Genomic DNA, 115,343 nt, shown 5'->3' on the forward strand with positions numbered 1-115,343 from the left:
TTCAGTGGGCCTGGGAAACATTCTACCGGTGGCAAAGTTCCATAATCTTTAATAATCTGAATTTCGGAACGTTCTGAGTTTGCTTTTAACCGATATTGTAAAATCAATAGTGTACTATCAATACCTTCATGAATATCGATAGGTTCTACTACTGAATCATCGCGCCGTGAAAAATGCCTAAGAGAATGAATCATCTGTGCTAGGCGCTTTGTTCCTTTGTACATAGACGACATAATTTGCGGAGAATCTTGGATTAAGAAATCAATATCAATGTCATCTATTTTTTGCTTAATTTCTAGTTCAGGGTTGGGATAATATTGTTGATAAAGTTGACACAAATCAATAAAATTTTGGATGTATTCAGAGGTGTGATTAAGATTTCCTAAAATGAAATTGACTGGATTGTTAATTTCATGGGCAATTCCAGCAACTAACTCACCAAGGGTAGACATCTTTTCTTGTTGTACTAGACGAACCTGAGCTTGCTGCAAATTATGAAGTGCTTGAGATAGTTGAAAAGTACGTTCTTCTACCCTTTGTTCTAACTCCTGAGTCAGCTTTTGTAACTTAGTTTCAACTGCGAGACGGTCGGCTATTTCTTGTTGAAGTTGCTGATTATGAGTTTGGAGTTGCTTAGTTAGATTACGGATTTGGAGGTGTGTTTTGATACGAGCCAGTACTTCTTCATGCTCAAATGGTTTAGTAATGTAATCTACTGCTCCCAAACTCAAACCCTTTACTTTATCGACAGTTTCAGAGAGAGCTGTCATAAAAATTATGGGGATATCACAAGTTACAGGATTTAACTTTAAATGCTGGCAAGCTGTAAATCCGTCAATTCCAGGCATCATGACATCTAAAAGTATGATATCAGGACAGGCGTATTCAGCTTGAGCGATCGCGCCCTCACCATTCACAGCAATCAATATCTCCCAACCTGTATCCATTAAGGCTTCAGATAGTACTTCCAAATTATTGGGATTATCATCCACAATCAAAATAACCCCTGTCTCCAGAAGAGGTATATTCATTGTTCTTCTCCTCGATATGGTTGAATAAATTCCCTAATTTTTTGAATTTGAAAGCTTTTAGCAAATTGCTCTAATTGTTCAGCAAATAGTATAAACTTCTCATCCAAAAGTTTCAACTTTTGGGCTTGCTCTCGGATGCCTTTGATATTACCTCTCATCGCCAACTCAAATAGTTTCTCGATTTCTTCAAGCGGTGGAGCAATTAAGCCACTCTCTGCTACCGAGGAATCAACAGAAGTAACTTTTAGATTTTGGGCTTCGTTGACTCCTTGTTGACTCTGGGGAAAATCATAAATCCACTCAAATTGTAAGTGTTTCTGTAACTTCTGGAACAATTCATCTACTTGCACTGGCTTCGGCAGAAAATCGTTGCCACCTACCTCTAAACTCTGATGCCGATCAGATTTAAATACGCTGGCAGATGAAACAAGTATTGGTAAATTATCAAATGGCAAAATCCGCAAGTGATGGATCATTTCCAAGCCATTCATGACTGGCATAGACAAGTCGGTTATAATTAAATCAGGTTTCCATTCGACTGCTTTATCTAAGCCGTCTTGACCATTAGTTGCCTCCGTTATTTCAAAGCCAATATCACCTAATAAATTGACAATAAGAGAACGGTTTTCCCCATTATCATCTACAATCAAAATTTTCCGCTTATCGCCCGTAATCCCAACAATTGTGCTTTTAGTAGGTACGACAGAACTATTTTTGTTATAGATACTATTTAGTGTCGCACTTACAGGTTTTTCTGGTACAGTTTCATAAACCCATTCAATTTGTAAATATTTTTCTAACTTCTGAAGTAAATCATCAGCATGTACAGGTTTAGGTAGAAAATCGTCTGCACCAACTCCTAAACTTTTATGTTGGTCAGATTCAAAGACGCTGGCAGATGAAACTATGATAGTCAAGTTCTGAAACTCTTCTTGCTGGCGGAGGCGACGTGTTAATTCAAAGCCATCCATTACTGGCATTGTCAAGTCTGTAATGATTAAGTCAGGCAGAAATTCCATAGCTTTATCTAAGCCTTCCTGACCGTCACTTGCTTCTATAATTTCAAATCCAATCTCCTCTAATAGATTCACCACAACAGAACGGTTTTCCCACTTATCATCAACAATTAGGATTTTCTTCCGATCGGTGGCAATTCCAACAATTTTGCCAGCAGCCATGACTCTACCTGATTGTATCCAATCCACTGATTCTTGCAAATCCAAGTCAATCCAAAAAGTGCTACCCTGACCTATTTCACTTTTTACTTGGATTGTACTATCCATTAATTGCACAATCTTTTGACTAATAGCTAAACCTAAGCCAGTACCTTCTGATTGCTTTTTAATTTCTCCGACTTGCTCAAATGGGAAAAATATTTTCTCTACCTGTTCTTGACTCATGCCAATTCCCGTATCGATGATTTGAAATCGAATTCTATGAATTGGTTTTTGGTTACTTTCATTTACTAATAATTGGTCTACAAAGTTAATAGTAAATCTCACTCCTCCTTTCTCAGTAAATTTAATAGCATTACCAAGTAGATTAATTAAGACTTGTCGCAATCGTTTTTCATCTGCCCAAATGCCAATAGGTAGTTCTGAAGTTGGTTGGTAAATGAAGGAAATACCTTTTTGTTCAGCACGAATCCGACAAATTTCTACGACACTCTGGAGAAACGCTGGAAAATGGAAATCGCTTTTGTAAAGTTCCATTCTCTGGGCTTCTATTTTAGATAAATCTAAAATGTCGTTAATTAGTGTTAATAGGTGTGAACCACACTGGTGAATAATTCTTAATCCATCCTGCTGTTTATCAGTTAAAGTTTTATCTCGTTGCAGAATTTGAGCATAACCCAGAATACCGTTAAGAGGGGTTCGCAACTCATGGCTCATGTTAGCTAAGAACTCACTTTTGGCACGATTTGCCGTATCAGCAAGTTCTTTTTTTAACTCTAGGGAGCTATAGGACTCAGCTAACGTTGCTGCCATTTGGTTAAAAGCTTCTGCTAGTTGTTGAATTTCGTCTTTGGTTTGAATATTCAGACGATATTCTAGATTTCCATTTCCAATTTTTGCTGCTCCTTGTTGTAGTTTTTGAATCGAGCGGATTACTGGTAGGAGGATCAGCAATAACTGACCGACAAAAACTAAAAGGATGGACAAAAGCAGAATTTGTCTAGCAAGTTGAGTATTCTGTTTAAAGTTATTAAATTCTTGCTTGGCTAAACTATCCTGTTGCTGAAGCTTTTGAGTTAATAACTTTAAGTAGAGTTCAATATCCCGAGAAAAAGCGTTGATTACTCGAAAATCCTGTTGAGATTCAGCTAATTCTAAGGGTTTATCTGTGTTAGATTGATTAGTTAATTCGATTATTAGATTGGCAAGCAAGCTATGGCGATCGCGTATCTTGACTAACTCTGAATTTATCTTTGGCTCTAAATTTTGTAACTCAGCCAAATTTTTAGTAAATCCAGATAGAGCTTCCTGATATTTCACCAGATTGGAAGCATCGCGTTTGAGCAAGATCATGTCTTTGAGCGCGGCTACTTCGTTATTCAAAGAGAGGTTTATTTGCAGGATAGTCGTCAAAGCCTGAGTATTTTTTGCCTGAGTATCCTGTGCTTTTTGTTCTGCTTGCCTGATAAAGAGGTCGCCTCCAATTTGGGTAGAGGCAACCAGTCCCAGAACGATCGCAGATGACCCAATACATTTGGTCGTTATCCGCATATCTTGATTAGCCTTATTTGGTGGAAACTCGCTTTTGCAACTCTCTAACGATGTCGTAATCTCCGTCTTGCACCAAAGTGTAGCCAACTCCAATACCGCCTGTAGGGTCTACAAGACCTGCTGGAGCGTCAATCAATGCCTTTTTCAAGTTATCTTTCAACTCGACGGAGACTTTACTAGATGCAACAAGAGGCACGCTAGGAAGCGGGACAGATTCCCAGATAATTGTGTATTTTTTGGGGTCAATCTTCCCTTCATTGACTTGATCGGTATAAGAGCGGCGATCGTCTGCGATCGCATCTACTTCCCCATTGACTAAAGCTTGTTTGGCTTTATCATGGCTGCCAGCAAAGATTATCGATCTAAAGTCTCGCTCAGGATTAATATTTATTTCCTGAAAATGAGCTGTTGGTACGACGTATCCAGATGTCGATAACTTGGTGACAAAAGCAAATCGCTTACCTTTCAAATCCTTGAGGGTTTTGATCCCACTTGTCTTGCTGGCAATAATTACAGCGGTGTACCAAGGTCGCTTTGTTTCTTTATTAATCTGAGCAACCAATGGCTCAACCTTGGGATCGCGGCGATGAGCTTCGATGTAACTGGTGGGTGCAAGGTAAGCAATGTCTACCTTTTGTTTAACCAATAAATCAATTGCTGTTTCGTAGTCCTTAGTAATTTCAAATTTAAAGGGTCTTTTTAGTGCTTTGCTCAGATAGTCAGACAAAGGTTGGAGTTTCTTTTCTTGTTCGGCTGAAACCTGCCAGGGAATCACCGCCATTGTAATGGTTGCTTGTTCTTCTCCTGCGGTAGTGCTAGCAGGTGACTGAGCGGCGTTAGGCTGAGTTGCAGAGGAAGTTTCACGACTTGGAGTACAGGCCATGCCAAATATGGCGATCGCTAATATTGAGGTAAATAAAGTAGTATTTCTACCAAGTAGATTGGTTACAACTTTACAAAAAAGTTGCTGATACATGGTTTGTTATCCTTTTGGAGCCTGTTCTCTTCAGAGAGGTTTCACATTTATTAATCCCAAAATGGTGTATATTCTCCCAATTTGAAACTAAATAAGTAGGACAAGCAAATAACCCCTTTTAAAGCGGTTACAACTTTGCTCCAAAAGCCATTATTGTTGGTATGGAGATTTGAGAGAAAATGCTGGTGATATTGAATCAACCTGATGTTTGAAAAAGATTGACGATGAAGTTTGGATTTAATCCCTATAGCTACGAAATATGATTCAAATTGACCATTTAAGTATGACTTATAAAGGCGGAGTAGTAGGGCTTAAACCAATTTCTCTTAGCTTGATCAAAGGACAATTCACTGTTATTTTAGGGGCTTCGGGTTCTGGTAAATCAACTTTACTCCGCTGTCTTAACTATCTTAATCGCCCCACAACTGGTACTGTGATAGTTGAAGGATTGGGAAATCTGCATAATCGTAAGGTGTTGTATGAACATCGCAAGCGCACAGGGATGATTTTTCAGCAGCATCAACTTATTAGTCGGCAAACGGCTCTTGGGAATGTATTAGTGGGTCGTTTAGCGTACCATTCAACACTCCGAAGTTTCTTTCCTTTGCCCAAAGCAGATCAGTATATTGCTTTAGAATGTTTAGACCGGGTTGGGCTTTTGCATAAAGCTCTAACACGAGTGGATGCTCTTAGCGGAGGTCAACAGCAACGGGTTGGTATCGCACGCGCCTTAGCACAAAAACCACAATTGATTTTGGCAGATGAGCCTGTTGCTAGTCTCGATCCTACTAGCGCTCACAAAGTTCTCTCATTTCTGCGTCAGACTTGTCAAGAAGATGGAATTTCCGCAATTCTCAGTCTGCACCAGATCGATCTTGCGAGAATTTACGCGGATCGAATTATTGGACTATCTCAGGGAACGGTTGTCCTAGATGGGAAGCCAGCAGATATCAGTGCCTACGAATTAAAGCAACTTTATAGTGACAAAAATAGTCCTTATGATGAAGGTTTTCAGGAAACCATTAATTCCTAATGGCTAAATTTACTGTACTGTTTTTATATTAATTTAGGATAACCTTAATGACTGTTTTACTAAACAAGCGATCGCTTGTCTCAATGACATTAATCATGACTACCTTAATCGGTTGTCAAAGTCCCAGCAATCAATCAGCTTCTAATAGTCCAGTAGTGGCATCAGAGTCGGCTGATCCTCAAACCCTGAAAGTAGCTTTATTACCTGATGAATCCCCTTCCACTGTAATTAAAAACAATGAAGGATTTAAAAAGTATCTTGAGACAAAGCTACAAAAACATATTGAACTTGTCGTTACAACTGATTACTCTTCAATGATTGAGGCAGCAAGCAACAAGCGTGTTGATTTAGCTTATTTTGGTCCACTATCTTACGTTTTGGCAAAAACAAAGAGTGATATTGAGCCATTTGCAGCTTTAAAGAAAAACGGTAAAACTACTTATCAATCGGTAATTATTGCTAACACAGCTAGCGGCGTCAAGTCACTGGCAGAAGTCAAGGGTAAAACAGTAGCTTTTGGAGACCAAGCATCTACTTCTAGTCATTTGATTCCTAAATCAATGCTGGCAAATAGCGGATTGCAACCCGGCGGAAAAGACTACCAAGAGGCATTCACAGGTTCACATGATGCTGTAGCATTGGCAGTTCAAAATGGTAATGCTCAAGTTGGTGGCTTGAGTAAACCTATCTTTGAATCCTTAATTGAACGCAAAGTAATTGATTCTAGTAAAGTTAAGGTGATTGCAGAGTCTAAAGAGTATCCTGAATATCCCTGGACAATGCGTTCTGATTTAGCACCGACATTAAAAGAAAAAATTCGTGCAACCTTTTTTGCATTGAAAGATAAAGAGGTTCTTAAACCCTTCAAAGCTGATGGTTTTGGAGCCGCTAAAGATAAAGATTATGATAGCATCAGAGACTTAGCAAAAATACTTAATCTTGATATCGCCAAGTTGCAAAAGTAATTTATAAGAAGAATTCAGAACTCAGGCGATGGCTGAATCTCGACTCACTTCGACGCCGTTCAGTGCAAGTCGCTCGATTTCCGCGTAGTCGTACCCCTCCGGGGAAGCTACGTGTAGCGTCTCCGGCAGGAGAAGTAAAAATAGAACAGTATAAATTCTATTTTTACTTAGTACTTTGCTATAAATAGTTTTCTTGATAAAAACTCTATCCCTTGATGAGTAGAGTTTTCTGAATTCTGTATTCTGACTACTGATTTATTTTGTTTGAATTCGGGGCGAAGCGACGTGAAACTTCCTAATGCTCAACCAGCTTTCGAGCAGCTACTAAAACAACAACGCCGGGAATGGTATCGAACCATAGTAACCTGGGCGATCGCACTTTTGGCGATCGTTGTGTGTTGCTTCCTAGTTGGACTTGGGGACGAGAAACGCCTTGCAGATGGCATTCCTAGTATCTTCAACTTGCTACATCAAATGCTACCTCCAGATTTTAGTGATGCCCGAAACTGGGTGAAACCTTTATTTGATACCCTGGCGATGAGTGTTGCAGGTACCGCGATCGCTATTGTCTTTTCGATGCCTCTATCTTTATTAGCGGCTCGCAATACAACTCCTCATCCGTTGTTATTTCAACTTTCACGGCTGATTCTCAACGGCTTGCGTTCGGTGCCAGAGCTAATTATGGGTATTATCTTTGTGGCAGCTGTTGGCTTTGGGGCATTACCCGGAACCTTGGCGGTGGGATTTCACTCCATTGGTATGGTCGGCAAATTCTTTGCAGAATATATTGAACTGGTCAACGAAGCACCGCTAGAAGCAGCAAGAGCTGCTGGAGCCAACAAGGTGCAAGTAATCTATCACGGAATTTTGCCACAGGTCTTACCACAAATGATGGATCTGACCCTTTATCGATGGGAATATAATTTTCGCGCCTCCACGGTTATGGGAGCGGTAGGGGCTGGTGGCATCGGGTTTGAGCTAATTGGCGCACTTCGCCTGATCAATTACCGAGAAGTTTCAGCAGTGCTGCTAGTAATTTTGTTTATGGTCATTCTGGTTGATGGTTTTAGTAGTTATCTTAGAAAACGTTTAGTTTAGGAGGTTGCTGATGAAACCTAAAGTTGTAATTACCCACTGGGTTCACCCGGAAATTATTACCAACTTAAGTGAGTATTGTGAGGTAGTTGCCAATCCAACTAGAGAGACTTTACCGCGTGAAGAAATTCTCAATTTGGCGCATGATGCTGAAGCTTTGATGGTTTTTATGCCAGATCGAATCGATGATGCGTTTCTGAAAGCTTGTCCAAAATTGAAGATTATCGCCGGAGCATTGAAGGGTTACGATAATTTTGATATTGATACCTGTACTCGTCAAGGTGTTTGGTTCACCATCGTCCCTAGCTTATTAGCTGTACCAACGGCTGAATTGACTATTGGGCTGATTATCGGATTAGCTCGTCAGATGTTGCCAGGCGATCGCTTGATTCGTCAAGGTACGTTTGCAGGTTGGCGACCGCATCTATACGGCATAGGATTAGCAAACCGAACACTGGGAATCGTTGGTATGGGCAGTCTAGGCCAAGCCCTGGCTCAACGGCTTTCCAGTTTTGAAATGAACTTGATTTACACCGATGCGATACCTTTATCCAAGCAAAAAGCAGCAGCTTGGGGTTTGTCACAGATTTCCTTAGATACGCTATTGGCAACCAGTGATTTTGTTGTGCTAATGGTTCCTCTGCAACCGGAAACGTTTCATCTGATAAATGAAACATCTTTAGCACGGATGAAACCAGGGAGTTTCTTAATCAATCCGTGTCGCGGCTCAGTAGTTGATGAACAAGCGGTGAGTGATGCTTTAGCCTCTGGACATTTAGCAGGTTATGCCGCTGATGTCTTTGAACTAGAAGATTGGGCGCGTAGCGATCGCCCCTCGGAAATTCCTCCATCTTTGTTAGAGAAACAAGACCAAACCTTTTTTACTCCCCATTTAGGATCGGCGGTGGATGATTTACGACGTGACATTGCCATAGAAGCGTCCCAAAATATTTTACAAGCCTTACAAGGTCATTCTCCTCAAGGAGCAATTAATTGTCCAAGTCAAAAGTTTAAAATTAAAGCTTAAAGGGCGTTTTTTTATTAATCGAGCTTTCATTGCTTCACTAATGCTTCAAACTACCATTTTGTACGGTAAATCGGTAGGCTTATAGTAATATATTATGAGATTTGCACAGGTGAGGATGAAAAACAAGGTGTATCTCCCCACTCCTTGGTGGTAATAGTAGGACAGTTACCAATACTGGGTAGGTTTTGGAATTTCTTGGTTCAGGCAAGCTGTTCTTGAGCAGGGGGAGAAATGGAGGCTGGCATTGAGTTTTGCCTCCCCTGCTTGAATAACAAATCAATCCTTCAAACGCTTTTTATTACTTTTTCAGCAAGCCCTAATTAGAAAGAAGGTAACTGTATTATCTACGCATAAATTGAAATTCTTCCTATATCCTTTATTCAATTTTTACTATATTTTTTCTTAAAGTTTAATTTTCTTAATTAGTAAATTTAACAATGTAATTATTGGCAATCAGCAAATAAATGGACTAAAGTATTTGAAATATACCAAGTTTAAATTATTGGTTTAAGACCAGATTACTCAGTTTTTATAACAAGTTAGGAATCTGAGCCAATAAAAGTACTAACCTGTGAAAATAGAAATTAATCAGGACATCAAAAAATAACGAACATGGCTAAAATTATTGTTACTGGAGTCGCCGGATTTATTGGTTCTCATCTGACAGAAACATTGCTGCAACAAGGTGAAGAAGTAATCGGAATTGATGAATTCAATGATTACTACGATCCGATGTTAAAGCGTAAGAATGTTGCACAGTTAGGTTGCTCGCCTAGTTTTACCTTAATTGAAGGAGATATTCAGTTTTTAGATTGGCATAAACTCCTTCAAGATGTTGATGTCGTTTACCATCAAGCAGCACAAGCAGGTGTGAGAGCGAGTTGGGGTAATGCTTTTCGAGGTTATACAGAACGAAATATTAACGCTACACAAGTCCTGTTAGAAGCAGCTAAAGACGCTAAAGACTTAAAAAGGTTAGTGTTTGCTTCTTCATCAAGTATATATGGTGATGCCGAAACATTACCTACCCATGAGAGAATTTGTCCCCAACCAGTTTCTCCCTATGGTATTACAAAGTTAGCATCTGAGTTTTTGTGTGGACTATATCACAAAAACTTTGGTGTGCCATCTGTGTCATTACGCTATTTCACCGTTTATGGTCCTAGACAGCGCCCAGATATGGCATTTCATAAGTTCTTTAAATCGATTTTGCAGGATGAAGCAATTCCGATTTACGGTGATGGACAGCAAACGCGAGAATTTACGTTTGTTAGTGATATTGTCGCTGCTAATTTAGCCGCAGCAATCGCACCAGAAGCTGTGGGAGAAATCTTTAATATCGGCGGCGGTAGCAGAGTAGTTTTAGCAGAAGTCTTGGATACAATTGAAGAAATTGTTGATAAACCAGTCAAAAGAAATCACATAGAAAAAGCGATGGGAGATGCTCGTCACACGGCTGCGGATATATCTAAAGCGGAGAAACTTTTGGGATATCAACCGAAAGTTTCCCTGAGAGAGGGTTTGATACAGGAATGGGAGTGGATGAAGTCGTTGTATTGCCTATCCCTCTAATTCTCCTCATCCCCCTTATTTTCTTAACCTTCACTTTTGTTATCCAAACCGTATTCAATACTTTTCGGTTAAATCCAATAATCTCTCTTTTGGTCTGGGGAAAGGTTAAAGGGTAATGGGGAAAGGGAAATTCAAACCCTTTCCCTTTCCCCTTTCCCCCAAAACCCGAAAAGTGTTGAAACCCTATTGATAAGAGTCTTACCTTTAGCTAGTAGTAAAAACAAGAAGTTGGCGCACAGTAAGTTGCGATCCAATACTGTTCGGTTAAGGTAAGAGACGCGATAAATCGCCGTGTCTAACAAGGACTGATTCTTGTAAAGACTTGAGATATGGTATATCCCAAGGTCTAGGGACACGGCACTGCCGTGCCCTTACTGGTGTACCTCACGCTTGTCGTGAAAGGCTATAATACCTAATCCAAAATCTCAAATCGTTCGATGGTTCCTGAGGGAAGTCTTACCACTTCGGGGATCTTGCTACGCGTAGCGTTCCGCAGGAAGTCTAAAATCCAAAAGAAATCAGGTTGAGATCAAGTTATCACCGTGCAAATAATGCGATCGCAAAATTCCGAAATTGGCTACTTGGGGTGTGTAGAAGGAAATAACAGGGATTTTAACAATAGCGCGACGGTAGCTAAATATGAATTTTTCTGATTTTGTTTTCTCCGCAACAGAGATAGCAGCTTTTGATTTTAATAAACAAAGAAAACGCATTTGGGAAGCAACAAAAAATCGCCCTGACAACCCACAAACTTGGCAATTTCGCTACGATCCCCTTTTGATTCCAGAAATCAGCAATAATCGGCTATTAGTCAAAAGCGAACAATGGAATGAAAGTTATTGGAGAACTAGCTTGACAATACAGTTAGACAACGATGCAGCTGGAAAACTTGCACATCAAGCTGTATGTAATTTGTATCCACCAGAACAAGCGCGAGAAATTCAACGTTCAAGCATTTTTGCTCTGCAAATTCCCTATATTAAAATTAATATTCCTGATTTAAAAGAATTAGCACCAGAAGCTAAAATTATCAAAGATAATTTTGAGTTTGCTCAACCATCACAAGAATTTACCATCAAAATTGAATCTCGAGATAAAGAGACTGCTCTTAAAATTGAAAAGAGTTTATCTTCAATGACTCTTGAATATGAATTCTCTGTATCTGCTCGAAAATCACAGCAAAATACAGTCAGATTCTCACTCCAGAAACTAAAAAATAGCAAACTATATGCAGAATTAAATGGTTTGGGTGATGTAGCTTATGTTCATCGGGACGACTTAAGAAAGTTACTAGAGGGAATTAATACAGAAGTTTCTTTTAATGCTGTTATTGAAAAGCCAGAGGATTTTGAAGCCGGACTATTTGACAAACTATTAAGTTATTGGAATCAATCAGAATCCTCCAAGAACTTTGATGAAACTAAATGGCAATCAACATATAATCAGGATGATTTAAAACCTGATATTCTCACCAAACAATTAAATAAGATTTTCACTAAAGATGAAAATGAGAATCAATGGAAATTTAATCCTGCGGCTGATATAAATGTTGACGCAGGGGCATTGACACAAATTAAAGGCAAGATAGGTGGCAAATTATCTTTATCAAATGAGAAACTAAAAAAGTTACTACGAGAGCAAAATATTGAAGCAGATATACAAGGTACAAAAATAGAGGCTAAGTCTATCGAACTGCGCCAAGTTAATTTAGCTAATTTTAACGATCAAACTGAATTAATTAGTGTTGTGACATTTGTACAACCAATTGAAGATAACAGCAGCAAAGGTTCAGTAGAGTTTTCTCGGTTAATTTCAAGTACGATATCTGATGTCAAAGATAAGATAATAGCGTTGTTTGGCAAAACCTCTGTTGGGAAGTCGGCAATTCTCAATTCATTGATTGGTGTTGATATAGCTGAAACTCATGAACAAGGTAATTTACTTACTATTTGTTTCCAATCACCTTTAATTTGGATTGATCTACCTGGAACAATTGGCAACAAGGATTATGAACAACTGGCAATTAAAAAGGCTGAACAAGCTGATGCACAGGTTTTTGTGATTGATGGTGAGCCTTATCAAGATGAAATAGAATTGTTCAATTTAGTCCATGAACATTCGCCTGATATTCCTAAAATTGTATTTGTTAACAAGTGGGATATTGTGAAAAACAATAAACCCAAGAAAGATCAGGAGATTATACGCTCTCGGATCTCAGAAAAGATGAGCAAATTTGTGAAGTCTCCAGAGGATATTGTTTATGGTAATGCCATGCTTTTTGATCTAAAGCATGATAAAATGAGCCGACAGGAATTGCCTCAATTAATTAATAAAATAAATGAGATTTTTTAGAATATGATTAGTAATCAAGAAATTCGTGATGAAATTTCTCAAGTTCAAACTGAACTACAGGAAGCACTGGAAAATCTGAAGGAGCAATTTGGTAAAAAGCTTAAAGAGAAAGAACGTCAAGAGATCGAAAAGGAATTTCAGGAAATCAACGAACTTCTAGAACGTATAAAAACTGGCTTAGTTTGGGTAGCCCTGTTTGGTAAAACCTCTGTTGGAAAGTCGGCAATTCTCAATTCATTGATTGGTAGTGATGTCGCTGAAGTTGGTGTTGAACATGATAAAACTATTATTCCCACTTCTTATAAAAAAGAACCTTGGAATATAGTAGATGTGCCTGGGGTAATGGGTGAGGAGCATAATGAAAAGCTGGCAATCGAAGAGGCAAAGAAAGCTCATGGACATATTTTTGCCATTGATGGTGAGCCTTATCAAGATGAAATAGAATTGTTCAATTTAGTCCATGAACATTCGCCTGATATTCCTAAAATTGTATTTGTTAACAAGTGGGATATTGTGAAAAACAATAAACCCAAGAAAGATCAGGAGATTATACGCTCTCGGATCTCAGAAAAGATGAGCAAATTTGTGAAATCTCCAGAGGATATTGTTTATGGTAGTGCCATGCTTTTTGATCAAAAGCATGATGAAATGATCCGACAGGAATTACCTCAACTGCTCGATCGCTTACATGAGAGTGCTGGGACTTTAGGTGCATTAATGAATATTCTAGATCCAGCCCAACGTGCGGTTAACTTGACCGATAGTATGAATAAGCGTATTTTCGATACTAGGTTAAAATTGGTACGGAGATTCATTGGTGTTTTCAGTAGTATTTCTGCATTGGCTGGAGCAGTACCATTTGCCACATTCCTTGTTCATCCCCCACTCCTAGTAAGTATGGTGTTTACGATCTGTGTGATTATGGGAAAAAAACAAAGCAAGTCTGAGGCGATAAAAATAACCAAAAATATTTTTGGGACTTGTGGTAAAGTTATCGGTGCAAGTTTTATTGGTACAGTTGCGATAGCTGTCATCACAGATATGACCTCAACTGTACTCACTCCTCTTGGTGGAATTGGTATACTTGTGGGGTTTTTGGGAAGCATAGGTGGTGTAGGCTATCTTAGCTATAAATTCACTGCTACATTAGGTGAAGTAACAGTAGAGTATATTCGCAATGGCTTTTCTTGGGGAGAAGAAGGGGAAGAAAAAATTATTGCGCGCTGTCAAAAGCAAGTTAACGATATCTATCTGAAGCTCAAACCTATCGATAACTCCAATGCGATCGCCTGATCTTGTAGCGTGCGTTAACGAAGTAAGTGTAACGCACCAAATCAACTGATAACTAAAAGGTAGGATATAGAGAAAGTAGACTACTACACAGGCGATCGCATGTTTAATTAGTTCAGCCCTTAGCTTAATACCTAGCCCTATTGCCATGATTGAAATTCATCAATAGTGCTACGAATGAGAGAAGTTATTTGAGCGCGACGGGTTTCAAAGTTGGCAGCAATATAAATTAGTAGAATACCAACTAGCAAGCCAACAACCCATTTTAAAAAAGAGTACTGCAAGCTGAAAATTACCGATTGATAGATTGTAGTAATTAAAAAAGTGGCTGTACCAATGTAGAGAAAAGCCCGCACTCGCAAAGCTAATCCGGCAAAAATGGCGATGAGGCTAAAAATTCCCGGTATCCAGGGGGTGTTTTGATCGAAGAAAATTGCCCAGCCACAAATTAAACCACTACCTACTAATCGGAGGCTGTGACGAGCTATTTTAGATTCTGGTAGTCTTAGTTGGGAATCGACTTGAGCAATGTAAAGCAGTGATAATCCAATTGGTGTTACATACCATAAAGCATCAGTTAGGTGTAATTCATTAAACCAACGGTAGAGCGCCCAATCAATCAAAGCTACACTAACGTAGGTAAAACGGATATTTTGACCAACTTTTGCTAAGAAGATGTAAAACCCAGCGGTGATTACCAAAGTGATTGGATAAATTTCCAGTCTGGTTTGCCACAAAATCAATAGTGGGAGGACGTATGCAGCTTGTTGCCAAGGTCTTTTAGACCAACCCCAATTTTCCCAAGGTAGAATGTACAAAAAATAGGCTACTACACAGGCGATCGCCCCATTCCAAGGAAGTAATTGTGTAGCGAATAAACGTCCTATTGGCATGTCCTGCAATAAAATACTGATGATACCTGCCTCTAATAAACCCAGATAAACCCAGATTTCATCTATTTTTATACCCGACACTGTTGCCAAAGTAGATTGGGGCGATCGCCTTCCCTGAAAAATCGCATAGCGAATCAAAAATACTCCAGTTCCCAATGCCACCAAACGGTTAACTCCAATGGGAACAGCAAGGGCAGCCATTAATAAGCAGCTACTCCAAGCCCAGTGAATATCAGCTATTCCTTTTAGTTCTTGGGGAGTTAAGCGTAAGTAGCTCATCAACCAAGGGGACAGAAGGCGGTAAGCATACATGATACTGGTGCCAAGGGCAGACATGGCAATCAATCCATCACCTAATGCTCCTCCTGAAGCTTGTGACATTTGATAAAACAAAAGTTCGTATGCAGAAATTGAAACGCCAATGATTCCTAAGTACAGCAGGGGTTTAAAGTCCTCGCGCCGTCGCCCTACGCCAATAATTATTAAAGCTACACCCAAAGAACACAAACCCGTCCAATCGGTGAAGGTATTTACACGTAAAAATACACTAAATACGGCATAAATTAAGGGCAAAATATGAAAGCTACTAGGGAGCCTTTCTAATTGATGTCGTCGCCGCCACCACTCTCCCACAAGTTGAGCAAGTAAACCTAAAGCGATGTTTGCGATCGCCATTCTTATAATTGATCGCTCCCCAAATCCTAACGCCTCGGCAGTCAACAATTCCAAACACCAACCGATGCCATAAAATGCCCAATTTGTTGGTTCTCCCCAACTGCGATAGACAATGGCTGCCAAGGTGATAGCAGTGGCAGCTAAATAGAAAAATCCGGAAGTAGTCACCCCTTGGTAAATCAGCACTGAGTGCAGGGTTAAAGCCGATAACTCAAAACCACACAAAGCGATCGCCCATTTATCGCTGGCGGCTGCATAGATAACTGCTAATTCGTTACCGCGTCGCATCAGTGCTGTCTGCACTAACCATAGATTTAAAATGGCGATCGCTCCGACAACAAACCAACCTGCTGCACTGAGGTGAGGTAAACCAGGTATACCTGTCCACAGCAGCACTCCAATAAAACTTAAAATAAACCCTTCTGTGATTACTGCACATATTTGATTTCGCAGATAGCGCGTATTTACGAACAATAGCCCCGCACCCACAGCCAAACCAATTAATCTCGTTCCTGGTAGCTGTAAAGTCAGTACCTGAGCAACTCCCACGGCCAAAATACTCAAGTAACGGCTAATAGTGCGATTCTCTATAGTTGTGCCATTGGCAACACCCGTGAGAGCTACAGGCGTAACTAACCAAATAACTCCCCAATGAGCTTGGTTATCAGCCATACCAAACCAAGATGATTCTGCATTCATCCACAATAGGAAAAAACTAGCAGCGGCTAGTCCTAAACCCATATCCCACGCACTACGTCGCCATACTCCATTCCCCAGGCTAAATTTCCATTCTGCAACCATTAAAGCTAATAAAATGCTTGCCCAGGCTGGTTTATTCAGTGTTGGAACTAACCAATTAACGATCGAGCAAAACGTCAGCACTCCAATGATGTGAGTTAGGTATATTAGGGGAGCAGATGAGCTAGAGCGGCGTTTGGTGACGACGGCGAGGGTGATTGTGGAAAATAACAGATTTAGCGATCGCAAAGTCGGATTGACTATAGCGATGGTTGTTAAAAAAGTTCCAAATAATAAAGTCAGCAATTCGCCAAATTTAGCTAATTTTCGTTTTTCGGTGCGATACAGCCGATCTGTGAATGTCACCATAAAAATTACATAGGGAAATAAAGCTACACCCAACAACGCCCAAGGTTGATTTTGAGAATTTGTCAGTTGGCTGCTAATAGCGATCGCCAATTCCTGTAAGCGATCGGGTACTAACCGCCAACCCAACCAAATCGTCTGTAAGCTGATGAGGAAAATTGCCGCTAAATCAACTTTGAAACTATAACGCTGCAAGCGATTTCCCACAAACCACAAACCCAAAGCACTCACAGCGATCGCTTGCCAAGGATAATTGATTACTGAAACCAGCCAACCCAGCAAGAGTAAAATTGCACCGAGTCTTTCCCAGAGTAGGGAAGATGATAGGAATATTACAGTTGCTTCCTCATCTCCCTCTGCCCCCTGCCCTCTGCTTCTCTGTGGTGCTAACCAAGTCACCAACCAGCCGCAAATACCAATCGCTAATCCCAACTGGGTAACATTTACCCCAGCAACAAAAATCGCCCGTACTAGCAGGATTAATAAAGCATAAATAATTATTGAGGCAGGTAGACTAATATTTAATGTGGGGCGATCGCTGGCATTTTCTCCATATGGATAGCGATTTTGATAAATGGTAATTATAGTTGTGGCGATCGTTGCCACATAAATTGCAATTAAGGGAAATATTGGAAATTGCCAACCGCAATGCAGATAACTCAGCCCCAGAATATTCACTACAGGTAAATATCCGGTATGTAAATTGGGAAAAATAGTGCGATTTTTACAGAGTAAAATAGTCATACCAGTGAGGGTAGGCCACGCGATCACCACTACAATCCAATCCAAAGGATTTTGCCACAATCGAAAGCTATCCATTGCCCAAAAGTTCACAGGCACTAACAAAAGAGTGACAATCAGTAATGTCTGAGCCGTCAATCTCAGATTATTTTGCCTAGTTGCCCAGAAGCTTAATCCCCAGAAACTCAAACTATAAGCAAACAAAACTCCATACTGTCCAGAAGCCGGAAATTTTTCCCACTGGCTAGCAGCCAGTACCCCAGAGGACACAACTACCAAAAATACCCCGAGAAAAAGCAACCATCGGACACTCAATTCTGCCCCTAAGGACTGCAACATTGTGGCGATAAAATTCGGTTTAGCTGGTTTTTCTGGTGCTTGTGTGGGGCGATCGAATTGTAAAGCTGCTCTGGGCAACTGTTCTACTGGATCGGAAGTTGCAAATACTACCTTTGGTTTAGCTTTAGCCTGGGGTTCCAACACCACTGCACAGACGAGAAATTCTCGGCATAGCTGCCTGACTTGGTTATCGGATATCAAACCTAAGCGCAACCATATGTCCAATCCTTCTAATAACTGAGGATGGGAAGATGGGAGTCTGACTTCAATTTTTAGCGGGCGCTCAAGAGGTGATGACATAAGCGGCAGCAGTACAAAAATATACTTAAATTATGAGTTCAATTAAAGTATATTTTTGCTCTAATTGCGCTACTTATGAGGCTGATTGATATTAATTTTTAACCTATGAGTGATAAAAGTTTGTAGTAACCCTCTTTTGTCACTTTGGGAGAATCCAATCGCTCAAACGGTTACAGGGCTTTAATTTCTACTTTTTGTCTAAAAATTTTGGTTTCTGTTAGAAAATAAAGCCTCAAACCTGGATTAAATTAAAGTCTCAGAATTTGGCTGAGATTATTGTTTTCCGAGAGTGACAAAAGAGGGGTAAGCACTTCAGTGCTGGAAATCGAGCGATCAATCGCTCACTACAAACCTTGCAAAATTAAAGAAACAGACTACCAGTTGGATCTTTTTTATTTTGAATTCCTTTAGCTGACTACAAAATTTACCAACTTTCCAGGCACGACAATTACCTTTTTAATCTCTTTGCCTTCGATGTAACGCTGGGCAACTTCTGATTCACGGGCGTATTTCTCCAACGCTACTTTATCTGCTTGTGCTGGTACTTGAATCGCCCCGCGAGTTTTACCCATAACTTGAATCACTAAAGTGATTTCATCAGCTACCAAAGCCGCAGGGTCAAATGATGGCCAAGTTTGAGTGTGAACAGAATCATTTTCACCCAATAAATGCCACAATTCATCAGCAATGTGTGGTGCAAATGGTGCTAGCAATACCACCAAAGTCCGAATACCTTCTGCGTAAATTGGGGAATTTTTCCCGTCAGCATCAGTTAAGGCATTACTCAATTTCATCAATTCGGAAATAGCTGTATTGAATTGATATTCATCTTCCACGTCTTCTGTCACTGCTTGAATCGCCGTATGAATTGACCGTCGCAACTCCTTTTCTGCTTTACTTAAATCAGAGAGTTGAGCTTGCTTACGGGATACACCAGCAGCAACATAATCCGTCACCAAACGCCAAACCCGATTTAAAAAGCGGAATTGTCCTTCCACATCGGCTTCATCCCATTCCAAATCTTTTTGTGGGGGTGCTTTGAACAAAATGAACATCCGCGCTGTGTCTATACCGTATTTGGAAATTACATCTTCTGGCGCTACACCGTTGCCTTTTGATTTAGACATGGTGGCATAAAGACGTTGCAATGGTTCACCTGTCTGGGGATCGCGGGGATCGGTTGAATTTACCAACTCAGAAGGAATCCATTTATCTTTGCCGCCCTTGTTGGGATTCAAGTAAGTTAAACCCTGTACCATACCTTGAGTTAACAGGCGTTGGAAGGGTTCGTCAAAATTTAACAAACCGCGATCGCGCAATACCTTAGTAAAGAACCGCGAATACAATAAATGTAAAATCGCGTGTTCAATCCCACCCACATACTGATCGACTGGCATCCAGTCGTTAACTTTACTAGAATCGAAAACCTGTTGTTCATTCTTAGCATCAGGGAAGCGCAAGAAATACCACGAGGAATCAATAAAAGTATCCATCGTGTCAGTTTCCCGCTTTGCTGGAGTGCCACAAGTTGGACAAGGTACATTTACCCAACTTTCTAACTGAGTCAAAGGTGAACCGCCACGTCCAGTAAATTCCACCTCTTCGGGCAACTGTACTGGCAAATCTTTGTCAGGAACTGGCACTATCCCACAGTTGGGACAGTGAATTACAGGTATCGGTGCGCCCCAATAACGCTGGCGCGAAATTAACCAATCCCGCAAGCGATATTGCACCCGCACTTTACCAAAACCTTGTTTTTCGGCGTATTCAGTTATTGCTTGTTTCCCATCTGTAGAAGCCATACCAGTAAAAGCACCGGAATTAATTAAAATTCCTGGTTCAGTATATGCCTGGTTGTATTCAATTTGTATGAGTTGGGTGACTTCATCTATTTCAGATGTTGGAGTTAAGTTAAAACTTGCAACATCATCTGGGGAAGCGATGACAAAATCAATCGGCAAATCGTAATTTTTGGCAAACTTAAAATCCCGAACATCGTGTGCTGGTACACCCATGACTGCCCCAGTACCATACTCATACAGTACGTAGTCAGCAATCCAAATCGGCACTTCTTCCCCTGTAAAGGGATTAATTGCCTTACCACCTGTGGGAATACCCCGCTTAGGTTTATCTTCAGCAATACGTTCCAACTCACTTTGATTGGAAACCTCTTTAATAAAGACTTCTACTGCTGCTTGTTGTTCTTTTGTCGTGACACGGTTTGTTAGCGGATGCTCTGGTGCTAATACGACGTAACTAACACCATAAACTGTATCGGGGCGTGTGGTGTATACAGCAATTTTTTCATCTATCCCAACGATCGGAAATTCCAAGTAAGCGCCTGTGGATTTGCCAATCCAGTTTGCTTGCATTAATTTGACACGTTCCGGCCAACCTGTCAACTTATCCAAGTCATTGAGTAATTCTTCGGCATAGTCAGTAATCTTAAAAAACCACTGACGCAACAATTTGCGCTCAACTATTGCCCCACTGCGCCAAGAGCGTCCTTCGTTATCGACTTGCTCATTTGCCAACACAGTTTGATCGATAGGGTCCCAGTTTACCGCTGCTTCTTTTTGGTAAGCTAAACCCGCTTGCAAAAATTGCAAGAAAATCCATTGCGTCCACTTGTAATAGTCTGGTGAACAGGTAGCAAGTTCACATTCCCAATCAATGGATAAACCAAGACGCTGCAATTGTTGCCGCATCTGGGCAATATTCTGATAAGTCCACTTTGCTGGCGGTACACCACGGTCAATGGCGGCGTTTTCCGCTGGTAAGCCAAAGGCATCCCAACCCATTGGGTGTATTACCCGATACCCTTGCATTCGCTTGAGGCGGGCAATAACGTCACTAATCGTATAATTACGGACGTGACCCATATGTAAGCTGCCCGATGGATAAGGGAACATGGATAAAGCATAGAATTTTGGCTTCTTGCTAGCTGTAGGTGTTCGATCTAAGCCAAGTTCTGCCCATGTTTTTTGCCATTTTTCCTCAATCGCTGCTGGATTATATCGGGAATCAATAGAACGTATTTCCAATGGTTTCATGCCTGCTACACTTTAATTTCTACTAATTTTCTAGTAATTGACCATTTTTAGTACATTTGAACTATTATATTGGGTGAATTATCTGTCTAGTAATCTTCTAATTTAATTTATAAAATCAGTTTAGTATCCCTTATTCTTATCTATCTTATATCCCTAAAGTTCTTAGACTATTACTCAAATGCCAAGCTTGTAAGATAAAAACCCTTACTAACGCTAGGTGTAAGAGTATAAACAGGTAGGGGGGTAAGTGAACTAATGCCGGAAATGGGTAATGCCATTAACGAAGTAATGTAACTTCTCTTATAGGCTGTACTCCTCGTCGGGCGCATACTCTAGCTACACCATAAATCCTCTAATTCAGGAACAGTCTTAATTTCGAGCTTTAAATGCGTAAACATAAACATAAAATTATATTTTCTAAAATCGCTATCGTATCATAGATAAACATTTAGAACACCAGCAATTTAAAACTCTATCCGCTTGGTATAGAAATCGTAAATTTTTTTGACAAGATTTCAGTTAGTATTTAACAACTTAATTTCCTTTGTTTAAGAGGTTGTTTGAAAAGTGCTTGGCTGTGATTTTAGGTACTTATTGATCCCCCCAACCCTCCTTTTTAAGGGGCGCAAAACCTTTCAAAGTCCCCCTTTTTAAGGGGGATTTAGGGGGATCTAAAACGTTTTTCTACCAAGAAGAGGACTTTTCAAACATCCTCTAAACATAGATAATCAATAATTAATTAATGTTTTAATTGGTGAGATAGCCTTTGCAAAGAAGCAAAGATATAATATAAGGAAGTTTTTGACTAGCTCAATACAGTTCAGAAGTAGGGTGTGTTATGCCGTAGGCTAACACATCTATGATTATTGACTGTGTTAGCTAAAAGCGTAACGCACCCTAAATTTAAAGGGAGCATCTCAGTTTTGCAAATGCACCCTAAATCGACCCCCCTTAGTCCCCCCTTAGTAAGGGGGGAAACAAGATATTTGCTCCCTCTCCTTAGTAAGGAGAGGGTTGGGGTGAGGTTGAAAAAGCTTTCTACAAAAGTGAGATGCTCCCAAATTTAAATTTAATTTATTAACATAGCTGGAAATCTTAGCCCCTAATTACTTGCTTTAGTTTTTTATGAAGCTGCAAAAATGGTGCTTGTTGCAGGATTGTAAAAAACACAAGTCAGAATATTTATTGATATTCTAGATAATTTTCCTATATTTGCCCTGTGAATTTTAAGCACTAATTTGGGAAAAATAAGTTTGTAACAATTCATGAAGTTTAAAATTAGTGAGATAGTTGTTCAAGATGTTACCAGAAATATTACCTCAACAGTCAACTATTGAGACTATGCTAGCTACCGCTGGTCTAACAAATACTAATGAGCCAAACTTTCGATTAGAGTCAACTTTACAAGAATTACCCTTTTGGCAGGTTTACACAGAATTAGAGTCTCCAGGTAATAATTTAGCTAGGCTTTTTAAGCAACATCCTTTATTACCAGGAATTATTCTTAATAATCATCAAGAATATGTGGGAATGATTTCACGACGAAAATTCTTTGAGCATATGAGCCAGCCTTACAGTTTCTCACTATTTTCTATTAGACCGATTAAAATTCTCTACAAGTTTTTCCAGACAGAAATATTACTACTTTCTGACGATATGTCAATTGTCAAAGCCACTGAAATAAGTTTACAACGACCAGCCCAAATTATCTATGAGCCGATTTTAGTTAAAACTAAGTCTGGAAAATATAGAGTGATTGACTTTCATCAATTACTCTTAGCTTACTCTCAAATTAATGTCTTAACACTGATTAAATTACAGCAAGTACAAGAACAATCTAGAGTTGTCAAAGAAGGCTTTCAGGATCTTCAGCAAAACTACACCAGATTAATCCAGAATGAAAAAATGGCTGCCTTGGGACAACTCGTTGCGGGAATTGCACACGAAATTAACAACCCTGTGAACTTTATTGCTGGTAATCTTGTCCATGCCATTGAGTATAGTCAAGATTTGCTCAGTTTAATTAGATTGTACCAACAATGTTATCCTGAGCCAACAGCGGAAATTAAAACTGCGATCGCTCAAATTGAACTGGATTTTTTAACTACCGATCTCCCCAATCTTCTCAGTTCTATGAAGGTTGGTACAAAGCGGATCGAAGAAATCATTGTCTCGTTGCGAAATTTTTCCCGCCTTGATGAATCTGAGAAAAAACTAGTTGATATTCATGAAGGTATTGATAGTACCCTACTAATTTTACAAAGTCGTCTCAAAAATCATCAACTTCCTAAAAGTATAGACCTCATTAAAGAATATGGAAATCTTCCCCTAGTGGAATGCTATGCTGGACTACTCAATCAAGTATTTATGAATATTTTGGCAAATGCTATTGATGCTGTAGAAGAGTCACTAGTCACTAGTCATCCGTCATTAGTAAAGAATCAAGGACAAATTCGTATTCGTACTGAAATTAGTGACGACAAACAAGTAATGATTCGGATTGCGGATAATGGCTCAGGGATTTCCGAGAGTTTACAAAAGCGATTATTTGACCCATTCTTTACCACTAAACCTATTGGTAAAGGAACCGGATTAGGCTTATCTATCAGTTATCAAATTGTTGTGGAAAAACATAGTGGTCAACTCCAATGTATCTCTGTTTTGGGTGAAGGAACTGAGTTTATTATTAAAATTCCAGTTGAAGTTAATTCCTCTATTTAATTAATTTAAATGATTGTAAATGATTGGGTTTTAACTATAATTTCCTACTGTTTCAGTCGGGATTTTTGCAGGTTCTAACTCAATATTCTCTACCTTATTCAACTCTCCAGCACGCCAGCTATCTGCCAGATCCTTGATAAAACTGGCAATGGGAATTGCAATCAATAAACCCAGCACACCTCCTAACTTAGCTCCCAGCAGCAAAGAAATCACTACCCACACGGGATTTAAGCCAGTCAAATTGCCGAGAATTCGGGGTGCAATAAAATTAGAATTTACTTGATCGATCGCCACAGCTACACCTAAAACTTCCACTCCTAGCCAAAAGTTTTGCAACGCCACCAAAAGACTGACTATAGCGATACCGATTCCAGTACCAAAGGGAAATAGAGAAAACAAGCCAATACCGATACCAAAAAGTAGCGCCAGAGGAACTTGTAAAATCCAAAATGCCAGTGTGACTGTCAATCCGAGTACAGCACCCAATGTAGCCTGACCAATAAAGTAATTGTGAAAATCCTCTCGAAGTAATTCTCGGACTTTTGAGCCAATGTTAGGGGGAAACCACTGAAAAATTCCATCCCAAAGACGTTCGCCATTTAATATTAGGTAGATAGTCAGCACCACCGCCAGCAGTACATTTAGTACAATACCAATGGTATCGACAGCAAAACCGAGAATTCTTCCCGTGAAAGATTGGAGTTGGTTAGATAATCTTTCTAAAATTTGGCTAGCTAAAGCACTTAAATTAATCGGAAGTTGCTGTTGACTTAACGCCCAATCTTGAAAAGCTTGCACTTGCTGAGTACCAGAATCAATCCAACTAGGCAAAATATTAGCTAGCTCGTTGAGTTGTTCTATAATCAGGGGAACCAAAGTGATACCTAAACCCCCTAAAATCACCACAGTTAAAAGTAACACTCCCCCGATCGCTAAATTGCGTTTTACCCCTTGTTGTTGAAGAAACTGAATTGGATAGTTCAAGACAAAAGCCAGGAGGATAGCGGCGGCAATAATGCTGACTAAGGGTTGAAAATACTGCACAACCTGGAGAAATAGCCAACCGTTAAGAATAATAATGGGAAATGCCAATCCTATAGTTAACCATCGTGGTAGTTTGTTTGCTGATTGCATTAGTAATTACTCCATAAGAGTTCTAACTTGATTTTGGTTGCTGGGAGTGGGGAAGAGGGCAAGGGGGAGATGGGGGGCGGAGGGGCGGAGGAGATAATACCAACTCCTAACTCAGCACTCCTAATGCCCCATACCCAATAAAGTTTAATGATTTGTCTCAATAAAATCCAACATAATTCGCTGATGCACATGCCCTAAAGGTCGCACTTCGCCAGCATTTTTTGAATAACAGTTACCTTGGCGAATATCTTCTGGCGTCAATAATCCCATATCCCAGCCTTCATTCAAAACCAATTGATTTAACTCCACCAACAATGGTGCATGAAAGACATGACGAACAACTTTTTCGTCGGGATAACAGCCAAATTCAATAAATGGTGGTAAGACATAGCCGATTTCTTCTAAAATTTCTCGTTTCACTGCGACATCTGGCGTTTCACCAGGTTCGATATGACCGCCAAATAACGCCCAGTAACCAGGATAGAGAATACCGGGGATATTGTCGCGCAATTGCATCAGAAATTTGTGCTTTTGGTAGAGAATTGCGATCGCTACATGTACCGGTTGATTGCTCATATTTTAATTTTTAATTGCTGATTATCAACAAAGGATTCAGCAGTCAGAATCCAGCATAAATTCTCTACAACTGACAGATGAATAAAAGCTGTTTACGGACGCGATCGCTTCCGTTATGGATGGAAGAAACAAGTCAAATCCTCTTCCCTTCAGCCTCCTGCTTCAAAACCCATAGCTTTGTACTTTATAAAAAAGAAAACTGCTGTAAATCCTGACTGATTGATTCTGAATCCTGAATTATTCTTCATTCTTCTTCTAAATAAACTTCCCCCAACTCTTTGCCACCTAAGGGAATACTTCGGTAGCGAACTTTACCCTTAAACACTACTTGCGCCCCCTCGCCCAGACTCTTCTGATTGGTGACAACCCAAATTTTGCCAGTTGTATCATTGATTTCATAAGCCCACTGCTTCATCAGGGGAGCTTGCTTTTCTATCTTCCCTTGAATGTAAACTGTAGCTTGATTCTTTTGTTCTGGTTTAATTTCTTGAATTGGGGTGACATTTGTGCCAATTTTTAAGCTACTCCCATTTAAGCCAGACCGAGATAAATTACCACAACTACAAAGTCCTGCTACTAGGAAAAAAGCGAATCCCAGGCGATAGGGAATAATACTGTGCCCGTACAAGAACGAAAGGAAAAAATTTCTCATTTGTTGCATGAAAGCCATCGATTTATTTTGGGCATTGGGCGTTAGGCATTGAGAAAGAGGAGGCAGAAGTTCTAAAATGCTTGAATTTTGTTAGCGCAGCGTAAAGCCTCCGGCATAGCAACTCTTAGAGAGTCTGCGCCAACGAACGTTTACAGCGAGTCCGCGTACTCTGTAAGAGTTGCAAGCTACGCTTTTAGCGTCTCGTAGAGAGGGTCATTTTGAATTTTGAATTGATTTCATTTGATCCTTAATCCTTTATTCATCAGATGATGTCGCCGATCTGAGAAAATAAACATTATGGATTTACTGTGAGAAAAACCCTACGACATCAAACAGCAACACAATAATAGTCGAAAGTCAAGATTCAAGAATCAGTATTTTAATTTTGGAAAAGAAGCGAATATAGCTGGAAATTTTCATGAAAACACAAACTGCCAAAATCCTTGATGGTAAAGCTTTAGCCGAAAAAATTCAGCAAGAACTTTCTGTAGCCATTACCGAATTGCAACCAAAAATTGGGCGATCGCCTGGTTTAGCTGTGCTGATGGTTGGCGATAACCCAGCGTCAGCTGCTTATGTACGCAACAAAGAAAAATCCTGCGCTAAAGTTGGTATTGCCTCTTTTGGTAAGCATTTTCCTACCGAAACCACTCAAAGGGAATTAGAAGAGGCGATCGCTGCACTGAATCAAGATGAACGAGTCGATGGCATTCTCGTACAGCTACCCTTACCTAACCACTTGGATGCTGTGAGCCTTTTACATCAAATCGATCCCGATAAAGATGCCGATGGACTGCACCCAGTGAACTTGGGGCGACTAGTAAGAGGAGAAATCGGTTTACGTAGCTGTACCCCAGCTGGTGTTATGCGGCTTTTAGAAGAATATGAGATTCCCTTGCAGGGAAAACAAGCAGTAGTAGTTGGACGCAGCATTTTAGTGGGTAAGCCAATGGCATTAATGTTACTAGAAGCTGATGCCACAGTCACGATCGCTCACTCGCGATCCCATGACCTCAAAACTATCGCTCAGAATGCTGATATTCTGATTGCAGCAGTAGGTCGTCCTGGACTGATCTCTGCTGATATGGTAAAACCGGGCGCTGTTGTGGTAGATGTGGGAATGAACCGCGTCAAAGATGCTAGTGGCAAAAGTCGCCTAGTTGGCGATGTCGATTTGGAATCAACTGCTGGCGTAGCAGGATTTCTCACCCCAGTTCCTGGTGGTGTTGGTCCGATGACCGTCGCCATATTGTTGCAAAATACATTTGCTAGCTATTCCAGGACGGCAAGAAAATGAGGAAATACGGGGCACAGGGACACGGGAAGGCGAGGATATGGGGATGTGGAAAATTCTTTCACCCCGTCACCCCTCCCCGCGTCTTCTTTGCCAACTCCTCATTTTTTCAGCCCCACAGCACCTTAAAATTGTGACGTATAAGACAAAAATCCTAAAATGTCAGGAATTTAAGAATGGTAGCAACTGATAACGTTCAAAAGACACCACCAGAGGAAGCCAAGTTTAACCTAGCAGCTTATCTCAAAGAGCGACAAAAGCTTTGTGATAATGCTTTGGATCGGTCTATTCCCATCGTTTATCCAGAAACAATTTATGAGTCGATGCGCTACTCATTATTAGCTGGAGGTAAGCGTGTACGCCCAATTCTCTGCCTTGCTACTTGTGAAATGATGGGTGGAACCATCGAAATGGCTATGCCAACGGCTTGTGCAGTGGAAATGATCCACACAATGTCTTTGATTCATGACGACCTACCGTCAATGGATAATGACGATTATCGTCGCGGTAAGCTGACCAATCACAAGATATATGGCGAAGATGTAGCAATTTTAGCTGGGGATGGCTTGTTAGCTCTGGCTTTTGAATTGGTTGCTATGGAAACCCCCCAAAATGTCCCGAGAGATCGAGTTTTGGAAGTAATTATCCGTCTTGGCAGGGCTTTAGGGGCAGCTGGTTTAGTTGGCGGTCAAGTTGTCGATTTAGAGTGTGAAGGAAAATCAGATATTTCTCTAGAAACGCTGAATTTCATTCATGAACACAAAACAGCCGCACTTTTGGAAGCTTGCGTAGTTTCTGGCGGGATCATAACAGGGGCATCATCTGAAGATGTGCAGCGGCTAACCCGTTATGCTCAAAATATTGGGCTAGCATTTCAAATCATAGATGATATTCTGGATATCACTGCTACCCAGGAGCAATTAGGCAAAACAGCGGGCAAAGATTTAAAAGCTAAGAAAGTAACCTATCCCAGTCTTTGGGGACTTGAAGAATCCCGATTAAAAGCCCAAGAGCTAGTTAAAGCAGCTTGTGCAGAATTAGAACCATTTGGGGAGAGAGCCAAGACACTCCAAGCGATCGCTCATTTTATTATTAATCGCAATAACTAGTACCGGAAAACGGAATTCAAAATTCAAAATTCAAAATGAATACAGCGTAAGCATTTATTAATTTGGAATGGATAGTTTATTTACGCCGTGCTGTACTAGTACAAAAAGGCAAAAGGCGCAAATGCTCATAGCATAGACTTTTTGTCTATTTTTAACGGTGGCGTTATTGCCGCCACGATCTACTAGGTTAATTTTGGATTTTGGGTTGAATCTATAAATGTTTCCTCAACCAACCACTGCTGCTAATACTACTAACTTAACCAAAATACCATGCAGGACATAGGCAACATTTTAGACAACCGCGTGCTGCTGGTTGCTCTGGTAGCTTGTTTAATTGCTCAAACATTAAAGCTCATAATCGAGATCGTCAAAAATCGCAAATTGAATATCCGTGTTTTAGTGACAACCGGAGGTATGCCGAGTGCCCATTCAGCTCTGGTTACAGCTCTAGCTGCTGGTGTAGGCGAAACACTTGGCTGGGCATCTCCTGATTTTGCCGTGGCAATGGTTTTTGCCATCATCGTTATGTATGATGCAGCAGGAGTTCGCCAAGCAGCTGGTAAGCAAGCTCGTATCCTCAATCAAATGATTGATGAATTATTTCATGAAAAACCAGATTTTAGCCAAGACCGTCTAAAGGAGTTACTTGGACATACACCAGTTCAGGTCATAGCTGGCTCAGCTTTGGGTATAACAGTTTATTGGTTAGCTAGATCTGCTTATTAAGAGGTAGAAGGCAGGATAGCGCAGCAGTAGCGAGTCCGCGTACTCTGTAAGAGTTGCAAGCTACGCTTTTAGCGTCTCGTAGAGAGCGTCGGCAGGAGGTAGGAGGTAAGAGGAGCAAGGAAAGCAGGGGAAAGAATAACTCAGTACTCAGCAGTTTAGCTATATCGCTAGAATCGCACAGTTGACCGCAGCAGAATTACCTTGCGACTATCTACAATACTGGCAACAAAACCACGATTGTTCAGCTTTTGCAATGTGTTATATGCTTCAGTTTGGTTGGTAGTATAAACTGCCAGTAAGTAAGGGCGTTGTCCATAAGAAACAAAACCTACATTACCTCCCACAGCTTGCTGTATGCTATTTGCTAGTTCCGGGCGATTGTAATAATCTACCAACACTGCATAACCCTCTCCTAAGGCTTGGGGATTATAACTGATTGTCTGCTGCTGAGGTTGCTGAGCTTGCACATCTGGGGATGTTGGCCGAGTAGTAATGATGGCAGATAAACCGACAATATTGCTGACATACCTTGCCCATCGATTAGCATCATCAATTTTATTAAAGCCCCCTATGCGCGTCACAGTTTCGTTGAGATATTTACAAGTGATGGTCTTGAGTTCAGGTGGCAAGGCACTACGCAATTGCTTTTGATTATCTGCTGTGGGACTGACTACTAATAAAAGATACTCACCTGCACTCGGTGCTTGACAAAGTGGAATGGCTTGTTGAGCAAAGACAGAACTCATCCCACCAATCAACCCCGCGTAAGCGAAGCTCATCGTAGATATAGCTAATCCTAAAACACTTGGTAAAGTCTGAAATCTCTGCACAAAAGTTACATAGATAAATGGTGTCTTCAAAGATTTTATAAATAAAAGTGGGGAATAGGGAATGGGGACACTTCTCTGCGAGAGGCTGCGCCAACGACAAGCTCAGTGCATCGCTGGGGAGATGGGGAGACTTGTACTGAGTTTCGACTACGCAAAAATCGAGCGTTCGCGTAGCGTCTCCGTTAGGAGAAGTCGAGATTCAACTACCGCAAAGCCGAAGTAGCCGAAGTAGCCGAAGTATGGGGAGAATAATAACTCCTAACTCCTAACTCAGCACGAGCTAAACGCCCCGCTATCCATGTACAGCACTGTTTTGTCCTATGCCCTATGCTTAATGCCTAAGACACAGTAGCCAAAGATGCCAAGGCATCAGGTATTGTCTCAGAAGGAGCTTGAAATTCTCCTGTGATGACATACTCTAAACGCAGTTTTAACCAAGTAATCAATTGGGGATTAGTGGAAATTATTGCTACTGCTGGTTTGGGACACTTCGCTTTAATCTCTGCCAACTGGGGCGCTTCTAAGAAAGCTGGTTGCTTGACTAACCAAAAATCAATTTGTTTTTCTTGCTCGTGGTAATAACGAGTGCGCTCTTTGAGAACTTCCTCTATCGGTTCTTCTTCGAGGATAAAGCGTTGACTGGCCAAAACGTAATGATATGTTTGCATTTTCATCCTTTAGTATTTAGTGAATAATTTCAGGGCACAGTGCTGCACTCTGTACCCCTACGAATTAACTTTTGTGGAATTTCTTGAACCAAGAACTGAAGGGACAAGTACTTCCTTGATTTTCAGCATTTGCCTGTTTGCCACCAGATGTTAGCTTACCTAAGAACAGACTATTGTCAAAGTAGTGTTCTAAGGAAACAATTTTTAAGTCATCGGTAACTTTTGCAATGCTCATGCCGATAATTTCCACCGTTTCTCCGGTAGGTGCATAGTCTTTGTATTGTCCGTTAAAATGTCCCCAATGCCGCCATTTAAATGTTACATTCGGTGGTCCTGAGAAAACTTCCAGCACTTCCCAAGGGAAACCTTGGGGAAATGTTGTGTGGAAGACTTTTGCGGATGATTCAAAGCTTTCTTCTGAAGCCTTATAGTGTTCTGAATCAGCCATAAATAGATTGTAAGTACCTTGGGCAGATAAATCTGCTGTTGTGTAGTCTACTCCGCCATTGGTACTGACGCGAAACTTGTCATTTACAATAGATAACCACTGTTGCGGGTTAGCTTTGAAGGATACTTCCATCTCAAAGGTTCGCACCAAATTCTCCACGATCGCTTCTAGTGTACCTTCAAGGTGATTGTGCGTACTTTCTTGAGCAAGATTCTCTTTGGAACGGGAATAATCAGGCGGTGTTTGATAGCGCCACTCGACATCAGTGCTTTCTGCTATCACGCGATCGCGCTCCTGCACCCAAAGCGGTAGGTTGTTTGATTGTGTTGCGCTCATAGAAGTTTTTGCTGAAGATTTAATTTGCTCCCAATTTCCAGATTTCGCAGTGACAACCCCTCTAGGAGGCGGAGGTAGGGCAGGGGGAGAAAGAAAAACCCCATACCCCATCCCCTATGCCCCATTCCCCCTTATAGCTTGTTTCATCTCACGGACTGCCCTTTCCATACCTACTAATGCTGCTCGACTGATGATGGTATGACCAATGTTCAATTCTTCCATACCTGGAAGCGCAGCCACAGGATAGACGTTCCAGTAGGTGAGTCCATGACCGGCATTGACTCGTAATCCGGCTTGAATTGCTTGTTCGCACCCTTTAGCTAATACGGCTAATTCACGATCGCGATTTGTTTCATTTTTAGCCTCAGCGTATTGTCCGGTGTGCAATTCAATAAACCTTGCCTGTACCTTAACAGAGGCTTCTATTTGTGGTGGGTGGGCGTCAATAAATAAACTAACTGGAATGTCAGCGCTTTGCAATTTATCAACTATTTCCCCTATTCTAGCAATTTGCCCAACTATATCCAGTCCCCCTTCTGTTGTGACTTCTTCGCGTTTTTCGGGGACTAAAGTTACATAATCTGGTTTAATGTCAAGGGCGATCGCAACCATTTCGTCTGTAGCGGCCATTTCTAAATTCAGATGTGTTCTGACTGTTTGCCGCAACAGTAGCACATCTCGATCTTGGATATGCCGTCTGTCTTCTCGCAGATGTACCGTAATGCCATCTGCACCCCCTAATTCTGCCAGTACCGCCGCCGCTACGGGGTCTGGTTCAACTGTTCGCCGCGCTTGCCGGATAGTGGCGATGTGGTCAATGTTAACGCCAAGTGTAGACACCCCAAATTTCTCCCCAATCCACAGTCTTCAGAACTTGATTCTACCGTAAATAGCCGGAATTTTACTTCATCACGACAGAGACTACACCTTTGATTTTATATTTATCCAAGGGAACAGGGAACCCTTAACAGAAAATAATTAATAAAAATGTATTGAGTTTTATTGAATTATTAAATAGTGACTTTATGTTGTAATCCATGTACAGATGATAATTAAGTTAAGAGGCTATTTAGAAAGTAAATATTCAGTAGGATGTGTTACGGCTGTCTAGAAAATTGAGTGTCTGATAAAATCTAATTTAGCATTGCCGTACTATCTTTATAGGTAAGTTAAGCGCTGCTTTAAGACATCCTATAATTTAATATTTATTTTATAAATAGTCTCTAAAACATCTGTCATTTTCATATCTAAGCTTATCAAAATATTCTTGAAACCTATCTATATTCACTCTCTAGTTTATTTAATTTTAAGGTAGAAAAAATTCATTACTCTACTCAATTGATTTGTAATTTTATTGGTCTTTTTGTTCACGAAAAATTAGTAATTTTTTTACGTAAACAATAAATTTCAAATTGATTTACAAAAGTATAATTTTTTTCAGTATCGAATTTATAACCAAAGCATGGGAATTATACCCGTAATAGTCTTAGTGCTGGTTTTGACTAGCTTACCAATTTATTTACTACTTAGGGGTTGCTGAAAAAGAAAGAGAAGCTCACAGGATATAGATTATCTGACCAAAGAAGTATATTCAGGTGCAAGACTTGAGGGTAAAATAGCCCAAAATCCTTGCATAACCGCGACCAGCAGTACACAAGTGTGCTGTTTGTAACCATGTACAGAAAACAGGGGCAAAATCCAATCTCACCAGAGAACTTTGAATTTCCGTTTTCAGGCAAGTTGTCATCAGATAATCGTTGGATTATTCTGGCGAATTTAATACCCTGGGCAGAATTTGAAGAGGAATATTCATCCGGGTTCTCTGTAGAGATGGGAGCGCCAGCAAAGTCATTTCGGATGGCATTAGGGGCATTAATAATCAAAGAAAAACTAGGAATAAGTGATAGAGAGACAGTAGAACAAATCAAGGAAAACCCTTATCTACAGTACTTCATAGGGATGTCATCCTATATTAATGAAGCTCCATTTGATGCATCGATGCTAGTCCATTTTCGTGAAAGAATTAGTGCAGAATTAGTAAACAAAGTAAATCAAGAAACTGTTAAGAGGATACTAGAGACAACATCTTCGACTTTAGCAACTGAATCAATTGAATCAACTGAATCAACTCAAAAAAAAAGAAGAATTAGAAAAAGAAGATAACACGCCAAAAAATCGGGGAGAATTAATATTAGATGCGACTTGTGCGCCAGCAGACATCAGCTATCCAACAGATTTCGAGCTATTGAACCAAGCAAGAAAACAGACAGAACAAATAATAGACCTTCTTTATGAACAGATAAAAGGTACATTAGAGAAAAAACCAAAGACTTATCGGGAAATAGCAAGAATTGACTACTTAGAAGTCGCTAAAAAGCGTCGTGTATCCCAAAAAGATAGGAAAAAAGCGATTAAAAAGCAGCTTCAATATATCAAAAGAAACTTATCTCATATTGACCAGCTAATCAGAACAGGAGCAACTCTAGAAAAACTAAGTACTAGACAATATAAAATGTTGCTTGTAGTTGTAGAAGTTTATCGTCAACAACTATGGTTGTATGAAAATAAAAAACAGAGTATTGATGACCGAATCGTTAGTTTAAGCCAACCACATATCCGTCCAATTGTCCGTGGAAAAGCTGGGAAAGCCGTGGAATTTGGGGCAAAATTATCAGCTAGTTATTTTGATGGATATGTATTTTTAGACCATATTAGTTGGGATAATTTTAATGAATCAGGAGACTTAAAAGCACAAGTAGAAGCATATAAAAATTATACTGGCTATTATCCAGAATCGGTTCATGTAGATAAAATTTATCGCACAAGAGAGAATAGAGCTTGGTGCAAAGAAAGAGGTATTATCATCAGTGGCCCTCCTTTGGGAAGACCACCTGCTAATCTTAGTAAAGAAAAAAAGAAACAAGATTTAGAATCTGAGAAAATTCGTAATTGTATTGAAGGAAAATTTGGGCAAGCTAAAAGAAGGTTTAGCCTCAATCGAGTGATGGCGAAACTTTCCCATACTTCTGAAACTGCAATTGCTATTACTTTTTTAGTGATGAATCTTTCTACTCACCTGTCGCGCGTGTTTTATGCTTTTTTATGTCTATTTTTGAAAACTGCACCTTTTTTGCAGTTTCCTATAACTGAAAGTTATTATTTTCTGAATTAGAGACAACAAAAGCTTATCTTTCATTTTGCTTGAATAACTAGTCAACCCAAAAGAATTGCTTTTTCATACTTTTTCAGCAACCCCTACTTACTTCAAGAGGTGGATTCAGATCTAGCAAGCTTAACCCTCTAAGATCGAGATTTTCCAAGAATATAACAATTGCTGCTATGGTTCTGGTGGCAGTAATAGCTGGAAATACTGTATCAGCGCAGATTGCTGGCTCGTCTGTACCTTGGCTCAAAGATATATCGGTTCCAGAACCCGACAATCTTGGAGACTTCGTAAAAGACAAACCAGCCGCCATCAAGTTAGGAAAGGCTCTTTTTTGGGATATGCAGGTTGGTAGTGATGGTAAAACCTCCTGTGCTAGCTGTCACTTTCATGCTGGAGCTGACAATAGATCCAAAAATCAGATTGCTCCTGGGCTTTTGCGGGTTAATGCAGATGGTACACAGAATCCAGATACAGTTTTTGATATAGGTGGACTACCCAACTACCAGCTCAAGCGAGAAGATTTTCCCTTCCACAAACTATCAGATCCGAACGATCCTACCAGTGTTATATACGATCGCAACGATGTCAGTTCTTCCCAGGGGGTTACTAATACTAAGTTTGTTGATGTTATACCTGGTAGTGCGGAAGACCAAGTAAAAACTGAGCCAGATCCCGTGTTTAACGTGGGAGGCATAAATGTACGCCGTGTTCAGTCCCGTAACACCCCAAGCGTGATTAATGCAGTATTTAACTTCCGCAACTTCTGGGATGGTAGGGCACAGAACATCTTTAATGGGGTGAATCCTTTCGGTTTGAGAGATCCTAACGCTTTTGTTGTCAAGGCAGAAACTCCAAATCAGCTAAGCTTTGTTAAAGTCAGCCTAAATAATTCGTCTCTAGCTTCCCAAGCGGTGGGACCACCACTCAGTTCCTCTGAAGTGTCTGCTGATGGTCGGACTTTTCAAGAAATTGGTGATAAGTTTGGGCGAAGTAGTGTTGCTAAGGGTAAAAAGTTGCCCCGAAAACTTGCGAAAAAGTTATTTCCTCTAAGACCATTAGGCGAACAACTTGTTCATCCCCAAGACAGCGTTTTAGGTGCAGATAGTAGATGGCCTAAACCTGGACTCAAAGACAGAACTTACGATCGCATGATTCAAGATGCCTTTAAGTCAGAGTGGTGGAAGTCTAATAAACTGATCCAAGTTGATGCTGAAGGTAGACGGACTTTTGTCAAAAAACCCGATCGCTCCTTGGAGACTAATGAGTACACTTTGATGGAGTACAACTTCTCGCTATTCTTCGGGCTAGCAGTTCAGTTGTACGAGTCTACGCTCATCGCCAATGATACACCTTACGATCGCTTCTTGAATGGCGACACCACTGCCCTCACCCAGCAGCAGCAACTAGGTAAAGAACTGTTTGGAGGCAAAGCTCTGTGTATTGGTTGTCACTCTGGAGTAGAATTAACCGCTGCTTCAGTGAGCAATGTGAGTAAAAACGGACGAATCAAACGTGCGCCGTTTCCGCCAAACAGCCCTGAAGATAATGGTTTCTTCCGGATTGGTGTTAGACCTAATATCGACGACCTCGGCTTGGGTGGTAATGACGGTTTGTTTGGTAACGGCCAAGGTAATCCGCTCTCAGAAGCACGAGTGGCTCAGTTAGGGAAATTTCCCCTTCTCCTTGGTGAAAACCCTCCTACCCTCAGTCCCCCATTGAATCCTAGTGAAACTGTGACCGCAGACGGAGCATTCAAAGCACCTGGACTTCGCAACGTGGAACTCACTGCTCCCTACTTCCACAATGGAGGTCAGGCAACTTTAGAGCAAGTGGTTGATTTTTACAATCGAGGTGGTGACTTCGGAGTTCTTCCCCCTCTAAAACTCTCACCAGAAGAAAAGCAGCAATTAGTCGCCTTTTTAAAGGGACTAACTGATGACCGAGTTCGGTATGAGAAAGCGCCTTTTGACCACCCGCAATTGTTTGTCCCCAACGGGCATCCAGGTGACTCTACACATGTTACCGATGACGGTACTGGTAAAGCCACAGATAGTCTATTAGAAATTCCTGCTGTTGGTAAGAATGGTGGTAATCCTATCCCAAATTTCCTGGACTAATTAGCAGGGACTGGGGACTGGGGACAGGGGGAGAATAACTCTTAACTCAGCACTCCCAATGCCCCATACCCAATTCCTTTAACTTTGTTGCTAAACCTCATCTAAGTTGAGAACCGTAGTTTTCGCCCTCACCCTAACCTGGATTTCTCACAAGTGAGAAATCTAGGTTAGGGTGAGGTGTGGCAGGATGGGGAAGAAGTCTTACCCCCCACACTCCTCTTCCGCTGAAGCCTACACTATGCGTGAGAAATCCGGGTCTAAATCCCTCTCCCATATCTGGAAGAGGGACTTTGAAATTCTAGCTCCTCTTCTCCCAGATATGGGAGAAGGGGTTGGGGGATGAGGGCAAATCTTTTTCATTAGAGAAGAACTACAGGTTTCAAGATAGACGTGGTTTAACGAGTGCGATCGCTAACTTTGGTATTGTCTAGGTAATTGTAGACTTTTCTCGAAACTTCACGGACAAAATCTCCAGCTTTCGGATCGTAGTTTGGTCTTTGCACCAAAACACCTGCTAAATAACTTTTGCCGTTGGGCATTTGAATAATACCCGCGTCACCAATGATAAATCTCAACGTCCCAGTTTTGTGGGCGATGGTGGCTCCTTGACCAATACCAGCTGGTAGTAAACTATTAGTTTTGACATGGCGCATAATGCCTAAAACTTGATTGCGGCTGTTTGGGGATAACAAACGATTATTAGAAACTAACGCCGCTAATCGGACTAAATCTTTAGAACTAGTTGTATTTGTGCCAGCGATGTCTGGAAGTAGATTTCGGAGTGTTGTATTTTGCAATCCCCAGCTACGAAAACGTTGACTAACTCTTGCTGCACCACCCAAGCGATCGAGAATCAGGTTTGTGGCGGTATTATCGCTAATTGTCATCATCAAGGTAGCAGTTTCCAGGACGCTGAATTTCGTTCCCACGGGTTTGTATTGCATAATTCCCGATTCGCCAACCTTTAAATCACGCCGCATCACTAATTTATCGGTGAGTTTAATTCTCCCAGCATCTATTTCTTGAAAAAGAGCTACTAATAAGGGAAATTTGATTGTACTAGCAGCCGCAAATCTTTTCTCACCATTAATATCTATATAGTTTCCTGTAGATAAATCTAAGAAAAATATTCCTGGATTTAATGATTTATAACTCGCTAACAACGTGCGAATTTGAGAAGTGATGCCAACCATTTCTTGACCAAGATTAACAACTCCAGCAAATGTAGATGCATCTGTGGATTTAATGGCAATATCTTCTCGATTTTCTCCAACAATGGGATTACTTTGATGGCTAAATGAATTGAATTTGAAAATCCAATGAGAAGGAGAATCTCCTTTAATTGATATATTTTGAGAAGTAACATCATAACCAGGAGCTAACTCGACAACAAAACGAGTTGTTTGAGAGTCTGATTTGCCAATGCGAATTTCTTTAATCGCATTACCAAAACTTTGTTTGACACTATCGGAATTAAAATTAGTTCCGGGTAAATCAATCACTAATCGGCTAGGATTATCTAATAAAAATGCTTTTGGTTCTATTCCCGAAGTGGTAGTTAAGTCTAATTGGTTTTGGCTAGAATCATAGTACCAAGACTGTAATTGTGAGGCTTTAGCTTGTCCTGCCACGAGAACTAAACTGCTTAAAGCAATTGCCAGTAGATGTGATTTCATGTTGTGATTGTGGGTGTGCAAGTAAGAAACAACTAATCAGGTTTACTTAGAGTGTTTTCTGATGACTGTGCTGAATTTCCGGAGAAAAATTACTAAATCCCGTTGAGTTATTTTCTCAGATGATATTTTGGTTTACATAAGCACGATAAATTATCATTACTGATTCAAAGTAAATCGCTGACAGTTTTATTTGTGGTGTGAGTTGACAACAATAGAAATTGTTAATCTAGCGGAACGACGAGCCAAGGATTAATAATGTTTCCAACTTATACCAATTCTTTATGAAGCTGCGCTAAATAAGGCTTCAAGGATAAAGTCGTAAGAAGTGAGAGAGGCAATCATTTCAGGTGTAATTTCTTTGAGAACATCAGTTAAATTGTGCTTTAGTTGTGTGAGAGTTTTACAATTTTCCCATTGGAGTTTAGATTTGAGAAATTCCCAAAAGCGCTCAATGGGGTTAAGTTCAGGAGAGTGGGGAGGTTGAAAAATCGGGATAATATTATCTGGAAAATCGAGAGCTTTGGCTTTGTGAAAAGATCCTTGGTCGAACTGGATAACCGCGATATCATCACCCAGATCAGCAGACAGCAAATCCAAAAAGTGTTGAAAACAACTACCATTCAGGTAGGGGAACTCATAGAAAAAGCTGTATCCACTTAGGGGTTCTACGACTCCGTATAAATAAAAATTTTCACGTTGCCATTGGCTTAAACCCACAGGTTTAACTCCTCTAGTAGTCTACCAACCCAAAAATGCGCTTGTGAGGACTGGGGAAAGGGGAAAGGGAAAAGGGTAAGAGATTTAAACCCTTTCCCGCTGCCCCTTATCCCCACTTCGTGGGGGCCCCACCTTCCCCCTTACCCTTTACCCCGCAAAGTTCGCTTGATAAACTACTAGTAGTCTACCAACCCTAGTAGTCTGTCAAGGCAACTTTGCTGAGTAAACCAAGTTTTAAAATCTTTCTCTCTTTCTCTTCCTTTGTGTCCTTTGCGTCCTTTGCGTCCTTTGCGGTTCGTTTCTTTACCCTTTAAACTTCGCTTGATAAACTACTAGTACTAGTTCATATCATTAGTTTTGATGGGTTTGTAGTGAGCGATAAATCGCTCAATTTTAAGCACTTCAGTGCTTACTACAAACAAACTTTTATAACCTTTCAAAACTTTTGCGACAGAACACTACTCTACGTTAACGCGAAGTGCCCATACATCAACCAAACAAAGCTACAGTAAAAACGAGACGCTATAATTCACGTCTAGTCAATGCCAAATCAAAAATTCTCAATTGTTTTTTCCTATGCAATTACAAGAAGAACGTCAATATTCTCCGACAGAATACTTAGAATTAGAAGTCATTTCAGAGTATCGTCATGAATATATAGATGGTCAAATTATACCCATGACAGGTGGAACACCAAATCACAATCAAATAGCTCTGAATCTGAGTGGATCTCTGAATTTTGCTTTGAAGCGACAAGCTTATCGAGTATTCATAGCCGATCAACGTCTCTGGATTGCCAAAAAGCAAATTCATACATATCCAGATGTCATGGTTGTCTCAGGTTCATTAGAATTTTCGGAAGGACGTACAGATACAATTACCAATCCTTTAATTATTGCGGAAGTGCTATCTAAATCTACCAGAAGCTATGACATAGATGAAAAATTTGCGGCTTATCGTACTATACCCAATTTTCAAGAATATATTCTAATCGATCAATACAAAAATCATGTAGAACAGTATTACAAAACTGACGATAATAAATGGATTTTTTCAGAATATGAAGACGAAGATAGCATCTTAATCTTATCCTCTATTCAATTTCAAATCTCTCTAGTAGATATTTACGATAAAGTTGACTTTGATGATTAGTCATTAGTCATTAGTCATTGGTTTTGGACAAAGGACAAATGATAGCTAATAAAAAATATTTCACAAATAATTCCTAACTGCTATATCCTATTAAAATTTGAGCAGGGAATTTCAAGGGGGTCGTAGAGTGGCTGGTGAACCCATAGTCAATGCAGAACAGATTCATGCCAGGGACTTTTCCTGGCGATTATGGCCTGTTGTGCCACTCTACCCATATGGTAGGCGGCGGACAATCCGCAAAGAAGTCATCAAGAACACAATCTGGAATTTTGACCAAATTCAGGGCATCTTCTACGTTGTTGTACCGATTCGCATGACTATAGTGAAGCTGGAAGCCGGTGGTCTTTTAGTTTATGCGCCTGTTGCGCCTACCCCAGAGTGTATCAGGCTGGTAAAAGAGTTGGTAGCGGAACACGGGAATGTTAAGTACATCATTCTCCCAACTGTCTCTGGTCTAGAACACAAGGTTTTTGTTGGTCCCTTTGCCAGATACTTCCCGACTGCACAGGTGTTTGTGGCACCCAATCAATGGAGTTTCCCACTAAATCTGCCTCTTAGTTGGCTTGGCTTACCCCCAAAACGAACTCAGTTACTCCCAGAAGATAGCAGCAAAACACCCTTTGCTGATGAGTTTGATTATGCCATGCTTGGTCCCATCAACCTTGGTACTGGTCGGTTTGCGGAAGTTGCTTTTTTTCACAAGCGATCGCATACTCTCCTTGTAACAGATTCAGTCCTTTCGATTCCCGAAGATCCGCCGGCGATTGTCCAATTAGATCCATACCCGTTACTATTCCATGCCAAGGATAATGCTTCTGACACTGTTGCAGACATTCAGGCAAATCGCCGCAAAGGATGGCAGCGCATCTGCTTGTTTGCTTTATACTTTCAACCAAGCCCATTGGAAATTCTTCCTTGGAGTCAGGTGTTCCCAGATGCCCTAAAAGCAGCAGAACGCTCCAAAAAAGCTTATTTTGGATTATATCCGTTTAAATGGAATGATTGGGAGCGATCGTTTTATGCCTTGTGGGGTAACGGTCGTTTGTTCGTAGCACCAATTTTACAGACACTAATTCTCAACCGCGCCCCCAAAGAAACCATCGATTGGGCTGATAAAGTTGCAAGTTGGGACTTTGAGTGGATTATTCCCTGCCATTTTGATGCACCGATTAAAGCCGAACCGCATCAGTTTCGTCAAGCTTTCTCTTTTTTAGAAAAGTACCCTGCTGTCAGTGCAGGTTTATTCAGCAGTAGCACCTATCCCTTACCAGAAGAGGATTTTAAAGTACTTAGGGAAATCGATGCAGCTTTAAATAAATTTAGGATTGTGCCGCCAGCCAAGGATAAGGTGTAGGAAAAATTGGCAAAACAGTTCCTCTTTCTGAGTAAAGAATTCCCTACTCTCTACTCTCCACTCCCGATTTAATATCAGTGGTAAACTAAAACAACTTTCAAAAAAAGTCAATAAGTCTTTATTTTCGTTAGAGTTGGGATAACAATTTTCCAAAAAAGTCAATAAGTATTTATTTTCGTTAGAGTTGGGATAATAATCAAAGTGTGAGGATTGATACTAAATGCGAGTACTGCTAGTGTATCCAATATTTCCAAAAACCTTTTGGTCATATGAAAAAATTTTGGAGTTAGTCAATCGTAAGGTTTTATTACCACCTCTGGGTTTAGTAACAGTAGCGGCAATTCTACCCCAAGAATGGGAATTTAAGCTGGTCGATCGCAACATTCGTGCAGCTACAGAAGCAGAATGGGCATGGGCAGATGTAGTAATCCTCTCGGCGATGATTGTCCAAAAACAAGATTTGCTCGACCAAATTCAGGAAGCAAAAAAACGTGGTAAGTTAGTCGCAGTGGGCGGACCTTACCCCACGTCTGTACCTCATGAAGTCCAAAATGTTGGCGCAGATTTCCTGATTCTGGATGAAGGGGAAATCACGCTACCGATGTTTATTGAGGCAATTCAACGCGGTGAAACTTCTGGGACTTTCCGCGCCACAGAAAAACCAGATGTCACAAGCACACCAATACCCCGCTTTGATTTATTAGAATTGGATGCCTATGACATGATGTCGGTGCAGTTTTCCCGTGGGTGTCCTTTCCAGTGCGAATTTTGTGACATTATTGTTCTCTATGGGCGCAAACCGCGCACTAAAACCCCAGCCCAACTATTAGCAGAGTTAGATTACCTCTATGAACTGGGTTGGCGGCGGGGTGTGTTCATGGTGGATGATAACTTTATTGGCAACAAGCGAAATGTGAAATTGTTACTGAAAGAGTTAAAAGTCTGGATGGCAGAACATAAGTATCCCTTCCGATTTGACACTGAAGCTTCAGTTGACTTGGCACAAGACGCAGAAATGTTGGAGTTGATGGTTGAGTGCGGTTTCTCAGCGGTGTTTTTGGGAATCGAAACCCCGGATGAAGATAGTTTGCAAATGACCAAGAAGTTTCAAAATACTCGCAGTTCCCTAACAGAGGCAGTACAAACCATTACCAAAGCTGGATTGCGCCCAATGGCTGGGTTTATCATTGGGTTTGATGGCGAAAAAGCAGGTGCTGGCGATCGCATTGTTCGCTTTGCCGAACTAGCAGCAATTCCCTCTACAACTTTTGCCATGTTGCAAGCGTTACCTAACACCGCGCTTTGGCATCGCCTGAAAAAAGAAGGACGACTGCGGGAAAACCTAGATAGCAACGTTGCTAACATCAACCAAACAACATTGATGAACTTCCTCCCTACTCGTCCTTTAGAAGAACTAGCCAGGGAATATGTTGAGGCATTTTGTACTTTATACGACCCAGTAAAATACTTGGATCGCACCTATCGCTGTTTCTTGATGATGGGTTTGCCAAGTTGGAAAGCACCAGCCAAAATGCCAGAGTGGGTAGTTGTGAAAGCCTTGCTGATTGTGATTTGGCGACAAGGAATCAAACGGGAAACTCGTTGGAAATTCTGGCACCATTTGTTCAGCATTCTCAAGCGGAACCCTGGAGTTGTGGAACATTATATTGCTGCTTGTGCCCACAACGAGCATTTTATGGAGTATCGCCAAATTGTCCGCGATCAAATTGAAAGTCAGCTAGCAGAATATCTAGCACAAGGTGCAGAAGAACCGTATGTGCTAGTTGATAAAAAAGTAGAGCAAAAAGCTGAAGCGGTAGTGAGTTAAGGTTGGTAGCGGGTAATAAAATGACTTATTATCCGTTACTAAGCTATTAGGCATTTAATTTGTACATTTCCCTGATGACCGTTAACCGTCAACAGTCGACAGTCAACGACCATCAAGAGTGTTTATACTCAACCATATTGCGCTTCAGACAGCTTGGAATAAATCCTGACGAAGTTTAATATTGAGATAATCGTAGTGACGAAATTAATCCCCAATCTTCAATATTAAACTTCAATTGCCATTTCTTTATCCTCGCTTTTGGGCTGTGAAGTCAGGCGATCTAAAATCTCTAAAACCTCTTGTTCAAAAGCAACTTGGGCGCGATTAGTTTTACCACCAACATACAAGCGATCGCCTTTTTGTAATGCCCAAATTTGCGAGTGTGAAAAGTAACTCATCACCACACCCAACATTAGCAAACCAAATCCTGAGTAAACAATTGGTATACCTGGATCGGCTTTTATTTGTAAGCCTGTGCTACCAATTACCTCGACAATTTTCAGGTTCACGCCGTTGACTTGGGCAGACATACCAGCGCGTACAGTATTAATTAATTTCCCAGTGGCATCATAAATTAATACCATTCCTTGCAAGTCTTTGGCTAGGACGGAGACACCCTCACTCAAATCCGGTTTAGTTGGAATCCATGTGCCCCAAATCGCGCCTTGACCGTTGGAGTTCAACTTTGCCATTGGTAGCTGAAAAACTGGACTGTTATTAAATTGAACGCTAATAGCAGCAATTCCCCAATCAGTTTGGTAGAAAGTTACGCCATGATACCGCAGAGGTTCGTTGACAAAAATCTTTTTGTGGTCAACTTCCTCTCCCTGATTATTTAAGACAGATAAATCTGAATAAAATTGATTAATGCCCCCAGTTGCAGTGTAATCAATCCAAAAACGATTGACTCGCACAGACCAATCTTTTGGAACTTGACTTATTGCTAAAGGTCCAGCATCTATAATATTTTTTACCTGAAAGGTATTGCCACTAGCTACCATTTCTTGGGCAAGAAATCCAGTCATTGCCCCCCAAATTCCCCCTAGCAAAATAGCCACGATGCCAATATGAACAATAATCGGTCCAATGCGTCCGACTATTCCCTTACGGGCGTATAAAAGATTTTCTTTTTCTGGATCGAGAAAAATTTTATAGCGTCGGTTCTGCAATAATTGGTTCAGGGAATTCAGAGAACCAGTATCTAGTTCTGCACTTAAAGCTAGTTTTTGAAATTGTCGTGGTTCTTCGTAATATTTCCAGCGTTGGGCTGCTTTTAAGGCTGGTAACTGACGAGTAAAAGAACAAGCAGTTAAGCTAGTGCCAAATAAGATAAGTAATGCCAGAAACCACCAAGTACGATATACATGGTCTAAACCAACGACTTGAATTACTTTCCAAGTTAAGAAACCAAATAATGCTGGATGTTCTGGATAGTTAGCTTGGTAAAATGCAGGTGATTGACCTTGCTCAATGACAGTACCCGTGGCGCTAAAGATGGCAATCAATAGCAGTAGTGCGATCGCCAATCGTAAATCTGTGAGTACAGGCAAAAGTTCTCGGCGCAAATATTGGCCAGGGACAGCCCACCAGTTAATTTTTTTGGAAGTTGAATCTTCTAAAGTCATGACTCACATGGGTTAATCGGTGTACATTCTTCTGAATTCTGACTCTTGAATTCTGAATCCTTACTTAAAAACTACCAAGGGGAATTCGAGAAATTAAAGAAAACACACCAAATCCTACCAACAATGCCCCACTAACTGGGTTAATCCAACCAGACCAGCGACGCAATTCTAACAACTTTTTAATTGAAGCAGTAAAAGTACCCGCCAAAATCAATGGTGCTACATAACCAGCTGTGTAAGCAAGTAGCAAAACAGCACCTAAAATCAAGTCTTGTGTATTGGCAATCCAACCTAGCAAGCTAGCTAAAACAGGTGTGCTACAAGGAGATGCAACTAAGCCAAAAGTCAGCCCCAGCAAATAAGAACGCAATCCTGCTGGTAAATCTTGGGAAATCCAATTTGTTTCGTTCAAGGATGGAAATTGCAGAGGTAGTGCTTCCAATAAGTTTAGCCCCATAAGAATGGCGATCGCGCTAACAACGATCGGTAAACCAATTCCCACTTGACCGTATACTTTTCCCACTAAACCTGCTATTATTCCCATTCCTGCGAGGGTAGTTGCTAACCCAAAAGCAAACCAAGTTGATTGGGCAGCAGCTTGTAGGCGGCTTTTTGCTTCATAACCACCGATGTAACCAATGGTAATTGGCAGCATGGAAAGCATACAGGGCGTAAGGCTGGTGAGCAAGCCAGCTGCAAAGATGATACCAATACTTACCACACTAATGTGGGTTAGTTGATTAGAAACAAGGGTGTTAGCAAATTGTTCTACTTCGTAAAGTTGGGTTTCTAAAGTCTCAAGCATGGGAAGTTTATGAGCGTGAAATGCTTACTCTGCCTGAATTTTAGCTTATTTATAGCTATTTTGCCGTAAGCGGTAGAAAGCAGTCCCGATGAAACAAGTTTCAAAAGCCTTGGTGCATCCGACTTGTAATCAATACCGAAATTTCACCCCTATCCCTGTAAGGGACTTCCAACTAAAAATATCCTATGGTTTCGCTGAGCAGGGGAGCATACTTTGACTCCCTTCTCTACGAGAGGCTGCGCCAACGACTACGCTACCTCGGCTACTTCGGCTCTATACCTGACTTTAAGACGAATTATTGTCTACTTCGTCAAGTTGAAATTTACTATATCATAAATCTAATTTATCGTTTTAACAAATAACAATATTTGATCTTATTCTTAAAATTGTCTTATCCTGAATTTAGTAGAGATTTTAACTTGGAATAAATAACTGATTTATTGTTCACTTATTTAACAATAGATAAATGCTTCCTCGCCAAATTAATCCCCTTCCCAGAGCCAAAACAGGTGTAATGGGTATGAAAATTTTCCAAATTACTATAGTGTCATTAGTACTTTTGATCAACTTAATAGTTGCTTTACCCTCTTGGGCAGAAACAGCAGCTTCCTTAACTAGCAGTTCTGACTATTTTCAAGTAGGTCAAAAAGTCATTTGGCTTTACAAATCTCGTGGTGATTCTGCCGATATCCAGAGAATTCCAGCAGAAGTAGTCAAATTAGGTTCCAAGCAAGTGCAAATTAAGGTATACAAAAATAAAAACGAATTTGTGAATCGTTGGGTGAATCCAAATAAGCTTGAAAATTCACAAAAAGTTAAAGAACTAGTATCATCAAACTGAGTTTAATAGAAGCAAACTAATTTCAAAAGTAGCAGAAAAATATGCAGTTTATCAAAATTATTATTGTCGCTCTCGTGTTTATGGTGAATCTGATGATTGCTCAGCCTTCTTGGGCTGGCAAAGATTTCACTAAGGGAGCTGATTATGCTGAGGTAACTCAGGCGCTCAATCAACTTCTAGTTGTCAAGGATGCACCGGACAAAGCTGGCTATACGCCTGAGCAATTCCAGCAGCGATTGGCACAATTGCAGTTTCAAAAGAATGTTATGGAAACTGCAACGAAGCGAGCGCAGTGCAGCAATGAAACTGGAAAGACATTGGCTGTCTATGCTAATAAACCAAAAAAATCTCCAACCCAACTTTACTTCTTGGGCGCTGGAACAATCACGGATGATGATTGGGATTGTGATGGGATCTACTTACCCGCAGGGACTCAAGTACGTTTAAGTCCGAACGCTCAACCAGAAGAACTGACTGAGGCGATCGCCCTTAAGTTTGTCGATGGTACACAATCTGCTGCTAGAGTTAATCCTACCACTGGTGCAGTTGAATTAAATGTTGAACCTGCCAAAGTATTCAAGGCGGGTGAGACTACCTGGTTGCTTCCCTCTTTATCTCAGGCAGATATTGACAGACAAATTCCTAATCCACAACTGATTGACTAATGCCTCAACCATTAGGAGTGCTGAGTTAGGAGTTAATATTATCTCCTCTGTCCCTCTCTGCCTTATTCCCAAAAACTCCATCCCCAAAGGGATGGAGTTTTTTTATTTAGTAGAGCTTTGAAAGTCTGGAAGTTCTACTTTCGTGGGCTTCCAGCTTGCCGCCCAAGCAAGGCACAACTGACGAAAATGGTCACCCCGGACTTCAAAGTTTGGGTACTGATCGAAACTCGCACAAGCAGGAGATAGTAAGACAACAGATGCTTGATGCTGCTTGGCTAATTCTGCCGATCTGGGGACTGCTTTTTCCATCGTTTCTACAATTTCGTAGGAATAATATCCCACTTCTTGGAGACGTTGAGCAAAGGCTGCTGCGGCAGAACCAATTAATAACACAGCAGCAGCTTGAGAGTGAATTTTGGCTAACCAAGCATTATCATCACCGGCTTTAGCTTCTCCACCAGCAATTAAAATCGCTGGACTATTTACAGATGTCAAGCCAACTTCGGCAGCATCGTAGTTGGTAGCTTTGCTATCGTTAATGAAATCAATACTATCCCAAGTGCAGATATGCTCTAAACGATGGGCAACTCCAGGGAATTCCTGAATTGCACGGGCGATCGCTTCTCGATTAATTCCCGCTAATCTTGCCGTTGCTACTGCCATCAAGAGATTTTGCTGATTATGTTCTCCCACCATCCGCAAACTAGATACTTTCACAATCGCTTCTGGTGCAGAGGTGGCAGTTAACTTCTCGACAACCCAGCCATCTTCGATATAAAAGCCTTTTTCGCTAATTAGGAAATCTTTTCCTCTGACACTTGTCCAATAGGCATTAGGCCAAGCACTTAAACCTAGTTTGCTCAAGTAAGCATCATCGCCATTGAAAACTTGTAACTCAGACTGGCGTAATAACTTGGCTTTGATGTTGTAATAATTCTCTAAAGTTTTATGGCGCGCCAGATGATCGGGGGTGAAAGTAGTCCAAACACCGATACGAGGTGCAAGAGAACTGGAAGATTCTATTTGATAGCTGCTAATTTCCGCAATTATCCAATCAAGTGAAGACGAGGTAGAATTCTCTCCCTTGTCTCCCCCTGTCCCCCCTGCTCCTTTCCCCCTCCAAGACAGGGCAACTTCACAAGCAGCGTAGCCAATATTACCACAAGCGGGTGCATCTAAGCCCGCTGTTTGGAAAATGGCAGCAATTAAAGCTGTGGTAGTAGTTTTGCCGTTTGTGCCGGTAATTCCTACCCAAGGTAGGGAGTGCAAATGTCGCCAAGCAAGTTCTATTTCGCCAATAGTTTCAATACCTAAATCCCGTGCCTTAGTTAATACAGGAATGTCCCAAGGTACGCCAGGACTAACGACTATTAATTCCGGTAAATTAGCACCATTCAATTCTGGGGATTGACCTAGTTTAACGGTTATTTGTTCGGCAGCGAGTTCTTGTTGTTGTTTGAGGAAAGTTTCGGAGGTGTTGCGTTCTGCTAAGCTTTGTGCGCTAGCAGAATCGCTTAGTTCCACCTCCCAACTTTCCTGTTTCAACAATCTCGCCGCAGCAATACCGGACTTTCCCAATCCAATTACAGTAGCTCTAGGCATAGATTGCAGCAGAGGTCCCTGGTTAAGCACTCCCTATAGTAACGTTTATTGGCAAAAATTACACAAGTTTTTGTTAACCAATGCTACAGATTTTTGACCGTGCCAATTTTAGATTTTAGATTAACGAAAAGTAAAATCCCTGTATTTGGCTCGTAGTTGCGCTTTAGCGCTAAAGCGCAACTACAAACTAGTTAATGATTATTTGCGCCGACTTACTTACCTCTACACCATTATTTTTTGACGATCGCCCCAAAATCAGCTAAAACACGGGCATGATTCCGAACTAATCCCAACAGATGTAACCGATTACGCTTAATTTCTGGATCGGAGTCCATAACTAAAACGCTATCTGGCCCATCAAAGAAGTTACTAACTGTCGGAGCAATTTTTCTGAGGGCTGCTACTAAAAGTTGATAATTTCTGGTTTGCTGTGCTGTTTGAGTTTGCGGAAATGATTCGATTAAGGCATTATACAAAGCTGCTTCAGAGGGCTTTTGGAATAGTTCTTGACGAACTACGGCTGTTGGTTCTAGCTGTTTTGTATCCAAATCACCTTGGCCGGCTAACCGTGTGGAACGGTTAACAGTTTCGTAGATGCTATCTAAGGTATTGTCGTTGCGAATTTCTTGCAGATATACAGCGCGATCGCGTACATCTAACAAATCCTTTAATGCCCGTTCTGTATATTCTGGATCATTTTCTCCTAAAACTGCATTCACTAAGTCGTAATCAATCTGTTTTTCTTCTTGCAATAGAGTGCGGATGCGTTGTAAGAAAAACTCTTGTAATGCTGTAGTTAATGATGCCCGATCTTTTTGATATTTTGCTGCAAAATCTGTCCCTATTTGCACCAGTAAATTATCTAAATTTATTGGTAAATTAGCAAACCAAGTAATTTTAACTACGGCATTAGCAGCACGACGCAAAGCAAAGGGATCGGAAGAACCAGAAGGAATTAAACCTAAACCAAAAATACTCACCAAAGTATCTAATCTATCTGCCAAACCGACAATTTGACCTGTGAGCGTTCCAGGTAAAATATCACCGGCTCCCGTTGGCAAGTAATGTTGAAAAATTGCTTTGGCAACTTCGGCATCTTCACCACTGGCTAAGGCATATTTTTCTCCCATAATGCCTTGCAGTTCTGGGAATTCATATACCATTTGAGTAACTAAATCTGCTTTACATAATAAAGCAGCACGTTGGATTCTTTGGCTTTGATTTTCTCCTAATTCTAATTGGCTGGTAATTTGCTCGGCAATTTTTACTACTCGATCTACCTTGACACGCACCGAACCCAATTCTTCTTGAAAAGTAACTTTTTCTAACTGAGGTAAAAAGCTATCTATTGGCTTAGTTAAATCAGCTTCATAGAAAAATCTGCCATCAGCTAATCTGGCTCGAATTACCCTTTCATTCCCCACAGCAACAATATCTGATTTTTGGGGATCGCCGTTAGAAATAGTGATGAAATTGGCCAATAATTCTTGTTCAAAACTACCTGGTTTAAATACAGGAAAATAACGCTGATGAGTGACCATAACTTCTGTAATTACTTCAGTTGGTAATTGCAAAAATTCTGTTTCAAATTTACCAGCAACTGCTGAAGGATGTTCGACAAGGTTGGTTACTTCCGCTAACAAATCGGGGTAAATGACTGTATATCCACTTAAATTATTGGCTACTGCATTTACTTGCTCTTTGATTAAATTTGCCCGTTCTTCTGGATCGACGGTGACATAGGCAGATCTAAGGGTGGTAACATAATCGGTAGCTTGGGCAATTGTTACAGATTCAGGATGTAAGACGCGATGACCTTGAGAAATGCGATCGCTCTGAATCGTTTTAGAACCATTCACCAATTCTAAAGGCAGCACCGTATCATCTAACAAAGCCACCAGCCAACGAATTGGTCGGGAAAACCTGGCATCTCCATCACCCCAACGCATCAACCGCTTACCTTCCAAGCCCCAAATCCACTGGGGAACAAGTTCTGTCAAAATTTCCGCTATCGGACGACCGGGAATTCTTTTCTGCACAAAGACAAAATCCCCTTTGTCAGTCGGGCGAACGAACAGCGCATCTACTTCCACACCTTGCTTTTTGGCAAAGCCTAATGCTGGTGCTGTTGGCTGTCCATCTTTAAAGGCTGCTTGGGCGGGGGGACCTTTAATTTCTTCTTCCCGGTCTGGTTGCTGGGATGGTAGACCTTTAATCAATACCGCCAAACGTCGAGGAGTACCGTACACCTGGACACTTTCGCCCTTGAGGCTGTTTGCTTCCAAACTTTGGGGAATGCGCTCTTGCCACTGCATCAAGGCATCACTGAGAAAACTTGCAGGTAGTTCTTCTGTACCAACTTCTAATAGAAACCCAGGCATAAGACACTGTTTTCAACTTTGCGTAGCTCAACTTTATCAGTTATTATCAAGCGATCGCTCATGATTTTTAGCTAACTAGAACCCAAAACCAAATTTCAAATTCCAAATTCGTCTTGAAAAGTTTACTCAACAAGGGGTAACCCCACACTCAACTTTTCCCAAAATTCCCAAGTCCTAAGTTTTTAACTTCACTTAGCACAAGCTAAACGCGCCCCTACCGATAACACCACTTTTCATTAAGAGAAACTGGGCATTTTTGCCAAAACTTTACAGAAAAGTATTTTTCTTCATGGATTTATTATATTTGCTACCGTATTTTCATGCGGTATTTACTTATACGTATTTCTATCGTAAGGTTAGTGTTGTTAGATGCATTGATACTTGCATCATTTCAATCAATTTTGGAGTGATAACAATGAAAAAGATTTTCGCCAAAATAGCTAGTATTACAGCAACTAGTGCAGTTCTTAGTGTTGCGATCGCTGCTGGTAGTAACAACTCTGCTCAAGCCATTGATTTCAACTTTAACTGGCTAGGTAATGGTGGTTATTCAGCAACAGGTTCATTCAGCTACGACGAGGCTACAGCACCGACAATTATTTCAGAAAGTGGTAGTGGAGCGACAAACTTTTTAAAATCTTTGAATGTCTCCTTTTTAGATCCATCTAAAAATCTTTTGGGAACTTATAACACTGTTGCTGGCGGAGTTTCACAATCTAGCTTCTTCGCTTTCAACTTTGATACTTCCACCAAGAAATTGTTTGGTCCCCTTGATGTAGCAGGAGGAACAGGTGTAATCGGAGAATATTTCTTTCAGGGAACTGTTGGTGATTCTTTGCAATTACGTCAGGATGTCGATCAACAAGGAACATCAACACTCGTAGATCAAAACTCTGGTTCTATTCAGGTATCAAAAGTTCCTGAACCTGCTTCTATGCTGGGTTTAGTGGCATTGGCAATGTTGGGTGCAGGTTCAACTCTCAAGAAAAAGCAAGCCTCTTGCTAGAAAGTAAGGCTTCCTAGTCAGAGGTTGCCAAATTTACTGAATCTCTATTCTAGCCTCAATAGTTCAGTGAGCTAGTGATTCTATCATTTAAACTATCGGTTTGCGATCGCTCGAATACTTATTGATACAAGTATTCGAGCGCTTAATCAAAATTTTGTCGATCGCAGCAATAATCAATCAGTGTTACTTTCTGTCTTGCGTAGGCGTAGCCCAACCCAGACATCGCTGCTGATATGAACTATAGACTTTAAGACCTTAATTTTAACCTGTCAGGTGATACTGCTTATTCAGCTATACTGATGGTGTACTTTAAAATACTACATGTGCCAGTTTCAAGGGCGGAATGAGGCTTCTATGCACAAGCTTGAATATAATGCTACAATCCCCCAAGTGTAAATTTAGGCATCATTCAGGAGTAAACAGACCAACTATTGTCATAATCACCAACAACTAAGGTCTATGTTATTGAAATTTGGAATTTTTAGTGTTTTATTCAATAAAAATTTTGGGAAACATAACCAAACAAAGTTATAAATATTATTTAATGTAATCTTAATCTAAAAATATTAAAACTTAAAAAAAGTAGCAAAAATAGCAGTCCCTACTAACTCTAAGAAATTACTTCCATATCTCAGGCGGTATTAACAAAATTATTAAATAGCTCATGCACATTCTGATCTATTCCTACAACTATTATCCAGAGCCAATTGGTATTGCTCCCTTAATGACCGAATTGGCAGAAGGACTAGTAAAGCGAGGTCATGAAGTGCGGGTGATTACCGGAATGCCCAACTATCCTCAGCGCGAGATTTACCATGAGTATCGGGGTAAGTGGTACGTTACTGAACAAACAAATGGCGTCACAATTCAACGAAGTTACCTCCGAATTAAGTCTAAACCCAACCTGCTCGATCGGCTTTTATTAGAGTTGAGCTTTGTCTTCACAAGTTTGCCGCAAGCCTTTAAAGGGAAACGTCCAGATGCGATTCTCTTAACAGTTCCACCTCTTTTAAGTACGTTACCAGCAACAATGTTTAGTTGGTTATACAACTGTCCATTAATTCTGAATGTACAAGATATTTTACCAGAAGCTGCCGTGCGTGTTGGGCTACTCAAAAACAAGTGGATGATCAAAGGTCTGGCAGCTTTAGAGAAATTTGCATATCACACTGCACACACCATTAGCGTCATCGCTGATGGGTTTAGTGAGAATTTAGTGAATAAGGGAGTACCTGCTAATAAAATTGTTTGCATTCCCAATTGGGTGAATATAAATTTTATTCGCCCTTTACCAAAACACAATAATTCCTGGAGAGCTACACATAAATTACATGGAAAGTTTGTAGTACTTTATTCCGGAAATATTGCCCTCACCCAAGGTTTAGAAACAGTAATAGAAGCAGCAGTTTGCTTGCGTCATATCAAAGATATTGTCTTTGTGATTGTTGGCGAACCAATAGCATTGCAAAGATTGCAGGAATATTGTCTATTAAATGGAGCGGACAATGTTTTACTGATACCTTTGCAGCCGCGAGAAAAACTACCCGAAATGCTAGCAGCATCTGATGTGGGATTGATTGTGCAAAAGCGCGATGTGATTTCTTTCAATATGCCTTCAAAAATACCACTGCTGCTAGCGACTGGACGGCCGATTGTGGGTTCAGTTCCGGCTAGTGGTACTGCTGCTAAAGCGATCGCACTCAGTAGTGGTGGGATAGTTGTAGAACCAGAATCTCCCTATGCAATGGCCGCTGCAATACACGATTTATATACCAATCCGTCACTAGCAGCGAAGCTAGGTCACACCGGTAGACAGTTCGCCGAAGCAAATTATTCCTTAGAACAAGCACTCGATCGCTATGAGTGGCTCTTTTCTCATGTTGTGACCAACAGAAAATCAATTTGGCGTATCTTACCAGAATTGAATTCTAAGAAATCGGTTGTGGATGGTTGAAGGGAATTGCGAATTGGGCATGGGGCAAAAGAGTGTTAAGTGCTGTACATGGATAGCGGGGCGTTTAGCCCGTGCTGAGTTAAGAGTTAGGAGTTTTGTTTGTCCCCAGTCCCCAATCCCCAGTTCCCAATTCCCAATACCTAAATTGGGAAAAATTAAATCACCCGATCGGGTGACCTAAGTGTAGGAAGTTGAAATCGATCAAAAAAAGCATCCTAGATAAATAACACTGATTATGCTTAGTTCTTGGTGAGGATAATTCCATGAAACTCGCAACCTTGATTAATAAAGCTCAATTAATTAGCGATCGCTCCATACTCTTTTCTTCCCTGAGATCGATATTCAGTATTACTTAATAACGGTAAACTCGTTTTTAGCATTACCATCTTGTTTACTATGTAGTTATAATGCAACCGAATACTTACACAAACATGCAAGTAACCGCTTGCACATACTTATGAAAATCCAAGCACTAGGTTGCCTATGTAACTTTATACAAAAATAACAAATTGCTGCGCGAACTGCTGGTTATGTACTAAAAGAAGTGTGAGGAGAAAGGTATAGTGCGCTCAGATATTAATTTGAAAGCATCCGTGGATAATTTTGCTTCTTATCTTGCTTTAGCTGAGAGGGAAAGAGTTAAGGAGTTCTTAAGTAGAAGGGAAAGAAAAAATACCCCTCGAACCATGTGGTTTGAAGCTATCCGTTTTGCTATGAGGTTCTCATCTGTGTCTCTTTTATCACCAACATAGAAAAAAAGACTAAAAAAGTATTTGAAGAACAAGTCAGAATTGACAATTTTGGCCACTGAAGCCTCTATTCTTTGTGCTAAACAATGCTGTTTTAGTGAAGACCTAAAATTTCTGCAAGTCTAAATCCACAAGACGAGAAAACGAAAATGTCCCATTCTGAGTTCCCTGAATCTTCCTTTCCCGTTGAAATAGAAGAACCTACTATTACTGACTCTAATCAAGAGTCAGAATCGGAGCCAAAGCGATCGCCCAAGCGACCGAAAAAGCGGCGTTGGCCTATGGTGTTAGGAATTATCTTATTAATTGCAGGTGTTGGTATCGGTTGGCGGTGGTGGCAAACTAGTAACGCCAGCAATCCACCGGCGGGTGCTGGAGCTGGTGCCCCTCAACCAGCAATTCCTGTCAAACTAGAAACTGTAGAAACTGAAACTATGCAAGAAAGTTCCCAGTTTCTTGGCTCCTTAGAGGCTCCACGTTCAGTACTCATTAAGCCACAAGTTGAAGGACGAATTACCCAGATTTTCATCAAAGAAGGTAACCGTGTCCAACAAGGGCAAGTTATTCTCACCTTGGAAAGTGATAATGTCCAAGCTCAATTATTACAAGCCAAAGGCGCACTCCAACAAGCTCAGGCACGTCTTGCTGAACTGGTAGCGGGTACTCGAAAAGAAGAAGTTGCCCAAGCTAGAGCGCAATTAGCCCAAGCCCAAGCTCGTTTTAGAGATGCTCAAGCAGGATCGCAACCAGAAGAAATCGCTCAAGCCGAAGCTCAAATCGAGTCAGCGAAATCTGATGTGGATCTGGCACAGTCACGAGCCAAACGATACGAACAATTGAGAAAAGAGGGTGCAGTTTCCCAAGATACTTTAGACGGATATGTAAAAGAACAGCAAAGTGCAGAAGCTGCGCTTGTGGTAGCCCAGAAACGTTTAGACCAACTTAAAAAGAGCAGAAATTCTAGTATCAATGAGCTAGCTGCTGCGGCAGAACAACAGAAACAGAACTTGACACAACTAGAAAATGGTTCTCGCCCAGAAGAAATTGCCCAAGCACGATCGCAAGTAATCCAAGCAGCGGGTCAAGTCCAAGCCGCTCAAGTGCAAATCCAATACACAAAAGTCCTAGCTCCTTTTACTGGCTTTGTTGGAGATATTCCAGTCAGAGTAGGAGAGTATGTCGGTAAGGGAGATCAACTCACCACATTAACTAGAAATGACTCTTTAGAACTAAATATTGCCGTTCCCCTAGAAGAAAGCAAAAAGTTGCGCTTGGGATTACCCGTACAAATGCTAGACGCCCAAGGCAAAACCATAGCTACAGGTAAGGTGAATTTCATCTCCCCAGATGCGAGTTTAGATTCCCAGACAGTTTTGGCAAAAGCCACCTTTGGCAATAATTATAGAAGTCAACTGCTGAATCGCCAGTCAGTGCAAACCAAAGTAATTTGGCAGGAACGCCCAGGAATTTTAATTCCAGTAACAGCAGTATCTCGGCTGGGTGGGGAGACATTTGTATTTGTCGCTGAAGCGCCACAAGATTCTAAACCCGGAGCACCAAAATTGGTAGCTCAGCAAAAACCCGTGAAATTGGGAGTGATTGAGGGGAATAATTATCAAGTTATTGAAGGACTAAAAGCCGGTGACAAAATTGTTGTTTCTGGTATCCTCAATCTCACCAATGGCGCACCCATAACTCCTGCACCGGATAAAGTGGGTAGTGTAAATTTTTAGGTGAAGACGGGTACAAGGGGACACGGGGACACGGAGAATAACTAAATGACCTATGCCCCATGCCCCATGCCCTGAGCGTACTCCTTCAGGGAAGCAAGCTAGGCGTAGCGTATCGCAGAGAAGCCGAAGGGATACCAAATACCCAAATTTCTTCTACAGGTTTTCCATAAGCTACCAAATTTATCACTAAAGAAACTGGAATCCGCATCCCGCGAATGCAAGCTTGTCCAGCCATACTACTAGGGTCAAATGTAATTCTCTCCAGACCTAATATAAACGATCGCTCCAAAATCTTTTTCATCGTTCCGATCTGCAAGATTGTAAAGCCTAGCGCTCTATTTTTGATTTTAAACCCACAAGCGATCGCCTTTTAGATAAAATCCTGAGCGCATCAGTGTCATTGTGTAGAGAGAGTCCGAATCTGCGCGATCGCCTCTCCTCAAATCCAGATAGGTTACATAGATATACAAATTTACATATTTTGTGCAAAGTATACCGTAATAAAACTGAAAATAGCCTTAGTGAAGCTCACCGAAGATATCGCCTAGACTAAAATTCATATTGAACTAAGTAAAAATGCCATTCGATTTTCTCATTTTGGTGTTTTCCGCAAGCAAAAAGAGCTTTTACTTTCTCAAACCCCAGTTTGCTTTCTCATTTTAGTAATTCACGCATTGGTTTTGGTATATCATTGAGCCGAAAGCTGGCGATCGTTGTTATGCGATTGTCAATGATAGAGAGATGCAGTTCTCGTAACAAAAAATTATATTTACAACTTCAAGAAAAACTGTTTAGTGAGGAAACAGTTTCAAACTTATATGCCAAGCGTAATTCACACTTGTTCAAATCCGGCGTATATCCAAAATTTAAGTTACAGTCTAATGGACTAAGTTGACGATTTATTAACAAAGCCGTACTGTCCATAACTGAATCGTCAGGGTGCTAAGACAGCGTAGAGAGAAGCACAGTATATCTTCACTCATCGTAACAGCAGCTATGCATATCGAAGAACCCACTACCAATCCACTAGAAACTGAACTTTCAGTACAACACTACCAGAGTTTCCCAGAATCAGAGCCACTGCAAAAAGGACAAAAAGACTTAGCTAAAGAAAACCTAGATATTTCTTGTCAATGTTCACAAGCAGCCTTACAAATGGCCTTAATCGCCAGTGGCTTGGGTTTGTGGGATTGGAATCTGGTAACAGGCAAAACTTATTACGATCCTCAGTGGAAGAGCATTCTAGGGTATGAACTAGACGAAATCGATAACGAGTTTAAATCTTTTGAGCAACTTGTCCATCCTCAAGATTTACCAAGAATTCGCCAGACATTACACGATTATCTTCAAAAATCCATACCTGTGTTTGAAGTTGAATTGCGAATGTTGACTAAATCGGGTGAATGGAAGTGGATTTTGGCTTGTGGCAAAGTATTTCAGTGGGATGAATTTGGTAAGCCACTGCGGATGGCGGGAACACACAAGGATATTACTCAACAAAAAGCACTATCTGAACAACTTCAAAGCGAAATTACTGAACGAGAGTCTAGCCAAACCCAAATTAGGGAAAAATCCCAACAGCTAGAAATTACCCTGCAAAAACTTGAATCTACCCAAAGGGAGTTATTGCAGAACCAGAAAATGGCTAATCTCGGTCAACTAGTGGCGGATATGGCTAACGAAATTAATAATCCAGTTAGCTTTATCTACTGCAATCTCCATCCTGCCAGTCAATACGCTGAGAACTTAATCAGAGTTATTGAACTTTACCAAAATTATTATCCTACACCAATCCCAGTTATTGCCTTACACCTGCAACGCCTTGACCTCAGTTTCGTCAAGACAGACTTTTTGAAATTGCTGTGGTCAATGCGCGCCGGATCTGAGCGCGTCAAAGAAATAGTTTTCGCATTGCGGAATTTTTCCACCTCTGACGAAGGTCAAATGAAAAAAGCTGACTTGCATGAAGGACTTGATAGTGTTCTGAGAATTTTGCAGCATCGTCTGAAAGAACAGCCAGATAGACCAAGGATTGAGATAGTTAAAGATTTTGGAGAATTGCCTTTAATCGAGTGCTATCCTGGTGAACTCAATCAAGTATTTATGAATATCTTGACTAATGCTATTGATACTTTAGAAGAAAAGATTCAACAAAATTATTCCTTCGCTCCCAAAATTTGGATTCATACAGAAATTGTCAGCAGTCATTTATCATTAGTCAACAATAATCAACCTTGGGTGAACGAGCGAAGAATAGGGAAAAAACACAAAGTTATAATTCGTATTTCTGACAATGGTAAAGGTATACTTCCGCATATTCAAAGACATATATTTGAACCATTTTTTACCACCAAACCCGTAGGCAAAGGTAAAGGATTGGGATTATCAATTAGTCGCCAAATTATAGTTGAAAAACATCAAGGTAAAATTAAGTGTAACTCTCAATTAGATCGAGGTACAGAGTTGATCGTTGAAATGCAGACAACAACCAGAGACTATGCCAATATGAGAAAACATGCCGGCATTTAGTTAATTCAGAACACAGTAAAGCGACAGAATACGCAATCCTAGAAATGGGAAAATCCGAATTTACGGCGCTATTTACCCAAAATAAAGACCTATATCAAACTAACAGATAAACGCCAAACTTTATCATTTAAAGTCTATGACTTCAAAGCTTCCCTCCCAAACTCGAAAGTTACCTATCCAAGCAATAGGAGCGAAAATATTTCATTGGTGTAACATAATTAGCTTGTTTATTATGCTCACCAGTGGACTACAAATTTACAACGCCAACCCAGTTTTTGGAGGACGTACAGGCTTGCACATTCCACCAATATTTACCTTAGGAGGTTGGCTTGCAGGAGGTAGACACTGGCATTTTGCGGCAATGTGGTTATTTTCACTGAATCTCTTATGGTATGGAATTTACGTGTTAACTACCCGGCGCTGGCGACATCGGTTTGTAGGAGCTAACGATCTCAAAGCATTACAAAAAAGTCAAAATTCTCAGCGCCTAATTTATGCTTGGCATCGGATTGCGTATACGGTAATTATTCCTATCTTGCTGTTAGCATTATTTACAGGAATAGGAATGTATAAACCTGCTCAATTTCCCTGGATTGTAGATTGTTTTGGTAGTTGGCAAGCATTGCGAATTGTTCACTTCGCCTCAGTACCAATGGTTATTTTATTTGCAGTGATTCACTCTCTGTTAGGGCGTCAAGCAGGAGGTTCTCAACTTACAGAATCAATGTTTTAGTAAATCAACAAAGGATAGATGAGGGAAGAAGGGGAGTGAAGATTGCTGAAATCACTGTTTTGAGTTTGCCAAAATCTTAAATTTAATGGAAGATTTAATAGTTCAATACGGTTGTACGCTACCTAGATGGGAATGCGTTAGTAGAGGACTCAACCAATGGGATATGTAATTGCAACTGCAAATATGAAAGGTGGCGTTGGTAAAACCACCCTTACTGTTAACTTAGCTACTTGTTTAGCTAAAAATCATGGCAAGCGGGTACTTGTCCTGGATTTAGACAGTCAAATTAGCGCCACACTCAGTCTGATGTCACCTTTAGATTTTGCTAAGCGTCGTAAACAAAGTAAAACATTTAGATATCTAATAGACGAAGTTATCAATCCAGAACCACAAACCAAACTGACAATTAAAGATATCGTTCAATCCCAGGTTTGTAATCTTCCGGGACTAGATTTACTCCCGGGAGATATAGATTTGTATGATGAATTTGTTGTATCAGAAATGTTGCATCAACAAGCAACTGCTTTGGGTGAGCAAGATTTTGAAACAATTTGGAATCGCTTTGAAAGAGTCTTAATTAATAATATTTTAAAACCCGTCCGTCAAGAATATGATTTTATTCTTCTTGATTGTGCCCCTGGCTATAATCTACTGACTCGTAGCGCTTTAGCTGCTAGCGATTTCTACATACTTCCGGCTAAACCAGAACCCTTATCTGTAGTGGGTATTCAACTACTAGAAAGACGGATTGCTCAATTAAAAGATAGTCACGGACATGAAACTAAGATAGATATAAAAATGCTAGGAATTGTATTCAGTATGTCCAGCGCTAATCTGCTTACTGGCAGATACTATAAACAAGTGATGCACCGTGTTGTTGAAGATTTCGGTGTAGAAAAAATTTGTAAGGTACAAATACCAGTTGATGTCAATGTTGCTAAGGCTGTTGATAGTTTTATGCCAGCTGTTTTAAATGCTCCTCAATCACCTGGTTCAAAAGCATTTTTTCAGTTAACTCAAGAATTGTTACAAAAACTATAGCCCTGCTTAATATTTCATCAAGCAATATAGTTCAGTTAAGACTTGCTCCCTAACCCTCCTTATTAAGGAGGGTTAGGGAGCAAGTATTTTTAAAAGGGGTTATACCCTTTCACTTTAAGATTGATATAGCTTCTTGCAGAGGAAGCAGAGGAAGCAGAGGAGGTAGGGGGAGCAAGAATAGTGATTTATTTGTATCAATAAATCTCGTCAAATGGTATAACACCAAGCATATTGATTCATAAACAACGAGATTCCCGATTTCTTTCAGAAATCGGGAATTTTAGCATATTGATTTCAAATAAATTAAATAGGCTTGCTATGTGAATAGTGTTGATGATATTGCCAAAATCTCTACTTTATTCAATAAAACAGTTCTGCTTTTGCAGGTTTATTCAGGAAGATCGACATTTCAAATTTTCAGTGCGTAACTCTCCGGATCATTTATTATGTGCAAGAATAAAACGTAGTAATAATTAAGCTATTCTTTTAAAATTTTCAGCAATTACACGTAGCTTATAAACAGCAAAATCAGTTGTTGAGTTAAAAAATCAGTAAATCTAATGAAGAAACAATGGTTACTAAAGATTCTGTACAAGCAGACCACAATCAGCGCTTGGTAATGCGCCTACCTCGTACTCTGAGTTATCTCGAAACCTGGGGCTTTGGGTTGACAGGTCATGTTGGGTGGATTGGTACTGCTCCCATTATCCATGCAGCATTAGGACCTAAAGCTATCTTAGTTTGGTTGTTTGGCACAATCATCTCTGTTTTACTTAATTTCCAGGTACAAAGTCTAGGTAGACATTGGTCAGATGTCGCTGGAGGAACACCGAACTACACCACAAGGCTATTAAAAAACTTTCCTGGTTTAGGCCGTTACGTAGCCTTAGGATACTTTTTTAGCTGGGCAGCAGCACCGGCACTGTACGCAATTATTCTCACAAACCTCATTAAAGTCAATTTTGAAACATTAGGTATTGCTTGTCCAGAAACTTTTTTAAAAGTTATATTTACAGCGATTCCTTTTATTGTGGCCTTCAGTGGTACCCGTGCTTTGGCGCTGTTGCACTTATTTTTTGTCTTCCCAGCAATTTTATTGCTGTTTTTGTTTTGCATTCAAGGTATAACATGGTTAACCTTCTCAACGACTAGTTTTAAATTAGTGCTAACTAACACACCTACTTTGACTTTTGGAGAATGGGCAAAGTGGTTTTTTCTCGCCAGCTATTCAATTTTTGCTTGTGAAACTACCTCTTCTTTTGTTGCTGATAGCAGGAACCCAGATAAAACCTTGAAGTTCTTAACTGTAGCTGCTTGGCTAATTCCTCCAGTATTTCTAGGTAGTTCTTGGATATTAGCGTGTTCAGGCCAAAATCCCAGAATAGGTGATGATACTTTTTTAAATCTGCTAGCAGCTTCTGCGCCTTTTTGGAGTGAACATGCCTTCTTTCTAGTAACACTTCTAATTACTGCATCCTGCCTTTTAAGCTCGGCGACAGCAGTTTCTAATTCTCCTCGAATATTATATCAACTTGCCTTAGATGGGGAGCTTTCTGAGATATTTGCAGTAGTTTCCCCTCAAGGTGTCCTTTGTCCGGCGATTTTAGTTACCTTTATCCTGAGTTTGCTTTGTCTAAATTTGGGAAATGTATCTCAATTGGTAACGGTAGCAGGTACGTGTTATCTATTGTCGATTATGGGGCTACATCTGGGTTTATGGCTGTGTCGTGGTAAACCGTATGTGCTATGGCCTTGGTGGTCACTTAGTTTTTTCTTTGTAGAAGGAGTAGTTTTAATCGTAGGTGGTTTAGCTTGGAACTGGAGAGAGTTTTTAGTGGGATTATTATTACCCATTATTTTGATTGTAGGAGATCTAGGGCTACGTCGCTTAAGATTTGCGCCATTACACCCGAAATGGTGGAGACCGCGTTACGACATAAAGTTTAGTAGAAACAACCCGGATTTTGTTGTACTACAGGTGATTGTTTTAGTATCATTAATTTGCATTACTGCTACAAGCAGTTGGCTAATCCGGGATTTATTAGACAGATTCCCTAATGATAACCATCATTCTCTATTAGCTATTTTGCTAGTGACGCTTTCTTTTGCAGGAGTAGCGATCGCTTGTTGGACAACTTTACCACAAATTGTCGCTATTGATGAGGCACGCAAGCAAGCAAAAAGCCTATTTATCACTACTCTTGATACAGTTCCAGATACTGTTTTAGTTTTAGATGAAAACGGTAGAATTTCTCAAACTAATGCAGCTGCTGAAGAATTATTTCAAACAAGCGTTCAGCAGTTGGTTGGGCAAAACTTGAATCAAATATTAATCTGCTATCGCGGTAAACCGGATAAATGGTCTATTAGAAGCGAGCAAACTTTAAAAATTAACAAAAGTTTACGAATTGTTGAATCAACTGTTTCGCGATCGTTTAATTCACAAATACGGGAGTATGTTGTCATTGTACGTGACATCACTAAACGTAAGCTAGCAGAGGAAGAATTAGTCCAGTACCGTTTTCAGCTTGAGCAACTAGTTCTAGAACGCACCATTGAACTCATTCGAGTTAATCAACAACTCCAGCAAGACATTATCAAGCGTCAAGAAGCACAAGAACAATTACTACACAATAGTCTTCATGACGGGCTAACTGGGTTACCTAATCAAACTTTATTTATCGAGCGAGTGCAGGAGGCAATAGAACGTACTAAACAACAAAATAATTATCTATTTGCTGTGCTTTTCTTAGACCTAGATCGCTTTAAGATTGTGAATGATAGCCTGGGACATCTACTAGGAAATCAACTTTTGATTGCAATTTCTCATAGACTCAAGTCAGTTGTCCGAGTGGGAGATATAGTTGCGCGTTTTGGGGGAGATGAGTTCACAATCTTAATTCAGGAAATAGATGATATCAACACCGCTATACAGATAGCTGAACGAATTAAAAAGGTACTAGCTTTACCATTTAAATTGAATGAACACAGGGTGTTTACTAATACTAGTATTGGGATCGCTTTGAGTAATAATAATTATCAGCAAGCAGCGCAGATTATACGGGATGCTGATGTGGCAATGTACTCTGCTAAAGCACTTGGGAAGGCACGTTATGAAGTCTTTAATCCCAAAATGCACGAGGGTGCATCTTTGCTGTTGGAGTTAGAAACCTCTCTGCGACATGCACTGTTGCTCAAGCAAGAAGAATTTCGCCTTTACTATCAACCCATTGTTTCACTGACAACTGGGAAAATTACTGGATTTGAAGCATTAATACGTTGGTATCATCCAGAACGAGGAATTATTTCCCCTCAAGATTTTATTCCCTTGGCAGAGGAAACTGGAATGATTCTGAATATTGGGCAATGGGTGCTTTATGAAGCTTGCCAACAAATGCATAGATGGCATCAACAATTTCCTAGTTCAGTTAGCTTGACAATTAGCGTCAATTTTTCTGGTAAGCAGATTACGCAAGCTGATATCTTCAAAGAGGTTAAACATATTTTGCAGGAAACTGGATTGGAGCCATGCAGCTTGAAATTGGAGATTACTGAAAGCTTGTTGATGGATAATTTTGAATTAGCTACTATGGTGCTTTCCGAGTTAACTGCACTGAATGTCGAGTTACACATGGATGATTTTGGGACTGGCTATTCATCCTTGAATTATCTGCACCGCCTACCAATTAAAACTCTGAAAATTGACCGATCTTTTGTCAGAAATATAGGTAGTCAAGGAGAAAATTTAGAAATTGTGCGAGCGATCGTCACATTAGCTCATAATTTAAATATATCTGTAACAGCAGAAGGAATAGAAACTATTGAGCAATTAGCACAACTCAAGGCATTACAATGTGATTATGGGCAAGGGTATTTCTTCTTACCACCTGTGGAAAGTTCAGAAGTAGAAATACTACTTGCCGCTAACTTTTGTTCTAAAAACTTTTTAAAGAGCTAACTTGTCATTTGTCATTTGTCCAGAGCAAATTAGTATTTACTAATAACCAATGCCCAATGACTAATGACAATTTAGCTTACTGCCTGTAGCTGGAAATCTTTTGCGTTATTCAATAACCCTTCTTCTAAGATAAGTTCATGAATAAACGTATCGATTTTTTCTCTATCTATATTCTGCATAACTATAATATGTACCCAATTTTCAAAACTTGCTAATTGCCACTTCTTAATTAACCTTTGAGAAGGTTTTTGAAGTACTACAGTATTAGAAAAACTATTGAGCATACATGGATATTCTCTTAATTCAAGTTGTTGGAAAAGATATTCGGCATTACGAATACAGGTTTTTGCTTCTCTGGCTAATCCCGCATAACCTCTTGTTTGCATTGCATACCAGAGAATTATGGGAGCGTGACCGTTTCTTGAACCCAGAATAGTTGTATCTTTGGAACCAATATATTCAATTATGGTTTCAACTTTTTCTACCCATTTCTTTTTAGTTAAAACTACACCGCAAGGCAATGGAGAACCGATGAATTTAGCAGAAATAGCTATACTATCTATGGGTTTTTGAAAGTTAACTTGGGGGGCGACATCTAGAAAGGGTAATATTAATCCTGAAAGTGCGGCATCACAATGAATATAGTAATCTTTTATCTCATTACGAGCTAAAATTTCTAGAACTTTATCTAAGTTATCGATCGCCCCTTTAACAGTAGTGCCAATATTTAAATTGATAATCGCTGGAGAATGGTGATTTTTGCTAATTAGCTGTTCAAAATGGTCATAATTTATTTCGCCATTGATTTGCGAATCAACAACAGAATGTTTGATGCGAAATAATCTGGCTGCTTTGGAAATTGAGTAATGAGAATCTTCTGATGAGTAAAGAATCCCATCTGGGTAGATTTCTCTACCTAAATAGATTCCATATAAATTACCTTCAGTTCCGCCAGCTGTAACATAACCCCAAAATTCATTTTCGGGAATCTTATAAAGCTCAGCAAAAAAAGATAATACTTCTTGTTCAAATTTACGAGAATGCAAGCCAAAATCTGGCTCCACGTATGGATCTCCAGCATTATTTAATAGAAAACCGAATAATTTAGCGATCGCACTGTAATCACAACTTAGGTTATATGGATAACCTGCATGAAACTGCGATCGCTGTTCTATCAGCTGCAAAAAATTTTCCAACTCTTTGGTAACTCTATCTAGCATATATTTATATCTCTTTAGTTTTGATTAAAGGAAGTTGTAGTCTAATTTACAGATGTAATACCTGGATCTTTACTATTTTTTAATAATAGGACTAATGGGGGCTTATATGAAAGTTTACTTCAGTGCAATTACGCAAATTATTTTTCATTGAGATTTTAGCATTTAAAAGTGGAGAAAATCAAAAATATGTGAATATCCAATTGCTAAAAAGCTTTGTAATATATGAATTGTCTGTAGAACAATACATCTGTCATACGTATAAACTTCACTCAAAAGCCATGCTATACAAATATTCTAGAAGTTAAAAATATGCAGATGAGATTTTTAATTCACCTTTTACCTCGTTTCAAAAGGGGGTTACTGAAATCTTTTTTATCTTGTTAATGGAGAGACAAAATGAGGTTAACTTCGGCATCTTAGCTTAAGCGAACATGTATGACATCTGTAATATCCGAAAAAAGATTTAATTTTTCCAAGTAGATTCAATTCAATTAAAAACCACTGTAAGTATTCAACGAAGCTTGATATTAAGTCAGGATAATCACTTATGAAAATATATGTGCATCTATGCGTCACAGCATCTGTGCATCATATCTAAGTCTGGGTAATCACTTATTAAAAAATGCCGAACAACTAGAAGTAGCGACTACACGTAGCTTTATCAAGGGTACAAATCCTACCATAGACGCTTCTCTTTCCGCAGGAGTACGGAACCGCTAACACACGCCATAGCAATCAAATAGGATGATTGGGGGGGACACGAGGACGTGGGGACACGGAGACGCGGTAATTTAACCTTTTCTCTAGGAGCGATTCAGGAATCAAATTGAATTCCTGTAGTAACGATACAATGGCATTCAGTGTTGGTACTCTTTTTCGCCTTATGCTACCAGTCATCTATTCCGACGAATTTTTAGATCACAAGACTGGAAAATACCATCCGGAAAAGCCAGAAAGGTTGACAGCGATCGCTAATGCTCTAAAAACAGCTACATTTGCCGATAAAATTGCATGGCGATTGCCTACACCAGCGACAGAACAGCCATCGTTGATGCCTTTGTTGGTTAAAGCTCATAGCCCAGCTTACATCAAAAAACTTTGGGAAATCGCCTCTAGTGGCGGTGGTCCTTTAGATGGAGATACACCAGTTTCACCGCGCAGTTATGATGTGGCATTATTGGCGGTGAGTGCTTGGTTAGATGGAGTTGAGGCTGTGTTAGGGTCGGGTAATCCAGCTTTTGTACTGGCACGTCCACCCGGACACCATGCAGAAAGTGACGCGGGTATGGGCTTTTGCCTATTTTCTAACGCAGCGATCGCGGCTTTTTTTGCTCTAGAACAACCTGGAATTAACCGCGTCGCCATCCTCGATTGGGATGTGCATCATGGTAATGGTACTCAGTCCATTGTCGAAACTCACCCACAAATTGTCTATTGTTCCCTACACCAATATCCATGTTATCCCGGTACCGGAAGAACAACAGAACGTGGCTTTCACAATAATGTGTTGAATTTACCCGTACCTCCCGGTAGCGATCTTGCAGTCTATCAGCCGTTGTTTGAAAAACAGGTAGTACCCTTTTTAGCTAACTTTCAGCCGGATTTACTGATTGTCAGTGCTGGTTATGATGCCAATGCGGCAGATCCTTTAGCAAGTATCAATTTGCAAGCGGCAGACTATGGTTTATTTACTGATTATTGTCTAGGGCTAACTCGTAAAATCCTCTTTGGCTTGGAAGGTGGCTACGATTTTGATTCACTTTCTCAATCGGTTTTAGCGACGATTGAACGTTGTTTACTTTAAACAGGGTTAGCAAAATGTCTTTAATTTTGAACCGTTAAAACTTTTTCTTCTTTGAATAGAAGTGGTATATTTGCACTTGACCTGACCGGGTGTAAACTATGGATTGGCCTGGGAAAAGCAGCAATAGCAGGCAAATGCCCCAAGATCTTGGACAATATGGGCTTTATTCCCTAGTTAAAGGCGTACCTCTAAGGCGCATCCTCGTAGTGGTGTTTCTCCTGCAAATCTGCCTAGCTGTGTTATTAACCGCGTTCTTCTCAATTCGTAGCGGGCAAAAGGCGGTCAATGATGTAGCTAGCGAATTGCGTCATGAAGTCGCCAATCGAATAGAGCAAAATTTGCAGAGTTATTTGTTCATTCCGCGTCAGATACTACGCAGCAATCAAAATCTTGTTGATATGGGGTTGCTGAAGATGGAGAATCTGACAACTTGGGAGTCATACCTCATAGACCAGTTAAAGATTTTTCCAGATGCGTTGGTGCAGCCGCAGTCAGGTATCAGACTTACAGTTAGCAATGAACAGCAAGAATACTTGGCAGTAGAAAAACTCAATAATGATGAGTTTTTGTTGAGAAAAGCCGGAAAATCAACCGATTATGACCTTTATACCTACAAAATCGATCGTCAAGGTCAACGTACCCAACAGCTAGAGGCGATTAAAAACTACGATCCGCGATCGCTTCCTGATTATCAAACCGCAGTCACCGCCAAAAAATTCAGCTTTAGTAAGATTTTTACACCACTGACCGAATCAACACTTCTCATCGGTGCATCTCAACCTATATATAACTCACAAGGTCAGTTACTCGGAGTCAACAGCAGCCAAATTCACCTCTCACAAATTGGGGATTTGCTGCAAAATATCAAAGTTGGCAAGTCTGGGCAAATTTTGATCCTTGACGAATCTGGACTTTTGCTAGCTAGTTCGACAACTGAAGCACCTTTGGGCTTAAAAAATGGTAAACCGATGGCGTTGTCAGCTTCCGAAAGCCGTAATGCTTTGACTCAAGCGATCGCCAAATATTTAACAACTAAGTTTAATAACTTTAACCAGATTAAAAGTTTACAGCAATTAGATTTTGACTTTGAGGGTAGACGTCAATTTTTAGAGGTTAGACCTTTAAAGAACGAAGTAAATCTCAAATGGCTGATTGTCGTAGCTGTCCCAGAAGCAGACTTTATGGGGGGGATAGAACGCAACACTCAAGCGACAATTTTTCTCTGTCTGCTAGCCTTGGGAGTAGCGACTGTACTGGGAATTCTCATCGCCCGTTGGATAACTCAACCAATGTTGGACTTAAGTACGGCGGTAAAAGATTTCGGTAAACGAGTAACTTCAGCCGATTTCAGCAATGCAGAAGATTCAGTGGTAAAAGTGCAAGGCATTAATGAACTGGAAATCTTGGCTGGATCTTTCAACGAAATGGTACAACAATTAGGCGAAGCTTTCACCACATTAACTAGTAAAAATCAAGACTTAGAACTGCAAATTAACCAGCAAACTCAAAAATTAGAGCAAGAAATCCAAGAACGCATCAATAGCGAGCAAAAAGCAGAATCCGCCCTACGTGAGACTAAAGAAGCTGCTGAAGTTGCAAATCGTGCCAAAAGCACCTTCATAGCTAACATGAGTCATAAATTTAAGACTCCTGTAAACTCGATGCTGGCGATCGCCAAAACACTCCGAAATGAAGTGTACGACCTTTTAAACCAAGAACAGCGGCAATCCCTAAATAATCTGGAAGACAGCGGTAAGAATTTATTGGAATTAATCAACAATATCCTCGACTTAGCCGAGATTGAATCTAGGAAGATGGAATTGCAACTCACTTCCACTTCGGTTCAGGAATTATGTGACTCTAGCCTCAGTTTTGTAAAACATCTGGCATTGCAAAAAAATATCCAGATGAGTTTACAAGTACCGTTAGAACTTGCACCCATCCAAGTCGATGAAGTCCGGATTCGCCAAGTCTTCATCAATTTGTTAACCAACGCCATCAAGTTTACACCACATGCAGGTAAAGTCTGGATTGAAGTGCAACCAAATTCCACAAACGAATATATCTTTTTCAGCGTCATAGATACTGGTATCGGTATTCCTTCTGATGACCTTTTCAAATTATTTCAACCTTTAATACCGGATGAAAGTTCATACAATCGTCGTTCTGCAAACACAGGTCTAGGATTATTAATGGTGCAAAGAATTGTCGAGTTGCACGGTGGTAGTGTCCATGCTGAAAGTCAATTAGGCAAAGGCAGTAGATTTACAGTCAAACTTCCTTGGAAAAATCTCAGTGAGTAGAAATTAAGTTTTTTAGATATTTAAGCTGATGCGCGTCTAAAGTATATAAACACTCTTGATTGTCGTCAACAGTCAGCAACTTCAAGCAGTTGTTTTATTTCTTGGAGTTCCCTTAGGCGATCGCTCTGAGTTCACTTGGCCAGCAAAGTATCAAGATTTGGCAACTTCGACAGTAATTTAGACTCTCTATCAACTGAGGGACGGTAGAATATACCTAATTTTCCTAGCTTCAAAAGAAAAACCGAACTATGACCATGCATTCCACACTCCAAGGTGCGTTTACTAACCGTCGCGTTCTCAAAGTAATCAGCGGGTTGAATAACTTCGACGCTGCTAGCGTTACAGCTACGGTCAAAGCTGCCGAATTTGGCGGTGCTACTTTTGTCGATATCGCTGCCGATCCCGCCTTAGTTCAGCTAGCGAAGAGTTTGACAAAATTACCAATTTGTGTGTCAGCAGTAGAACCAGAGAAATTTCTCCAAGCTGTAGCAGCTGGTGCTGATTTAATTGAAATCGGCAATTTCGATTCATTCTATGCTCAAGGGCGTCGCTTTGAGGCTGTTGAAGTGCTAGCGCTGACTAAGCAAACCCGGGCTCTCCTCCCCGAAATCACCCTATCTGTCACCGTTCCTCACATCCTGGAACTAGATCGACAGGTACAACTAGCAGAAGAACTGGTGAAAGCTGGTGCGGACATTATCCAAACCGAAGGCGGTACTAGCAGTAACCCAACTCACCCTGGAACTCTAGGATTAATTGAAAAAGCTGCCCCCACCTTAGCAGCAGCTTTTGAGATTTCCCGTGCAGTGTCAGTACCCGTATTGTGTGCTTCAGGTATTTCTAGCGTGACTGCACCATTAGCGATCGCTGCTGGTGCTGCTGGTGTTGGTGTTGGTTCTGCCATTAACCAACTCAACAGCGAAGTAGCAATGATTGCCGCTGTCCGTGCCTTAGTAGAAGCCTTAGCAACTGGAAGAGTCTTGACTCAGAAGTAGGGCATTGGGCATGGGTAAGGGGACAAGGGGAAAGACTTAGTTTAACTATCCTCTCTCCCCCTCCGCTCCTCTGCTCCTTTGCCCCTCCACCCCTCCGCCTCCACTCCCCTTATCCCAAACAATCCTTTAGCGCATAAATCACTTGGTCTTGCTGTTGTTCTGTTAGTTCTGGGAACATAGGTAATGATATGACTTCATGGCAAGCTTGCTCTGCCAGTGGAAAGTCGCCAACTTGATAGCCCAGATTTTGATAAACTGGCTGCAAATGTAAAGGGTACGGGTAATAAATCATTGAACTCACGCCTTGCTCTTGCAATTGAGTACGTACCCAGTCTCGATATTTGGCGCTAGAACCATTTCGCTCTTCCCCTGAGATGCGAATAGTGTATTGATTCCATACCCCAATACCCCCAGGTAATTCTTGAGGCGGGACGATGGCCGGAATTTGACATAGGTACTGATAGTAATAATTGGCAATATTTCGCCGCCGATCGTTCCAAATATCTAAATAACGCAGCTTAATTTGCAAAATAGCCGCTTGTAGAGCATCCAAGCGGCTATTTACACCTATTTCTTCGTGCAAATATCGAATTTTACTGCCATGATCTCGGAGGACTCGCAGTTTGTCTGCGATCGCTGGATCGTTAGTCGTTATTGCCCCGCCATCGCCACAACCGCCAAGATTTTTGGTAGGGTAGAAACTAAAGCAACCAATATGTCCAATGCTTCCGACTTTTTGCTCGGCCCAAGTTGCGCCTGTAGACTGAGCGCAATCTTCAATTACTGATAAATTGTGAGATTGAGCGATCGCAATCAATGATGTCATATCCACAGGTTGCCCAAATAGGTGAACCGGGATAATTGCTTTGGTTTTTGGTGTAATCGCGGCCGCCAATTGCTCTACATCTAAATTAAACGTACTGGCATCAATATCAACGAAAACAGGCTTTGCACCCACGGCGCTAATCACTTCAGCAGTGGCGATAAAGGTGAAAGGCGTTGTAATCACTTCATCGCCTGTACCAATTTCCAAGGCTCGTAGAGCTAAGTAGAGCGCATCAGTACCAGAATTACAAGCTATACATTCACTAACACCATGATAGGCAGCAAACTGTTGCTCAAAGCTTTGGACTAAAGGGCCACCGATATAACGACCAGAAGCCAGAACTTCTAAGACGGCTGCACTGACTTCTGCTTCGATGGTGCTGTATTGCTGCTTGATATCAAAAGCAGGGATAGGATTTACGCTTTGGATCATAAGTTCTCATTTTATCGGAAGATACAAAGGATGCACTTCGACAGTCAATTTTTGCTGATTGAATTGTTAATCAAAGAACTATTAAAAGACTATCGCCCAAGTTACGCATCTATTAGGGTTTTTGCTGAAATTGTGGTGTTATCAACTACTGCATATTTAATTTACAGATAGTACTCTTACTAAGTGTTTGCCATTAAGGTTGTACCATTTTGAATTTTGAATTGATAAAGGTGATATATATCAACCAAGAGCCAAGACATCGAATCAAAGTTCCATATGTGGGCGTTGCTTTGAGAATAAAATACCAGGAGATAGACAACCCGTGCAGGATCTAATCAAGCTAGATTTCGTGGATTTAGCTATTGCTGTAGGATTAATGGCGATCGCCATTGGTGTATCTGCCTGGGAAAAATTAGGACTAGAGTTGAACTTAGCCCTTGCTACTGGAAGAACCATCTTACAACTACTTGTATTGGGATACATCTTAGATTTCATTTTTGCTTTGGACAATGCTTGGGCAGTTTTGGCGATATTAGCAATTATGCTGACGATTACGGCGATTGTCGCACGAAATCGCATTACTCCAAAAATTCCTTATGTATTCCCTTTGGTGTGGGGTGCAATTTTCATCAGTACCGCTTTGACACTGCTTTATACCAACTTCTTGATCGTTCAACCAAACAGATGGTATGAACCACAGTATATGATTCCCTTAGCAGGAATAGTTTTAGGTAATGCGATGAACGCAGCGGCGATCGCCGGTGAAAGGCTTGTCAGCACCATTAATTCCAGTCATCTGGAAATCGAAACCCACTTGAGCTTAGGCGCAACCCCAGAGCAAACAGTTAGCCAGTACCGCAAAGACGCCATCAGAGCTGCATTGCTCCCGACTCTCAATCAAATGATACTGATAGGTATGGTAGCAATACCAGGAATGACCACAGGACAGTTACTAGCTGGTGTGAAACCTTTAGATGCAGTATCCTACGAAATTTTAATTATGTTCATGGTTGCTTTTGCTAACTTGTTGACAACAGTTTTAGTCACTAAGGGGTTGTGTCGTCAATTTTTTAATTCTGCCGCCCAGTTGGTGAGGTGAAGCAGTTAATCTATATTCAAGAGTATTTCATCATACTATAAAATTGAAAGAATGATGCTAGCGTAATAATGGGAGTAATAAAAATATTTTCGGCATATTACTTCTATTTAGACAGTGACAGTGTTTTTGATAAAAAGTAAGTCTAAATGGCATTTAGTAATTATAAAAGTATTAGCGCAGTCCTTAAAAAATTTCAAGTAAAGTATGTACAGTCTAATTTTATGTCTGAAGTAGATTTTGGTGTTAAACAGTCTTTTAAAGAAGAATTAGATTTGCTATTTACAGATGGCGTTATTGATAATTCTGAAGATGCTATCTGTGAAAATCTCATTTATCCAGTATTGAAAGAAGTATGGAAAACTTACCGAAGTAAATTAACACTTTGGAGTCATGAAACATTAGCTTACGATGAAGATTTATCGTGGGTTCCAGATTATACGGTGACACAGCGAAACCCTCTGGGTACAATTGTTTTTGATAAACCTTATTTTTTAACGGTTGAAGCTAAACAGGACAAATTTGAAGAAGGTTGGGGTCAGTGTTTAGCTGAAATGATTGCAGTGCAGCGAATTAATGATGATTTTGCCAACGATATTTTTGGGATTGTTTCTAACGGGAAAATATGGCAGTTTGGAAAGTTGATTGCTGATGTGTTTACTCGAAATAAAAATGTGTATGTAATTCAAGATTTAGATAAGTTATTTGCTGCGGTAAATTATATTTTTCAGCAATGCGAATTAAAAATACAAAAATAATAATCTTTTTATGTCAGATTATTAAAAATGCTCTGTTTCCTTGATAAGCAAGTAATTTCAGAAATCAAATTCAATTCCTATAGTGCATAAGGGTTGGGTTCATTAGCAGTAGAAGTGAGTATTCATAAACTCAGTTGATATCGTCCCATAGCACATCTCACAATGCAAAGTACGCTCTACTGATGAGATTACAAACTCCTCACTTCTAACTTTTCTACCCTCCCAAAGTCCGGGTATAAATTACTTGACTTTGTGAATCATAAAGGAAAAGAGACAGGTTAGCATTGTCACTAATTACAGCTAGGGCTTCCTGTAGGATTTGCAAGTGATTAGTAAGTTCAACAGTAGTATCCGAGTTCTGAGAATTAGGATTAGCTGAACTATTTTGTCTTAATTGGTCATACTCAGGAGTTAATCGGACAAGAATTCCTGTGTTATCGATGCTAAAAGTGCAAATCCGAATTCCATTAATACAGGTTTTATCTAAGTCAGTGCGGGTTTGTTGTAAACTACTAACAAGTTGGAGTTTATCTTGTGCTTGTTTGAGGGCTGTTGAGTAGGGTTCAATGAGAGATTGAGCCTGAGTATAATACAAACTATCTTGGGAAACTTTTTTAACAGTTTCCAAAGCCTGATTCCAGTATGTCGCTGCTGCTTGCCATTGGTTTTGTTGCTGATATACTTTGGCTTGATTGGCGGTAGTAACGGCTTGTTGGTAGGTTCTAGCAGCTAATTGTTCTTTAGTTGCGCGATCGCGTGCTGCTACTAACTTAGGTTTATAATCTACCAATAGCTTTTGGGCTTCTTCATATCCAGGGCTAGTTTGAGGAATCACCCTCAAGGCATTAATGACTATCTGCCAATTAGACTGCACCTTTTGCCAGTCCTTCAAAGATTTAGCAGTAGCTTGTCGGTTCTCGGTTATATTAGCTACAGCTTTCGCTGCTGTGATTTTTTTTAGCCATTTTTCTTCAATCAAGATCTGCTGATTGACAGCGTGCAGACTGATACGATAGCTAAATAATTTCGCTTGTACTAGGGCATAGAGTTCACTATTGGGGGTTATGGCCTCTAGTGGGGCGATCGCCTGTCGCCATAAGTTTTGTCTAGCTTGTATTTCTTCTAGGCTACGTGCAGGAGTTTGAATTTTTTGTGCCGCTAAAGAGGCCGTCTGCAAAGCCTTAACTACCTGGTTAATTTTTTCTGACCGCCCAGACAAATTTGCTTTTAGTTCTTCCGACATCTGGTAACGGGGTGACCAACTCGGAATTATGTCCAAAGCTGCGCTAGCCTCCCCAAGTTCCTGCTGCACTGCTACTAATTCTTTTTCAGACTTGGCGCGGCGCATCAATTGCGGTGATTCTGTTTTTAATTGCTCAGCAACTTGTATTTCTTTACACTCAGACATCACACAAGGGCGAGTCAGTAAATAACCCCCAATACCTAAAACGACAATTCCCACCAAGGCTACACCTATGAAGATAGGTTTGATTTGCCATCCTGACTTGGAAGCCGACAAATTCGGCGGATCTGCAAATGGATCAAATGCTTCCTCATCTTCACTTTCATCCACTGAGAGAGAATAGGTCAGGGATGAAGAGGACGCGGAGAAAGAATTGTCCGTGTCTCCGTATTCTCCTGTTCCTGCATCCCCCTGTTGCTGTACCCTAGCATCCCCGCGTCCCTGTATCCCCGTGTCCCTGCGTTCCCGCCCCGCCTCCTCTTCACCCAGATCCCCAGATCCCCAGATTCCCATCTCTTTGTTTTCCAATCCCGCTCTCTGCTTAAGAGCTAGAAAAGATTTGGCATAAGGAAGTTGTTCGCCAAAAACTCTGAGAAAACATTGCACTCGTTGCTCTCTGTCAGGTGTTAAGGACTGAAGTAAGTCCTCAATTACTGCAAAGATGACCTGAGCATCAACAGTTACACCTGATGGGTGTTGGGTTAAAATCATTAGCTCGTCTTTATTGACGGCGCACTTAACTTGAAAGAGTCCAGCCGATGGGACTTCTACAAGCAATTGTTCCTGCAAAGTTTTGGCTAAAAGCTGTAAATCTTCCTGCTGGACTGCTACTTTCATAGAGCTTTCCTGCTCAACTTCTATATTGTTTTGATTATGTTTAAGGAGATCAAATGAACTTTTGGGGTTTGTTGGAATAAAGATAGATAGTTTAACCAACCACAGCCTGAAAATCTGATCGAACAACTTTCTAACACAAATTCTGACTTTTAACAAAAACTTAAAATAGTATTGATTGTTAGCGTCGCTACATTTTCACCCTACTAGATGAAAAATTATATAATCTATCCTCAGGTATAAATTTCAAATAAAAAATGGGAATAATAAAACATTTGAGTATTTTCACTGTACTATTTCTTGATAATAAAACTTACAGAAGCTACTACTGGGCAAAATTGTAGTTGTAGAGCAATTGTGACAAAATTATCCAAAGGTTAGGGAGAGGCTGTAGTGTCAGAGGTTTTTGACAGAAATACTAGTTATCTTCTATGCTGGAAAGTCTACTGAGGAGATTAATTAGGTCTTGTGGCTAAAGAAATTAATTTGCCCCATTTACTGAATTCGATAAAATTAATACGTGAAAAATGAGTTTTTATAGCTGCCAAAAACTTAACTATGTAATAAAGGTGCTGCAAAATATTTAAACAGCACTAACCCAAGTTTGGAAAGTGTCAATACAAGGTGTATCAATGGATTTGTTAGAGTATCAAGTTAAAGAATGGTTTGGGAAGATAGGCATTCCGGTATTGCCCTCCCAACGAATTGACCATCCCACAGATTTAAAACGTTTAAAAATTAGCTTTCCAATTGTCCTGAAATCTCAAGTACATGGAGCAGAACGGGCAAAAGCAGGTGGAGTCAGATTTGCTGAAACCACTATTGATGCGATCGCCGCTGCCCAAAATATCTTCAGTTTACCCATTTGGGGGGAGTTGCCGGAAGTTGTCTTGGCAGAATCCCAATACGACGCCAACCAAGAATTTTATCTAGCAGTGGTTTTAGATACCGCTGTTTGCCGGCCAGTACTTTTAGGCTGCAAAGAAGCAGATATCGATTGGGAATCCGCCGGCGAAAAAATGCACCATGTCGTAGTTGAACAAGAATTCTCGCCATATTATGCGCGACGACTAGCTTTGAAAATGGGCTTGCAGGGAACGCTGATGCAGTCAGTAAGCAAGGTTGTCCAACAGATGTATCAGTTATTTGTACAAAAAGACCTGGATTTGGTGGAAATTAATCCTTTGGCTGTCAGTGCTAATGGTCAAGTTATGGCTCTCAATGGTAAAGTCAGAGTCAACGAACGGGCGATCAAGCGTCATCCAGATCTTGCGGAAATGGCAGCAAAAATCATCAGTCGTCATACCAGCACTGAAATAAATGGTATTTTAGGTGACTGGGATGGTGTGCAAATGCACGGAAAAATCGGTATTTTAGGTAATGGCACTGGTTCAGTAATGGCAACTTTGGATTTAGTTGCGAATGCTGGCGGTAAGCCAGGTGTTTGTTTAAATCTACGTCATGCTTTCCTGACAGATACGAAACCAACTACCTTTGGCGATCGCCTAGAAACAAGTTTGAAAATTTTAGCTGCCGATCAAAGCATTGAAGTTATATTAATTAACTTTCTCGGTAGTATCCCTCAGACTGAGGAAGTAACCCAAGTCATAGCTAAAGTTGTACAGCATGACAATAACGAAATGAAATTACAAGTTGTACGCTCTAATGGTAAGAAAATCCCGCCAGATCTGAATTTTCCCTCCTTAGTTGTCCGCCTTGCTGGTTCTGAGTTGAAAGCAGCTAGAAGTTATTTAGCAACACTAAAAACTCCGAAAAATGCCCTCTTTGTAGTAGAAAATTTAGATGAAGCGGTGGAAGTTGCAGTTCGTATTGCTAAACCAACTGCTCATAAAAAATAATTTGTAATTCCTAAATTCGTAATTAATACAATCCATAATCCATCTGATTCCTTCCCTTATCCCTTTCTTCAAGCGCAGTGGCTCAACACACTGGCTTGTAAAATTTACGGTAATTTAATATGAACCTAACGCCAGAAAGTAAAGTCTTAATTCAAGGCTTTTGTGAATTTATATCAGGCACTTATGTTGCTCAAATGAAAGCTTATGGCACGAATTTGATAGCTGGTGTTAATCCTGGATGCGGTGGAGAAGAAATCCAGGAGCTACCAGTATTTGATTTAGTAGAAGAGGTAGTAGAAAAATTTGGCGCAATTGATACAACAATTATTTGTGTAGATCCTTACAATGTTTTGGATGCGGCATTAGAAGCGATCGCATCGAATATTAGCCAAATCATTATTATCACCGCTGGAGTGCCACCTTTGGATATGGTGCAATTACTCCGCAAAGCTGAAGCCTGTGAAACATTAGTAGTAGGGCCAAATAGTCCGGGGATCATTGTGCCGGGAAAAATTCTCTTAGGAACTCAACCGAGTGAATTTTATACACCGGGTCCAGTGGGGATTGTCAGTCGCAGCAGCACCCTTACCTATGAAGTCGCTTACGAATTAACAAAAGCTGGTTTGGGACAGTCAATTAGTGTCAGCATTGGTAGTGATGCGATCGTGGGTTCCTCGTTTCTACAATGGCTGCAAATTCTCGATGAAGATGAAACTACAGAGGCGATCGTTTTGGTTGGTCAACCTGGCGGTGGTAGTGAAGAAGCAGCAGCACGTTACATTGGTGAGGCTATTGATAAACCAGTAATTGCCTACATTGCTGGTAGACAAGCACCACCCGGAAAAAGTTGGCGTCAAACTGGGACTTTGGCAACAGTTATCGGACGCGATCCTAATTTTGGTACAGCCCAAAGTAAATTAGCTGCTTTGAAAGAAGTAGAAGTTCCCGTAGCTGAACGCCCTTCTCAAATTCCAGAATTGGTAAGAAAAGGAATTAATTAAATTTGGGCATTGAGCATAGCAAGACTCCACAAGGTGTACTAAGTATTTTTAATCATCCAAACCAGAATTCCCAAAAGTTTCTCAACTGGAGGAATTAAATAATCTGTTAAATCAATTGTTACTGTTTGCTTTTCTAGCTTGAGAAATGTCCACAGATTACCGCTGGTGACAATACCGTAAACCACCTGGGTGAGTTGCTGACTCAGTTCATTAAACCTTTGCGCGGCAACCATTTCTGCCATGCATTGTCCCAAGCCTCCCTTAATATTTTCTTTTTTGGCTTCTACAATTACTACTGCTGGTGCTTCAATAATTAATTGTTCAGGCGATTTACTAATCAAAAAATCACAAATACCATTCAAACCTACAGTAGGATCGACTGTAAATTCCTCACCAGAAAAAAAACTAATTTTCCGATCAAGAATTTTTCGCATTTCAAACAAAATTGGACTGATAATTAGTTCCGAACGTGCTTTTTCAGAACCCATTGCGATGGCTAGAGGTATACTTTCTTGCAAAAATTCTACTAGATAAGGGCTAGGTGCAAGAGGTTCAATCTTAGGAAAAAAGCTACCTCCCTCAACCAAAGTTAAATTAAAGTTTTCTTTTGCTTTACGAATACTAAAATCACTATAAGCCATGATTCCATATCAACAAAGTTGATTCATTTATTTCTTAACTCTATTGTCTATTTTCTAGAAGTAAATAGCTGGAAAAATTCCAGAATGTACTGTATAAGCAGATGGAGAAAAATATTTCCTGTAATTGCGTAATTAATTTTGTCCGACTAGTTATAAGCTGTTAAATATTTAATTTACATACTAATTTTAGATAAAATTATTGTTTGGTGGGCATAGCATCTTGCCTGCCCTAAATATGCAATGTAAAAATACATTAGCTTATTTACATATCTCTCTGATATTCTTCTAACAATTGCGGAATATGATCGTAGCCATCTACACCGATAACTGCAATTATTTTAGGGCGATGTTGTTGTAAGAAGTTTTGGAAATCTTCTGCGCCTATTTGTCCATGTAAAATTGTCAGTAACCCTGCTGGTTGACGCCACTCACTAGAAGCAATTTGGTTTAAAAGATACATTCCTAAACAACCAGTGTAAATCGCTTTTTCCGAATTTTGCAGATGATAATAAGCTTCAGCTAAATTAGCTAAATTTTTTCCTTGCAGGTAAAAATCACCGGAAACCTGTGCTGTTTTAAAGCCATCTTCAAGATATTTAATGGCGTTTTGATGTTGTCCAATTACTAAATAGGCAATTCCTAAGCTGCTGACACATAAGGCTTTGCTTTGAATATCGCCTAATTTTTCTGATAACTTTAAACCTTGTTCTAAATAGTTAATTGCAGCTTCATAAGTTTCTGGTTCTAAGTTTTCGAGTTGCTGAGCTTGCATAACTTCGCTGTAACCTAAATTTACTAGCGCGTTTGCTTCTCCTGTTCGATCGCCTGCTTGCCGACTTAAGATTAATGCTCGTTGACTGTAGTTGATTGCCTCAGCATAATTTTGCTGTTGCACATAGGTACGGCTGAGGTGGTTGAGATTGGCAATTTCACAGGGGCGATCGCCTGCATTCCTCGCTATCTCCAAAGCTTGCTGATGAAAATCGACAGAACGCTGATATTGTCCTAAAGCTCGCTGAGAATAACCTAAAAGTGTCAATATGCGCGCTTTCTCTTGCGTTCCCTCTCCTCTTCGCAGCGGTTCATCCAAATAATCTAGGGCATCCCGTAGATAACTGCCAGTAAAAGAGGCAAAAATCCCACCATAAAAAGGAAAATATGGACGCTGGGCAAAGGTTCGCAAAATTTGGAGCATAATTTGAGAACAAGCATCGCTATATCGTGTACCAATGCTTTGAAAACCACTTGCTAACTGACTCCAAATCACTGCAAAGGTCAAAAAAGTGGAAATAGACAATTTTGGCCCTGCTTTCACATCGTAAGCTTGTTGGTCAAACCAGTTAATTAAGCCCCGTTGCAAGTACTGTAAAATCAATGCCATTTCCACCCAATCTCTAAGGGTGATACCCCGTTGTCGCTGGGCAAACTCTATTGCCGATTCTTCCCTAGCCAAGGTGCGAAACAGGGCTTGGGGTAACTCACTATTGAGTTGCTTAGCCCAACTCGCCCAAGGGCCTCGTTCTCCTGGTACGCCGCCAAATCCTAAAGATTCTTTTTGCTCGTACATCCAGCCGATCAAGTTGTCTTGCAGACGTTGCCAAGAAGCTAAACCACGGGTAATACCTTCGGAAAATTGTTGTAAATCATCATCTACCTGGGCAAATTGCTGTAATGATTTTGATAACTGCTGTAATTGCGGCAGATTTAGCGGATACTTTTGATTGGGATCGGTAACACGGATAAATGCCGCCAGACGCTCGTTAGCAGGGGATGTGGTAATTTCTGTAACGGCAGAAGCTATCGCTTCTGTGGCTTTATTTTGTTCTTGCCATCGCTGCCATTGAGTTTGAATCGTTTTAATGGCTCTCAAACTGCGAGTAGCTTTACCTTTTTTCAGTTCGTCTTTTTCACTGTCTACTTGGCTTTGGAGGGCATTCAGGCGATCGCTCAAAGCTAGCTCAAACACTTCCCCTGTGCCGGAAGTGATACCTTTGAGGAGCATTTGATACACCATATCAACAGAGCTAATTTTGCCCTTGAGGGTGGTTTCGACAATTTCATCGATTAAGGCAAGATAGCGATCGCGCAATGGCAAAGAGTCTGGCACTTTGGCTACTAAGGAACGTTACATCAATTCTAATTCTAGTCTTGGGAGTGGGGAATGAGTGGGGAGGGAGCAGGGGGAGCAGGAGAGGTAGAGAGAGGTAGGGGGTGAACCAATGCCCATACGTATCAACTTAACGTCAAATTATCTATAGCTCTTAAAAACAATTCTTTAAAGTAAACAACAACAGTATTGACACGGAAATCACCTCATCGTAGAATATTAATATTAAGCTTTTCTACAAAGTAATAAACGTCTATAAAGTACTGTGAAAGTTCAAAGGGTACGTATCCCTGACAGTAACCAAATTACTTGGACGGTCTTAGGTGCTGATTATTTGCCAATTGCTCCAATCGAGCAGTTTTTAAGATACTTAGAAAGCATCGAGCGATCGCCAAACACAATTAGGTCTTACGCTCACCATCTAAAGCAATACTTTGAATACCTGCAAGCTCATAACCTAGATTGGACACAAATGGGTGTGATTGAGCTTGCTGATTTTATGTCATGGCTCAGAAGTCCTAATCCCCAAGGTATTCTATCAATCCAAGAGCAAGAAGCAAAGCGTACAGAATCAACTGTAAACTTGATTCTGACATCGGTTTGTATGCTTTACGATTTTCACGAAAAAACGGGTAAGGTTCCTCATATTCCGCTTTATCGGTCACAGGTAATGCCTGGGCGGAAATACAAAGGTTTTCTGCACCATATCACTAAAAGTAAATCAGTTAGAACTCGTTTACTCAAACTGAAAGAGCCAAAGCGTCTACCCAAAACACTTTCTCCTGAACAAGTAGAGGAATTAATTAATTCCTGTACCCGACTTAGAGATAAATTCCTACTTTGTTTGTTGCATGAAAGCGGTATGCGAATTGGACAGGCTTTGGGGTTAAGACATGAGGATATTCATTCTTGGGACAATTTAATCAAAGTCATTCCTAGAAGCAATAATGCCAATGGCGCTCGTGCTAAAACGAAGTCTCCTTTTGATCTTCATGTCTCGAAAGAATTGATGGGCTTATACAGTAAGTATCTGCAAGATGAATTTATGGAGATACTTGGCGACGACCTTAGCGATTATGTCTTTGTCAATCTGTGGGATGGAAGGATTGGTTCTCCTATGACTTATAGCAATGTAATGGATTTGTTCAATCGCCTCAAGAGGAAAACTGGTATTGCTGTTCACCCCCATATTTTTCGGCATACTCACGCTACAGAACTAATTCGTCAAGGTGTGGGCATGGCTTATGTGCAAAAGAGATTAGACCATGCCAGCATTCAAACCACATTCAACACCTACGTTCATGTCAGCAATGAAGACATGAAAAGAGAATTGAGTCAATACTTGAATAATGAATATGATACGGAATCAGAAAGCAATTCAGAACCAGAATAAAGTTTATCAGTTTATCAACTGTACTAGGTGTAAAAGCACCAGTTTCAGAAAAAATGGTAAAAATCCGTCTGGTACTCAAATTTATATATGCAAGCGGTGCTACAAAACTTTTACACCAGAGGTACTGGATGTAAATCAAGAGTTTCCTGAAACAAGTATTAATCCCAAACTTGAGTATTCTAAAGATGTTTGGGATTGTCGTGCATTGGGAGTTGAGGGTGGTGTAGGGAAATCCAGTTATAAACTAAATTTCGTCCCTATAAAGCAGGACTGGTTGAAACAAACAGCAAAAACTTATTTAAAAGTTTGCTTGAGTTCCATCACATTTGCTTCTGTACAAGAGAAGCTTGGTTCAATCAGAAAATTGTCAAAATTCTTAGCAGAAAACTACCCTGACATCATTCCAGAAAATATAGACCGCGATATTATTACTGAGTACACAATATATTTAGCAAGTCAAAAATTAGCATCTAGTACCCGTTATAAGTGTATTAGCGATGCAAAGCTATTGTTTGATGCTGCTTATCAATATCAATGGCTTGATGTCCGAAGGTATTTGGTTCGTCCTGAAGATTTCCCCAAAATAGAAAAAAGACTGCCTCGCTACATTCCAGAAGAGGTAATGCAGCAACTTAATCAATACCTAGATGATTTGGCAGAGCCAATAATGAGAATGGTATTAGTATTGCAAGAGTGTGGAATGCGAATTTCAGAGCTAGTAAATCTTAGCTTTGATTGTTTATTGCAGGATAAATCTGGAGATTGGTTTTTAAAATATTACCAATTCAAGATGAAAAAGGAAATTACTATACCCATCTCAAGAGAGGTCGTAAGAGTAATTCAAGAACAACAGAAGTATATCCGTAAACATTTTACTCAACAAGAATTTAACTATTTATTTTGTGCAAATGTAGGGGCAATTAGACCTAATTTTGTTCCATCCCCTCATGTAATGATGCGGAAAACATTACCGAATCATCTTAACCGTTTAGCTCAAAGAAGAAAGATTTGCGACAACTCTGGTAATGTATGGCATTTTCAAACCCACCAGTTTCGTCATACAGTCGGAACAAGGATGATAAATAATGGTGTTCCTCAGCACATTGTCCAAAGATATTTAGGACATGAAAGCCCTAACATGACGGCGGTTTATGCTCATATTCACGACCAGACAATGAAAGAAGAAATTGCAAAGTTTCAAGGCAAGGTTGTGAATATTGCAGGGCAAGTTGTCGAACCTAATGATTTACAGGCAGATATAGCTGATTTGCAGTGGTTCAAACGGAATATTCAAGCGCAGGCATTACCAAATGGTTCTTGTGCCTTGCCTACGATTTCTCAAGGATGCCCCCATGCTAATGCTTGTTTAACCTGTACTCACTTCCGAACTACAACTGAGTATTTACTAGAGCATAAACAGCAGCTAGAACAAGCTAACCAAATTATTCAAAAAGCTGAGGCTAATGGATGGGTGCGCCAAGTTGAAATGAACCAAAAGGTGAAATCAAATCTAGAAAAAATCATTGCAAGATTGGAGGCGGACTCAAATGACGGTTGAGCGTAATGTTGAGGGACTGCGTGACAATGCCCAAAAAAAGCGCCAAGAGGCATTTAAAAAAGTAGAGCAGGGAATTCAGCGATTAATTAAAGAAAAGCAAGTCATTAATTTTAATACGGTTGCTCAAGCTTCAGGGGTTAGCAAGGCTTGGCTTTATAAACAGCCTAAAATTAAAGCTCAAATAGAGGATCTTAGGGATAATCACCCCAAATCCCAGAAAGTCTTGCCAAAGCAAAAAGCTTCAGATACCTCCAAAGACGCAATCATCAAAACCTTGAGAGAAAAACTTAGGAAAATCGAGGCTGAAAATAGAGGCTTGAGAGAACATTTGGAAACTATTCATGGACGACAGAGAGCTTTGGTAGACGAGAATGCAGTTCTGCGGCGGGAAAATGAGGAATTAACCAAATTGTTAGCTGGCACAAAAGCTGAAATTGAAATTATTAAAAGTCGTAGCGATAAATTATTATTGCCATCTAGCCTCCCCAGTCCTGCAAAGGGCGAAGATGCGTCTTTAACTGAAAAAAAATCAGGTAACTCAGGAATAAATAGCGCAATTAAATTTGAGCTAGAGGAGCTAGGCATTGTAATTAACTCTACCTTGAAAAAAGCAATTAATTCTGCGCCTAACGAAGTAACTCTTCAAGCGATTACCAGCCTTAAGGAAGCGATATCCGAAAATAGAGCAGATGATAGGGTTCGTTTTTTAATGGCAGCCATCAAAAATTCCTACGTTCCTAATCAGGACTACAAGAAAAAGCAAGAGTTAGCTGCTTTCAATGAGTGGTTCACCCTGGCTCAATCACTAGGGCTAGTCAAAGCTTCTATCTATGATGAAGGTGTTCAGTACGTTATTACCACCCAAGATAAGTGGATGCAGTTCGCTGAAATGACTGATAGATATCCTTTAGAGGAGCTTCAACAAATAAAAAACGCTAAACTTAATAAAACTTAATGCTATTAATTTTATATTTTTAAAAATTTGCAGGATCTGTTTTAGATTCTTCTATGCTATTTTGAGTAGTTAGAACAAACCTTCCTAATTACTTAGGAAGGCTTGCTTGAGTTAAATCAAAGTTCCACTCTAAGTAAGCAGGTGATGTGAATTTCCAGCCCACTACACTCGCTCTACTTGGGTGGAAGCCAAGACACTTACCCATTTAGGAGGTGAGCTTATGTCTAGACTTACGTCATTAAGTCTAGAAGAGTCTGTCCGGCAAAGTCAATGGACATGCCTAATCAAATTGCATCGTCAAAAGCTTGAAATAGAGCCTAAAATTATTGAACTCGCAAAATTAACAGAACAACAACTGGCAATTTTGCGGTGTTTAGCAATTAAAGGCGAAAGTAGCACACAGCAAATTTCTCAAGAAATACACCTTTCTGATTCATCTGTTAGAAAACAAATTAAAGAGCTTCACGTCCAAAAATACGCAACTTATAGAGAAGTTTGTGTCGGAGTAGGTGCAGTTAAGGCAAAGCATTTATTTTCACTTGCAAGCGACTTATCAATTGAAGTTATTGATTTTGCAATAAAGTACAAAAGTAAGAAAAGTTTGAAACTTCTCAAGTCCGTAGTTGAGAATTTACTGGAATCAATTTTATCAGGTACTAATCTAGATGACGATGTTACGGAAGAAAGAGACTTATTTTTCTTTCATTTAAAACACCTAGCACAAGAATTTTCACCTACTATTCAATCTATTTTGAAGCTGATTCCAGATACTGGCATTATGTCAACTGAAATCGCTAATAAACTTGGCTTGCATAGTACTACAATTAACAAACGTCTGAAGGAGCTTTTAGATTCAGGTTGGCTTAGTAGGCAAACGGCTAGTACCAAAGGTCAGGGTAGGAGTGGATATATTTATTTTTTCTGTAATGGAATTAATGCTGAATTAATTAGGCTTCTGCTACCTGGCAACGACCAGCATTTAAATAGTAAATTGAGTGATTCGCAAAATGGGAATCACTATCATGACGACGTATCTGTAATTTCGTCTTCAAATAGCACCTCTTTTTCGGATAGCCAGTTAGCATCTTTAGATCAACTGGTGTCAGAAATATATTTTAACGAAAATTTAGACGATAGTAATGCAAACATTTCTATGAAATCTGAAACCAGCCAGCAGGAAACTTCTACTTCATCACCATCTTTGGAAGATAATTTACAAGTAGCCGGGGAAATTATGGCTAAGATTAAGGAATTACTGGTACTTCGCCGCAAACTCAGCACTATACACAAAGAATTACGTGACTTGGGTGGCAAGGAAGCTGAAGAATTAATAGCTGAACTGGAATCCGAAAAACTTTAACCGAAGCAGCAAGGTTTTACCCTTACTGCTTGGTAGTTCATGGGCGATGCTTAGTGCCAGACTAGTCTCCTAAACTGCGTACTGGAGGGCGCAAATCCCTCATCGTCCACAATCCCTAGAGCTATTTTAATTGATGTTAGTGGAATTTTGATTTTGTAAATTTGTTTATTAGTTGTAAACCTTTATGTCTAAATTTTCTTTAGCTCCATATACTTTAAGGTTAAGACAAAAAAATTCTAAACACTATTTATTTTTTGAAGATGTCCTTGGATTAGACTTTTTTGACATTTTTTATGAATATTTATCCAATATTTTACCTATCTCGCCTATCAACAACAAAACGGGTGAAGTCATAAAAGTTACTTCCATTAAGAAAGAAAATAGGACTATTTTTGGTCAGATTGAAGCTGGACAAAATGGATATGGCTCTAAGCTTTTAAATACTGTAACTGACACAGTTTCTTATGAAAGAAATACTTTGGATGCTGAACTTATACCTTATTATTTTTTAATAAGATTACCATCTCAAGTAGATAAAGGAATAATTATATTACAAAGATTTAATAATATTGGTGTTAAAACTTTATTATTTGATAACTTTATTCAGTATTTCAAAACTAAAATATCTGATGAATATTTATTAGACATAAACCCTTTAGTTCCCAGGGGTTTAATTAAAGAATATATCAATGGTAGATTTATTAAGTTGAGATTAATTAAACAAGGATATCCAAAAGATATTTTTGATAGACACCCTAATGGAATGCCGGATGAAAATGAATTTGAAGGGCAATGTGAGTTAGTTTTGTCTGCGCCTAAAAATGGTATTTTACCATACTACATCCGTTCAATGATAACCACGAATATTGATAAATTTTTAAACACAGATGACCTAAGCGTAGGAAGTATTGTAGAAGTAAAAAACTTTGATTATGACAATATTAAAATGCAAGTCAGAGTTGGCAATTCATATAAAACAATAGATATTTCAGACATGGGTAAGTTAAGATATTATGAAGATATATCTGGCATTGATTTAGACATAAATGGGCATCCTAAATTTGATATAATGGATTCTAGAGCTAAATCTCTTTTAAAAGATTTAGCGATATCTATTTGGGGGGATAACATAGATGCCTAAATCTAGCTCTTCTAGGACAAGTCCTCAAACTTTTTCTAAAATCAATGTTTTAGAAATTGTGACCAATCATTTAAGCACGTTAAAAGAATACGGAGCATCCAATAATTCTCTATCTGACTTGTTTTTATTTTTTCTTGTGCCATTCATTATCAGTCTCTGTGTTGTTTTTTTTAGGATTGTTCTAAACAAAGATTTGATTGGTATTTTAATAAATGTATTTGCAATTTTTGCTGGACTTCTGTTTAATTTATTGATTCTTGTTTATGACGCAGCGTCAAAAGCTGTAAAGTCTAGCAATTCCTCACAAGCTAACAGTTTAAAAGTAGAAATTTTGGAGCAAATATATTTTAATATTTCTTTTGAAATATTATTATCTTTGCTTATTGTTGTTATGCTTTCTATTTCCATTATGTTTAATAATGGGCTAGCTAATTCTATTTCCTCTGTGTTTGTTTTTTTCTTGGCTATTTCATTTGTTTTAACTTTTTTAATGGTTTTGAAAAGAGTTAATAAACTTATTTCACAAGAAATTGAGCAACAAAAAAAATCTCTACCTTAATTACTTGTAGATTAATAGAACTCTTACACAAAAACAAAATGCGCCTTGAAAATTTTCTTAGATAAATTTTCAAGGCGTTGCCGATTCATGGGATAATTTTTGCTTTACGTAAAGAATAGCCTCTGGCTGATAACTTAATAAAGTTTAAATGAAATAATTATAAACTTTATAAAAATAACTACTATAAAGTACAAGTCAAAAGTATTGTATAAATATATACAAGTTTTCTAGTTAAACAGAAGCAATATGGAATTCTCGCAAGAAATTTTTGTTGAGTCTAAAACTGCACGCGACAGTCAACTGTTAGCAACATCTAACTCAGATGCAGAAAATATCTTAAATAAGGTAAAACAAATATTTTTTGCTGTATGGGAAGGTTCTGGATGGCTTACCTTAAAACAAGTTGCTGAATTTTATGAAGTTTCCGAAGAAACCATAGATGCAAACTTCAAGCGTCATAGAGATGAATTTGAAGCAGATGGGATAAGATTATTACGTGGGCAAGCTTTAAATGATGCGAGGTGCATAATGCACCTCGCATCAAAAACTTCTTCAGTTAACTTGTTTCCACCCCGTGCAGTCATGCGTATGGGATTTATTCTTAGAGATTCAGAAATAGCAAAACAGGTAAGAAATATTGCTCTAGACATGATAGAAGCAATCCCTTCCTTAGTTGCTAATGATATATTAACTTTAAAGCTTGAATCTCTATTTTCTTTTGAAGATATACCGTTAGGGTCAAAAGAGAAACCAATCGCAGAAGTAACAAAAGATATTAAAAATGGTTATGGTTGGGCAGGAAGTGAAGATATTTTAGAGGAATGGATAGTCACCCTTGCAAGTTATGCAAACTTAAGCCCGTGGAGGCAAGTAGCACAAAAAGTTCATTATAAAACTTCCAAAAATAAATCCAGAAGATTCGATTTATTATTAAGACCAGAAGTTCCAATGTTTAAAGGACTTGAGCGTATCGTTATTGTCAGTGAGATTAAATCTAATTATGTTACTCATGAAGATATAAAAGATGTGTACGAAGTTAGAAGATATGTTGATTTAGCTTATAATCGATTCCGCAGATTCTTGAATAGCAATCCATATTATTTATTTCAAACATCATTAGTGTTTCAATTTATTTCTCCTTGTGGCATTACGGAAGAAGGTGTACAAGCATTAAATGAAGTTCAAAAGCACGCAGATGAAAAGTACAAGGAAAAAGTATACATAGATGCAGTCAGACTAGATGATTTTGTATGGAACCAACTTTATCCAGCTATAAAAAATACCTATAAAGATCCAACGGGTAAAATTGGAAATCAATTCTCATTTATTAAAGATAAAGTTAATCAAATTTGCTTAGAAATATGCAACCCAGATTTGTGGGTTGAGCAATACAAAGAATCGAGATGGGAATATTACAAAGCAATTGTAGAAAGAGATAGGTACTGCCTACCTGGACACCCTTCCTCGGTTGCATCTAAGTCCCTTCATTCAAGGTTAAATCTAGGCAGTTAAGATAAAAAGGTAATGTATAAGAAGTTTAGCCCTTGGTTCTTATGGCTAACGTTATAGACAAACATTTGAGCTTACTTCTTGGATATATAAACAAAGTGAAATTATTGTCCTAAAAGTATTTTAAGGTTTTAGCTATAGATAAAGTAATAATTATGCCCACCAGCAGCAGCAATTTCTAAAGCCCGACGCGCATGAGCCTGTCCTTTCACATCTTGCAAATCTGCACCAGGGTAAGCTACTGTTACGATCTCCGTTGTGCGATCCATTTGCACAGGTTTGTAACGCCCTGGATTATTTAAAAAATCCACCACATCAGACAGATGTTTGCAGCCATAAACAGCCAAACCTTCAACCACCGCAGCTTCTTGAGCATTATCAGCAGGGAGAACTAAAGCTGTGATTCCCATCTTTTCCGCAGCCGCGGCGATCGGCAAAACACCAGCCACCGGCCGCAAACTACCATCCAGAGAGACTTCACCTAAAAATAAATAATCACCTAATAAATCAGCATTAACTTGCTCAGAAGCCGCCAAAATCCCCACACTAATAGGTAAATCGAAACAGGGACCTTCTTTGCGTAAATCTGCCGGAGTTAAATTGATCACAATTTTCCGCATGGGAAAGGCAAAACCTGCATTTTTCAGCGTGGCTTTGACTCTTTCTCTTGATTCTTGAATCGCTGAATCTGGCAGTCCTAAGACAACAATTCCCGGTAATCCTCCTGACACATCGACTTCCACGCCTACTTTCACGGCATCGATGCCCACAATAGATGCACTCCAGACTCTAGCAAGCATTTCTTATATAAGAATAAACCTTTAGAATCTCTAGCAGATGAGTCAATAGATTGGCATGAGTGAAACCACAGAGACGATTTTTAGATTGATATCGAGAATAACTGTCAATTTTAGAGTTAGGGCGAATAGAATTCGCGGCTATACAAACGAAGTCCTAAGGAAAAATTCAGGGTTTGAAACTCACAAGGTGGGTTTTGTTTGTGTAGACACGGTTTCTAGCCGCCCTTTTAACTAAAACTCTAACTTGCCACTGCCTCAACAGCATCAGCAGTTACAGGTAAGTAAACACTAACTTTTTTACGGGTTTTGCCCTTTCTCTCAAACATTACAACACCGTCGATTAAGGCAAACAGAGTGTCATCGCTACCAATACCGACGTTGTTACCAGGATGAAATTTAGTGCCGCGCTGACGCACGAGAATATTTCCTGCACGCACAGTTTGACCGCCATAACGCTTGACACCCAGACGTTGGGCGTTAGAATCACGACCGTTGCGCGTACTACCTGTTCCTTTCTTATGAGCCATAATTTCCTCTTCTGTATCTACTTCTTTTTATTATTCTGCAACGGTTTCAGCTTCTTCGGCAGAAGTTTCATCTAGAATAGGGCTTTCGTAGCTTGCCGCTTCAGCAGCAAACACAGTACCGTTAAGGGTGATGGAGTTAATCAAAAGTCTGGTAACTTCTTGGCGATGCCCGCGCTTTTTGCGGGTTTTCTTTTTCGGCTTCATTTTGTATACCAGGACTTTACGATCTCTAAAATGTCGTAGTACAGTCCCTTCTACAGTCGCACCTGACACTAATGGCTGTCCAATTGTGACTTCGCCATCGTTCTGCACCAATAATACTGCTTCTATTGTAACTTTTTCATCTGGTTGAGCTGTCAGCAGTTCAATATCATAAAACCGCCCTGGCTCTACTTTTATTTGTTTGCCGCCAGTTTCAATAATTGCGTAGGTCATGGAATTGTCCTTGAAGTTGCCGTACAGGTAGCTGGTTTTGATCTTGTTTAGAGATGGTTTTTCCAACTTTTGTAATATGTCCACCTGTTCCGAGCAGGAATTAGACAGACAATCTAAAATTCTATTTTATTATAAGCTTTTAAGTCAAGCTATTTAGTACCCAAAATGTAATAGCTACCTGTTTGTAGTCAGGACTTTAGCCCTTGATTTTTTAAGCATTAAAGTCCTTATTACGAACCTCTCAAAACTTTTGCGACAGACCATTAGGTCTGTTAGGCATACGTAAAGCCTGTTTTACTTCCGTTAGAGCAACGATTTTGACGGCTGTATTGTTCCTAACTCGGTACTTATCAAAAGAAAATGGCTCTGAAATTCAGAGCCATTCTTCAATTTACAGTTTCAAAGTTTTTAAACTTTCACAAGATGTTGGTATAAAAGTGTGAAAGCTTATTTCTTATCAGCTTCAGCAATTGGTACCCATTCAGTGTGGAAAGTTCCGGGCTTATCAAGACGCTGGTAAGTGTGTGCGCCGAAGTAGTCGCGTTGTGCCTGAGTCAGGTTTTGGGGTAGGCGATCGCGGCGATAGCTGTCAAAATAATCCAAAGATGCGCTAAATGCGGGGACTGGAATTCCCAATGTTGCAGCTGTGGCAATCACTTCCCGCCAAGCAGTCTGTCTGTCGAGAATTGTCTGCTTAAATTCGGGAGCTAACAGCAAATTAGGCAAAGCTGGATTTTCGCTAAAAGCTTTCTTAATTTTATTCAAAAAGCGAGCGCGAATAATACAACCACCTTTCCAAATCCGTGCCATTTCGCCCAGATTCAAATTCCAGTTATATGTTTTTGAAGCTGTGGATAGCAGCGCCATCCCTTGAGCATAAGAACAGATTTTTGAGCAATAGAGAGCATCACGTACTTTATTGATAAAGTCCTTGGTTTGCCCATCATACTTGCCACTGGGGCCTGTGAGGACTTTCGATGCTGCTACCCGCTCTTCTTTAATGGAAGATATAATCCGAGCATTTACAGCAGCTGTGATTGTGGGAATCGAAACTCCCAATTCCAAAGCAGTTTGGACAGTCCAGCGTCCAGTTCCCTTTTGACCTGCTGCATCAACAATCAAATCGACCAGGGGTTTATTTGTGTCTGGGTCAACATATGGGAAGATATTTTTCGTGATCTCAATCAGAAATGAATCGAGTTCATCGGTGGTGTTCCATTCAGAAAACACATCATGTAGCTGACTAGGGTTTAATCCAGCAACATTTTTCAGCAAGTCGTAGGCTTCAGCAATTAGCTGCATATCGCCATACTCAATACCGTTGTGTACCATTTTGACATAGTGACCAGAACCACCAGGACCAATGTAGGTTACACAAGGACCATCATCGACTTGGGCAGCAATTTTGTTGAAAATTGGTGATAAAAACTCATAAGAGCTGGTTGTACCTCCGGGCATTAGTGAAGGGCCGTTCAACGCTCCTTCTTCACCACCACTGACACCCATACCAAGATACCGAAGTCCAGTAGGTTCTAATTCCTGAGTGCGGCGTTCTGTATCTTCAAACCAAGAGTTGCCACCGTCAATAATGATATCGCCTTCCTCTAGTAAAGGCTTGAGTTGAGCAATCACTGCATCCACTGGCTTACCAGCTTGCACCATTACAAGGATTTTGCGGGGACGTTCTAATGAAGCGACAAATTCTTCTAGGGTAAAAGCGGCTTTGACGTTCCGTCCTGGCGCACGCTGCGCCATAAAGGCATCCGTTTTTTCTCGGGAGCGGTTGTAAACTGCAATTGGGAAGCCATTACGTTCGACGTTTAGAGCGATATTCTCGCCCATAACGGCTAGTCCAATCACACCAAAGCTTTGTAGTGTCATAAATTTGTTTGGCTAACTCTTGCAGATCCTTTCATCTTTTAGGGTAGTCCGAGATTTTCGCCGATCTCCTAAAGAAGACCTTAAGAGTTGATCTAAACGACAAAAATCCACAACTAACACAGATAATTAATTTTAAGTTGTATCTAAATCAACCATTCCCTTGCAAAATTGTTAGTTAATGGACTGGGGAAGAGGCAGAGGGGCAGAGGAGCAGAGGGGCAGAGGGGCACAGGAGCAGAGGGGCACAGGAGATAATAGTAACTCCTAACTCCTAACTCCTAATTCCTAACTCCTAACTCAGCACTCAGCACTCAGCACTCTTTTGCCCCATGCCCAATCCCTAGTTAAAGGAGTAACCAAATAATGCTGGCATACGTCCTAGCTTTAGTGGTCGGTCTTGGTAGTTTAGCCATTTACATATCAGCTTTCTTTTTTCCAGAAATCCACCGCAAGAATGATTTTATTTTGAGTGGTGTAGGGCTTTTCTACGCTTTAGTTTTATGGGTGTTTGCAGCACGTATTTCTGGGGGGTTGTTGCTGGGTCATGTGGCTAGCGTCGTTCTTTTGGTTTCGTTTGGCTGGCAAACTCTTTCGTTACGTCGCCAACTAACACCACAGGCGCAACAAACCCAAGTACCTAGTCCTGAGACGGTGAAAACTAGCATTCAGGAACAGGTGAATAAATTCTCGCTTCAGGAACGCCTGGCTCAGTTGCAGCAGAATATCGGTAATACTTTCAGTGGTGTAAAAAACAAGGTGCAAAAGACTGTGAGTCCAAAGACACCTACAAAGACCAAACCTGAAGACATTACGTCTGTTTTGGCACAGCAACCTGCTGTTGAGATTATCGACAATACTACTGCCATAGCAGAAGAAGCGATCGCTACTATCGACACTGAAGCAAAAACTGACAGTGTACCAGAAGCGATTCCACCAAATCCGCCATCCTGGGAAGTGGTGGAACCAGCCCAACTAGATAGCGAAACTGAGAACAAAGAACAGATTTCCGCAGAGGAAATTGCTCCAGATGCATCTGTGGCTCCCCCAGCCGAAACACCACCAGATGCGACACCACCAAATAATTAGGCTAATGAATATTGAGTGAAAGCCAACATTAACTTAAATATAATCTTGGGTTTTACTTAACTTGTTTTAGTATTCCGCTTCTTGTGGGGTGGGGGACACGAGAGCCGATTGGCAAGGACGCTCATGTTACCCACCCCACATGATTGGATAATTTATTTGTTGAAAGTCCCCAAGCAAATTTTCAATAAAAGGAAAGTCGAGGAGTGGCAACAAAACGTCAGAAAAATGTCTGGAAGAGCGAGATTAATGACATCATTCGGGGTGCTTGTGGAGGCTTTTTATTTGGTATACCCTTGCTGTATACAATGGAGGTCTGGTGGATTGGGTCACTGGCAAAACCACAACTGATGATGATGGCGATCGCATTGATGTTTATAGTGGTTTACTTGCTCAATCAAACAGAAGGTTTTCGGAAACGCAGATATAGCTGGCTAGCTCATCATGCCGCAATGGATACGGTACAAGCGATCGCGATCGGACTAGCTTGTTCTGCCTTTGTGCTGCTACTATTGCGAGAATTGACGCCAGAAACTTCCCTCAAGGAATCTTTAGGTAAAATTATTTTTGAAAGTGTACCATTTACTCTCGGCATCGCATTAGCTAACCAGTTTTTGGGAGATAGTAGAAATACTGATGAAGATCAAACAGCACCTCAGGGAAATGGTGCAAGCAACAATAACCAGAACGATTTACACGCTACCTTCGCCGATGTCGGGGGAACTCTAATTGGCGCAACCATAATTGCATTTAACATCGCGCCAACAGACGAAGTTCCTATGTTAGCAGCCGCAGTTTCCCCACCTTGGCAGTTAGCAATGATCGCCGCATCTTTGCTGATTTCTTATGGCATTGTATTTCAGGCAGGTTTTTCTGACCAGCGAAAGCGCAGAGAGCAAAAAGGAATTTTCCAACGACCATCTAGCGAAACCATCATTTCCTACCTAGTGTCACTTCTAGCAGGCGCTTTTATGCTGTGGTTCTTTCAAAAGTTGACCTTTAGCGATCCCTGGACTATGTGGTTGGATCATACCTTGGTGCTGGGGTTACCCGCAACTATTGGCGGTGCGGCTGGCAGGTTAGCAATATGACTAAAACAGAACAAGAATCAAAGCGTTCAATTGCAGAGTGGGTGACATTCAGCATCGCCTCGTTCATCCTAGCAATCATTGTGAGTCTGGTAGGTTACACTTGGCTGAACGATAAAAATCAACCTCCAATTATTTCTGTCACCAAAAAAGAAACAATTCGGCAAATTGATGGACAATTTTATGTTTCTTTTGAAGTTATGAATAAGGGAGGAGATACAGCCGAGTCAGTTCAGATCATCGCTGAATTAGTAATTGACGGCAAAGTTGCAGCATCGGGAGAGCAACAGATTGACTTTTTATCTAGTGGTGAAAGTGAAGAAGGCGCATTTGTATTCAGCCAAAATCCGAGCCAAGGTCAGTTAAATCTGCGTATTGCTAGCTATAAATTGCCATAATGTCCAAGTGTAAAAGAGCTTACTAATATTTCTCTGTTTGTAAAATGTTACACTCACATTCTGGTCTATTACGCACCCAAATAATTTGGGAACCATCAAATAAGGGAATTTCTACTTGCCACCACTCCCCACGCCGCAGACGGCGATACCAGCGAAAGTTTGAGTAAGTCCAATCCAAAAGTTGCATAGGCTAATTTGAAGCTATGTTGGTCTTGGTGTCAGCGACGCTATATTTACCCCTGTATAGAGTTAGCGGTGTTGGTTAATTAAATCTCAGAGAGAAAAATAGTTAAATAAATTCCCTGATATTTACTATCAATCCTTTTAATTTGATAAACGTTTTTACTAACTGACAAATAGACAATAGCAATCCCAAGGTTGACATTTGATCTACCAACAGAACCAATTATTAATAGCCTTGAGGATGAATGCTGTTACTTCTGGCGATATAACTCCTAAGTGAGATGGATAATAATTGAAGAAGAATTCAGAAGTCAGAATTCAGGAGTCAGAATCAAGACGCTCGTTCGCCCTTGGCGTCTCCCCTTAAGAGAAGACTCGCTTTCCGCAACGCTATCAATCGGGGATTCAGACCCACGACTGATTGAAGATCACTAAATCTACGATTGGGTGGGGGTTTTAAACCCGATTATTCATCTGCCAGTCGTACAAAATTCATTCTGAATTCTGACTTCTGACTCCTGAATTCTGTTCGATAAAAAAGCTCCTAATATATCTAAAACCAGGAGCCGATAGTTTGATTGCTTGATAATTGCAGCATATAGATTTTGAAATCTTGCCATATCGGTTTAGAAGCAAAAATAGTAATTCTCTGTTCTTCAGCTAAATCAAAAATATCGCCAGGAACTCCAGCCCAAAGCAAACCGGAAATCCAAACATTCACATCTAATACAATTCTCATGCTTTAGACCGTCTTTATAGCGTTTGCAAAGCGTTCTATAGGAAAGCTGAAATCCAATGAAATCAGAGTTTTTGGAGTTTGGCTACATATTTAAGAAGTGCTGAGAATTCCTACAAGCACTCTAACTAATTCTTCTAAACCTTCAGGCACACGATAAAGTTTGATATCCTGCACGACACGTTTATCTTCTCGATAAAATATTCCAAATCGCCAATCTTCTCCATTTGTTACTGCACCGTACAAAGTTGGTTGTGGAGAATCAATCCATTGATCTAGTGCAATTAATTCAACTGCAAGTTGCGTAAATCCTCGGCTTAAATCTGATTGCTTAGCTTCAATAACTAGTAATGAATTGGACGATGAAATATAATAATCAAAACTTCCTTTTAGTTTTTCACTAACATTGATAGGATATTCAATATTTAGTTGAGTTTGTGTTTGTTCGCAAACCTCTAACAAGATAGGAGCAATTAAAACTTCACGTTTTGCCGCTTCACTAATTGGGTTAACGCGTATTATATTTCGCTGTAGATAACGCTGTAAAAAGTCTAAATAATCAAGTTTATTTGAATATATTGGTAGTTGTAACAATGCGCGTTCGTAGCTACATCCTAATTCGGCTAAAATATCCGCTGGAGCATAGGGTAATTCAAAATATTTACTAAATGTATAACTTTGATGGGGTTGTATAATTTGTGGGCGGCTCATATAGTAATCCGTTTGGATTTTTGAACTTATTTGTGTAGAGAGTAGGGATTAGGCAATTAGCCTTTTGAGTTGTACGGAGTTGTTTCAAAAATCAAATAAAATTCTATATAATACTACTTGATGATTTCTACTTAAGATACACTTTAAAAGAAAAAATTAACACAGTTATTAACTTTTGACGAGACAACTAACACCAAGTTTGCACAACACGACCTTGTAATTGTTGTCCTAACCAAGGTGTATTTTGTGAAAGTGTATGCAGATTTTTCCTTTCAACTTTCCAGATTTCCTGAGGATCAAATAAAGTTAGTTCTGCTAATTGATCGGGGCTAATCGCATTAACTTTCTGCCCCAAACACTTGGCTGGATTACTACTCAATGCCCGCCATAATTCTAAAGCTGTAAATTCGCCAGTTTCAACCAGATATTGCCACAGTAAAGGCAATGCTAATTCTAAACCGATCGCTCCGGCTGGTGCTTCAGCAAAAGCCTGGACTTTTTCTTCGTAGCTGTAAGGTGCATGATCGATCGCGATCGCATCTACAATACCTCCACGCACCCCAGCCCGCAAGGCCGCTACATCTCTAGCGTTTCCTAAAGGCGGATCTAAATGCAAGCTGGTGTGATAACTCTTAAGCGCTTTGGTGTCTAATAAAAGATGCATCCAAGTAGTGCTGGCGGTGATGGGTAAACCAGCAGCCTTAGCTGAGGCAATTAATTCCACGCTGCGGCCTGTGGAGACACGCATAATATGTACTGGTGTGCCTATAGCTGCAACTAATTCAAGCATTGCAGCGATCGCACTTGTTTCCGCACTGGTGGGTACTGGCGGTAAACCTAAACGAAGTGCTTGGACACCTTCTCTAATTACACCATTTGCAGCTAATTGGCGATCGCAAGGCCAAAATGCTACCGGTTTACCAAACGGCTGAAGATACTCTAACACCCGTTGCACCAGCGCTAAATTTTCCAACGGCTTACCATCGCTAAAACCAACAACCCCAGCATTGGCTAAATCTGCCAATTCCGTCATTTGCTTCCCAGCAACATCCAAGGTGATAGCACCCCAGATATTAAGCAGGGGAGCAGGAAAGCAGGGGAGCAGGGGAGAATAAGAATGTAAACCCTCCTCTGCCCCTCTGCTCCTCTGCTCCTCTGCTCCTCTGCTCCTCTGCTCCTCTGCTCTCCTCTTCTGCAACTGTGCCACAAGCGCAGGTTTATCAATAGCTGGAGATGTATCGGGTAAAATGCTTACTCTGGTAAAACCGCCAGCAGCAGCAGCGTCTAAAAGAGACGTAAGGGTTTCCCGTTCTTCAAAACCTGGTTCGCCGGAGTGGCTATATAAATCCACTAACCCAGAACCAAGAACTAATCCTCGACAATCTCTGATTTGAGTATCAGTACTTATGTCAGAAATATGTGAAGCCACTGCTTGGATATAACCATCAGCAATCACCACATCAAATAGTTCGTCAGTTTCAGAAATTGGGTCAATCACCCGTACTTGTTGCAGCAGTTCAGTCATAAAAGTTTTTAGTTAGGAGTAGGGAGTTATGAGTTATGAGTTATTTGCTTCTAACTTCTCGCTTTTCGCTTCTAACTTGTTGCTTCTAACTTTATTTTTCACTCTTCACTTCTCATTCCTAACTTTATTCCTCACTCCTAACTATTAACTCAGCACTCAGCACTCAAAACTCAAAACTCCTACAACGCCCCAGCTGCTGTTTTATCTAGTATGCCTCCACCCAAGTGAGTGGTGATGTTCATTGCTTGCAGTACTGGTAAACCATCTAATCCGGAAGGATAGTCAATAACGCTAACAGCGCCATTTCCCTGACGGAAATTCCAGAAATTTTCTAGTGGTAAACCAAGAATGTGACAAAGCAAGGTTTTATTTGTAGCATCATGGGCTACTACTAGGACAGTTTTGAGTTGATTAGTTAATGCTGTTTGGACAATTGATTCCCAAGCTGCAACGCTACGTTCCCATACCTGCTGCAAATTTTCCCCTTCAGGCATTTGGACTTCGGCTGGAACTAACCGCCAGCGCTGTAACTCTCCGGGAAATTCTTGCTCAATTTCTGTTTCTAATTTTCCTTCCCAGAGTCCGTGGCTGATTTCTCTTAAACCATCTTGAAATTCTAGGTTGAGATTTGGATGGTGTTTTAAAATGATTTCTGCTGTTTCTTTAGGACGTAGCATTGGGCTACTGACGGCAAAAGCGATCGCTACTTCTTGGAGAAATGCCCCTGCTTTTTGCGATTGTTGTCTACCGTTGTCATTGAGGGGGACATCAATTTGCCCTTGAAACCTAGTTTGGCGATTCCACTCTGTTTCCCCATGACGCACCAGCAGTAACCGTACACCTTGATGATCTGGTCGTAATGAGGGTAGAACTTCTCCGGTGTGTTGTGTCTGGTTCAAAGACTCTAGCTGGACTGGTTCCCGTAATCCTCCAGCAAAATTTAAGACGCTAATACCACAGTTAGATTGCTGTACTGAATGGTAACGACTTGGGGGAATTCCTAATGCTGTGCTAATCAGGGCGCGATTAATCCCGTTATGTCCCACAATCAGAATAGTTTCGCCTTGATGCCGAGACAATATTTCTTGCCAAAACTGCTGCGCTTGTTCATATATAGCCAGAACTGGAAAATGTTCTCTCGTTCCTTGGGTATCATTCAACAGCATTCGCAATTCATCAGGGCGTTCGTGCCAAGTGCGGTAGTCTTCGGCTAACTCCTGCTTGACTTGGCTAGTGAGCATTCCTTCCCACAAAGGCAGGTCGATTTCTAGCAGCAAATCAGAAACTTGGATTACAGCAGACTGTTGAGCATGACTAGTTAACTCACGATGGATAATTTCTGCTGTGTTTTTAGCTCGTTGCAGGGGACTGCTGTAAATCGCACTAAATGAAATATTACTGAGGGCTTTGCCTAGTTTACTGGCATCGTTTCGACCTTTTTCGGTTAATTTTGACGCATCAGTGCGCCCTTGGATACGCCTCTCGGTGTTATAACCGCTTTGACCGTGGCGCACTATGATGACACGAGTCATCGCAAAAAGCCCTCCTGTATCTAGACGACTAATTTTACTGCAAAATGATTGCAGAATTATTTACTAAGCAACGCCGATTCATTAAACCACATTCCTAAGTATTTGAGCTAACTTTTCAGGTTAGGGAACTCCAAGAAATAAATTATCCAATATTGTGGGGTGGGCATCCTGCCCGCCCTATAGACTGGGCGGGCGAGACGCCCACCCCACAAGAGTTAATTGGATATTTTTTTATTTGCAAGTCCCTTAATGTGGAAAAACCAACGCGAAATCTAACCCTTTGTTCTCTATGAAAAGTTCTGCCAACAAGACACGGCGTGTAGCTGGCTTTTTTCAAAGGGGTACGAACTTCTGAGCTTCTTGTTAGCGTAGAAGTCTTGCGGCTTGTTGTCAGACATCGCCTCTAAATAGTCTATAAACATATTTATCTATTTTTGTCAACTGTCCACAGATTTCTACAATTATTTCCCTGACTCATTTACAGAAATATAAAGAAAATGGATAGCCTAGAAGGAGAAAGGTTTTTAGTAGACATTTTGACTTTTCAAACATCTTCTAAGCTCTATGAGTTATTGCCTTAATCCCAAGTGTACAAACCCTGCCGATTTGATGAATACCAACAGTAGCATTTTTTGTCGTAACTGTGGGGCAAGTCTGTTAATCGAAAATAAGTATCGAGTAATTAAGTTATTGGGGAGTGGAGGCTTTTCTAGAACTTTTGAAGTAGAAGCTAATGGTACAAAAAAAGTCCTGAAAGTTTTAAATTTATCTTTATTTAGTGATTCAGAAAAAAAATCTAAGATAGTTAATTTGTTTAAGCGAGAAGCTGAGGTATTAATTCACCTGAAGAATTCCGGAATTCCTAAAGTTGAACCAGATGGATATTTTGAATTAAATTTTCCCGATTGTTCAGAGCCATTATACTGCCTAGTAATGGAAAAAATTGAAGGCTTAAATTTACAACAATGGTTACACAATCAAGATAATAAAATTATCAAACCAGAAAAGGCGATCGCTTATTTAAAACAAATAGTAGAAATTTTAGATCGAGTTCATGCTCAGGGATATTTTCATCGGGATATTAAACCAGCAAACATCATGGTAAAACCAGATGGACAACTTGTTTTAATTGACTTTGGAGCAGTCCGCGATTTAGCCCAAACTTATGTTCAGGAAGAAAACGAAAATACAATAGTTGGTACAGTGGGTTATTCACCACCTGAACAAATGAAAGGCAAAGTAGTCAAGCAATCAGATTTTTTTGCTTTAGGAAGAACTTTTGTTCATTTATTAACTGGAAAGCCTCCATTCAATATTGAAGAAAATCACCAAACAGGTAAGTTAATTTGGCGGGACAAAGTTTTATATAACTCAAATTCTTGGAGAAACTGGTTAGATCGATTGAAATGGCGATCGCTTTTCGATTTGCTTGATGAAATGATGGAACCATACTGGAAAAATCGCCCGGAAAATACCCACGTAATTTTACAACGGCTCAATCATCCAATTACATTACCACGTATTCCACCTTGGCTGACTGGTATAGTTATTTTATTTGGAATTGGATTACCTACTAGCTATTGGTATTCCAATGGAGTTAATGGATGTAACAAAATCTGGCTGAGGAGTTTTCCTCAAGACGATAATATTAGCTGCGGCGAAGAAATTCTGTTACCAAATATTAACATGAAAGTACCAGAAAAAGAACGAGGAGTCAAGGCGATCGCTCAGGATAATTATCAAGATGCAATTACTTGGTTGGAGAAAGCGTGGCAAAAATATCACGATCCGGAAACTTTAATTTATCTAAATAACAGTCGTCTAGAAGTTAACAAAATTAAAGCTTATACTATTGCTGTTGTAGCTCCTATTAGCAATAATAATGACAACATTCACTCAAGTGAAGAAATATTGCGTGGTGTTGCACAGGCACAAAATGAATTTAATGAAAAATACAAAGCTAAAAAAATAGGGTTGAAAGTATTGATTGCTACTGACAACAATCAAAGTGAAGATGCTCAAAAAATAGCAGAGCAATTAGGCAATAAACGTGATATTTTAGCTATAATTGGTCATTTTAGAAGTGATACGACTATAGAAGCAATCAAAATTTATCAGGAACATCATCTATTATTAATTTCTGCTACAGCTACATCAGAATTACTATCTACATCCTGTAAATCAAATTATCCTAATTGTTTTTTTCGAGTTGTTCCTAGCAATCGTGTTATTGCCCAAACTTTAGCTAATTACCTGAAAAAAGAAAATAAACTAAAAGCAGCAATATTTTTTAATCCTAATAGTAACTATAGTAAATCACTACAAGGACAAATGAAAGGTAGAATATCGGAATTAGGTGGAAAAGTTGTAGTAGAAATACCTTTGTATGACAACGTTGAATCTAGTATAAATAAAGTGAAAGAGCAGAAAGCAAATGTAATTATTTTATTGACAACTACTGATGGTCTAACCTCTGATTCAGCCATTCAGGTAATTGAATATGCGAAAAAAAATAAATATTTAGTAGTCGGTGGAGATAGTCTAGACAATAATAAGCTTCTCAATGCACTGGTAGGTAATGAAGCAGGTGCAGTAGTGGCTATACCTTGGCACTCTAGAATTATTCTTAATCGAGAGTTTCCTCAACAAGTGGAGAAATTTTGGGGAAAAGCAGGGAACTGGTACACTGCATTATCTTACGATGCAACTCGTGTATTCCTGACAGCATTAGAAAAAATTCCATCACCTACTCGTCTAAATGTGCAGCAAGCGATCGCTGAGACTAATTTTCAAGCAAGTGGTGCTACAGGAATAATTTCTTTTAAACCAAATGGCGATCGCCACCAGGAAAATATTTATTTAGTTAAAGTTATACAAAATCCCAATACAGGACAAATTGAATTCCTCCCTTTGGATGTAGCAAAGTAAGTTACAGGGGATTCAAATAATTCCTAATTCGTAATTGGAAAATATTTGATATCATTAGGACGAATAATAGTAGTAAAGATTAAATATTATCAATTTCTTACTAAAAGTTATCTTCCTAATATAATACCCCTAGTACAGAAAGGCGGAATTCAAAATTCAAGATGAATGCCGTTGCATAATTGTGGGATGATTTGAGAGATCGATAAATAATCACTGCGTCCCCGCGTTAGACCCAATCATCCCATAATTAATTAGTATCAATATTATCACAGAGACCTTTCTCGCTCTTTTCTACCTGTTGGCTACTATGGAGATAATCTTTAGCCGAATTGCAAGCAGTTACCATCACATTATCTAGAAGCACATCCATATTTAAATTTAAATCGTTGATATCCCATAGGATAACCTTATTGTCTGCGCTACCAGACGCAAGAGTGTAGCCGTCGGGGCTAAAAGCTATACTTTTAACCTCAGACTCATGTCCGAGAAGGGTTCTGAGTAGATGACCTTGTAAATCCTTGAGTTTGATAGTCTTGTCTTCACTAGCATAGGCAAAAGTTTTTTTATCGGGACTAAAAACTATACTTGTAACCTCATCCCCTTTGAAGGTGTTCAGTTGATTCCCCTTTAAATCCCACAGGATAAACATAAAATCTGCATTCATAGAAATCAGATTGGGAGCATCGTCGACAAAATCCATAACTATAATCTGTGTCTTATCCCCTTTGAAGGTTTCGAGGAGTTTACCTTGGAAATTCCAGAGTTTGATAATAGTACTGTCTTCACTCACAGAAGCAAAAGTTTTTCCATCGGGACTAAGAACTATATTTTTCACCTTCTTCTTATCGCCGTTGAAGATGTTTAGTTTCTTGCCCTTTAAATCCCACCGGATGACGATATCATCTGCACTCACAGAAGCCAGATTTTTACTATCGGCGCTAAAAACTATACTTTTAATCTCTTTCTTATCCTCTTTGAGAGTTGTCAGCAGATTACCTTTTAAATCCCAAATTTTGATAGTATTGTCTGCACTCACAGAAGCCAAAATTTGCTTATCAGGACTTAAAACTATACTTTTAATCTCTTTCTTATTCTCTTTGAGAGTTGTCAGCAGATTACCTTTTAAATCCCAAATTTTGATAGTATTGTCTGGACTCACAAAAGCCAAAATTTGCTTATCAGGACTTAAAACTGTATTCGTTGCGAAGGTTTTGAGGACAGGCTTAGGACGATTGAAATCCCAGAGTTTGATAGTATTGTCTTCACTGGTATAGACCAAAGTTTTACCATCGGCGCTAAAAACTATATCTGTAACCGCAACTTCATACCCCGAAAGCTTGTTTTTGAGTGTTTTCAGAAGATTACCCCTTAAATCCCAGAGTTTGATAGTATTGTCTTCACTTGCAGAAGCCAGAGTTTTGCCATCGGGACTGAAGGCGACGCTGTTGACAGCATCCTGATGTTCTTCGAGGATATGTTTACCCCTTAAATCCCAGAGTTTGATAGTATTGTCTTCACTTGCAGAAGCCAGAGTTTTGCCATCGGGACTGAAGGCGACGCTGGTGACAGCAGCCTGATGTCCTCTGAAGGTTTGCAGTTTCTTGCCCTTTAAATTCCACAGGATAACGGTATTGTCTTCACTTGCAGAAGCCAGAGTTTTGCCATCGGGACTAAAGGCGACGCTGGTAACAGCAGCCTGATGTCCTATGAAGGGTGGCTGTTTATTACCATTTAAATCCCAAAGGATGATGGTATTATCAAGACTTCCAGAGGCTAGCCTGTAACCGTCATGACTGAAGGCGACGCTGGTAACAGCAGCCTGATGCCCTCTGAAGACTTGCTGTTTCTTGTTCTTTAAATTCCAAAGGATGATGGTTTTGTCAACGCTTGCAGATGCTAAAGTCTGACAATCTGGACTTATAGCCACACTGGTAACTGCATATTTATGCCCTGTGAAGGTTTGCGCCTTCTTTTGCCCTAAATCCCAAATGTGCGGCTTATTTTCACTTAAATCCCAAAATTGAATAATATTGTCTTTACTACCAGCGGCGAGGATCTTACATTTACGGCTTTTAGGATCGTCTTTCGGAGGAAAAACTACACTTGTAAACCCTGCTTTCTCCCCTGGAATTGTCACCCTTGCCGGAGATTGGTTCCAGGTTGACAGGAAATTAGCTTTTAAATCCCAAAGTTTGACGGTTTTATCTTCACTAGCAGAGGCAAGGGTATTACTGTCAGGGCTAAAGGCAACGCTTGTAACTGCATACTTATGTTCCCTGAAGGTTTGCAGCATTTTGCCCCCTAAATCCCAAAGTTGAACAGTATTGTCTTTACTACCAGAGGCAAGAGTATTACCGTCAGGGCTAAAGGCAACGCTTGTAACAGCAGCTTGATGTCCTGTAAAAGTTTCCAGAAGTTTTCCCCCTAAATTCCAGAGGATGACATTATTATCTTTACTACCAGAGGCGAGGATGGTGCCGTCAGGGCTGAAGGCTAGACTTGTGATATCACCCTCATGTCCTTTGAAGGTTTCCAATTGATTGCCATCTAAATCCCAAAGGATGACGGTATTATCTTCAGTACCTGTGGCAATATTCTGGCCATCGGGACTGAAAGCTAGAGTTGTGATCTCGACCTTATGCTGGAATGGCTGTTTTCGGTCTTTCTGCTCTAAATTCCAAAGTTTGACAGTATGATCTTTACTATCTGTGACAATAGATTTGTTATCGGGACTGAATACTAGACTGCTGTCATCACTCCCATAGGGGCGTTTTGTCAGTTTCTTATCCTTTAAATCCCAGAGTTCGACAGTTTTATTGTTAATAACTGTGGCAATAGTTTTGCTATTCGGGCTGAAGACCACGCTTGTTACCGAAGACTGATGCGGGAGGGGGGGGTTTCTCAGTTCCTTGCCCTGTAAATCCCAAAGTTTGACAGTTTTATTGTCAATAGCTGTGACAATAGTTTGGCCATCAGGGCTGAAGACCACACTTGTTACCGAAGACTGATGTGCGAGGGGGGGGTTTCTCAGTTCCTTGCCCTGTAAATCCCAAAGTTTGACAGTTTTATTGTCAATAGCTGTGACAATAGTTTGGCCATCAGGGCTGAAGACGACACTTGTTACCGAAGACTGATGTACGAGGGGGGAGGTTGTCAGTTCTTTGCCCTTTAAATCCCAAAGTTTGACAGTTTTATTGTTAATAACTGTGGCAATAGTTTTGCTATTCGGGCTGAAGACGACACTTGTTACCGAAGACTGATGTACGAGGGGGGGGGTTGTCAGTTCTTTGCCCTTTAAATCCCAAAGTTTGACAGTTTTATTGTTAATAACTGTAGCAATAGTTTTGCCATCGGGGCTGAATACTACACTTGTAAATGCTACATCATATTTAATAATTTGCGGTTCATTGCCCTGTAAATCCCAGAGCATGACAATGTTATCTTTGCTAGCTGTGACAATATTTTTGCCATCAGAGTTAAAAACCATACTTGTTACGTTGTTGAATAGGAGTTTAAAGAATAGATTATTTTTGAAGAAGGATTTTGTCAGTTCTTTGCCATGTAAATCCCAAAGTTTGACAGCATTCTTTTTATCAGTTGTGGCAATGGTTTTACCATCGGGGCTGAAGACGACGCTTGTCACCGAAGACTTATGCTTCAAGTAATTACGTGCTTGTACTCCATCAATTGCTTGCTGCAAAGCTGCTATCAACTGTGACTGGGTGTCTATTTGGTTTTGGCCTTTGATGATTATGGTACTAATTTTTGTCCAAAATCTGTTCTTTTTCAGGATGTTTGCCGACTTAATTCCATCGGTGAGAGCTTGCAAATTTTTATCTGATTTAGAGAATAACAAGGAACTTTGAAGGAGGGAATCGGCTTTACTTAATTCGGCTTCTAACCCTTTTTTGAATGCTATTAGTCCCAAGCTAGTGGTAATCAAGACAACAATTGCTCCCCCAATGATTGTCCGCTTTGCCCGAATTTCGCGACTACGGCGAGTTTTTTGTTCTTGTTTTTCGCGATCGCGCAAATCTACACAAACTTGGATATAATTGGCTTCTAATATGTTTAAAAAATTAGATTTTTTTAATAATTCCTGGGCTGCTTCTAAGCGTCCCCCTCGATGCACCAAATAGCTTTCGTCTTTATTATTGTTGTCCCATTCCAAAGCCTCCTGACGGATCTTTTCTCGTAGTAGAAGCAGACAACGGTTTTCATCTAACCAATTCAGTAACTTAGGCCAGTAACGAATTAAGGCTTCATGGGCGACTTCCACTTCTTCCCGCTGTGTGGCGGAATCGACACTAGTAACTACTAGGCGGGCACCTTCACCCGCTAACCGCTTAAGCAGCTCTTTAATTACAGCCTGGTAGCTCAGAGTCGGGATTAATTCGTCTAACCAAACTCGGCGGCGAGTGTCGCGGCGTTTTTGTCCCTCTACTGCTGAATCATCTAAGCGAGTTAAGCGGACAAAAATATTCTGGACTTGTTCTTGTTCTTCTGGTGTGCAGCTATCATAAAAAGCATCTGCTGTTTGAGCGATCGCCATTTTTACACCACCGATAGCTTCATACTCCACGGTTCTTAACCATCTACCATGTCGCCGCTTCCACAACTCTAGCAATGCATGTTGCAGTAATGGCATTGCCCCTGGTTCACCTTGGACATCATCTAAAATCGAGTTACTCAAACCGGCTTCAAAGCGTAAACCCACCTGGGCGGCTTGCATTTCCATTGCTTTCCGCAGTTCTGTGGTATCCATTGGCCCAATCAACTCTTGCCGAGATTGCATTAACTCCTTAAGTTGTGAATAGGAAGCACATTCACCCCAAAAGTCTGCCCGCATGGTAATCACGACTTTTTGCTGCTGGACAATAAACAGTAATTTATCTATAAATAACAGTCGGCTGGTTTCATCAGTACAGAGGGTAAAAAGTTCCTCAAATTGGTCGATGACTAAAATTGAAGCTTGATTTTGCACCTCCAAGAAACTGGTTTGCAGTTGCTCAATGGGGTTACTACTCGGTGTCATATACGCCATCATCAAATCTGGCTGTTTTTCCATCAGCGCTGGAATCAGCCCCGCCAGTACAATTGATGATTTACCACTACCCGAAGCCCCAAATACAGCTAAGAAGTTGTCTTTTTCTAGCTTTTGTTGTAGTTGTTTAATTAACCGTTCTCTGCCAAAAAAGAATTTGCGGTTTTCGACTCGGAAAGGATATAAGCCCAGGAAAGGACAGTGAGTGTCGTAAATAGGTGCTTCCTCATCCAAGGCTACAGCGTTGAAACTCAGGTCAAGAACTGCTTGAGATAGATTGTTGACATCTTCTAAAGCTTGCTCTCGTTCTCGCCGAGCTTCTTTGCTCAAGGCTGTAGAACCTGTATTGAGAAGATTTCCCAACTTTTCTGCTGGTGCTTGCAGCTTTGATTGCAGTATAGGCGATCGCTCTGCTACAAATACTTGCAATCGCTCCAAACCATGTTTGATTTCGGTGTTGGTCAAGTCGCGGTCAAGTTGGTCGCTAAATAGAGGTCTCCCCCCCAATCGGCTAAATAAGGCAGGAACCGTAATATCCTGCCGTTCTGCAAGGGAAGCAGAGGCTTCCTGTAATGCTAAATCCACTTCCCCTGATTTATTGAGGTGTTGGTAAAATGTTGCACATAAAGCTAGGGCGGTTTTAACAGTTACTTTCTCAGTCATAGCGATGACTGCGGGCATTCCTAAATCCCGCACCAATCTTTGCCCTAAACCCCCTAATGCCGCTTCTGCTTCTGGACTGGCACTTTCGCAGGTCGAGAGAAAGGTAAAGTGTGGTAGCCCTTTGGCTCCTTTTAATGTCCGTAATCTTTCAATTAAGCGTGTTCCTGTAACTGGGTCTACTTTATTATTTTCTTTTGCCCAATAGAGGACGGTTTCGCCACTATCTATGACTTTACCATGACTGACAAAGTGCAGCATGGTGTATTGTTTTGTTGTGTCGGTCAGATGTTGGCAGAGTTCGTCTAAAGTCGGTAAGCCAATTGCGCCTTCTACTGTTGCTAAGACATCAGATGGTATTACCCCTAAAGATTGGCGCACACTTTGGACAGCGGCTTCAACATCGAAAGAGTCTAAGTTAAACCGCTCAATTTCTGAAGGACTGGCCACCAATATCAAGGCGCGTAAGTCTCTTCTGCCAATTGGGGGAAAACGGCGGTCTGTAATCGCTGGTATATACAGTGAAAATGGTGTTCGCTGCTCTAGGCTTAATAAATGCCATCCGTCATCGATATTACCGCATAGTCTTTCCCAACGTAATGTTCTCAGTTCTTTATCTTCAGCTTCGATAAATAGCAACACCCGCAATGTTTCTTCGGAGTTCCGTAAAGCACTAACAAAAGCATCTCTAATTTCTTCACGAAACAGTGCTTGTCCGAGAAACATACCGTAATCTTTCGGCTGTCCTGACTTGCTAATAAGTTGCTGAAAATCTTCCGGTGACAGTTTGAGAATTCCTTCTGAGCGCGATGATAGAAGTTCACCAGGTCGGCTATGTTCGACTACAATCGGCCAGCTATTTCCTGATTTGCGCTGAATGTTAATCTCAAAGGTATTCATGTCTGTTTTTGGTCTTGCTGAATTTGAATATCAAATATGTTTATTTAACTCCTCTTTTTTGCACCTTTCTAATAGTAGTTACTTCTTTTTTAGTCGTTGCTAAGCTTAGATTGCCTAATAACGAGGTACAAATCGGGAAACCTGCCCAACTAACTGTCTCAGCTTTCTATGAGGAAAATTCATATTTTCAATCAATCAGCAACGCCCTATTTTTATCGGATTAATCAAAGGCGATCGCAGTTAACAATTCAAAATTAAAATAGGAATCCTATCTACTGCAATACGGTTCAGTTAAGGTTAAAACTTTTTGTCAAAGTTATTTTTTTAACGAACCGCGTACTCCTTTGGGGATCTTCCTACGCGTAGCATCTCGTTGGCGCGATCGCTGAATCTCGACTCACTTCGACGCTACTCAGTGCAAGTCGCTCGATTTTTGCGTAGTCGAAGTGCAGCCTCTCATAGAGAAGAGAAGAAATGCTTAACTGAACTGTATTGGCTTATACTGTACTATTTGCTACATATTAGCTAGCAAAAATCAACGCTCACATCAGTTAATATACTGAATATGTGTTTTTATAGTAAATTTTTTCTTTAATGAAAAGAATTTTTTAAGTAACTTTGAGCTTTAATTTAGAGGAAAATTAGGAAGGAGCGATCGCCCGGTAAGCGAAGCCATACCATTAGGCTTATCGCTATTAAAGATAACTAGCCAACATCACATCATCTATATTGAACTCTTATCTTTTTCGCTCTTCGATGCACGTTGAAGTTGGGGTTTTAATTCGATGTCACCGTAAATCTGCAATGCAGAACGCCAAACTATATAACCTTCACGAGTTAAGTGTAAGCCATCAGTAGTAAATTCCCGCCGGAGATTACCTTGGGTATTGGTAAATAGGGGATATAAATCGATAAATTTCACACCTTTTTTGTTAGATATGCTTTGGAGTTGCTCATTCAATCGGTGAATACGACTATTCGCAACAGCTAGAAGTTTCTCTCGTCCTTTCCAAGTTGCTTCGTCTGCTCCATGCGGTAAAATCGATTGGACAACAATTTGGGCTGTAGGATGTGCCTTTCGTAGGTAACTGATAATTTGCCGCTGATTATCTAAAATTACCCCATCGCTCGTTCCCTTAATTAGATCGTTAATCCCAATCATCACAAAAATCACCTCTGGCTGGGTGCGATCGAATATAGTTAATCTTTTCAAAAGCCCATTGCTGGTTTCGCCAGAAATTCCTTGATTGAGCCAATTTTTACCTTGAGGTAATAACTCAGCTGGAAACCACAAAGTCAGAGAATCTCCCACCATTATGGTTAAGTGCGGAGGACGCCTGTCAGCGGCTACCTTGGCTTCTTGCTTGAGAATGTCTACCCACTGTTGATAAGTGAGTTGGTGACGGGGACCTAAATCAGGTGTCGCAACTGAGTCTGAGTTATTTCGGTTGCTTGGGTTGGGAGATGCTATCATCCCTCCAAAAAAAACGGTCAATTTCTGCTGTTGCCAAATTAGCAGAATGACCGCCAACATTAGGATGCCGTTGGTTAACAGCGAGAAAAATGCCCAGATAGGAAAGGTTTTTGCAGAAGTAGACACGACTAGCGAAATTTACCAATTATTTGAATCAGATTTTAACGCTAGCACTCGGAAATTACACCAATTTTAGATTTTGAATTTTGAATTTTGAATTTTGGATTGAAAGAAAAATCTAAAATCCAAAATCCAAATATGGAATGATTCAGGACTGATTACTGAATCGGCCGATCGCCGCCAAATTCAGAATTATAACCTTCTTCGCCGTGTTCGTTGATATCCAAACCTTGCAATTCAACTTCTTCATTGACTCGTAGCCCGACTGTAGCATCGATAATCTTGAGAATAATCCATGTACCAACAGCTGCGATGACATAGGCAACGGCAATTGCTACTAGTTCAACTCCCAATTCACCAAAATTACCACGCAGTACACCCTCTTTACCTCCTCCGTTCACTTGAGTGGTGGCAAAGATTGCCGTTAAAATTGCCCCGACTGTACCACCAACACCATGCACGGGAAAGGTATCTAAGGCATCATCAATTTGCAGCTTGTGCTTGAAACTCACAGCATAGAAGCAAACAAAGGCGGTGATGAAACCAACCAAAATGGATGATAGCGGTGTAACAAATCCGGCGGCCGGAGTAATCCCTACCAATCCAGCAACGGCTCCTGTAGCTGCTCCCACAGCTGTTGGTTTCCCGCGCAAAGCTGCTTCCAAAATTAGCCACATTAAAGCGGCGGCGGCGGCGGCTGTATTGGTGGCAACAAAGGCTGTTGTTGCTAAATTTGTGACTACAGTACCAGAAGTTCCACTAGCCACAGATAAGGCACTTCCAGCATTGAAGCCGAACCAGCCAAACCACAACAAACCAGCACCCAGCAAAATAAACGGAACGTTGTGCGGAGGGCTAAGGCGATCGGGATGGGTTCTCCGAGGTCCAAGGACGATCGCTGCTACCAAAGCAGAAACGCCAGAACTAATGTGAACGACTGTACCACCTGCGAAATCCAGGGCACCCAAACCACCATACAAGCCTAAAAATCCACCTTTCGCCCAGACCATGTGAGCTAGGGGAGCGTAAACAAAGGTTGACCACAGCAGCACGAACAAGGAATAAGCGCGGAAACTCATTCGTTCGGCGATCGCTCCAGAAATTAAGGCTGGGGTGATAATGGCAAACATAGCTTGGTAAATCATGAATGCCTGGTGGGGAATTGTTCCTGCATAAGAAACAACTTCCGCCGGATTTGAGCCTTTGAGATAATCTGTTATCTCTAGTCCCACACCATTCAACCCCAACCACTGTAATCCACCGATGAACGGCAAACCTGGGGCAAAGGCAAGACTATAACCCCACAAAATCCAGGTAACTCCGACGATCGCCATCAATACAAAGCTCATCATCAATGTATTGAGGATATTGCGCGATCGGACAAATCCACCATAGAAAAATGCTAATCCTGGTGTCATTAACAGCACGAGTGCTGCTGAAATCAGCATAAATGCTGTATCTCCAGTATCAGCAGCAGGTGGACTGGCGGCTGGTGTTTGGGCAAAAGCATTGCCCATCAGCGGTCCTCCCAAAATTAGTAAGGCGATCGCCCCAATCATGACAACTTTCTTCAACACTTCTTTTCGTCCCTAAGCAAAGCACTAACAAATTTGTATTACATTAATATATTTCAGTACTGTTTGATACTCTTTTTTGTCTTGCAAGCTACTGTACTTCTGTTTTTGGGAAATGTTAACAAAAATATAATTCTTGATTTTAGTTACTAAGGGTTTAATCAGCTGATGCGCGTCAACAGTATATAAACAACTCTTGACGAGCGTTAACAGTCATCAGTCATCAGGTAAATGTACAAATTAAATACGTAACAGCTTATATCCGCATAGTTGCTTCTAGCTATTTAGTGGCTAAAGAAACTGTGTGATTTTGCTTGGGGTTATTGTGTTTTTAAAATGAATTATCATAGAATTTATTTATTTGTCGGTAATGACATAGAAATTTTACTTAACTTCTGGGCATAAACATAATAATTAATACACTCACCAAAGCCAGAGAAGCTCCGATTAGGTCGTAGCGGTCTGGAATTGTCCCGTCTACCTTCCAACCCCAAAGCATTGCCATGATGATAAACACGCCACCATAAGCTGCATAGACTCTGCCAAAATTGGCTGGTTGAAGAGTTGCGATCGCCCCATAGACAGCTAAAGCAATTGCGCCCAAGATTCCCCACCAAAATGGTTTACCTTCACGTAACCACAACCAAATCAAATAGCCACCCCCAATTTCAAATAAACCAGCCCACAAAAAATACAGCAGCGACTTAATCATTTGACCGATTTTTAACTCAAGTTGAACTCAGTGAAATTACGCTAACGCTTTTAACTCAAGTATTGTCATTATCAAATTGGGTATAGGGCATTCGGTATTGGGCATTGGGCATTGGGCAAAACAGTGCCGAGTTCCGTTAG

Annotated in this window: 80 protein-coding genes and 1 pseudogene (1 of these 81 cut by a window edge); 44 read left to right on the forward strand and 37 right to left on the reverse strand. The window is 40.3% G+C overall.

The window, feature by feature from the left end:
* The 3 genes in view from ACFG4S_RS07835 to ACFG4S_RS07845 are tightly spaced (at most 13 nt apart) and all read right to left on the reverse strand, a layout consistent with a single transcriptional unit that may run on beyond the window.
* Window positions 1–1,031, reverse strand: the 5' portion of a protein-coding gene (locus ACFG4S_RS07835) for a response regulator (RefSeq protein WP_392534259.1). 409 nt of this gene lie to the left of the window's left edge; only the first 1,031 of its 1,440 coding nucleotides appear in the window; it begins with the start codon at window positions 1,029–1,031; its stop codon lies off the left edge, out of view.
* Window positions 1,028–3,757: a response regulator gene (locus tag ACFG4S_RS07840; RefSeq protein ID WP_392534260.1), complete on the reverse strand. Its 2,730-nt coding sequence runs from the start codon at window positions 3,755–3,757 to the stop codon at window positions 1,028–1,030. Before ACFG4S_RS07840 ends, ACFG4S_RS07835 begins: the two co-directional genes overlap by 4 nt.
* A gap of 13 nt (window positions 3,758–3,770) precedes the next feature.
* Window positions 3,771–4,733, reverse strand: coding sequence for a phosphate/phosphite/phosphonate ABC transporter substrate-binding protein (locus ACFG4S_RS07845; RefSeq protein WP_392534261.1), 963 nt, complete (start codon window positions 4,731–4,733; stop codon window positions 3,771–3,773).
* Between the two features lie 259 nt (window positions 4,734–4,992).
* Here ACFG4S_RS07845 and phnC point away from each other — a divergent pair, with 259 nt between their 5' ends.
* The 7 genes from phnC to ACFG4S_RS07880 all read left to right on the forward strand — a co-directional run bounded on the left by phnC (window position 4,993) and on the right by ACFG4S_RS07880 (window position 14,070).
* Window positions 4,993–5,766: a phosphonate ABC transporter ATP-binding protein gene (gene phnC / locus ACFG4S_RS07850; protein ID WP_392534262.1), complete on the forward strand. Its 774-nt coding sequence runs from the start codon at window positions 4,993–4,995 to the stop codon at window positions 5,764–5,766.
* A 95-nt stretch (window positions 5,767–5,861) separates the two neighbouring features.
* Complete coding sequence (gene phnD / locus ACFG4S_RS07855) at window positions 5,862–6,731, forward strand: phosphate/phosphite/phosphonate ABC transporter substrate-binding protein (RefSeq protein ID WP_392535931.1); 870 nt, start codon at window positions 5,862–5,864, stop codon at window positions 6,729–6,731.
* A 357-nt stretch (window positions 6,732–7,088) separates the two neighbouring features.
* Window positions 7,089–7,829, forward strand: coding sequence for a phosphonate ABC transporter, permease protein PhnE (phnE, locus tag ACFG4S_RS07860; RefSeq protein WP_392535932.1), 741 nt, complete (start codon window positions 7,089–7,091; stop codon window positions 7,827–7,829).
* A gap of 10 nt (window positions 7,830–7,839) precedes the next feature.
* A complete protein-coding gene (locus ACFG4S_RS07865) occupies window positions 7,840–8,853 on the forward strand; it encodes a phosphonate dehydrogenase (RefSeq protein WP_392534263.1) in 1,014 nt (337 codons plus the stop codon).
* Window positions 8,854–9,465: 612 nt separating this feature from the next.
* Entirely contained in the window at window positions 9,466–10,425 is a 960-nt protein-coding gene (locus tag ACFG4S_RS07870; protein ID WP_392534264.1) for an NAD-dependent epimerase/dehydratase family protein, read from the forward strand.
* 777 nt (window positions 10,426–11,202) lie between these two features.
* Window positions 11,203–12,777: a GTPase domain-containing protein gene (locus ACFG4S_RS07875; RefSeq protein WP_392534265.1), complete on the forward strand. Its 1,575-nt coding sequence runs from the start codon at window positions 11,203–11,205 to the stop codon at window positions 12,775–12,777.
* Between the two features lie 3 nt (window positions 12,778–12,780).
* On the forward strand, window positions 12,781–14,070 hold the full coding sequence (locus ACFG4S_RS07880) for a GTPase (protein WP_392534266.1): 1,290 nt from the start codon (window positions 12,781–12,783) through the stop codon (window positions 14,068–14,070).
* A gap of 137 nt (window positions 14,071–14,207) precedes the next feature.
* Here ACFG4S_RS07880 and ACFG4S_RS07885 read toward each other — a convergent pair whose 3' ends face one another.
* Both ACFG4S_RS07885 and leuS read right to left on the reverse strand, forming a co-directional pair.
* Window positions 14,208–18,119 (reverse strand): DUF2157 domain-containing protein, encoded by a 3,912-nt coding sequence (locus ACFG4S_RS07885; RefSeq protein ID WP_392534267.1) that lies wholly within the window; start codon window positions 18,117–18,119, stop codon window positions 14,208–14,210.
* A 407-nt stretch (window positions 18,120–18,526) separates the two neighbouring features.
* Window positions 18,527–21,148 carry a leucine--tRNA ligase gene (gene leuS, locus ACFG4S_RS07890; RefSeq protein ID WP_392535933.1) on the reverse strand — a complete coding sequence of 874 codons (2,622 nt, stop codon included), beginning with the start codon at window positions 21,146–21,148 and terminating at the stop codon, window positions 18,527–18,529.
* Between the two features lie 1,365 nt (window positions 21,149–22,513).
* Here leuS and ACFG4S_RS07895 point away from each other — a divergent pair.
* Complete coding sequence (locus ACFG4S_RS07895; RefSeq protein ID WP_392535934.1) at window positions 22,514–23,893, forward strand: sensor histidine kinase; 1,380 nt, start codon at window positions 22,514–22,516, stop codon at window positions 23,891–23,893.
* A gap of 30 nt (window positions 23,894–23,923) precedes the next feature.
* Here the strand turns inward: ACFG4S_RS07895 and ACFG4S_RS07900 are convergent, their stop codons facing one another.
* The 3 genes from ACFG4S_RS07900 to ACFG4S_RS07910 form a co-directional block, all read right to left on the reverse strand.
* The gene (locus ACFG4S_RS07900) at window positions 23,924–25,027 is read right to left on the reverse strand and encodes an AI-2E family transporter (protein WP_392534268.1); all 1,104 of its coding nucleotides are present in this window, start codon (window positions 25,025–25,027) and stop codon (window positions 23,924–23,926) included.
* A gap of 144 nt (window positions 25,028–25,171) precedes the next feature.
* Entirely contained in the window at window positions 25,172–25,603 is a 432-nt protein-coding gene (locus ACFG4S_RS07905; protein WP_392534269.1) for an NUDIX domain-containing protein, read from the reverse strand.
* Window positions 25,604–25,847: 244 nt separating this feature from the next.
* Complete coding sequence (locus ACFG4S_RS07910) at window positions 25,848–26,255, reverse strand: hypothetical protein (protein ID WP_392534270.1); 408 nt, start codon at window positions 26,253–26,255, stop codon at window positions 25,848–25,850.
* 418 nt (window positions 26,256–26,673) lie between these two features.
* On the opposite strand from ACFG4S_RS07910, the gene folD reads away from it, so the two are divergent.
* The 3 genes from folD to ACFG4S_RS07925 all read left to right on the forward strand — a co-directional run bounded on the left by folD (window position 26,674) and on the right by ACFG4S_RS07925 (window position 29,384).
* Window positions 26,674–27,552, forward strand: coding sequence for a bifunctional methylenetetrahydrofolate dehydrogenase/methenyltetrahydrofolate cyclohydrolase FolD (gene folD, locus ACFG4S_RS07915; RefSeq protein ID WP_392534271.1), 879 nt, complete (start codon window positions 26,674–26,676; stop codon window positions 27,550–27,552).
* 173 nt (window positions 27,553–27,725) lie between these two features.
* Window positions 27,726–28,658 carry a geranylgeranyl diphosphate synthase CrtE gene (gene crtE, locus ACFG4S_RS07920; protein ID WP_392534272.1) on the forward strand — a complete coding sequence of 311 codons (933 nt, stop codon included), beginning with the start codon at window positions 27,726–27,728 and terminating at the stop codon, window positions 28,656–28,658.
* A gap of 270 nt (window positions 28,659–28,928) precedes the next feature.
* Window positions 28,929–29,384 (forward strand): divergent PAP2 family protein, encoded by a 456-nt coding sequence (locus tag ACFG4S_RS07925; protein WP_392534273.1) that lies wholly within the window; start codon window positions 28,929–28,931, stop codon window positions 29,382–29,384.
* 167 nt (window positions 29,385–29,551) lie between these two features.
* Here ACFG4S_RS07925 and ACFG4S_RS07930 read toward each other — a convergent pair whose 3' ends face one another.
* From ACFG4S_RS07930 to ACFG4S_RS07945, 4 genes are all read right to left on the reverse strand, one after another.
* Window positions 29,552–30,229, reverse strand: coding sequence for a hypothetical protein (locus ACFG4S_RS07930; protein WP_392535935.1), 678 nt, complete (start codon window positions 30,227–30,229; stop codon window positions 29,552–29,554).
* Between the two features lie 323 nt (window positions 30,230–30,552).
* A complete protein-coding gene (locus ACFG4S_RS07935; RefSeq protein WP_392534274.1) occupies window positions 30,553–30,882 on the reverse strand; it encodes an MgPME-cyclase complex family protein in 330 nt (109 codons plus the stop codon).
* 64 nt (window positions 30,883–30,946) lie between these two features.
* Complete coding sequence (locus ACFG4S_RS07940) at window positions 30,947–31,666, reverse strand: SnoaL-like polyketide cyclase (protein ID WP_392534275.1); 720 nt, start codon at window positions 31,664–31,666, stop codon at window positions 30,947–30,949.
* Window positions 31,667–31,780: 114 nt separating this feature from the next.
* Window positions 31,781–32,506: a pyridoxine 5'-phosphate synthase gene (locus ACFG4S_RS07945; RefSeq protein ID WP_392534276.1), complete on the reverse strand. Its 726-nt coding sequence runs from the start codon at window positions 32,504–32,506 to the stop codon at window positions 31,781–31,783.
* A gap of 834 nt (window positions 32,507–33,340) precedes the next feature.
* Here ACFG4S_RS07945 and ACFG4S_RS07950 point away from each other — a divergent pair.
* Together ACFG4S_RS07950 and ACFG4S_RS07955 are read left to right on the forward strand one after the other, a co-directional pair.
* Window positions 33,341–34,838 (forward strand): IS5 family transposase gene (locus ACFG4S_RS07950; RefSeq protein WP_392534277.1). Its coding sequence is split into 2 segments (ribosomal slippage): window positions 33,341–33,792 and window positions 33,791–34,838, totalling 1,500 coding nucleotides; the frame shifts between segments, so codons are not numbered across the junction.
* A 167-nt stretch (window positions 34,839–35,005) separates the two neighbouring features.
* Window positions 35,006–36,949, forward strand: a complete 1,944-nt coding sequence (locus ACFG4S_RS07955) for a cytochrome-c peroxidase (RefSeq protein WP_392534278.1) — start codon at window positions 35,006–35,008, stop codon at window positions 36,947–36,949.
* A 395-nt stretch (window positions 36,950–37,344) separates the two neighbouring features.
* Here ACFG4S_RS07955 and ACFG4S_RS07960 read toward each other — a convergent pair whose 3' ends face one another.
* Together ACFG4S_RS07960 and ACFG4S_RS07965 are read right to left on the reverse strand one after the other, a co-directional pair.
* Entirely contained in the window at window positions 37,345–38,625 is a 1,281-nt protein-coding gene (locus tag ACFG4S_RS07960; protein ID WP_392534279.1) for a serine hydrolase, read from the reverse strand.
* A gap of 279 nt (window positions 38,626–38,904) precedes the next feature.
* Window positions 38,905–39,342: a transposase gene (locus ACFG4S_RS07965; protein ID WP_392534280.1), complete on the reverse strand. Its 438-nt coding sequence runs from the start codon at window positions 39,340–39,342 to the stop codon at window positions 38,905–38,907.
* A gap of 576 nt (window positions 39,343–39,918) precedes the next feature.
* Between ACFG4S_RS07965 and ACFG4S_RS07970 the strand changes: the two genes are divergently transcribed.
* The 3 genes from ACFG4S_RS07970 to ACFG4S_RS07980 all read left to right on the forward strand — a co-directional run bounded on the left by ACFG4S_RS07970 (window position 39,919) and on the right by ACFG4S_RS07980 (window position 43,676).
* Window positions 39,919–40,494, forward strand: coding sequence for a Uma2 family endonuclease (locus ACFG4S_RS07970; protein ID WP_392534281.1), 576 nt, complete (start codon window positions 39,919–39,921; stop codon window positions 40,492–40,494).
* A gap of 127 nt (window positions 40,495–40,621) precedes the next feature.
* Window positions 40,622–41,848 carry a DUF4336 domain-containing protein gene (locus tag ACFG4S_RS07975; protein WP_392534282.1) on the forward strand — a complete coding sequence of 409 codons (1,227 nt, stop codon included), beginning with the start codon at window positions 40,622–40,624 and terminating at the stop codon, window positions 41,846–41,848.
* A gap of 220 nt (window positions 41,849–42,068) precedes the next feature.
* Window positions 42,069–43,676, forward strand: a complete 1,608-nt coding sequence (locus ACFG4S_RS07980) for a B12-binding domain-containing radical SAM protein (protein ID WP_392534283.1) — start codon at window positions 42,069–42,071, stop codon at window positions 43,674–43,676.
* A 224-nt stretch (window positions 43,677–43,900) separates the two neighbouring features.
* Here ACFG4S_RS07980 and ACFG4S_RS07985 read toward each other — a convergent pair whose 3' ends face one another.
* Together ACFG4S_RS07985 and ACFG4S_RS07990 are read right to left on the reverse strand one after the other, a co-directional pair.
* Entirely contained in the window at window positions 43,901–45,301 is a 1,401-nt protein-coding gene (locus ACFG4S_RS07985) for a cytochrome c biogenesis protein (RefSeq protein WP_392534284.1), read from the reverse strand.
* A 64-nt stretch (window positions 45,302–45,365) separates the two neighbouring features.
* Window positions 45,366–46,106 carry a cytochrome c biogenesis protein CcdA gene (locus ACFG4S_RS07990; RefSeq protein ID WP_392534285.1) on the reverse strand — a complete coding sequence of 247 codons (741 nt, stop codon included), beginning with the start codon at window positions 46,104–46,106 and terminating at the stop codon, window positions 45,366–45,368.
* Between the two features lie 466 nt (window positions 46,107–46,572).
* On the opposite strand from ACFG4S_RS07990, the gene ACFG4S_RS07995 reads away from it, so the two are divergent.
* Complete coding sequence (locus ACFG4S_RS07995; RefSeq protein ID WP_392534286.1) at window positions 46,573–46,947, forward strand: hypothetical protein; 375 nt, start codon at window positions 46,573–46,575, stop codon at window positions 46,945–46,947.
* A gap of 41 nt (window positions 46,948–46,988) precedes the next feature.
* A complete protein-coding gene (locus tag ACFG4S_RS08000) occupies window positions 46,989–47,612 on the forward strand; it encodes a hypothetical protein (RefSeq protein WP_392534287.1) in 624 nt (207 codons plus the stop codon).
* A 102-nt stretch (window positions 47,613–47,714) separates the two neighbouring features.
* Here the strand turns inward: ACFG4S_RS08000 and murD are convergent, their stop codons facing one another.
* Complete coding sequence (murD, locus tag ACFG4S_RS08005; RefSeq protein ID WP_392534288.1) at window positions 47,715–49,214, reverse strand: UDP-N-acetylmuramoyl-L-alanine--D-glutamate ligase; 1,500 nt, start codon at window positions 49,212–49,214, stop codon at window positions 47,715–47,717.
* A 230-nt stretch (window positions 49,215–49,444) separates the two neighbouring features.
* The gene (gene glyS / locus ACFG4S_RS08010) at window positions 49,445–51,595 is read right to left on the reverse strand and encodes a glycine--tRNA ligase subunit beta (RefSeq protein ID WP_392534289.1); all 2,151 of its coding nucleotides are present in this window, start codon (window positions 51,593–51,595) and stop codon (window positions 49,445–49,447) included.
* Window positions 51,596–52,010: 415 nt separating this feature from the next.
* Between glyS and ACFG4S_RS08015 the strand changes: the two genes are divergently transcribed.
* From ACFG4S_RS08015 to ACFG4S_RS08025, 3 genes are all read left to right on the forward strand, one after another.
* Window positions 52,011–52,601: a PEP-CTERM sorting domain-containing protein gene (locus tag ACFG4S_RS08015; protein ID WP_392534290.1), complete on the forward strand. Its 591-nt coding sequence runs from the start codon at window positions 52,011–52,013 to the stop codon at window positions 52,599–52,601.
* 664 nt (window positions 52,602–53,265) lie between these two features.
* Entirely contained in the window at window positions 53,266–54,555 is a 1,290-nt protein-coding gene (locus ACFG4S_RS08020) for a glycosyltransferase family 4 protein (protein ID WP_392534291.1), read from the forward strand.
* Window positions 54,556–55,453: 898 nt separating this feature from the next.
* Window positions 55,454–57,037 (forward strand): efflux RND transporter periplasmic adaptor subunit, encoded by a 1,584-nt coding sequence (locus ACFG4S_RS08025; protein ID WP_392534292.1) that lies wholly within the window; start codon window positions 55,454–55,456, stop codon window positions 57,035–57,037.
* An 85-nt stretch (window positions 57,038–57,122) separates the two neighbouring features.
* On the opposite strand, the gene ACFG4S_RS08030 is transcribed toward ACFG4S_RS08025, so the two are convergent.
* Window positions 57,123–57,338 (reverse strand): DUF433 domain-containing protein, encoded by a 216-nt coding sequence (locus ACFG4S_RS08030; protein ID WP_392534293.1) that lies wholly within the window; start codon window positions 57,336–57,338, stop codon window positions 57,123–57,125.
* Between the two features lie 695 nt (window positions 57,339–58,033).
* On the opposite strand from ACFG4S_RS08030, the gene ACFG4S_RS08035 reads away from it, so the two are divergent.
* The 4 genes from ACFG4S_RS08035 to ACFG4S_RS08050 all read left to right on the forward strand — a co-directional run bounded on the left by ACFG4S_RS08035 (window position 58,034) and on the right by ACFG4S_RS08050 (window position 65,298).
* Window positions 58,034–59,566, forward strand: a complete 1,533-nt coding sequence (locus ACFG4S_RS08035) for a sensor histidine kinase (RefSeq protein ID WP_392534294.1) — start codon at window positions 58,034–58,036, stop codon at window positions 59,564–59,566.
* A 136-nt stretch (window positions 59,567–59,702) separates the two neighbouring features.
* The gene (locus ACFG4S_RS08040; RefSeq protein WP_392534295.1) at window positions 59,703–60,299 is read left to right on the forward strand and encodes a cytochrome b/b6 domain-containing protein; all 597 of its coding nucleotides are present in this window, start codon (window positions 59,703–59,705) and stop codon (window positions 60,297–60,299) included.
* Window positions 60,300–60,455: 156 nt separating this feature from the next.
* A complete protein-coding gene (locus ACFG4S_RS08045) occupies window positions 60,456–61,340 on the forward strand; it encodes a ParA family protein (RefSeq protein WP_392534296.1) in 885 nt (294 codons plus the stop codon).
* A 571-nt stretch (window positions 61,341–61,911) separates the two neighbouring features.
* On the forward strand, window positions 61,912–65,298 hold the full coding sequence (locus ACFG4S_RS08050; RefSeq protein WP_392534297.1) for an amino acid permease: 3,387 nt from the start codon (window positions 61,912–61,914) through the stop codon (window positions 65,296–65,298).
* Window positions 65,299–65,369: 71 nt separating this feature from the next.
* Here ACFG4S_RS08050 and ACFG4S_RS08055 read toward each other — a convergent pair whose 3' ends face one another.
* Entirely contained in the window at window positions 65,370–66,518 is a 1,149-nt protein-coding gene (locus ACFG4S_RS08055) for a histidine decarboxylase (RefSeq protein WP_392534298.1), read from the reverse strand.
* 567 nt (window positions 66,519–67,085) lie between these two features.
* Here ACFG4S_RS08055 and ACFG4S_RS08060 point away from each other — a divergent pair.
* The 4 genes from ACFG4S_RS08060 to ACFG4S_RS08075 all read left to right on the forward strand — a co-directional run bounded on the left by ACFG4S_RS08060 (window position 67,086) and on the right by ACFG4S_RS08075 (window position 71,620).
* On the forward strand, window positions 67,086–67,238 hold the full coding sequence (locus ACFG4S_RS08060; protein ID WP_392534299.1) for a hypothetical protein: 153 nt from the start codon (window positions 67,086–67,088) through the stop codon (window positions 67,236–67,238).
* 163 nt (window positions 67,239–67,401) lie between these two features.
* Window positions 67,402–68,322 carry a histone deacetylase gene (locus ACFG4S_RS08065; protein WP_392535936.1) on the forward strand — a complete coding sequence of 307 codons (921 nt, stop codon included), beginning with the start codon at window positions 67,402–67,404 and terminating at the stop codon, window positions 68,320–68,322.
* Between the two features lie 134 nt (window positions 68,323–68,456).
* On the forward strand, window positions 68,457–70,625 hold the full coding sequence (locus tag ACFG4S_RS08070; RefSeq protein ID WP_392534300.1) for an ATP-binding protein: 2,169 nt from the start codon (window positions 68,457–68,459) through the stop codon (window positions 70,623–70,625).
* A 248-nt stretch (window positions 70,626–70,873) separates the two neighbouring features.
* A complete protein-coding gene (locus tag ACFG4S_RS08075; protein ID WP_392534301.1) occupies window positions 70,874–71,620 on the forward strand; it encodes a DUF561 domain-containing protein in 747 nt (248 codons plus the stop codon).
* Window positions 71,621–71,729: 109 nt separating this feature from the next.
* Here the strand turns inward: ACFG4S_RS08075 and ACFG4S_RS08080 are convergent, their stop codons facing one another.
* On the reverse strand, window positions 71,730–72,878 hold the full coding sequence (locus ACFG4S_RS08080; protein WP_392534302.1) for a DegT/DnrJ/EryC1/StrS family aminotransferase: 1,149 nt from the start codon (window positions 72,876–72,878) through the stop codon (window positions 71,730–71,732).
* A 322-nt stretch (window positions 72,879–73,200) separates the two neighbouring features.
* Here ACFG4S_RS08080 and ACFG4S_RS08085 point away from each other — a divergent pair, with 322 nt between their 5' ends.
* Together ACFG4S_RS08085 and ACFG4S_RS08090 are read left to right on the forward strand one after the other, a co-directional pair.
* Complete coding sequence (locus ACFG4S_RS08085; RefSeq protein ID WP_392534303.1) at window positions 73,201–73,977, forward strand: ABC transporter permease; 777 nt, start codon at window positions 73,201–73,203, stop codon at window positions 73,975–73,977.
* A gap of 146 nt (window positions 73,978–74,123) precedes the next feature.
* Complete coding sequence (locus ACFG4S_RS08090) at window positions 74,124–74,732, forward strand: hypothetical protein (RefSeq protein WP_392534304.1); 609 nt, start codon at window positions 74,124–74,126, stop codon at window positions 74,730–74,732.
* Between the two features lie 214 nt (window positions 74,733–74,946).
* On the opposite strand, the gene ACFG4S_RS08095 is transcribed toward ACFG4S_RS08090, so the two are convergent.
* On the reverse strand, window positions 74,947–76,812 hold the full coding sequence (locus tag ACFG4S_RS08095; RefSeq protein WP_392534305.1) for a hypothetical protein: 1,866 nt from the start codon (window positions 76,810–76,812) through the stop codon (window positions 74,947–74,949).
* A gap of 629 nt (window positions 76,813–77,441) precedes the next feature.
* On the opposite strand from ACFG4S_RS08095, the gene ACFG4S_RS08100 reads away from it, so the two are divergent.
* Both ACFG4S_RS08100 and ACFG4S_RS08105 read left to right on the forward strand, forming a co-directional pair.
* Window positions 77,442–78,668, forward strand: a complete 1,227-nt coding sequence (locus ACFG4S_RS08100) for an ATP-grasp domain-containing protein (protein ID WP_392535937.1) — start codon at window positions 77,442–77,444, stop codon at window positions 78,666–78,668.
* A gap of 119 nt (window positions 78,669–78,787) precedes the next feature.
* A complete protein-coding gene (locus ACFG4S_RS08105) occupies window positions 78,788–79,669 on the forward strand; it encodes a CoA-binding protein (RefSeq protein ID WP_392534306.1) in 882 nt (293 codons plus the stop codon).
* Window positions 79,670–79,707: 38 nt separating this feature from the next.
* On the opposite strand, the gene ACFG4S_RS08110 is transcribed toward ACFG4S_RS08105, so the two are convergent.
* Both ACFG4S_RS08110 and ACFG4S_RS08115 read right to left on the reverse strand, forming a co-directional pair.
* Window positions 79,708–80,310, reverse strand: a complete 603-nt coding sequence (locus ACFG4S_RS08110) for a hypothetical protein (RefSeq protein ID WP_392534307.1) — start codon at window positions 80,308–80,310, stop codon at window positions 79,708–79,710.
* Between the two features lie 262 nt (window positions 80,311–80,572).
* Window positions 80,573–82,417, reverse strand: coding sequence for a tetratricopeptide repeat protein (locus ACFG4S_RS08115; protein WP_392534308.1), 1,845 nt, complete (start codon window positions 82,415–82,417; stop codon window positions 80,573–80,575).
* Window positions 82,418–82,682: 265 nt separating this feature from the next.
* Between ACFG4S_RS08115 and ACFG4S_RS08120 the strand changes: the two genes are divergently transcribed.
* From ACFG4S_RS08120 to ACFG4S_RS08150, 7 genes are all read left to right on the forward strand, one after another.
* Entirely contained in the window at window positions 82,683–83,810 is a 1,128-nt protein-coding gene (locus ACFG4S_RS08120) for a tyrosine-type recombinase/integrase (protein WP_392534309.1), read from the forward strand.
* The gene (locus ACFG4S_RS08125; RefSeq protein WP_392534310.1) at window positions 83,773–85,368 is read left to right on the forward strand and encodes a tyrosine-type recombinase/integrase; all 1,596 of its coding nucleotides are present in this window, start codon (window positions 83,773–83,775) and stop codon (window positions 85,366–85,368) included. Before ACFG4S_RS08120 ends, ACFG4S_RS08125 begins: the two co-directional genes overlap by 38 nt.
* Entirely contained in the window at window positions 85,358–86,323 is a 966-nt protein-coding gene (locus ACFG4S_RS08130) for a DUF6262 family protein (RefSeq protein ID WP_392534311.1), read from the forward strand. The genes ACFG4S_RS08125 and ACFG4S_RS08130 overlap by 11 nt, the downstream gene beginning before the upstream one ends.
* 220 nt (window positions 86,324–86,543) lie before the next feature.
* Window positions 86,544–87,683 carry a hypothetical protein gene (locus ACFG4S_RS08135; RefSeq protein ID WP_392534312.1) on the forward strand — a complete coding sequence of 380 codons (1,140 nt, stop codon included), beginning with the start codon at window positions 86,544–86,546 and terminating at the stop codon, window positions 87,681–87,683.
* 184 nt (window positions 87,684–87,867) lie between these two features.
* Window positions 87,868–88,824, forward strand: a complete 957-nt coding sequence (locus ACFG4S_RS08140) for a hypothetical protein (RefSeq protein ID WP_392534313.1) — start codon at window positions 87,868–87,870, stop codon at window positions 88,822–88,824.
* Window positions 88,817–89,383, forward strand: a complete 567-nt coding sequence (locus ACFG4S_RS08145; RefSeq protein ID WP_392534314.1) for a hypothetical protein — start codon at window positions 88,817–88,819, stop codon at window positions 89,381–89,383. Before ACFG4S_RS08140 ends, ACFG4S_RS08145 begins: the two co-directional genes overlap by 8 nt.
* A gap of 246 nt (window positions 89,384–89,629) precedes the next feature.
* Window positions 89,630–90,895 (forward strand): hypothetical protein, encoded by a 1,266-nt coding sequence (locus ACFG4S_RS08150; RefSeq protein WP_392534315.1) that lies wholly within the window; start codon window positions 89,630–89,632, stop codon window positions 90,893–90,895.
* Between the two features lie 137 nt (window positions 90,896–91,032).
* Here ACFG4S_RS08150 and ACFG4S_RS08155 read toward each other — a convergent pair.
* The 4 genes and pseudogenes from ACFG4S_RS08155 to gndA form a co-directional block, all read right to left on the reverse strand.
* Window positions 91,033–91,692, reverse strand: a pseudogene (locus tag ACFG4S_RS08155) (magnesium chelatase domain-containing protein); the annotation flags it as partial.
* Between the two features lie 239 nt (window positions 91,693–91,931).
* Window positions 91,932–92,219, reverse strand: coding sequence for a 50S ribosomal protein L27 (gene rpmA / locus ACFG4S_RS08160; protein ID WP_392534316.1), 288 nt, complete (start codon window positions 92,217–92,219; stop codon window positions 91,932–91,934).
* A 30-nt stretch (window positions 92,220–92,249) separates the two neighbouring features.
* Complete coding sequence (rplU, locus tag ACFG4S_RS08165; protein WP_392534317.1) at window positions 92,250–92,654, reverse strand: 50S ribosomal protein L21; 405 nt, start codon at window positions 92,652–92,654, stop codon at window positions 92,250–92,252.
* A gap of 447 nt (window positions 92,655–93,101) precedes the next feature.
* Entirely contained in the window at window positions 93,102–94,535 is a 1,434-nt protein-coding gene (gene gndA, locus ACFG4S_RS08170) for an NADP-dependent phosphogluconate dehydrogenase (protein WP_392534318.1), read from the reverse strand.
* A 363-nt stretch (window positions 94,536–94,898) separates the two neighbouring features.
* Between gndA and ACFG4S_RS08175 the strand changes: the two genes are divergently transcribed.
* The 3 genes from ACFG4S_RS08175 (at window position 94,899) to ACFG4S_RS08185 (ending at window position 97,104) form a co-directional block, all read left to right on the forward strand.
* Window positions 94,899–95,621: a Ycf66 family protein gene (locus tag ACFG4S_RS08175; protein ID WP_392534319.1), complete on the forward strand. Its 723-nt coding sequence runs from the start codon at window positions 94,899–94,901 to the stop codon at window positions 95,619–95,621.
* Between the two features lie 203 nt (window positions 95,622–95,824).
* Complete coding sequence (locus ACFG4S_RS08180; RefSeq protein WP_392534320.1) at window positions 95,825–96,709, forward strand: TIGR02587 family membrane protein; 885 nt, start codon at window positions 95,825–95,827, stop codon at window positions 96,707–96,709.
* Entirely contained in the window at window positions 96,706–97,104 is a 399-nt protein-coding gene (locus tag ACFG4S_RS08185; protein ID WP_392534321.1) for a TIGR02588 family protein, read from the forward strand. The genes ACFG4S_RS08180 and ACFG4S_RS08185 overlap by 4 nt, the downstream gene beginning before the upstream one ends.
* Window positions 97,105–97,126: 22 nt before the next feature.
* Here the strand turns inward: ACFG4S_RS08185 and ACFG4S_RS08190 are convergent, their stop codons facing one another.
* From ACFG4S_RS08190 to ACFG4S_RS08210, 5 genes are all read right to left on the reverse strand, one after another.
* Window positions 97,127–97,291 (reverse strand): hypothetical protein, encoded by a 165-nt coding sequence (locus tag ACFG4S_RS08190; RefSeq protein ID WP_392534322.1) that lies wholly within the window; start codon window positions 97,289–97,291, stop codon window positions 97,127–97,129.
* A gap of 549 nt (window positions 97,292–97,840) precedes the next feature.
* Window positions 97,841–98,026, reverse strand: a complete 186-nt coding sequence (locus tag ACFG4S_RS08195) for a putative toxin-antitoxin system toxin component, PIN family (RefSeq protein ID WP_392534323.1) — start codon at window positions 98,024–98,026, stop codon at window positions 97,841–97,843.
* Between the two features lie 90 nt (window positions 98,027–98,116).
* Entirely contained in the window at window positions 98,117–98,734 is a 618-nt protein-coding gene (locus tag ACFG4S_RS08200) for a hypothetical protein (RefSeq protein WP_392534324.1), read from the reverse strand.
* Window positions 98,735–98,921: 187 nt separating this feature from the next.
* Window positions 98,922–100,259: a dihydroorotase gene (locus ACFG4S_RS08205; protein ID WP_392534325.1), complete on the reverse strand. Its 1,338-nt coding sequence runs from the start codon at window positions 100,257–100,259 to the stop codon at window positions 98,922–98,924.
* A gap of 179 nt (window positions 100,260–100,438) precedes the next feature.
* A complete protein-coding gene (locus ACFG4S_RS08210; RefSeq protein ID WP_392534326.1) occupies window positions 100,439–101,791 on the reverse strand; it encodes a histidine phosphatase family protein in 1,353 nt (450 codons plus the stop codon).
* Between the two features lie 609 nt (window positions 101,792–102,400).
* On the opposite strand from ACFG4S_RS08210, the gene ACFG4S_RS08215 reads away from it, so the two are divergent.
* Window positions 102,401–104,719: a bifunctional serine/threonine-protein kinase/ABC transporter substrate-binding protein gene (locus ACFG4S_RS08215; protein WP_392534327.1), complete on the forward strand. Its 2,319-nt coding sequence runs from the start codon at window positions 102,401–102,403 to the stop codon at window positions 104,717–104,719.
* Window positions 104,720–104,966: 247 nt separating this feature from the next.
* Here ACFG4S_RS08215 and ACFG4S_RS08220 read toward each other — a convergent pair whose 3' ends face one another.
* The 4 genes from ACFG4S_RS08220 to ACFG4S_RS08235 all read right to left on the reverse strand — a co-directional run bounded on the left by ACFG4S_RS08220 (window position 104,967) and on the right by ACFG4S_RS08235 (window position 115,203).
* Complete coding sequence (locus ACFG4S_RS08220) at window positions 104,967–111,323, reverse strand: CHAT domain-containing protein (protein WP_392534328.1); 6,357 nt, start codon at window positions 111,321–111,323, stop codon at window positions 104,967–104,969.
* 724 nt (window positions 111,324–112,047) lie between these two features.
* Window positions 112,048–112,923 carry an SGNH/GDSL hydrolase family protein gene (locus ACFG4S_RS08225; RefSeq protein WP_392534329.1) on the reverse strand — a complete coding sequence of 292 codons (876 nt, stop codon included), beginning with the start codon at window positions 112,921–112,923 and terminating at the stop codon, window positions 112,048–112,050.
* A 152-nt stretch (window positions 112,924–113,075) separates the two neighbouring features.
* The gene (locus ACFG4S_RS08230; RefSeq protein ID WP_392535938.1) at window positions 113,076–114,476 is read right to left on the reverse strand and encodes an ammonium transporter; all 1,401 of its coding nucleotides are present in this window, start codon (window positions 114,474–114,476) and stop codon (window positions 113,076–113,078) included.
* A 403-nt stretch (window positions 114,477–114,879) separates the two neighbouring features.
* Entirely contained in the window at window positions 114,880–115,203 is a 324-nt protein-coding gene (locus ACFG4S_RS08235; protein WP_392534330.1) for a YnfA family protein, read from the reverse strand.
* Window positions 115,204–115,343 lie beyond the last annotated feature (140 nt).

The sequence above is a fragment of the Nostoc sp. C117 genome (assembly GCF_043099735.1).
GTDB lineage: Bacteria > Cyanobacteriota > Cyanobacteriia > Cyanobacteriales > Nostocaceae > Nostoc.

Excerpts from the sequence above, each read along its gene's own strand:
- ACFG4S_RS07910 (WP_392534270.1), bottom strand. The coding sequence starts at position 26,255 with ATGAGAAATTTTTTCCTTTCGTTCTTGTACGGGCACAGTATTATTCCC.
- ACFG4S_RS08185 (WP_392534321.1), top strand. The coding sequence starts at position 96,706 with ATGACTAAAACAGAACAAGAATCAAAGCGTTCAATTGCAGAGTGGGTG.
- ACFG4S_RS08065 (WP_392535936.1), top strand. The coding sequence starts at position 67,402 with ATGCTACCAGTCATCTATTCCGACGAATTTTTAGATCACAAGACTGGA.
- ACFG4S_RS08210 (WP_392534326.1), bottom strand. The coding sequence starts at position 101,791 with ATGACTCGTGTCATCATAGTGCGCCACGGTCAAAGCGGTTATAACACC.
- ACFG4S_RS08040 (WP_392534295.1), top strand. The coding sequence starts at position 59,703 with ATGACTTCAAAGCTTCCCTCCCAAACTCGAAAGTTACCTATCCAAGCA.
- ACFG4S_RS08230 (WP_392535938.1), bottom strand. The coding sequence starts at position 114,476 with ATGATTGGGGCGATCGCCTTACTAATTTTGGGAGGACCGCTGATGGGC.
- ACFG4S_RS08015 (WP_392534290.1), top strand. The coding sequence starts at position 52,011 with ATGAAAAAGATTTTCGCCAAAATAGCTAGTATTACAGCAACTAGTGCA.
- ACFG4S_RS08000 (WP_392534287.1), top strand. The coding sequence starts at position 46,989 with ATGCAGTTTATCAAAATTATTATTGTCGCTCTCGTGTTTATGGTGAAT.
- ACFG4S_RS07905 (WP_392534269.1), bottom strand. The coding sequence starts at position 25,603 with ATGAGCAATCAACCGGTACATGTAGCGATCGCAATTCTCTACCAAAAG.
- ACFG4S_RS08070 (WP_392534300.1), top strand. The coding sequence starts at position 68,457 with ATGCCCCAAGATCTTGGACAATATGGGCTTTATTCCCTAGTTAAAGGC.
- ACFG4S_RS08080 (WP_392534302.1), bottom strand. The coding sequence starts at position 72,878 with ATGATCCAAAGCGTAAATCCTATCCCTGCTTTTGATATCAAGCAGCAA.
- ACFG4S_RS08025 (WP_392534292.1), top strand. The coding sequence starts at position 55,454 with ATGTCCCATTCTGAGTTCCCTGAATCTTCCTTTCCCGTTGAAATAGAA.
- phnD (WP_392535931.1), top strand. The coding sequence starts at position 5,862 with ATGACTACCTTAATCGGTTGTCAAAGTCCCAGCAATCAATCAGCTTCT.
- ACFG4S_RS08075 (WP_392534301.1), top strand. The coding sequence starts at position 70,874 with ATGACCATGCATTCCACACTCCAAGGTGCGTTTACTAACCGTCGCGTT.
- ACFG4S_RS08140 (WP_392534313.1), top strand. The coding sequence starts at position 87,868 with ATGTCTAAATTTTCTTTAGCTCCATATACTTTAAGGTTAAGACAAAAA.
- ACFG4S_RS08125 (WP_392534310.1), top strand. The coding sequence starts at position 83,773 with ATGATACGGAATCAGAAAGCAATTCAGAACCAGAATAAAGTTTATCAG.
- ACFG4S_RS08100 (WP_392535937.1), top strand. The coding sequence starts at position 77,442 with ATGGATTTGTTAGAGTATCAAGTTAAAGAATGGTTTGGGAAGATAGGC.
- ACFG4S_RS08145 (WP_392534314.1), top strand. The coding sequence starts at position 88,817 with ATGCCTAAATCTAGCTCTTCTAGGACAAGTCCTCAAACTTTTTCTAAA.
- glyS (WP_392534289.1), bottom strand. The coding sequence starts at position 51,595 with ATGCCTGGGTTTCTATTAGAAGTTGGTACAGAAGAACTACCTGCAAGT.
- ACFG4S_RS07980 (WP_392534283.1), top strand. The coding sequence starts at position 42,069 with ATGCGAGTACTGCTAGTGTATCCAATATTTCCAAAAACCTTTTGGTCA.
- ACFG4S_RS08030 (WP_392534293.1), bottom strand. The coding sequence starts at position 57,338 with ATGAAAAAGATTTTGGAGCGATCGTTTATATTAGGTCTGGAGAGAATT.
- ACFG4S_RS07940 (WP_392534275.1), bottom strand. The coding sequence starts at position 31,666 with ATGAGCGCAACACAATCAAACAACCTACCGCTTTGGGTGCAGGAGCGC.
- ACFG4S_RS07970 (WP_392534281.1), top strand. The coding sequence starts at position 39,919 with ATGCAATTACAAGAAGAACGTCAATATTCTCCGACAGAATACTTAGAA.
- ACFG4S_RS08055 (WP_392534298.1), bottom strand. The coding sequence starts at position 66,518 with ATGCTAGATAGAGTTACCAAAGAGTTGGAAAATTTTTTGCAGCTGATA.
- ACFG4S_RS07960 (WP_392534279.1), bottom strand. The coding sequence starts at position 38,625 with ATGAAATCACATCTACTGGCAATTGCTTTAAGCAGTTTAGTTCTCGTG.
- ACFG4S_RS07880 (WP_392534266.1), top strand. The coding sequence starts at position 12,781 with ATGATTAGTAATCAAGAAATTCGTGATGAAATTTCTCAAGTTCAAACT.
- phnC (WP_392534262.1), top strand. The coding sequence starts at position 4,993 with ATGATTCAAATTGACCATTTAAGTATGACTTATAAAGGCGGAGTAGTA.
- ACFG4S_RS07935 (WP_392534274.1), bottom strand. The coding sequence starts at position 30,882 with ATGCAAACATATCATTACGTTTTGGCCAGTCAACGCTTTATCCTCGAA.
- ACFG4S_RS07895 (WP_392535934.1), top strand. The coding sequence starts at position 22,514 with ATGCTAGCTACCGCTGGTCTAACAAATACTAATGAGCCAAACTTTCGA.
- ACFG4S_RS08130 (WP_392534311.1), top strand. The coding sequence starts at position 85,358 with ATGACGGTTGAGCGTAATGTTGAGGGACTGCGTGACAATGCCCAAAAA.
- ACFG4S_RS08105 (WP_392534306.1), top strand. The coding sequence starts at position 78,788 with ATGAACCTAACGCCAGAAAGTAAAGTCTTAATTCAAGGCTTTTGTGAA.
- ACFG4S_RS08050 (WP_392534297.1), top strand. The coding sequence starts at position 61,912 with ATGGTTACTAAAGATTCTGTACAAGCAGACCACAATCAGCGCTTGGTA.
- ACFG4S_RS08095 (WP_392534305.1), bottom strand. The coding sequence starts at position 76,812 with ATGAAAGTAGCAGTCCAGCAGGAAGATTTACAGCTTTTAGCCAAAACT.
- murD (WP_392534288.1), bottom strand. The coding sequence starts at position 49,214 with ATGCCTAGAGCTACTGTAATTGGATTGGGAAAGTCCGGTATTGCTGCG.
- ACFG4S_RS08020 (WP_392534291.1), top strand. The coding sequence starts at position 53,266 with ATGCACATTCTGATCTATTCCTACAACTATTATCCAGAGCCAATTGGT.
- ACFG4S_RS08090 (WP_392534304.1), top strand. The coding sequence starts at position 74,124 with ATGGCATTTAGTAATTATAAAAGTATTAGCGCAGTCCTTAAAAAATTT.
- ACFG4S_RS07845 (WP_392534261.1), bottom strand. The coding sequence starts at position 4,733 with ATGTATCAGCAACTTTTTTGTAAAGTTGTAACCAATCTACTTGGTAGA.
- ACFG4S_RS08110 (WP_392534307.1), bottom strand. The coding sequence starts at position 80,310 with ATGGCTTATAGTGATTTTAGTATTCGTAAAGCAAAAGAAAACTTTAAT.
- ACFG4S_RS08205 (WP_392534325.1), bottom strand. The coding sequence starts at position 100,259 with ATGACTGAACTGCTGCAACAAGTACGGGTGATTGACCCAATTTCTGAA.
- rpmA (WP_392534316.1), bottom strand. The coding sequence starts at position 92,219 with ATGGCTCATAAGAAAGGAACAGGTAGTACGCGCAACGGTCGTGATTCT.
- ACFG4S_RS08190 (WP_392534322.1), bottom strand. The coding sequence starts at position 97,291 with ATGCAACTTTTGGATTGGACTTACTCAAACTTTCGCTGGTATCGCCGT.
- ACFG4S_RS08150 (WP_392534315.1), top strand. The coding sequence starts at position 89,630 with ATGGAATTCTCGCAAGAAATTTTTGTTGAGTCTAAAACTGCACGCGAC.
- ACFG4S_RS08200 (WP_392534324.1), bottom strand. The coding sequence starts at position 98,734 with ATGAGCCGCCCACAAATTATACAACCCCATCAAAGTTATACATTTAGT.
- ACFG4S_RS08235 (WP_392534330.1), bottom strand. The coding sequence starts at position 115,203 with ATGATTAAGTCGCTGCTGTATTTTTTGTGGGCTGGTTTATTTGAAATT.
- ACFG4S_RS07990 (WP_392534285.1), bottom strand. The coding sequence starts at position 46,106 with ATGCTTGAGACTTTAGAAACCCAACTTTACGAAGTAGAACAATTTGCT.
- ACFG4S_RS07925 (WP_392534273.1), top strand. The coding sequence starts at position 28,929 with ATGCAGGACATAGGCAACATTTTAGACAACCGCGTGCTGCTGGTTGCT.
- ACFG4S_RS07955 (WP_392534278.1), top strand. The coding sequence starts at position 35,006 with ATGGTTCTGGTGGCAGTAATAGCTGGAAATACTGTATCAGCGCAGATT.
- ACFG4S_RS08045 (WP_392534296.1), top strand. The coding sequence starts at position 60,456 with ATGGGATATGTAATTGCAACTGCAAATATGAAAGGTGGCGTTGGTAAA.
- ACFG4S_RS08135 (WP_392534312.1), top strand. The coding sequence starts at position 86,544 with ATGTCTAGACTTACGTCATTAAGTCTAGAAGAGTCTGTCCGGCAAAGT.
- ACFG4S_RS07840 (WP_392534260.1), bottom strand. The coding sequence starts at position 3,757 with ATGCGGATAACGACCAAATGTATTGGGTCATCTGCGATCGTTCTGGGA.
- ACFG4S_RS07865 (WP_392534263.1), top strand. The coding sequence starts at position 7,840 with ATGAAACCTAAAGTTGTAATTACCCACTGGGTTCACCCGGAAATTATT.
- crtE (WP_392534272.1), top strand. The coding sequence starts at position 27,726 with ATGGTAGCAACTGATAACGTTCAAAAGACACCACCAGAGGAAGCCAAG.
- folD (WP_392534271.1), top strand. The coding sequence starts at position 26,674 with ATGAAAACACAAACTGCCAAAATCCTTGATGGTAAAGCTTTAGCCGAA.
- ACFG4S_RS07900 (WP_392534268.1), bottom strand. The coding sequence starts at position 25,027 with ATGCAATCAGCAAACAAACTACCACGATGGTTAACTATAGGATTGGCA.
- ACFG4S_RS08175 (WP_392534319.1), top strand. The coding sequence starts at position 94,899 with ATGCTGGCATACGTCCTAGCTTTAGTGGTCGGTCTTGGTAGTTTAGCC.
- ACFG4S_RS08035 (WP_392534294.1), top strand. The coding sequence starts at position 58,034 with ATGCATATCGAAGAACCCACTACCAATCCACTAGAAACTGAACTTTCA.
- ACFG4S_RS08060 (WP_392534299.1), top strand. The coding sequence starts at position 67,086 with ATGCGTCACAGCATCTGTGCATCATATCTAAGTCTGGGTAATCACTTA.
- gndA (WP_392534318.1), bottom strand. The coding sequence starts at position 94,535 with ATGACACTACAAAGCTTTGGTGTGATTGGACTAGCCGTTATGGGCGAG.
- ACFG4S_RS08215 (WP_392534327.1), top strand. The coding sequence starts at position 102,401 with ATGAATACCAACAGTAGCATTTTTTGTCGTAACTGTGGGGCAAGTCTG.
- ACFG4S_RS08220 (WP_392534328.1), bottom strand. The coding sequence starts at position 111,323 with ATGAATACCTTTGAGATTAACATTCAGCGCAAATCAGGAAATAGCTGG.
- rplU (WP_392534317.1), bottom strand. The coding sequence starts at position 92,654 with ATGACCTACGCAATTATTGAAACTGGCGGCAAACAAATAAAAGTAGAG.
- ACFG4S_RS07870 (WP_392534264.1), top strand. The coding sequence starts at position 9,466 with ATGGCTAAAATTATTGTTACTGGAGTCGCCGGATTTATTGGTTCTCAT.
- ACFG4S_RS07885 (WP_392534267.1), bottom strand. The coding sequence starts at position 18,119 with ATGTCATCACCTCTTGAGCGCCCGCTAAAAATTGAAGTCAGACTCCCA.
- ACFG4S_RS07995 (WP_392534286.1), top strand. The coding sequence starts at position 46,573 with ATGCTTCCTCGCCAAATTAATCCCCTTCCCAGAGCCAAAACAGGTGTA.
- ACFG4S_RS08195 (WP_392534323.1), bottom strand. The coding sequence starts at position 98,026 with ATGAGAATTGTATTAGATGTGAATGTTTGGATTTCCGGTTTGCTTTGG.
- ACFG4S_RS07985 (WP_392534284.1), bottom strand. The coding sequence starts at position 45,301 with ATGACTTTAGAAGATTCAACTTCCAAAAAAATTAACTGGTGGGCTGTC.